At 71.2% G+C, this 115343-nt stretch carries 97 protein-coding genes and 1 tRNA gene (2 of these 98 running past the window's edge); 53 read left to right on the top strand and 45 right to left on the bottom strand.

Annotation, left to right across the window (positions count from 1 at the left end):
- The 12 genes from V6V47_RS01655 to V6V47_RS01600 all read right to left on the bottom strand — a co-directional run.
- Positions 1 to 502 carry the 5' portion of a DUF488 domain-containing protein gene (locus tag V6V47_RS01655; protein WP_334626119.1) on the bottom strand. The gene continues 47 nt to the left of window position 1, outside the view, so 502 of the gene's 549 nt are visible here — the first part of the coding sequence; its start codon is at positions 500 to 502; its stop codon lies beyond the left edge, outside the window.
- A gap of 775 nt (positions 503 to 1277) precedes the next feature.
- Positions 1278 to 2357: a S66 peptidase family protein gene (locus tag V6V47_RS01650; RefSeq protein ID WP_334626118.1), complete on the bottom strand. Its 1080-nt coding sequence runs from the start codon at positions 2355 to 2357 to the stop codon at positions 1278 to 1280.
- 218 nt (positions 2358 to 2575) lie between these two features.
- Positions 2576 to 4147 carry an alpha/beta hydrolase gene (locus V6V47_RS01645; protein WP_334626117.1) on the bottom strand — a complete coding sequence of 524 codons (1572 nt, stop codon included), beginning with the start codon at positions 4145 to 4147 and terminating at the stop codon, positions 2576 to 2578.
- 69 nt (positions 4148 to 4216) lie between these two features.
- Entirely contained in the window at positions 4217 to 7021 is a 2805-nt protein-coding gene (locus V6V47_RS01640) for an AfsR/SARP family transcriptional regulator (protein WP_334626116.1), read from the bottom strand.
- Between the two features lie 149 nt (positions 7022 to 7170).
- Positions 7171 to 10236, bottom strand: a complete 3066-nt coding sequence (locus V6V47_RS01635) for a hypothetical protein (RefSeq protein ID WP_334626115.1) — start codon at positions 10234 to 10236, stop codon at positions 7171 to 7173.
- Positions 10237 to 10343: 107 nt separating this feature from the next.
- Positions 10344 to 10817, bottom strand: coding sequence for a nitroreductase/quinone reductase family protein (locus V6V47_RS01630; RefSeq protein WP_334626114.1), 474 nt, complete (start codon positions 10815 to 10817; stop codon positions 10344 to 10346).
- A 132-nt stretch (positions 10818 to 10949) separates the two neighbouring features.
- On the bottom strand, positions 10950 to 12095 hold the full coding sequence (locus V6V47_RS01625) for a glycosyl hydrolase (RefSeq protein ID WP_334626113.1): 1146 nt from the start codon (positions 12093 to 12095) through the stop codon (positions 10950 to 10952).
- 76 nt (positions 12096 to 12171) lie between these two features.
- The gene (locus V6V47_RS01620) at positions 12172 to 13035 is read right to left on the bottom strand and encodes a carbohydrate ABC transporter permease (protein ID WP_334626111.1); all 864 of its coding nucleotides are present in this window, start codon (positions 13033 to 13035) and stop codon (positions 12172 to 12174) included.
- Positions 13032 to 13940, bottom strand: a complete 909-nt coding sequence (locus V6V47_RS01615) for a carbohydrate ABC transporter permease (RefSeq protein ID WP_334626110.1) — start codon at positions 13938 to 13940, stop codon at positions 13032 to 13034. The genes V6V47_RS01620 and V6V47_RS01615 overlap by 4 nt, the downstream gene beginning before the upstream one ends.
- Positions 13940 to 15319, bottom strand: coding sequence for an N-acetylglucosamine/diacetylchitobiose ABC transporter substrate-binding protein (gene ngcE / locus V6V47_RS01610; RefSeq protein WP_334626108.1), 1380 nt, complete (start codon positions 15317 to 15319; stop codon positions 13940 to 13942). The genes V6V47_RS01615 and ngcE overlap by 1 nt, the downstream gene beginning before the upstream one ends.
- A gap of 61 nt (positions 15320 to 15380) precedes the next feature.
- Positions 15381 to 16130, bottom strand: coding sequence for an SIS domain-containing protein (locus tag V6V47_RS01605; RefSeq protein ID WP_334626107.1), 750 nt, complete (start codon positions 16128 to 16130; stop codon positions 15381 to 15383).
- Complete coding sequence (locus V6V47_RS01600; RefSeq protein ID WP_334626106.1) at positions 16127 to 17044, bottom strand: MurR/RpiR family transcriptional regulator; 918 nt, start codon at positions 17042 to 17044, stop codon at positions 16127 to 16129. Before V6V47_RS01600 ends, V6V47_RS01605 begins: the two co-directional genes overlap by 4 nt.
- Before the next feature lie 96 nt (positions 17045 to 17140).
- On the opposite strand from V6V47_RS01600, the gene V6V47_RS01595 reads away from it, so the two are divergent.
- From V6V47_RS01595 to V6V47_RS01575, 5 genes are all read left to right on the top strand, one after another.
- A complete protein-coding gene (locus V6V47_RS01595) occupies positions 17141 to 18091 on the top strand; it encodes an N-acetylglucosamine kinase (RefSeq protein ID WP_334626105.1) in 951 nt (316 codons plus the stop codon).
- Between the two features lie 57 nt (positions 18092 to 18148).
- The gene (locus tag V6V47_RS01590) at positions 18149 to 18673 is read left to right on the top strand and encodes a PadR family transcriptional regulator (protein WP_334626104.1); all 525 of its coding nucleotides are present in this window, start codon (positions 18149 to 18151) and stop codon (positions 18671 to 18673) included.
- On the top strand, positions 18670 to 19350 hold the full coding sequence (locus V6V47_RS01585; protein WP_334626102.1) for an ABC transporter ATP-binding protein: 681 nt from the start codon (positions 18670 to 18672) through the stop codon (positions 19348 to 19350). Before V6V47_RS01590 ends, V6V47_RS01585 begins: the two co-directional genes overlap by 4 nt.
- Entirely contained in the window at positions 19347 to 21500 is a 2154-nt protein-coding gene (locus V6V47_RS01580; protein ID WP_334626100.1) for an FtsX-like permease family protein, read from the top strand. The genes V6V47_RS01585 and V6V47_RS01580 overlap by 4 nt, the downstream gene beginning before the upstream one ends.
- Before the next feature lie 211 nt (positions 21501 to 21711).
- Positions 21712 to 23994 carry an FdhF/YdeP family oxidoreductase gene (locus V6V47_RS01575; RefSeq protein ID WP_334626098.1) on the top strand — a complete coding sequence of 761 codons (2283 nt, stop codon included), beginning with the start codon at positions 21712 to 21714 and terminating at the stop codon, positions 23992 to 23994.
- Positions 23995 to 24103: 109 nt separating this feature from the next.
- On the opposite strand, the gene V6V47_RS01570 is transcribed toward V6V47_RS01575, so the two are convergent.
- Positions 24104 to 25699: a tannase/feruloyl esterase family alpha/beta hydrolase gene (locus V6V47_RS01570; RefSeq protein WP_334626097.1), complete on the bottom strand. Its 1596-nt coding sequence runs from the start codon at positions 25697 to 25699 to the stop codon at positions 24104 to 24106.
- Between the two features lie 231 nt (positions 25700 to 25930).
- On the opposite strand from V6V47_RS01570, the gene V6V47_RS01565 reads away from it, so the two are divergent.
- Positions 25931 to 26548, top strand: coding sequence for a sigma-70 family RNA polymerase sigma factor (locus V6V47_RS01565; protein WP_334626096.1), 618 nt, complete (start codon positions 25931 to 25933; stop codon positions 26546 to 26548).
- 161 nt (positions 26549 to 26709) lie between these two features.
- Here V6V47_RS01565 and V6V47_RS01560 read toward each other — a convergent pair whose 3' ends face one another.
- Both V6V47_RS01560 and V6V47_RS01555 read right to left on the bottom strand, forming a co-directional pair.
- On the bottom strand, positions 26710 to 27162 hold the full coding sequence (locus V6V47_RS01560) for a hypothetical protein (RefSeq protein WP_334626095.1): 453 nt from the start codon (positions 27160 to 27162) through the stop codon (positions 26710 to 26712).
- A 171-nt stretch (positions 27163 to 27333) separates the two neighbouring features.
- A complete protein-coding gene (locus tag V6V47_RS01555; protein WP_334626094.1) occupies positions 27334 to 28281 on the bottom strand; it encodes a methionyl-tRNA formyltransferase in 948 nt (315 codons plus the stop codon).
- A gap of 197 nt (positions 28282 to 28478) precedes the next feature.
- Between V6V47_RS01555 and V6V47_RS01550 the strand changes: the two genes are divergently transcribed.
- Entirely contained in the window at positions 28479 to 29852 is a 1374-nt protein-coding gene (locus V6V47_RS01550; RefSeq protein WP_334626093.1) for a lysine N(6)-hydroxylase/L-ornithine N(5)-oxygenase family protein, read from the top strand.
- A gap of 60 nt (positions 29853 to 29912) precedes the next feature.
- Here V6V47_RS01550 and V6V47_RS01545 read toward each other — a convergent pair whose 3' ends face one another.
- From V6V47_RS01545 to V6V47_RS01535, 3 genes are read right to left on the bottom strand one after another with little or no spacing between them, the layout of a single operon-like run.
- On the bottom strand, positions 29913 to 30740 hold the full coding sequence (locus V6V47_RS01545) for an ABC transporter ATP-binding protein (RefSeq protein ID WP_334626092.1): 828 nt from the start codon (positions 30738 to 30740) through the stop codon (positions 29913 to 29915).
- 2 nt (positions 30741 to 30742) lie between these two features.
- Complete coding sequence (locus V6V47_RS01540; RefSeq protein WP_334626091.1) at positions 30743 to 31807, bottom strand: FecCD family ABC transporter permease; 1065 nt, start codon at positions 31805 to 31807, stop codon at positions 30743 to 30745.
- Positions 31804 to 32883, bottom strand: coding sequence for a FecCD family ABC transporter permease (locus tag V6V47_RS01535; protein ID WP_334626090.1), 1080 nt, complete (start codon positions 32881 to 32883; stop codon positions 31804 to 31806). Before V6V47_RS01535 ends, V6V47_RS01540 begins: the two co-directional genes overlap by 4 nt.
- A 194-nt stretch (positions 32884 to 33077) precedes the next feature.
- On the opposite strand from V6V47_RS01535, the gene V6V47_RS01530 reads away from it, so the two are divergent.
- From V6V47_RS01530 to V6V47_RS01520, 3 genes are all read left to right on the top strand, one after another.
- On the top strand, positions 33078 to 34052 hold the full coding sequence (locus V6V47_RS01530) for an iron-siderophore ABC transporter substrate-binding protein (protein WP_334626234.1): 975 nt from the start codon (positions 33078 to 33080) through the stop codon (positions 34050 to 34052).
- A gap of 95 nt (positions 34053 to 34147) precedes the next feature.
- Positions 34148 to 50833, top strand: a complete 16686-nt coding sequence (locus tag V6V47_RS01525; protein WP_334626089.1) for an amino acid adenylation domain-containing protein — start codon at positions 34148 to 34150, stop codon at positions 50831 to 50833.
- The gene (locus tag V6V47_RS01520) at positions 50830 to 51045 is read left to right on the top strand and encodes an MbtH family protein (protein ID WP_334626233.1); all 216 of its coding nucleotides are present in this window, start codon (positions 50830 to 50832) and stop codon (positions 51043 to 51045) included. Before V6V47_RS01525 ends, V6V47_RS01520 begins: the two co-directional genes overlap by 4 nt.
- A gap of 64 nt (positions 51046 to 51109) precedes the next feature.
- Here V6V47_RS01520 and V6V47_RS01515 read toward each other — a convergent pair whose 3' ends face one another.
- The gene (locus V6V47_RS01515) at positions 51110 to 51565 is read right to left on the bottom strand and encodes an HIT family protein (RefSeq protein WP_334626088.1); all 456 of its coding nucleotides are present in this window, start codon (positions 51563 to 51565) and stop codon (positions 51110 to 51112) included.
- A gap of 125 nt (positions 51566 to 51690) precedes the next feature.
- Between V6V47_RS01515 and V6V47_RS01510 the strand changes: the two genes are divergently transcribed.
- The gene (locus V6V47_RS01510; RefSeq protein WP_334626087.1) at positions 51691 to 52305 is read left to right on the top strand and encodes a dihydrofolate reductase family protein; all 615 of its coding nucleotides are present in this window, start codon (positions 51691 to 51693) and stop codon (positions 52303 to 52305) included.
- A 118-nt stretch (positions 52306 to 52423) separates the two neighbouring features.
- Here the strand turns inward: V6V47_RS01510 and V6V47_RS01505 are convergent, their stop codons facing one another.
- Positions 52424 to 53209, bottom strand: coding sequence for a class I SAM-dependent methyltransferase (locus V6V47_RS01505; protein WP_334626086.1), 786 nt, complete (start codon positions 53207 to 53209; stop codon positions 52424 to 52426).
- 46 nt (positions 53210 to 53255) lie between these two features.
- Between V6V47_RS01505 and V6V47_RS01500 the strand changes: the two genes are divergently transcribed.
- Together V6V47_RS01500 and V6V47_RS01495 are read left to right on the top strand one after the other, a co-directional pair.
- Positions 53256 to 53834 (top strand): helix-turn-helix domain-containing protein, encoded by a 579-nt coding sequence (locus V6V47_RS01500; RefSeq protein ID WP_334626085.1) that lies wholly within the window; start codon positions 53256 to 53258, stop codon positions 53832 to 53834.
- A gap of 176 nt (positions 53835 to 54010) precedes the next feature.
- Complete coding sequence (locus tag V6V47_RS01495) at positions 54011 to 55084, top strand: class I SAM-dependent methyltransferase (protein WP_334626084.1); 1074 nt, start codon at positions 54011 to 54013, stop codon at positions 55082 to 55084.
- Between the two features lie 49 nt (positions 55085 to 55133).
- Here the strand turns inward: V6V47_RS01495 and V6V47_RS01490 are convergent, their stop codons facing one another.
- Positions 55134 to 55817, bottom strand: coding sequence for an HAD family hydrolase (locus tag V6V47_RS01490; protein ID WP_334626083.1), 684 nt, complete (start codon positions 55815 to 55817; stop codon positions 55134 to 55136).
- Between the two features lie 77 nt (positions 55818 to 55894).
- On the opposite strand from V6V47_RS01490, the gene V6V47_RS01485 reads away from it, so the two are divergent.
- Positions 55895 to 56563, top strand: coding sequence for a DUF6891 domain-containing protein (locus V6V47_RS01485; RefSeq protein ID WP_334626082.1), 669 nt, complete (start codon positions 55895 to 55897; stop codon positions 56561 to 56563).
- 18 nt (positions 56564 to 56581) lie between these two features.
- On the opposite strand, the gene V6V47_RS01480 is transcribed toward V6V47_RS01485, so the two are convergent.
- On the bottom strand, positions 56582 to 57634 hold the full coding sequence (locus tag V6V47_RS01480) for a zinc-binding dehydrogenase (protein ID WP_334626081.1): 1053 nt from the start codon (positions 57632 to 57634) through the stop codon (positions 56582 to 56584).
- A 190-nt stretch (positions 57635 to 57824) separates the two neighbouring features.
- Here V6V47_RS01480 and V6V47_RS01475 point away from each other — a divergent pair, with 190 nt between their 5' ends.
- On the top strand, positions 57825 to 58421 hold the full coding sequence (locus V6V47_RS01475; protein WP_334626080.1) for a TetR/AcrR family transcriptional regulator: 597 nt from the start codon (positions 57825 to 57827) through the stop codon (positions 58419 to 58421).
- A 130-nt stretch (positions 58422 to 58551) separates the two neighbouring features.
- Positions 58552 to 59265 (top strand): SDR family oxidoreductase, encoded by a 714-nt coding sequence (locus V6V47_RS01470; RefSeq protein WP_334626079.1) that lies wholly within the window; start codon positions 58552 to 58554, stop codon positions 59263 to 59265.
- A gap of 103 nt (positions 59266 to 59368) precedes the next feature.
- On the opposite strand, the gene V6V47_RS01465 is transcribed toward V6V47_RS01470, so the two are convergent.
- Both V6V47_RS01465 and galE read right to left on the bottom strand, forming a co-directional pair.
- Positions 59369 to 59785 carry a DUF7919 family protein gene (locus tag V6V47_RS01465; protein WP_334626078.1) on the bottom strand — a complete coding sequence of 139 codons (417 nt, stop codon included), beginning with the start codon at positions 59783 to 59785 and terminating at the stop codon, positions 59369 to 59371.
- 38 nt (positions 59786 to 59823) lie between these two features.
- On the bottom strand, positions 59824 to 60852 hold the full coding sequence (gene galE, locus V6V47_RS01460; protein ID WP_334626077.1) for a UDP-glucose 4-epimerase GalE: 1029 nt from the start codon (positions 60850 to 60852) through the stop codon (positions 59824 to 59826).
- 183 nt (positions 60853 to 61035) lie between these two features.
- Between galE and V6V47_RS01455 the strand changes: the two genes are divergently transcribed.
- From V6V47_RS01455 to V6V47_RS01415, 9 genes are read left to right on the top strand one after another with little or no spacing between them, the layout of a single operon-like run.
- Positions 61036 to 62214, top strand: coding sequence for an inositol-3-phosphate synthase (locus tag V6V47_RS01455; RefSeq protein WP_334626076.1), 1179 nt, complete (start codon positions 61036 to 61038; stop codon positions 62212 to 62214).
- Positions 62211 to 63137, top strand: a complete 927-nt coding sequence (locus tag V6V47_RS01450) for an HD domain-containing protein (protein ID WP_334626075.1) — start codon at positions 62211 to 62213, stop codon at positions 63135 to 63137. The genes V6V47_RS01455 and V6V47_RS01450 overlap by 4 nt, the downstream gene beginning before the upstream one ends.
- Positions 63134 to 64276 carry a class I SAM-dependent methyltransferase gene (locus V6V47_RS01445; protein WP_334626074.1) on the top strand — a complete coding sequence of 381 codons (1143 nt, stop codon included), beginning with the start codon at positions 63134 to 63136 and terminating at the stop codon, positions 64274 to 64276. The genes V6V47_RS01450 and V6V47_RS01445 overlap by 4 nt, the downstream gene beginning before the upstream one ends.
- Positions 64277 to 64281: 5 nt before the next feature.
- Positions 64282 to 65271, top strand: coding sequence for a Gfo/Idh/MocA family protein (locus V6V47_RS01440; RefSeq protein ID WP_334626073.1), 990 nt, complete (start codon positions 64282 to 64284; stop codon positions 65269 to 65271).
- Positions 65272 to 65273: 2 nt separating this feature from the next.
- Positions 65274 to 66101 (top strand): MBL fold metallo-hydrolase, encoded by an 828-nt coding sequence (locus tag V6V47_RS01435; RefSeq protein ID WP_334626072.1) that lies wholly within the window; start codon positions 65274 to 65276, stop codon positions 66099 to 66101.
- Positions 66098 to 67585, top strand: coding sequence for a YcaO-like family protein (locus tag V6V47_RS01430; protein ID WP_334626071.1), 1488 nt, complete (start codon positions 66098 to 66100; stop codon positions 67583 to 67585). Before V6V47_RS01435 ends, V6V47_RS01430 begins: the two co-directional genes overlap by 4 nt.
- A complete protein-coding gene (locus V6V47_RS01425; RefSeq protein ID WP_334626070.1) occupies positions 67582 to 68451 on the top strand; it encodes a sugar phosphate isomerase/epimerase family protein in 870 nt (289 codons plus the stop codon). The genes V6V47_RS01430 and V6V47_RS01425 overlap by 4 nt, the downstream gene beginning before the upstream one ends.
- A 44-nt stretch (positions 68452 to 68495) precedes the next feature.
- Entirely contained in the window at positions 68496 to 69689 is a 1194-nt protein-coding gene (locus tag V6V47_RS01420; protein WP_334626069.1) for a glycosyltransferase family 4 protein, read from the top strand.
- A 44-nt stretch (positions 69690 to 69733) separates the two neighbouring features.
- A complete protein-coding gene (locus V6V47_RS01415) occupies positions 69734 to 70507 on the top strand; it encodes a PIG-L deacetylase family protein (RefSeq protein ID WP_334626068.1) in 774 nt (257 codons plus the stop codon).
- On the opposite strand, the gene V6V47_RS32660 is transcribed toward V6V47_RS01415, so the two are convergent.
- The 4 genes from V6V47_RS32660 to V6V47_RS01400 form a co-directional block, all read right to left on the bottom strand.
- Positions 70470 to 70589 carry a hypothetical protein gene (locus V6V47_RS32660; protein WP_442934172.1) on the bottom strand — a complete coding sequence of 40 codons (120 nt, stop codon included), beginning with the start codon at positions 70587 to 70589 and terminating at the stop codon, positions 70470 to 70472. The two genes, V6V47_RS01415 and V6V47_RS32660, sit on opposite strands and share 38 nt — an antisense overlap.
- Positions 70590 to 70667: 78 nt before the next feature.
- Positions 70668 to 71561, bottom strand: a complete 894-nt coding sequence (locus tag V6V47_RS01410) for an SGNH/GDSL hydrolase family protein (RefSeq protein ID WP_334626067.1) — start codon at positions 71559 to 71561, stop codon at positions 70668 to 70670.
- A gap of 164 nt (positions 71562 to 71725) precedes the next feature.
- Positions 71726 to 72475, bottom strand: a complete 750-nt coding sequence (locus V6V47_RS01405; RefSeq protein WP_334626066.1) for an SDR family oxidoreductase — start codon at positions 72473 to 72475, stop codon at positions 71726 to 71728.
- 49 nt (positions 72476 to 72524) lie between these two features.
- Positions 72525 to 73448 (bottom strand): TIGR03620 family F420-dependent LLM class oxidoreductase, encoded by a 924-nt coding sequence (locus V6V47_RS01400; RefSeq protein ID WP_334626065.1) that lies wholly within the window; start codon positions 73446 to 73448, stop codon positions 72525 to 72527.
- Between the two features lie 130 nt (positions 73449 to 73578).
- Between V6V47_RS01400 and V6V47_RS01395 the strand changes: the two genes are divergently transcribed.
- Together V6V47_RS01395 and V6V47_RS01390 are read left to right on the top strand one after the other, a co-directional pair.
- The gene (locus V6V47_RS01395; protein WP_334626064.1) at positions 73579 to 74202 is read left to right on the top strand and encodes a TetR/AcrR family transcriptional regulator; all 624 of its coding nucleotides are present in this window, start codon (positions 73579 to 73581) and stop codon (positions 74200 to 74202) included.
- 72 nt (positions 74203 to 74274) lie between these two features.
- The gene (locus V6V47_RS01390) at positions 74275 to 75054 is read left to right on the top strand and encodes a class I SAM-dependent methyltransferase (protein ID WP_334626063.1); all 780 of its coding nucleotides are present in this window, start codon (positions 74275 to 74277) and stop codon (positions 75052 to 75054) included.
- A gap of 13 nt (positions 75055 to 75067) precedes the next feature.
- Here V6V47_RS01390 and V6V47_RS01385 read toward each other — a convergent pair whose 3' ends face one another.
- From V6V47_RS01385 to V6V47_RS01370, 4 genes are all read right to left on the bottom strand, one after another.
- Entirely contained in the window at positions 75068 to 75433 is a 366-nt protein-coding gene (locus V6V47_RS01385) for a hypothetical protein (RefSeq protein WP_334626062.1), read from the bottom strand.
- A 48-nt stretch (positions 75434 to 75481) separates the two neighbouring features.
- Positions 75482 to 76741, bottom strand: a complete 1260-nt coding sequence (locus tag V6V47_RS01380; RefSeq protein WP_334626061.1) for a glycoside hydrolase domain-containing protein — start codon at positions 76739 to 76741, stop codon at positions 75482 to 75484.
- 156 nt (positions 76742 to 76897) lie between these two features.
- Positions 76898 to 77128 carry a hypothetical protein gene (locus V6V47_RS01375; protein ID WP_334626060.1) on the bottom strand — a complete coding sequence of 77 codons (231 nt, stop codon included), beginning with the start codon at positions 77126 to 77128 and terminating at the stop codon, positions 76898 to 76900.
- A gap of 178 nt (positions 77129 to 77306) precedes the next feature.
- Positions 77307 to 78740 carry a PP2C family protein-serine/threonine phosphatase gene (locus V6V47_RS01370; RefSeq protein ID WP_334626059.1) on the bottom strand — a complete coding sequence of 478 codons (1434 nt, stop codon included), beginning with the start codon at positions 78738 to 78740 and terminating at the stop codon, positions 77307 to 77309.
- On the opposite strand from V6V47_RS01370, the gene V6V47_RS01365 reads away from it, so the two are divergent.
- Both V6V47_RS01365 and V6V47_RS01360 read left to right on the top strand, forming a co-directional pair.
- Positions 78717 to 79391 (top strand): nucleotidyltransferase domain-containing protein, encoded by a 675-nt coding sequence (locus V6V47_RS01365; RefSeq protein ID WP_334626058.1) that lies wholly within the window; start codon positions 78717 to 78719, stop codon positions 79389 to 79391. The genes V6V47_RS01370 and V6V47_RS01365 overlap by 24 nt on opposite strands.
- Positions 79388 to 80134 carry a nucleotidyltransferase domain-containing protein gene (locus V6V47_RS01360; protein WP_334626057.1) on the top strand — a complete coding sequence of 249 codons (747 nt, stop codon included), beginning with the start codon at positions 79388 to 79390 and terminating at the stop codon, positions 80132 to 80134. The genes V6V47_RS01365 and V6V47_RS01360 overlap by 4 nt, the downstream gene beginning before the upstream one ends.
- A 10-nt stretch (positions 80135 to 80144) precedes the next feature.
- Here V6V47_RS01360 and V6V47_RS01355 read toward each other — a convergent pair whose 3' ends face one another.
- Positions 80145 to 81098: a hypothetical protein gene (locus V6V47_RS01355; protein ID WP_334626056.1), complete on the bottom strand. Its 954-nt coding sequence runs from the start codon at positions 81096 to 81098 to the stop codon at positions 80145 to 80147.
- Positions 81099 to 81257: 159 nt separating this feature from the next.
- Between V6V47_RS01355 and V6V47_RS01350 the strand changes: the two genes are divergently transcribed.
- Positions 81258 to 81590: a YciI family protein gene (locus V6V47_RS01350; RefSeq protein ID WP_334626055.1), complete on the top strand. Its 333-nt coding sequence runs from the start codon at positions 81258 to 81260 to the stop codon at positions 81588 to 81590.
- Between the two features lie 52 nt (positions 81591 to 81642).
- On the opposite strand, the gene V6V47_RS01345 is transcribed toward V6V47_RS01350, so the two are convergent.
- Together V6V47_RS01345 and V6V47_RS01340 are read right to left on the bottom strand one after the other, a co-directional pair.
- Positions 81643 to 82200 (bottom strand): hypothetical protein, encoded by a 558-nt coding sequence (locus V6V47_RS01345; protein ID WP_334626054.1) that lies wholly within the window; start codon positions 82198 to 82200, stop codon positions 81643 to 81645.
- Positions 82201 to 82300: 100 nt separating this feature from the next.
- Positions 82301 to 83227, bottom strand: a complete 927-nt coding sequence (locus tag V6V47_RS01340) for an AraC family transcriptional regulator (protein WP_334626053.1) — start codon at positions 83225 to 83227, stop codon at positions 82301 to 82303.
- Between the two features lie 114 nt (positions 83228 to 83341).
- Between V6V47_RS01340 and V6V47_RS01335 the strand changes: the two genes are divergently transcribed.
- On the top strand, positions 83342 to 83725 hold the full coding sequence (locus tag V6V47_RS01335) for a nuclear transport factor 2 family protein (RefSeq protein ID WP_334626052.1): 384 nt from the start codon (positions 83342 to 83344) through the stop codon (positions 83723 to 83725).
- A 68-nt stretch (positions 83726 to 83793) separates the two neighbouring features.
- On the opposite strand, the gene V6V47_RS01330 is transcribed toward V6V47_RS01335, so the two are convergent.
- The gene (locus tag V6V47_RS01330) at positions 83794 to 84624 is read right to left on the bottom strand and encodes an ABC transporter ATP-binding protein (protein ID WP_334626051.1); all 831 of its coding nucleotides are present in this window, start codon (positions 84622 to 84624) and stop codon (positions 83794 to 83796) included.
- Positions 84625 to 84883: 259 nt separating this feature from the next.
- On the opposite strand from V6V47_RS01330, the gene V6V47_RS01325 reads away from it, so the two are divergent.
- Together V6V47_RS01325 and V6V47_RS01320 are read left to right on the top strand one after the other, a co-directional pair.
- Positions 84884 to 86164 (top strand): cytochrome c biogenesis protein DipZ, encoded by a 1281-nt coding sequence (locus tag V6V47_RS01325; protein WP_334626050.1) that lies wholly within the window; start codon positions 84884 to 84886, stop codon positions 86162 to 86164.
- A gap of 200 nt (positions 86165 to 86364) precedes the next feature.
- The gene (locus V6V47_RS01320; RefSeq protein WP_334626049.1) at positions 86365 to 87534 is read left to right on the top strand and encodes a phospholipase D-like domain-containing protein; all 1170 of its coding nucleotides are present in this window, start codon (positions 86365 to 86367) and stop codon (positions 87532 to 87534) included.
- Between the two features lie 38 nt (positions 87535 to 87572).
- Here V6V47_RS01320 and V6V47_RS01315 read toward each other — a convergent pair whose 3' ends face one another.
- Positions 87573 to 88487 (bottom strand): NADP-dependent oxidoreductase, encoded by a 915-nt coding sequence (locus tag V6V47_RS01315; RefSeq protein WP_334626048.1) that lies wholly within the window; start codon positions 88485 to 88487, stop codon positions 87573 to 87575.
- Positions 88488 to 88662: 175 nt separating this feature from the next.
- On the opposite strand from V6V47_RS01315, the gene V6V47_RS01310 reads away from it, so the two are divergent.
- Complete coding sequence (locus tag V6V47_RS01310) at positions 88663 to 89259, top strand: TetR/AcrR family transcriptional regulator (protein WP_334626047.1); 597 nt, start codon at positions 88663 to 88665, stop codon at positions 89257 to 89259.
- A 29-nt stretch (positions 89260 to 89288) separates the two neighbouring features.
- Here V6V47_RS01310 and V6V47_RS01305 read toward each other — a convergent pair whose 3' ends face one another.
- The gene (locus V6V47_RS01305) at positions 89289 to 89600 is read right to left on the bottom strand and encodes a hypothetical protein (RefSeq protein ID WP_334626046.1); all 312 of its coding nucleotides are present in this window, start codon (positions 89598 to 89600) and stop codon (positions 89289 to 89291) included.
- Positions 89601 to 89926: 326 nt separating this feature from the next.
- Positions 89927 to 90676, bottom strand: coding sequence for a DinB family protein (locus V6V47_RS01300; protein ID WP_334626045.1), 750 nt, complete (start codon positions 90674 to 90676; stop codon positions 89927 to 89929).
- A gap of 242 nt (positions 90677 to 90918) precedes the next feature.
- Here V6V47_RS01300 and V6V47_RS01295 point away from each other — a divergent pair, with 242 nt between their 5' ends.
- From V6V47_RS01295 to V6V47_RS01285, 3 genes are read left to right on the top strand one after another with little or no spacing between them, the layout of a single operon-like run.
- Positions 90919 to 92106: a sensor histidine kinase gene (locus tag V6V47_RS01295; RefSeq protein WP_334626044.1), complete on the top strand. Its 1188-nt coding sequence runs from the start codon at positions 90919 to 90921 to the stop codon at positions 92104 to 92106.
- Complete coding sequence (locus tag V6V47_RS01290) at positions 92103 to 92231, top strand: hypothetical protein (protein WP_334626043.1); 129 nt, start codon at positions 92103 to 92105, stop codon at positions 92229 to 92231. Before V6V47_RS01295 ends, V6V47_RS01290 begins: the two co-directional genes overlap by 4 nt.
- The gene (locus V6V47_RS01285; protein WP_334626042.1) at positions 92218 to 92538 is read left to right on the top strand and encodes a LuxR C-terminal-related transcriptional regulator; all 321 of its coding nucleotides are present in this window, start codon (positions 92218 to 92220) and stop codon (positions 92536 to 92538) included. The genes V6V47_RS01290 and V6V47_RS01285 overlap by 14 nt, the downstream gene beginning before the upstream one ends.
- A 279-nt stretch (positions 92539 to 92817) precedes the next feature.
- Here V6V47_RS01285 and V6V47_RS01280 read toward each other — a convergent pair.
- Positions 92818 to 92891 (bottom strand) — tRNA-Arg (locus V6V47_RS01280).
- 136 nt (positions 92892 to 93027) lie between these two features.
- Between V6V47_RS01280 and V6V47_RS01275 the strand changes: the two genes are divergently transcribed.
- The 4 genes from V6V47_RS01275 (at position 93028) to V6V47_RS01260 (ending at position 98954) form a co-directional block, all read left to right on the top strand.
- Positions 93028 to 94371, top strand: a complete 1344-nt coding sequence (locus V6V47_RS01275; RefSeq protein WP_334626041.1) for a lanthionine synthetase C family protein — start codon at positions 93028 to 93030, stop codon at positions 94369 to 94371.
- 1 nt (position 94372) lies between these two features.
- Positions 94373 to 97543, top strand: a complete 3171-nt coding sequence (locus tag V6V47_RS01270) for a lantibiotic dehydratase (RefSeq protein ID WP_334626040.1) — start codon at positions 94373 to 94375, stop codon at positions 97541 to 97543.
- Between the two features lie 72 nt (positions 97544 to 97615).
- Positions 97616 to 98704, top strand: coding sequence for a hypothetical protein (locus V6V47_RS01265; protein WP_334626039.1), 1089 nt, complete (start codon positions 97616 to 97618; stop codon positions 98702 to 98704).
- A gap of 19 nt (positions 98705 to 98723) precedes the next feature.
- Positions 98724 to 98954: a hypothetical protein gene (locus V6V47_RS01260; RefSeq protein WP_334626038.1), complete on the top strand. Its 231-nt coding sequence runs from the start codon at positions 98724 to 98726 to the stop codon at positions 98952 to 98954.
- Here V6V47_RS01260 and V6V47_RS01255 read toward each other — a convergent pair.
- Both V6V47_RS01255 and V6V47_RS01250 read right to left on the bottom strand, forming a co-directional pair.
- A complete protein-coding gene (locus V6V47_RS01255) occupies positions 98930 to 99685 on the bottom strand; it encodes a tRNA-uridine aminocarboxypropyltransferase (protein ID WP_334626037.1) in 756 nt (251 codons plus the stop codon). The genes V6V47_RS01260 and V6V47_RS01255 overlap by 25 nt on opposite strands.
- 22 nt (positions 99686 to 99707) lie before the next feature.
- Positions 99708 to 100796 (bottom strand): hypothetical protein, encoded by a 1089-nt coding sequence (locus V6V47_RS01250; RefSeq protein ID WP_334626036.1) that lies wholly within the window; start codon positions 100794 to 100796, stop codon positions 99708 to 99710.
- 126 nt (positions 100797 to 100922) lie between these two features.
- Here V6V47_RS01250 and V6V47_RS01245 point away from each other — a divergent pair, with 126 nt between their 5' ends.
- Positions 100923 to 101606: a hypothetical protein gene (locus tag V6V47_RS01245; RefSeq protein WP_334626035.1), complete on the top strand. Its 684-nt coding sequence runs from the start codon at positions 100923 to 100925 to the stop codon at positions 101604 to 101606.
- 15 nt (positions 101607 to 101621) lie between these two features.
- Here the strand turns inward: V6V47_RS01245 and V6V47_RS01240 are convergent, their stop codons facing one another.
- A complete protein-coding gene (locus V6V47_RS01240; RefSeq protein WP_334626034.1) occupies positions 101622 to 101993 on the bottom strand; it encodes an ArsR/SmtB family transcription factor in 372 nt (123 codons plus the stop codon).
- A gap of 163 nt (positions 101994 to 102156) precedes the next feature.
- Between V6V47_RS01240 and V6V47_RS01235 the strand changes: the two genes are divergently transcribed.
- The 8 genes from V6V47_RS01235 to V6V47_RS01200 all read left to right on the top strand — a co-directional run bounded on the left by V6V47_RS01235 (position 102157) and on the right by V6V47_RS01200 (position 110865).
- Positions 102157 to 103098 carry an ABC transporter ATP-binding protein gene (locus tag V6V47_RS01235; RefSeq protein ID WP_334626033.1) on the top strand — a complete coding sequence of 314 codons (942 nt, stop codon included), beginning with the start codon at positions 102157 to 102159 and terminating at the stop codon, positions 103096 to 103098.
- Positions 103095 to 103865, top strand: a complete 771-nt coding sequence (locus tag V6V47_RS01230) for an ABC transporter permease (RefSeq protein ID WP_334626032.1) — start codon at positions 103095 to 103097, stop codon at positions 103863 to 103865. Before V6V47_RS01235 ends, V6V47_RS01230 begins: the two co-directional genes overlap by 4 nt.
- Positions 103862 to 104623 carry an ABC transporter permease gene (locus V6V47_RS01225; RefSeq protein WP_334626031.1) on the top strand — a complete coding sequence of 254 codons (762 nt, stop codon included), beginning with the start codon at positions 103862 to 103864 and terminating at the stop codon, positions 104621 to 104623. Before V6V47_RS01230 ends, V6V47_RS01225 begins: the two co-directional genes overlap by 4 nt.
- A gap of 255 nt (positions 104624 to 104878) precedes the next feature.
- Positions 104879 to 107788 (top strand): AfsR/SARP family transcriptional regulator, encoded by a 2910-nt coding sequence (locus V6V47_RS01220; protein WP_334626030.1) that lies wholly within the window; start codon positions 104879 to 104881, stop codon positions 107786 to 107788.
- 70 nt (positions 107789 to 107858) lie between these two features.
- The gene (locus tag V6V47_RS01215) at positions 107859 to 108656 is read left to right on the top strand and encodes a GNAT family N-acetyltransferase (RefSeq protein WP_334626029.1); all 798 of its coding nucleotides are present in this window, start codon (positions 107859 to 107861) and stop codon (positions 108654 to 108656) included.
- Positions 108657 to 108747: 91 nt separating this feature from the next.
- Positions 108748 to 109356, top strand: a complete 609-nt coding sequence (locus V6V47_RS01210; protein ID WP_334626028.1) for a type 1 glutamine amidotransferase domain-containing protein — start codon at positions 108748 to 108750, stop codon at positions 109354 to 109356.
- A 5-nt stretch (positions 109357 to 109361) separates the two neighbouring features.
- The gene (locus V6V47_RS01205) at positions 109362 to 110099 is read left to right on the top strand and encodes a tetratricopeptide repeat protein (protein WP_334626027.1); all 738 of its coding nucleotides are present in this window, start codon (positions 109362 to 109364) and stop codon (positions 110097 to 110099) included.
- Positions 110100 to 110157: 58 nt separating this feature from the next.
- Entirely contained in the window at positions 110158 to 110865 is a 708-nt protein-coding gene (locus V6V47_RS01200; protein WP_334626026.1) for a TMEM175 family protein, read from the top strand.
- Between the two features lie 35 nt (positions 110866 to 110900).
- Here the strand turns inward: V6V47_RS01200 and V6V47_RS01195 are convergent, their stop codons facing one another.
- A complete protein-coding gene (locus V6V47_RS01195) occupies positions 110901 to 112205 on the bottom strand; it encodes an MFS transporter (protein ID WP_334626025.1) in 1305 nt (434 codons plus the stop codon).
- A gap of 131 nt (positions 112206 to 112336) precedes the next feature.
- Here V6V47_RS01195 and V6V47_RS01190 point away from each other — a divergent pair, with 131 nt between their 5' ends.
- The gene (locus V6V47_RS01190) at positions 112337 to 113269 is read left to right on the top strand and encodes a LysR family transcriptional regulator (protein ID WP_334626024.1); all 933 of its coding nucleotides are present in this window, start codon (positions 112337 to 112339) and stop codon (positions 113267 to 113269) included.
- Between the two features lie 113 nt (positions 113270 to 113382).
- A complete protein-coding gene (locus V6V47_RS01185) occupies positions 113383 to 114099 on the top strand; it encodes a VOC family protein (RefSeq protein WP_334626023.1) in 717 nt (238 codons plus the stop codon).
- A gap of 21 nt (positions 114100 to 114120) precedes the next feature.
- Here V6V47_RS01185 and V6V47_RS01180 read toward each other — a convergent pair whose 3' ends face one another.
- Positions 114121 to 115095, bottom strand: a complete 975-nt coding sequence (locus tag V6V47_RS01180; RefSeq protein ID WP_334626022.1) for a helix-turn-helix domain-containing protein — start codon at positions 115093 to 115095, stop codon at positions 114121 to 114123.
- Positions 115096 to 115328: 233 nt separating this feature from the next.
- Here V6V47_RS01180 and V6V47_RS01175 point away from each other — a divergent pair, with 233 nt between their 5' ends.
- On the top strand, positions 115329 to 115343 hold the start of the coding sequence (locus V6V47_RS01175) for a S8 family serine peptidase (RefSeq protein WP_334626021.1). It continues 3210 nt past the right edge of the window; the window shows 15 of its 3225 coding nt (coding positions 1-15); the start codon lies at positions 115329 to 115331; its stop codon lies beyond the right edge, outside the window.

Raw genomic sequence — 115343 nt, 5'->3', positions numbered from 1 at the left:
CCGCCGCCACGGGATGCGGTGCCAACCGTCCGTCCGGCATGAGATGACGTACGAGCATTTCGCGGCGCAGGGTCGCGACATCGGCGATCAGCCGGCGATGACAGCGCCACCAGACGCTCTCGCTGCACATCACCGCGGTCGTGACCAGGGCGGCCTGCTCGAGCACGTCGGCCAACCCGGCCAGGAACGGCGGCGTGCGGGTATAGGAGGCGTACGCGCGGAACGCCGTTACGGTCCACCACTCGTCGTGCACCGGCAGGTCGGCCGGCTGGTGTCGCCGCCCACCGAGGCGCTCCTCCCAGCGGTATGCGATCCCTACCTCCGGCAGCCATCGCGCCAGGGTGTCCCGCTGGACGTCCGGGTTGGTGCGGCTGCCGGGAAATCGGCGGACGTCGACGACCAACTCCACGCCGGCGTCGGCCAACAGGTGACCGAGCGCGGCACGGCGCATCGGTCCGTGGCCGACGGTCAGTAAGGCGGGCGTCTGTTCTGCCGGCTCCACGAGCAGATCATTCCGTGCCGCCCTGAGCGGCGCTGGCGATCCGGGCGATTGTGCGGCTGGCGGGCTGCCTTCGGCGCTCGTCAGGGCAGTTGGCCCGGCCCGTCGAGCCGAGGTAGACGTGGGAGCTCCGGTCGAAGATGAAGGCGACCGCTCTTGCCACAGATCGCCGGTGTCTTACCGTGTGTGGAGTGGGATACGCCAAGAGTGCCGTCGAGTGGGGCACCGTCCCGGACTGGATCGCCGGGATCGGTTCCGTCCTGGCGTTCGCCGGGTTGGCGTACGGGCTGTGGTGGGAAATTCGGCAGCGTCGCCTCGACCGAGACGACACGGTGGCCCACCAGGCCAGACTTATCACGGCGGTCGCCGGGGTCGGTGTCGCACACCAACTGGAAGCCGTGGTCATGAACAACAGTTCGATGCCGGTATATGGCGTCGAATGCCACATCTTCGCAGCTCCGCCGGTCCCCGCGATCGGCGATGACCTGCCGATCAGCCGGCTCGTCGGCCAGACGAAATTCGTGCTCGTACCCGCGGGTGAGTTGCAGAAGAACGTGGTGGACTGGAACTTTGACCACCGACAAGGCCCCGAAGAGCAGCGACACCTATTCGATCACGCTGCTGTTCGTCGACGCTGCCGGCCGGGTATGGACGCGGAGCGTATCGGGAACGCTGAAGCGGATCGTCTAGGAGACCCGCGACCCGGCCAGCCCAGCCGGATGGGTCCCGGGGCGCGGTGCCACCCCGGGAACCATCGTTCCGACCAACCCGGAACCGACTACCGGACGCCGGCCTCCACGGTCAGCGTCCCGGCCGTGGCATCGATCGTGGCCCGCGCCCCGAGCGGGATCGTGAGCTGGCCGTTGCCGTGCCCGAGGCGGAGCCCGCCCAGCACCGGTACGCCGAGGTCGTACAGGCGGTCCTTGAGAACGGCCACCGCGTCCCACTCACCCGGCTCGCCGACGCTGTCGGTGATCTGGCCGACCACCACGCCGGCGACCCGGCGCAGCACACCGACCCGACGCAGCTCGGTCAGCATGCCGTCGATGCTGGACGGCGACTCGTCCACGTCCTCGAAGAACAGGATCGCGCCGTCGAAGTCCGGGGAGTCCGCAGCGCCCAGGGACGTCGAGATCAACGTCAGGCAGCCACCCAGCAGGCGGCCCGTCGCCCGGCCCGGCACCAACACCGGGGCGGCGGTCTCGGCCGGATCCCGGGTGATGGTGATCGGTGCGGTGGTCATGACCGCCCGGCGCAACGCCTCGGCGGACTCCGGCCCGGTCCGGCTGTCCGTCCAGTTGACCATCGGGCCGTAGAAGCCGATCAAGCCGGTGTCGCGCCACAGCTTGCCGTGGATGCTGGTGATATCGCTGAACCCCACGACCACCTTCGGATCGCGGCGCAGGCCGGACACGTCGATCCGGTCCACGATCCGCTGGGTGCCGTAGCCACCGCGCGCGGCGAAGACGGCTCGGACGCCGGGATCGTTCAGCGCCGCGTTCAGGTCGGCCAGCCGCTGCTCGTCGGTGCCGGCCAGGTAGCCGTACTTGCTGTAGACATGCTGGCCGAGCTCGACCTCCAACCCCCAGCCGCGCAGGATCTCGATGCCACGGGCCATCAGCGCGGGGTCCGGCGTGCTCCCGGGCGACACCACCCGTACGCGGTCACCCGGAGCGAGAGCACGTGCCCGGACCGGCTTCTGCGGCCGCCGCGGCGCCGCCTGCGCCGCCGCCGCGTCACCGGCACCCACCAGCAACGCTCCACCGGCCGCTGCCACCCCGGCGCCCAGGATGTGCCGCCGGGACAGGGCAGCTCCACCGGGATTCGGGACCGTCGCGGCCTCCTCGAGATCGCGCATCAGCTCTCCTCTTCGTCGTGCCCGACGGCCTGCTGCGGCCGACAGTCGTTGGATCGACAATGTTATTTGTCCGTAGCGGGCTGAGTTGCCCCGAACGAAGCTCGAACCCTCGCCGTGCGACGCCCCGGCCGTCGAGTAGGAGGCCCGACCGACCCTCGTCGGATCGGTGGGGCCACCTACCGTGTGAGCCGGGGCGTCACCGCGGCGACTCCGTTACATCAGGCCGGGGCGGCCGGACAGCTCGCGCCTGCCGGCGGTGTGACTCGGTCGATCAGGTACCGCTCGACGCCACTCCGGGTGCACTCCGTCCGTGGGTAGCTGGCGTGGCCCGACCCCTCATAGGTGAGGAGGTGGCCCCGGCTGCCGAGCTGGCGCATCACCCGCAGCGCCCAGTCGTACGGGGTGGCCGGGTCGTACCGACCGTTGAGCACCAGCAGCGGAGCCTTCGTCGTCACCCGCAGCCGATGTTGCGGGTTGACGGCCGTCCAGCCCAGGCAGATCGCGGTGAAGCGGACGGCCAGCGGGGAGGCCCGCAGGTGTGGAGCCGCAGCGCGGGACACGTGGAGAAAGCGGTTCCACTCGGCGAATCCGTCGACCGGCAGCGACCAGTCCTGGCAGAACGCCAGTAGCCCGTACTCGGTCAGGTCCTCCTCGCTGTCGACTGCCTTTGCTGACGCGAGGGGAGAATCAGCGGCTTCGCCCCGCTCCAGCGCGAGAAGCAGGTTCGCGAGGTCGCTCCAGGTCGCATCGAAGAAGTTGGTGACTGTCGCGAACCCGAGATCGAACCAGGTCAGCTTCGCGCCGGTGGCCGGGTCGACCAGCGTGCCGGCGTCGGCACGGCGCATCAGTCCGTCGAACAGTGCCGGCACGTCGCGGCCGTGCAGTGCGCAGCTGGAGGTCTTTCCGCACCAGGCCACGAACTCGTGGAACAGGGCCTCGTTACTGGCCGCCCCGCTGCGGAAATACTCCCTGACCCCCTGGGTGTGGTCCATCACGCTGTCCATGACCAGGGCGCGGACGCGGTCGGGAAACAGTTCGGCGTAGGACTGCCCGATCAGCGTGCCGTAGGACCACTGGTAGAAGCTGAGCTGCCGCTCGCCGAGTGCCGCCCGGATGGCCTCCGTGTCACGCGCGACGCTGGCACTGTCGATATGGTCGAACAAGGGGCCACTGTGGGCGCGGCAGTCGTCGCGCAGCTGGCGGTTGTAGGTGCGGAGGCGCTCGAACTCTGCCGCACTGGCGGGCGTCAGGGAAGGCTGCTGGGCCAGCAGCGCCGAGGAGCAGCGCACCGGTGCGCTACGGACCATGCCCCGAGGATCGAAGCTGACGACGTCGAAGCGGCGCAGCACGTCCGGCCCGAGCTGGCTGTCGGCCGTCAGCACCACGTCCACCCCGGACAGGCCGGGACCGCCGGGGTTGAAGACCAGGACACCGATGCGGGCGGCCGGGTCGGTGGCGGTGCGCCGAGCCAGGGCCAGTTGGAAGGTCTCCCCTCCCGGCCGCGACCAGTCGACCGGAAGGCGCATGGTGCCGCAACGCGTACCCGGGTCGTCGGGCCGCTCCGGACACGCCTGCCAGTCGATCCGGCCGTTCCAACCGCCGGTGGCGTTTCCGGCGACCGGTCCGCTGCCGACGGCCGCCGCCGGCGTGGTGCCCGCGAGCGACGGTGGGGCGTTGAGCGACAGGGCGACGAGGACCGCGACGACGGCCGAGAGACCGCGAAGGAGCGGCCGGCGTCGACGGTCAACCCCGCTGGGATGCCAGAAGGTGGTTCTCTTCGTGGTCAACATCCGTCCAGCCTGCCGACCCTCGGTCCACGTCCGATCCATGCCGGTCCGCGTACGGTCGGCGGGCGGCGTTCAGCGGGACGCGGCCAGCCGCTCGGACAGCTCTCCGGCCTGCGGATGACCGACCCGGTCGAGGAGCACCAGCGCCTGTCGCCACAGGTCGACAGAGGTGTCGTGGTCGCCCACCGCTTCATGGGTTTCACCGAGACGGACGAGCGTCTCGGCCTTGCCACACTGATCCTCGGCATCGGAATAGAGCGCCAGCGCGCGCCGGTAGCAGGCGGCAGCGGTCGGGTGCACCCCGAGGCCGTGATAGGCGAACCCGAGGCTGTCCCAGGTGTGGGCCGTGCCGAGCCGGTCCTCGATCTCCTCCTGCAGTGCCAGCGCCTGTTCGCAGTAGGCGATGGCGCGCGCGTGCTCGTCCAGCCGAGCGTGGCCCCAGCCGAGCGCGTTGAGCGCGGCCGCCGCGCCGCGCCGGTCGTCGCTGCTGCTGGACAGCGCCAGCGCCTCCTCGGCGTGCGGCAGCGCCCTGCGGGGGTTGCCCTCGATGTCGTACATCCAGGCGAGGTGCAGGTGCGTGCTCGCCTGCCCCGGGCGGTCACCGATCTGGTCGTACCGTGTCATCGCGCACCGGAGGTGACGGCGCGCGGCACCGTAGCGGCGGAGCTGGATGTGTGCCAGCGCAAGGTCCCGGTGCGCCAGCCCCTCGGCGCGCGGATCGCCGCGGCGACGCGCGACCGTGACCGCGGCGGCCTGTACGGCGGCCAGGTCGTGCCACAGCGACAGGCGGCTGAGAAACGGGGTGAGGGCCTGCGCGAGCTGCCCGGCGTGGGCGTCGAAACCGTGGGCGACCGCTTCGTCGACGGTGGCCAGCAGCACCCGCTGGTCGGTGGCGAACCAGGCCAGCGCCGCGTGGTGGTCGGCAAACGCCGGGGCCGACGCGTCGGCGGGCATGGGCAGTGGATCGACCGTCGACGAGCCGGCGTCGACGAGCCTCGCCGCGTCCCGGGCCGCACGCAGGTAGTGATCGAGCATGCGCCTTCGGGCGGCTCTGCGCTCGGCCGCGGAGTCGTGTGCGTCGGTCAGTTCCTCGCCGTAGGCGCGGAGCAGGTCGTGACAGCGGAAGCGGTTGGGGGATTGCTCCGCCAACAGGTTCGCCCGGGTCAGCTCGTCGAGCGCCGGCCGGATCAGATCCGGCGGGGCCCCCGCGAGACTGGCTGCCGCCGCTGCGCTGATGTCCGCTCCGGGGTGCAGGCTGATCTGCCGGAACAGTCGGGCCGCAGCCGGGCTGAGCAGGCGGTACGACCAGGAGAGCACCGTACGCAGGTCGGTGGCCGCGTCGTCGGTGGCCAGGGCGGCGAGCCCGCCCCGGCTCGCGGCCAGTTCGTCCGCGATGGCCTGGAGCGGGAACGTGGGCCGGGTGACGGCCCGCGCGGCCACGATCGACAGGGCGAGAGGCAATCGCGCGGTACGGCTGACCAACTCGTCCACCGCCGCCGGCTGGGTGGATGCCCGCTGCGCACCCAGTCGGCGTACGAGTAGTTGGCGCGCTTCGGCGGCGCTGGGCAGGTCCAGTGCGACGGGATGGGCGCCCTCGGCCGCGACCAGGCCGGGCAGTGTGTGGCGACTCGTCACGATCACGCGACATCCGCTCGACCCGGGAAGCAGCGGACGCACCTGTTCGGCGTCGCGGGCGTTGTCGAGCAGTACGAGCAGCCGCCGGTCCGCGGTCAGGCTGCGGTACAGGGCGAACTGGGCCGCCGGTTCGGCGGGAATCTCCAGGGGTTTGACGCCCAGGGCGGGCAGGAGCGAGCGTACGACGACGGCTGACGGCGACGCCTCGTGTGTCGTGGTGCCGAAGCCGTCCAGGTCGACGTGGAGTTGCCCGTCGGGGAAGTGGTGCAGGCTGTCGTGCGCCCAGCGCAACGCCAGCCAGGTCTTCCCGACGCCCCCGGTGCCGGTGACGACGACGGCGCCGGCCGGGCCGGTGTCGCTGAGCAGCAGCGTCGTGAGCCGAGCCAGCTCGCGGGTCCGGCCGGTGAACATCGTCGGCGGGGCCGGCAACTGCCGGGGGACCACTCGCGCGCTGAGCTTCTCCGGTGACCGCGCGCCGGAGGTCAACAGCTCCCGGTCAGCCCGCAGGATGCGGGTGTGCAGGTGTTGGAGGTCCGGGCCGGGCTCGACGCCCACCTCGTCGGAGAGTGTTCGGCGGAGCTGTCGGTACGTCGCCAGCGCGTCGGCCCGTCGGCCGGCCCGGGCCAGGGCCACCATCAGTTGCCCCCAGGGGCGCTCGCGCAGCGGATCACCGTCGACCTGCGTCCGCAGCGGCTCGATCAGCTCGTTGTGCCGCCCGGCGCGCAGCTGCAGGTCCGCGATCTCCTCCAGCAGACTCGACCGCTGCTCCTGCAGCCGCGTCCGGACGGAGAGCAACACCCCCCAACCGGGGAGGCCCGCGAACGGCTCTCCACGCCACAGCGCCAGCGCCGCCTCGAACGCCGACAGGGCATCCGACCAGCGGCCCTGCCGCAGTGCGTGATAGCCGCGCTGGGTCAGGTCGTCGAAGGCCACGCTGTCCATCGCCTGCGCGTCGTCGAGGACGAGACGGTAGCCGGTGGCGCCAGCGAGGATGGCGGGGTCGGGGGAGCCCGGGGACCGCAGCGCCCGACGGAGCGCCCAGACATAGGTCTTCACGTTGCCGGCCGCCGTCTTCGGCGGGCGCCCCTGCCACAGCTCGTCGACGAGTTGGTCGATGGTCCATCCGGTGCCCGGCTGGGCCATGAGGATGGCCAGCAGGCGCACCTGCATCGGTGTGCCGAGGGCCAGCCGGTCCCCGGATTGAGACACCACCTCGACCGGCCCGAGCAGTTGGTACCGCATCGCCGGCTTTTTCCCCCTCCCCGCAGGGTTCCGTCGTCCCATCGTATGGGTCGGACCGATCCTGCTTCATCGGCTGAACGCCCGGTGGCCTCTACCCGCCCCGGTGACTGGCGCACTGCCGGCGCCCGAAGGCGCCGGCAGTGCTCGTGTCAGTTGGCGTGGGTGAGGCGCGTGGTGATGCGCAGTCCGGTGATCGTGTCGTTCATCCAGGGCACCCGCTCGCGGTGCAGCCCGGCGGTCATCTGGTCGGCCCAGACCTCGTACCGCTGCGTCAGCGTGGCGGCGCGGGACCGCGCGCTGGTGACCAGGCAGTCGCCGAGCGGGTCACCGGGCAGGTTCGACGAGTCGACCGCGGGCTCGCAGGGCAGCTTGAGGCTGACCTGGTCGCGCAGCGGACGGCTGGGGTCGAGCGAGCACGGCGAGCTCCCGCAGATCGCGTAGTTGCCGCTCGCCTTGGCGTAGGCGCCGCCCACCTTGGCGTCCGTGGGCATGTTCACCGGGATCTGGTACTGCCCGAACAGGTTCGCGGACAACACGTCGTCCGAGTCCAACGCGTTGGGCAGGCCCAGCCGGGTGTACGCCTGAAGCAGCCGCGCCGCCGTGTTCATCTTCTTCAGCGCGGCAGGAACCAACCCGCTGACCTGGGTCGTGGTCTCCTGAACCCGGTCGTACAGGTGCTTCTGCCGGCCCTGCAGGAAACCCCGCAGGGTCGTCGTCAGCGAGGCGTCCAGCGCCGTGTTGTTCGTGCTCACCGCGGCGGCCGCGAAGGTGAAACGCCCGGACGGCCACTTCTGGGTCAGGCCCTGCTGGGGCGTGGTCTCGCTGTCGCAGCTGAACTGCTCGCAGTCGACCCGGTAGACCTGCTCGTCGGGCCAGGTGTAGTCGGCGGTCCGCGAGTTCTGCCAGGCCTGGGTCGCGTTCAGTCGGAACCTGCTGTGGATCTGCAGCCGCAGCTTGCCGTAGTAGCGGACCACTCCGGTGCCGAAGCCGGTCGTGCGCGTGTGGACCCAGCTCGGCGTGTAGCAGTAGCCGACCTCGGGCAACTCCCGTACGCCCGCCGGCGGCTCGTTGAGCCGCGGCGTGTACGCGTACTGGAGCGTCTTCACCACGTTCGACATCAGGTCGTAGCGGACGTTGCTGGGGCGGTCGATCTGCGCGCTACCACCGCAGGACGGCACCGTCGCTTCGTCGGCCTTCGCCGGCGCGGCGGCCAACGGCTTGTCCGTGTCCCAGAACAGGTCGTAGTTCTTGGGTGTCTTCCACTGCACCCCGTTGGCGTCCGGCTCCCAGCGGACCTGGATCTCGTTGGTCCGGAAGGCGGACAGTGCGGTCGACAACTCGTCGACGGCCGCGACGTACTCGTTGATCAGCCCCGTGATCAGGGTGTTGGCGTCGCCGTTGACCGGGCGGCCGAAGCTGGCCGCGAGGTCGGCGATGCGCGTGCCCTCCGCCTCGATCTGCGCCGCCCTGCTGGCGCTGACCTGGGCGGCGTAGGTCGGGTTCTGCAGCATCAACATGGAGTACGCCTGCGCGCCGAGGTTCCACACGGTCGGGTTGCCGACCGGCGTCCCCGGTTCGACCATCGCCGGGTCACGCCCGCTGGCTATCCGAGCCAGGTAGTTGATCGAGCGCGCCTCCCCGAAGCTGTTGAGCACGTTGGTCGGGTCGAGGGCCGGGTTGTCGGCGTCGGTCCGGGGCACCACGAAGGCCGCGCCGCTGGCCAACTGCGTGGAGGTCAGGTGGAACTCGTTCTCCGGACCCACGAACTCGCCGAACGTCGGGATCGGCTGGCCGAAGTTCTCCAGGTAGCCGACGTACTGGTTGATGTCGGCGCGCGCGTCGTGCAGGGTGGCGTCGCCGATCGCCGCCAGCACGGTCGCGGCGATGTCCTCCAGGCGCAGGCCGAGCTGGGCGACCTGCTGCTGTACGAGGGTGATCTGCGCGGTGTTGCCGGCGATGGCCGCGTTCAGCTTGTCGAACTGGGCCATCATGTTCGCGTACACCGTGTTGATCTGGGCCTCGACCCGCGCGAAGCTGGCGCGCATCTCGTCGCCGAGGGCCCGCACCTCGTCGCGCAGGGCTTTGACCTGCGCAAGGATCTGCTGGTCCAGCGAAGGGCCGCTGCTGCCGAAGAGCCCGACGACCGACATCACGGCACCGAAGATGTTGCCGGTCATCGCCAACGTCGCGGTGCTGAAGATCGAACCCGCCAGGCCGCGGCCCGTGATCGCCGCCGCGAACTTGGAGATCGCGCTGACCGTGGTGAGGACCGCCTCGCCGATCACCTTGGCCTTCTTGCCGGCGTCGGCGTCGGCGAACCCGATGATGGTGGAGACCATGCCCACCCCGGCTTTGAGGTCGGAGATCGTCTGCTGCCGCTCCTTGTCCCGGTCCTCGGCCGCCTTCTTGGCTGCCGCGGTGCACGCGGCGCTCGGTGGCCCCTCCGGCGGGCACTTGCTGTTGTTGTCGCCGATCTCGAGACGGATCTCCAGGCTCAGGCCGAGCAGCTGCGCGTGCAGGGAGCCGAGCTGCTGCTTGGCCGCCGCGACGTACGCGGCCGGGTCGCCCTGGAGCGCCAGGATCGCGTCGAGGTCGACATGCGACAGCCCGGGGTCTTCCGTGAGTTCCTCGTACGTGCTGGTCACGTCCACGCCGAACGGCTCGCCGAGCACAGCGTTCCAGGCGGTGGCGATCGGCACACTGGCTGCCCCGGCCTGTCGGACCGCGGACCACACCGCGGTGAGCGCGTCGTCGCGACCGCGCAGCCACTGGGTGGTGCGCAGCGCGCCGGACGCGAGCTCTTCGCGGGTGTCCCACGGCTCGACCGACTTGCCGATCACCGCCCCGATCAGGCCGGTGATCTCCGGCGAGGTCCGGGCGTCACCTCCGGGCGCGTCGACCAGGACGTCGACGGACTTGAGCACCAGGTCCTGCTCGGGCGCCAGCAGGTCGAACGCGGTCAGCGAGCTGTCGAGCAGCTGCTTGCGCGCCGTGAGCTGGGTCTGTGCCTGTCCGGCCGTGGCGTTCGGGTGCAGCCGGTGCCACTGGACGAGCTCGGCCGACAGTACGGCGGTCTTGATCCGGTCGGCGCCCTGGATGTGGATCTCGGTAACCTGGCCGAAGGCCCGGTCGGTCAGCGTCGCCTGGGGGATGGGGACCGGACTGGCCGCCGCGGGTGCGGCGTGCAGCACGCTTGCCGCCGTGACGGCGATCATCGCCACGACAGCAGACCCGCGCCTCAGGCGTGAGGAACGTTGAGATGTCATTACTCGAACGTATTGAGCAAGCTGAAGCGGTGCTGAAACGGCGCTGATTCGCCAGCTCAGGCCTGGTGTCGGGGCTCCAGGACCACCACGGCGGTCTCGGACGACCGCAGTGCCGCGAAGGCGTCGAGGTTGGTGTCGATCTCGCGCCAGCGCGCCCACAGCCGGGAGCGTTCGTCGCCGGTCGCGGCGCGTCCACGGACCAGCCGCTGCCCGTCGACCAGGTTGACGGTCGCATCCGGATGCGTCTGCAGGTTGAGCCACCAGGCGGGCTCCGCCGCACCCCATCCGTTCATCGCCAGCGTGAACAGATTCGACCCATCCTCCAGGTACGCGACGATGACGCCGCGCAGCTGGCCGCTGCGGCGCCCGGTGGTGGTGAGCCGCAGAGTGCCCCAACGGTCGACGCGGGGCCGCCAGAGCCCGACCCGGCCACCGAAGCCCCGGTACAGGCCTCGGTGCACCGACCAGGCCAGCCGGATGAACCAGCGCGGCGGAAGCTTTGGTTTCTTGGCCCGATCCTCGATCGACACGATGACCTCCCACACCTACCAGGCGATGGTATGAACAGGATGCCAGCCGACGCCTCGACGGACCAGCGGCCGAGCAGCCACTCGCCGGTGACCCGCGAGCGGCTGCCCGTCCCGTTCCTCGTGCGTCCTCGGTCAGCTACCGCAGCGGCCGAGATCCTCCCACTGCTGGGTCCAGCCCGGCTCGGAGCCCTGCGTCCAGTACCGCGCCCGCCACAGGTGCTTGCCGTCACCCGACACCGGGCCGTTCGGATCGCCGTACCTGCTCTTCTCGTGCTTCACCGTCTGACCGCCGGTATAGGCGGTGGCGAACGCCCACTCCGCCGCCGTCGAACAGTTGCCGGCCGGCGGTGGCGTGGTGGGCGGGGTCGTCGGCGGAGTCGTCGGCGGGTTCGGCGGGTTCGTGCAGCCACCGGTCGTGGCCACCGTGTCCGCGAACGTGCTGCCCGCCGATCGGTACGCCGCCGTCTTCGACGTCACCTGCGCCGGGGTCAGCGCCTGGTTCTTCGCGAACAACATCCAGTCGACCTGCTGGATGTAGGTGCTCAACCCGCCCGAGTGGGCGGCCGTGTCGATGAACCAGAGGTTCCAGTTGATCGTCATCGTCTGCCGGGGATAGAACTTGCCCGAGTGGTCGCCCACCTGCACACCGTCGATGTAGTAGACGACCTGGCCGTTCGCCACCGTGGCCACCAGGTCGTGCCAGCCGTTGAGGCTGCTGCGCTGCTCCGAGTGCACGTTGTCCGCGTACCAGGGGTCGTTGCGGTACGTGTACCAGGTGGTCTGGTAGTTGATCGGGCCGGTCTCGCCCCACCCGCCGTTGGGCAGGTACTCGGAGATGTCCAGCTCGCTGTACGTCGGGTCGAGGTCACCGTTCAACGGGCTGATCGTGAAGAACGTCTGGTTGATGTGGTCGCCGTCGTTCCCGCTGGTCGGTGTGTCGGTGAAGCGCACCCGGCTGGCGTACGTGCCCTCGAGGTAGCGCTTCTGGGTGCTGTAGAGCTCCGCCTGGTTGGTGCCGGCGCCGGTGCCGTCGGTCGAAGCGGTGAGCTGCATGACCTTCTGGCCGCTGACCGTGGGGAAGGTGATGCTGTTCGGGGACCAGGTCGCTCCGGGCACACCCGGGCCACCGGCGTAGCTGCGCGGGGTCCAGCCGTGTGTGGTCAGCGAGCTGTCGCTCGACGAGGAGTAGGAGAAGTCGTCGAACAGGTAGCCGCATTCGGCGGCGGAGGCGCTCGGTGCGCTGCTGAAGACTGCCAGCGTGCCGAGCAGGGTCGCCACTCCCGCGAACCCTATAGATCTACGTTTGTCGATTGACATGAGGCGGGTCCTCCCATGGGTGGGGGATGGGTAGGGACTACTTGACCGCGCCGGCGGTCATACCGGCGCGGATGTGCCGTTGGAACGCGACGTAGGCGATCAGTACCGGCAGCATCGCGATGGTCAAGCCGGCGAACAGACCGCTCCAGTCGCTGCGATACCCCTGGCTGACCGACAGGGCGGCCAAACCCTGCGCCAGGACGTACCGGTCCGGGTCGGGATTGAGGACCAGTGGCAGGAGGTACTGGTTCCAGAGCCCGAGGAAGTTGAAGATTCCGACGGCGACCAGGCCCGGTCGGGCCATCGGCAGCATCACGCGGAAGAAGACCGCGCTGTGCGAACATCCGTCGATGAATGCCGCCTCCGCCACCTCAACGGGCAGCGTGCGGAAGAACGCGTGCAGGAAGAAGACCGTGAAGGGCACGGCGTACGCCGTGTACACCAGGATCAGACCGGGGTACGTGCCCAGCAGGCCCAACTGCGCAACGACGAAGAAGAGCGGCACCAGCGCCAGGAAAACCGGGAAGAACATCGCCGCGACGAAGGTGTAGTAGATGAGCCGGTTGCCGCGGAATTCGTAACGTGCCAGGGCATAGGCGACCAGCGAGCCCAGCAGCATCGTCAGCAGCAGCGCGCAACCCACGACGATGACGCTGTTGAGGAAGTAGCGGCCGATGCTGGCCTGGGTCCACGCACGCGACCAGTTGTCGAGCTGCGGCGAGGCCGGCAGCGCCCACGGCTCGTTGAGGATCTCGTTGTCGGTCTTGAAGGAACTGATCACCGCCCAGAGCAGCGGCAACGTGGTGACGACGGCCCAGGTCAGCATGGCGAGGTGCGCGGGAAAGGCCCGGTAGGACGCGGCCTGGCGCCCATGGCCGCGCTGCGCCTTGCGGTCGGTCATGCCAGCTCCAGCTTTTCCCTGCGGCCCGACCGGAGCGCGAGCACGGCCAGGGTCAGCGTGGCGAAGAACAGCGCGACACCCATCGCCGACGCGTAGCCGAACTTCCCGTACTGGAAGGCGTTGCGGTAGAGCGACAACCCGATCACCTCGGTCGCACCGTCCGGGCCACCGGGGCCGACGGTCATCACCTGCACGACGGCGAAGGCATCGAGTGCCGCTATGCCGAGGTACACGAATGCGACCTGCACGCTCTCCCGCACCAACGGCAACGTCACCGTGCGGAAGGTCGCCCAGCCGCCGGCCCCGTCGAGCAACGCCGCCTCGAACAGCTCACCCGGAATGCTGTCGATCGCCGCGCTGAACAACACCACGTAGAAGCCGACCGACGACCAGACCAGGACGGCCATCACCGCGATGAGCGCCAGAGACGGTGAGGCGAGCCAACTCCGGGTCAACCCGTCCAGGCCGACCGACCGCAGCGCTCCGTTGAGCAGGCCGGTGTTCGGGTTGTAGACGAAGCCCCACAGCACCGCGATGACCACGAGGGACAGCAACTGCGGAAAGAAATAGACGATCTGGTACGCCCCTGACCCGGCGATCCCCCGCCTGCCACTGCGGCCGCCGAGATGCATCATGCTCGCCAGGAACAGCCCGATGCCGATCGTCACCAACGGCACCACGACCAGCATCACCGCGTTGTTGCGGACCGCGTCCAGGAACAGGTGGTCGCCGCCGAGGCGGGCGTAGTTGCCCGCGCCGACGAAGCGCGCCTCGCCGGCGACGCCGGTCCAGTCGGTCAGCGACAGGTAGAAGGCCTGCGCGTACGGCGACAGCACGAAGACCGCGTGCAGCAGCAGCGCGGGTGCCAGCGCGCCAGCCAGGAATCGCCACCGACCGTGTTTCATCAGCGGGTGTACTTCTTCACCGAGGAGTCCAACGCCTGCGAGTCGGCGGCCTTCTGGATCCGGTCCGACCACTGCGTCGCGGTGATGCGCTTGTTCACCAACTCGCCCGTGGCGTCGTCGACGGCCTTGGCCAGCGGCGCGTACCAGGTGCGGAAGCGGTAGGTGAACGTCTCCGTCCCGGCGGCCTGGACCGCGTCGCGGACCGAGCCGAGGCCGCTGCTCAGCGTCAGACCATCGGTGGCGCCGGCCACGGCGGGCAGGGTGCCGGCGGTCTCGGCGAACGCTTTCGCCGACTGCTTGGAGAACAGGATCCGTAGGTACTCCATGCCACCGGCGGGGTTCTTCGCCTTCGACGGCACCAGGAACGACTCACTGCTGGCCGCCTGGACCGCGGTCTGCTTCAGCGCGTCCGTCGTCGTCCGCGACGGCACGGGCCCCATGACCATGTCGAAGTTCGGCGCGGTCACGCCCTTCTGCTCGCTCTCCAGCCACGAGCCGCACGGGATGAACGCCGCTCTGCCCTGCGACCAGGCCGCCTGCGCCTCGGTGTGGGACAGCGCCTCGGACCCGGACATGATGTAGCCCTTGCCGGCCAGCTCCCGGAAGGCCTCGGCGGCGGAGACCAGGCCCGGCGACTTCCAGGCGTTCGGCTCCAGATTGTCGACGGCTTTGACCAGCGTCGGTCCACCGGTCTTGGCGGCCATGCTGAGCAGCGGGTCGTTGATGTACTCCGGGTACTTTCCCTGGTACGTCCAGGGCGCGATGCCGGCCGCCTTGATGGTCGCGCAGAGAGTGAGCATCTCCTCCCAGGTCTTCGGGAAGGTCCAGCCCTTCGCGGCGAAGAGCGGCTTGGAATACCAGAGGCCCCAGGCCGTGTACGTGAAGTTCAGCGTCAACGGCACCTTGTCGAACGTGCCGTCGTCGACCACGCCGGGCAGCAGCGTGTCGCGTACGGTCTTGCCCGGATCGTCGTAGGCGGGTGCGTCGAGCAACTGGCTCAGGTCGCTGACCTGCTTGGCGGAGACCAGCGTGGCGATGTCGAGGCGGCTGGCGCCGGTGTTGTCCACGACGTCCGGCGGGGTGTTCGCGACGAACCGGGGCTGCAACGCCTCCCCGATCTTCTGGATGCCCTGGTGGTCGATCTTCGCGCCCGCGTACTTCTGGGTGTAGAGCGTCTCGGCCCGCTTGGCGTAGTCGTCGCCGTACCCGCCTTTGAAGATCACGACTTCGAGTGGCGCGTCCGCCTTGACGCCCAGCGGGTTGTCGGCGCTCTTGGCGCCGGTGTTGCCGGCGGCCGGGTCATCGTCGTCGCCGCCACTGGTCACGCAAGCGCTCAGCAGAGGGAGGGCGGCGCCGGCGGTCAGCGCCGTGCGCAGCACGGTGCGTCTCGTAGGGTACGGTCCGGAAAGGGGTGCAGGGTTCATCAACTGGGCCTTTTCCCTAGGCGGTACGCCGGATGCGCCCGGCGTACCGCGCTTCGATGTGTGTGTTGTGCTCCCGCCCGCCCGGCACGTTGTCGGACAGGTAGACCGGCGGGGCGACATTGAGCGCCAGCAGCCGTGCCACCACCTCGGTGACGATCTGCTGGGCCAGCAGTGCCGCGGTGATCGAGGAGACGGCTCCGACCGCGCCGTCGCCGTAGTCGAGGGACGCGTCGCCGTACGGTGCGCCGTTGTCGAGGACGACGTCGGCGAGGTCGGCGAGCTTGAGCCCACTGGGGTGCCGCGATTCGACCCGGGCGGAGTGCTCGACCGAGGTGATCGCGATCAGCGCGTGCCCGCGGTGTTTGACCAGGTGCGCCATCTCCACCACCGCGCCGTTGACGCCGGAGTTGGAGGCGATGACGAACGCGTCGTCGGGCTTGATCGGGGCGAGTTCGTAGAGGCGGTGTGCGACGTCGGGTGTGCGCTCGAGCTGCGGGTCGCTGAGCACGCTCGTCGGCTCGCCGCCGTACAGGACGATGTCGCGCAGGGCGATCTTGTTGGTCGGGACGAGGCCGCCGGCCCGGCCGGCGATCTCCATGGCGAGCGCCTCGGAGTGTCCGCAACCGAACGCCTGGATCACCCCGCCGGCCTGGAGCGTCGCGGTCAGCAGGTCGGCGGCTTGTGCCACCTGGTCCCCCTGGGTGGTGCCGACGCGTTCGATGGCCTTGGTGATGACTTCGACGTAGTCGGCGCTCTTGATCGTCACAGCGGCTTTTCCCTCCGTGCTCGCTTGCGGTTGGCGTTGGTGTCCGGCATCCGGTGCGCGTCGACGGCCCGCACGGTGAGTTCGAGCGCCTCGGCGGTCCGTTCGTAGGTGCGCTGCGCGACGGCGACGTAGATGAGGTCGAGGATCAGGAGCTGCGAGTGCAGCGCGGAGAGGGCCGCAAGCCGGAACGTGGTCTCGTGCACCGAGGTGGTGAAGACGACGTCGGCGACCTCGGCCAACGGCGAGCGGGCGAACGACGTGACCGCAACGGTCAGGGCGCCGTGATCGGCGGCCTCGGCGAGCACTTCGATCGCCTCACGGGTCCGACCGGAGTGCGACAGGCTGATCGCGACGTCGCCGGGCCCGAGCAGCGCGGCGTTGGTGAGGGCGGTGTGCGTGTCGGCGCGGTACCGCACCGGGACGCGGATGCGTTCCAGCCGGAACGCCATCTCACTGCCCGCGGTGCCGCTGCTGCCCAGCCCGAAGATCTCCACCCGGCCGGCGGCGGCGATCGCGGTCGCCACCCGTTCGACCGTGGAGGTGTCCAGCCCGGACGCGGTCGCCTGGATGGCCCGGGTGTCCGCGGCGGTGATCACGTCGAGGACGCTGCCGAGCGGGTCGTCCGGTGCGATGTCCCCGGAGATGTCGGTCTCCCAGCGTGCCTGCTCGGCCCGGCCGGTCTCGGTGGCGACGGCGACCCGCAGGTTCGCGTACCCCTTGAAGCCGAGTGCCCGGCTGAAGCGGGTGACCGTCGCGGTGGAGGTCCCGGACCGCTCGGCCAGATCGACGATGCTGGCGTGCGCCGCCGTCTCCGGATCGCCGAGGATGGCTTCGGCGATCTTCGCCAGGGCCTCCGGCATGGTCGGCCCTTCCATGCGCAGCCGCACCAGCAGCCCGCCGCTCTCACCCGTCACCAGTGATCGTCCTTTTCATCGAGTAGCTATGGCAATGAAAATTACGACCACTTGAGCGTCTAGTCAATAAGAAGTTTCCATGCTTCGATCTGCTCCATGGTGCTGGTATTGGGAATCGACGCTGGCGGTACGGCATCCCGGGCGGTCGTGGCCACCCGCGACGGCGCCGTGCTGGGTCGCGGTTCGGCCGGCCCCGGCAACCCGACGGCGGGCCCGGCGGCCGCTCACGCCATCGGTGCCGCGGTGCGCGAGGCGCTGGGCAGCCACGATCCGGCGGTCGTGCTCAGCGCCGTCGCGGGCCTCGCCGGGGTGGCCAACATGGCGGATCCACGGATCGCGGAGGCCTTTGCGCAGGAATGGGTCCGATGTGGCCTGAGCTGCCGGGTCACCGTTGTCGGCGACGCGGTCGCGGCCTTCGCGGCGGGCACGCCGGCCCCCTCGGGGGCGGTGCTCATCGCCGGCACCGGCGCCGTCGCCGCCCGCATCGACGACTGGAGCATCGGCCACACCGTCGACGGTCTCGGCTGGCTGCTCGGCGACGAGGGTTCAGGTGTGTGGCTGGGGCTGCAGGCGATCCGCTCGGTCGTCCGGGCCTGGCCGACGTCGACCGTCGCGCCCAGGCTGGCCACCGCGATCGCGGCCCAGGCGCAGGTGACCACGCGCGACGGGCTCGTGCACTGGGCTGGCCACCAGCAGCCGAGGGCGTTCGCCGCGCTGGCACCTCTGGTGTGCGAGTGCGCTCTGGCCGGCGACGCCCTCGCCGAGCGACTGATCGCCGAGGCCGCCGCTCGACTGGTCGCCTCCCTCGGCGAGCTGGGCCCGCCGGGCGGCCCGGTCGTGCTCGCCGGCAGCCTGCTGACCAGGGCCACGCCGGTCCGGGCGGCGGTCCTGGCCGCCCTTGCCAGCCCGATCGCGACCGCCGGGGAGCCCGCGGTCGGAGCCGCCTGGCTCGCGCTGCGTCAGGTCATCGGCCAGAAGGAGGCGACAGGGCTGCACGACCGCATGCTGCGGCTGGAACCGCGCTCGATGCCGCGCGGACGCGCATAGCGGGGTAAAGACCGGGGGTATATACGCGGTGTATACCCTCGGTGTAGTGTGCTCGGCATGAGCGTTCCCCTTACTCTTCTCGGCCTGCTCGAGCGAGAGCCGAGCCACGGCTACGACCTGAAGCGCGAGTACGACGCGTACTTCGGCCGTGGCAAGCCGCTGCCGTTCGGCCAGGTCTACTCAACCCTGAGCCGGCTTGCCCGCGACGGCAAGGTGGTGATCAGCGAGGTCGGCCCCGGTGACGGGCCCGACCGGAAGCGCTACATCATCACCGACCTGGGCGCGACCGAGGTCGAGCAGTGGCTGACCCAGCCGGTCGAGCCGGAACCGCACCTGCAGACCGTCCTGTTCGCCAAGGTCATGCTGGCGCTGATGCTCGACCGGCCCGCCAGCGAATACCTCGACACCCAGCGCAGCGCACACCTGCAGCGGATGCGGGAGCTCACCGAGATCAAGCGCACGGGCAACCTCGTCGACACGCTGCTCGCCGACCACGGCCTCTACCACCTGGAGGCGGACCTCAGGTGGATCGAGATGACCAGCGCTCGGCTGGACGCCCTGAAGAAAGGGGTACGGCCATGAGCGTCGCGATCGAAGCGCGGAACGTCGTCTTCTCGTTCGGTCCGACCCCGGCGCTGCGCGGCGCCAGCATCGCCGCGGATGCGGGGGAGATCGTCGCGATCATGGGGGCCAGCGGCTCGGGCAAGTCGACCCTGCTGCACTGCCTGGCCGGCATCCTGGTGCCGGCCTCCGGCGAGGTCCTGTTCGACGGGGCCCGGGTCGACACCATGGCCGAAGCGCAGCGCAGCAGCCTGCGCCGCGACCGCTTCGGGTTCGTGTTCCAGTTCGGTCAGCTCGTCCCCGAGTTGACCGTCGCGGAGAACGTGGCGCTGCCGCTGCTGCTGGGCGGCGTCCGCCGGGCCGAGGCGCTGCGCAAGGCGCACGGCTGGTTCGAACGGCTCGGGTTGGAGGGCCTGGAGCAGCGCCGGTCGGGCGAGCTTTCCGGAGGGCAGGCGCAGCGGGTCGCCCTCGCGCGTGGTCTGGTCGCCGGGCCGAAGGTCCTCTTCGCCGACGAGCCGACCGGTGCGCTCGACTCGCTCACCGGCGAGCAGGTCATGGACCTGCTGGTCACCGTGGCCCGCGAGCAGGGCACCACGGTCATCCTGGTCACCCACGAGCCGCGGGTCGCCGCGTACGCCGACCGCGAGGTCATCGTGCGCGACGGCCGCGTGAACGCGCCAGACCGGATCGCTTCATGATCCGCCTCGGGCTCCGCCTAGCCGTAGCGGGTGGGCGCGAGGCGATCACCCGCCTCGTCATCATCGCCGCCGCCGTCGCGGTCGGCGCCGGGTTGCTGCTGGTCACCCTCGCCGGGGTCAACGCCACCAACGCGCAGCTCACCCGGTACGCGTCGCTGTACCCCCAAGCCTCGGCAGAGGGCGGCACGGATCCGTTGTGGTGGTCCACGCGCGAGGACTTCTCCCGTGGCGAGGAGATCGTGCGGGTCGACGTCGCCGCCACCGGGCCGGGCTCGCCGACCCCGGTCGGCATTCCGCGAACGCCAGGGCCGGGGGAGTTCTACGCCTCGCCGGCGCTCACCACGCTGCTGGCTTCGACCCCCGCGACCCACCTGGCAGACCGCTACCCGGGGCGCAACCTCGGCGTGATCGGTCCGGCGGCGCTGGCATCGCCGGACGCCCTGGTCGTCATCGTCGGCCGCACCGCCGAGGAGGCAGCCGCGCTGCCGAACGCCATCCAGCTCACGAGCGTCGGCGGCGAAGCCCCCGCACTGCCGCAGGCGGCCGTGAACCTCATCATCGGCGTCATAGCCGGTGGGCTGCTGTTCCCAGTGTTGATCTTCATTGGTACGGCCACCCGGCTCAGCGCCGCGCGCCGGGAACAACGGTACGCGGCGATGCGCCTGGTCGGTGCGGCACCACGGCAGATCTCGGTGATCGCGGCCACCGAGGCCGCCACGGCAGCGGTAGTCGGCACCGCCCTGGGCTTCGCGCTGTTCTTCGCGTTCCGCGGCCAACTCGCCGCGATCCCGTTCACCGGCATGCGGTTCTTCCCCGCCGACATGGCCCTGCGACCGGTGGACGCCCTGGTGGTCGCGCTCGGTGTGCCGGCCGGCGCGGCGCTGGCGGCGTGGGTCTCGCTGCGCCGGGTCCGGATCTCCCCACTCGGCGTCACGCGGCAGGCCACCCCGCGCCCGCCCCGCGCGTACCGGCTGATCCCGCTCGTGCTGGGCGTCGCCGAGCTGACCTACTTCCTGGGCCGGAGGCCACAGACGTCCTCCGGCCAGACGGCGGCGTTCCTGCCCGGGCTCCTGCTCATCATGGCCGGCCTGGTCTTCGCCGGACCCTGGCTCACGATGACCTGCGCCCGCCTCATGGCCAGGCGTGCCAGCCGCCCCGCAACGCTCATCGCGGCGCGCCGCCTCGCCGACAACCCGAAGGCCGGCTTCCGGGCGATCAGCGGCATCATGCTCGCCCTCTTCGTCACGAGCGTGGCAATCGGTGTGATCACCACGATCGTCGCCAACCGCGGCCCGGCCCCGAGAGGCTCGACGGACGCCGGCACGGTGTCCACCGCCTTCTTCCACGAACCGCCGCACGTCCCCGGCACACTGCTGGCCGAGCTGCGTGCGGTCCCGGGCGTGCGGAGCGCGACCGTGATCCACCGCAACCCGGATCAGCAGGGCGAGCCGGGTGTGATCGCCTGCACCGACATTCCCCAGGTGTACGGCCGGTGCGTCGACGGCGCCACCGTGGCCGCGGTGCAGGACAACTTCGTCCCCTTCCGTGAGTCGGTGTCCGCCACGCGGGAGTGGCCCGCGGCGTCGCTCACCCTCGACGACCTCCAGCGACTGCCGGTGCTCTCGATCGTCGTGGGCACGGACGGTTCGACGGACGCCATCGAGCGGTCCCGCACAGTCCTCTCCCTCGCCCTCCCGAACTTTTGGATAGCACCGAACTCGCCCGGCGATTTCGAGTCGACCTTCACCGACCAGCTGCGGGGCTGGCAGCAGTTGGCCAACGTCGTCATCATCGCCAGCCTCGGTCTCGCCGGCTGCAGCCTCGCCGTCAGCGTCGTGGGCGGCCTCACCGAACGCAGACGGCCTTTCAGCCTGCTCCGCCTCAGCGGCGCACCGGTACGGACCCTGCGCCGCGTGGTCGTCCTGGAGAGCGCCGTGCCGATGCTCGCCGTCGCCGTGCTCGCGATCGGCGTGGGCCTGCTCGCCGCCCAACTGTTCCTCAAGGCGCAGATGGAGTACACGCTCATTGCCCCGGGCGTCGAGTTCTACGCGATCGTGATCGTCGGCCTGGTCGCCTGCCTCGCCATCATCGCGTCCACCCTGCCCTTGCTGGAGCGGATCACCGGCCCGGAGACCGCCCGCAGCGAGTGAGTGCGAGAGACGGCGGGCAGCCATGGCTCCCGCCGTCTCTCACCGCCGCACCGGCCGCCGATGCGCGGCCTGGCGGTCGTGCCACGCCTCGTCGGCGGTCAAGCCGAAGGGTTTTCTTTGACTTCGAGCCCGTTTGCGGGCAACGTCGAAGTGCCGGGGCGTCGGCGCACCTGTCGCCGCGGATCGCACCGGAGGAGAGGCAGGAAGCAGCATGGGCACGATCGAGGATCCCGGCGACGACCTGTCCGTCACCCCGCCGAAGACGTGGGCGGCGGGTGTTCCCGGGGTGGCGCACGCGATCGGATACTCGCTCTCCGCGAACAGTGTCGGCCGAGCGGCGTTGACCCTGCTCAACGTCAACCAGGCCAAGGGGTTCGACTGCCCGGGGTGCGCCTGGCCCGAGTCCAAGCGCCGGCACGTGAACGAGTACTGCGAGAACGGCGCCAAGCACGTCAACGACGAGGCCACCACCCGGCGCGTCACCGCCGACTTCTTCAGCCGTCACTCGATCGCCGAGCTCGACGGCAGCTCTGACCGTTGGCTCAATCAGCAGGGTCGGTTGACCGAGCCGATGGTCAAGCGGCCGGGCGGCACCCACTACGAGCCCATCGGGTGGGACGACGCGTTCGACCTGATCGCCCGGGAACTGCGGGAGCTCGACTCCCCGGACGAGTCGTTGTTCTACACCTCCGGCCGGCTCAACAACGAGGCCGCCTTCCTGCTCCAGTTGTTCGTGCGCGCGTACGGCACCAACAACCTGCCGGACTGCTCCAACCTGTGTCACGAGTCGAGCGGATCCGCGTTGCGGGAGACGCTCGGCACGGGTAAGGGCAGTGTCTCGCTGGAGGACATCCACCACTCCGACCTGATCCTCGTGGTGGGCCAGAACCCCGGCACCAACCATCCGCGGATGCTCACCGCGCTTGAGCAGACCAAGCGCAACGGTGGCACGGTCGTGGCCATCAACCCGCTGCCCGAGGCCGGGCTGATGCGCTTCAAGAACCCGCAGGAGGTCAGCGGGGTGATCGGCCGGGGCACGCCGATCGCCGACCAGTTCCTGCAGATCCGTCCCGGTGGCGACCTCGCCCTGTTCCAGATGCTCAACCTCCTGCTGCTGGAGGCCGAGGCCGCCGCGCCGGGCACGGTGCTCGACCACGAGTTCATCCAGCGCGACACGACCGGGTTCGACGCCTTCGCCGAGTACGCCCGGAAAATCACCTGGGACGACGTACTGACCGCCACCGGGCTCACCCGGGCCGAGATCGAGGAACTGCACGGGCGGGTGCTGGGCAGTAAGAAGGTCATCGTCTGTTGGGCGATGGGGCTCACCCAGCACAAGCACGGCGTTCCGACGATCCGCGAGATCGTCAACTTCCTGCTGCTGCGGGGCAACATCGGCCGGCCCGGCGCGGGCGTGTGCCCGGTGCGCGGCCATAGCAACGTGCAGGGCGACCGCACCATGGGCATCTGGGAGAAGCCGCCGGACTGGTTCCTGGACGCCCTGAGCCGGGAGTTCGCGTTCACGCCACCGGTCGAGCACGGGCTCGACTCGGTCGCCGGCGTCCGCGCGATGCGCGACGGTCAGGCCAAGGTCTTCATCGGTGTGGCGGGGAACTTCGTCCGCGCCATGTCGGACAGCGCGGTGACCGAGGAGGCGCTGCGGCGCTGCCGGCTCACGGTCCAGATCTCCACCAAGCTCAACCGCTCCCACACCGTCTGCGGCGAGACCGCACTGATCCTGCCGACGCTGGGGCGCAGCGACCGGGACGTCCAGGCCGCGGGGGAGCAGTTCGTCACCGTCGAGGACTCGATGAGTGAGGTACACGCCTCCCGGGGCCGGCTGGACCCCGCGTCGGCTGCCCTGCTGAGCGAGGTCGCGATCATCTCCCGCCTCGCCCGACGGACGCTCGGGGACGAGCCCTCGATCCCCTGGGAGGAGTTCGAGCGCGACTACAGCACCGTCCGGGACCGCATCGCCCGCGTGGTGCCCGGCTTCGAGAACTTCAACGAGCGGGTGGCAGCGCCCGGTGGCTTCCGCCTACCCAACCCGGTCAACGCGGGCATCTACCCGACAGCGAGCGGCAAGGCGGTGTTCACCTGCAACGAGTTCACGATGCTCGGCGTCCCCAAGGGTCACCTCCTGCTCCAGTCGCTGCGGTCGCACGACCAGTGGAACACCATTCCCTACGCCATGAACGACCGTTACCGGGGCATCCACAACGCCCGTCGGGTGGTGATGGTCAACCCTGCCGACCTGGCCGAGCTCGGGCTGTCCGACCGTCAGCTGGTGGACATCATCAGCGTGTGGCACGACGGGATCGAGCGTCGCGCCCCCGAGTTCCGGGTCGTCGCCTACCCGGCGGCCCGGGGCTCGGCGGCGGCCTACTTCCCCGAGACCAACGTCCTGGTCCCGCTCGACAGCGTGGCCGAGATCAGCAACACCCCGACATCCAAGGGCATCGTGGTGCGCCTGCAACCCGTCGACGCGAGCTGACGGACCGGCGCGCGCGACCAGGGCTCGCCGGCCCCCCCGGGCCGCCCACGCGCCCAGAGACGGCGGCCCGGGCGCTGAGAGAGCGGGGCCCCCCGTCATCTCAGGGGAGTCAGGCGCGGACGCAGCGGTAGTTCGCGGCCGAGTCGGTGGCGCCGTGGCCGGTGTAGCGCGCGACCATCGGGTAGCGGCAGACGGGGTGGCTCACGGTCGTGCCCTCGGCGTTGGTGCCGGAGGCGGGCAAGGTGGTCGGGGCCTTGCCCTGCTCGACCCACCTGGTCAGGGCGGCGAGGGCGTCGTCGTCGCTCACCGTCGGCCCGGTGGCGCCGCAGTGGTCGACGCCGGGCAGCAGGAACAGGCGGTAGAAGTCGTCGACGTTCTTGTTACCGCCGAAGTTCCGGTTGACCCGCTCGCGGTATTCGACCGTCGCCTGGGTCGGGATCAGCTGGTCGGCCTGGCCGTGCCAGCTCAGCAGCTTGCCACCGGCCCGGGCGAACGCCGACAGGTTCGCGTCGTCCGTACCGATGATGGAATTGAACTGCTTCTGCGACGACGCGAAGAGCTGGTGGAAGGTCCTGTAGTTGATCTTCGATAGGTCGTACGCCGGGTTCCGCGTGACGAAGTACTTGACCCAGATGTTCGAGACGAAGAACGGGTTGCCCGGCGCGGCGAGGTACGCGAAGCTGGCGCCCTTGTTCGGCCCCGGGTAGCCCTGCGGGCCGGCCCAGATCTTGTTCACCGCGTCGGCGACAGCCTTGGAGATGGTGATTGTCTCGCCGTCGCAGGAAACCTTGTCGCCAACCAGCTTGCGGGCGTCCCAGTGGCAGTTCTGCGGGACGTCGATGATGCCGTCCTGGACGCCGTCCAGGGTGTCGCAGGCCTTGATCGCCGCGGTGTTGAAAGCCTCCAGCTCGCAGGGGCTGGGCGCGACCTTCTGCTCGTTGAAGACGGCCTGCGACCAGGCGGTGCCGACCGCGAACCGGTCCCAGTTGACGGCGGGGGCCTTGGCGAGGATGCCGTTGAAGTCCCGCGGGTAGGCCTGAGCCTCCGAGTAACCCTGGCGGCCTCCGGTCGAGCAGCCGTTCCAGTAGGAGTAGCTCGCCGCGTGCTGGTAGAAGTTCTTCGTCACCTCCTTGCCGACGACGGCCAGGTCGTGCAGCGAGCGGGAGGCGAAGTTCTCCAGCAGCGGAGTGTTGACCTCGCCGGCCGGGGTGAGTGCCCAGCCGCTGACGTCCAGCGGGCTGGCGCCGACACCCGCGTCGGTGGCGGCCGTGGCGTACCCGCTCTTGACTCCGACGACCAGCGGGTGCAGGAACTCGCCGGCGAGGTACGCGCTGCCACCGGTCGCCTGGAAGCGGCCGTTCCAGTCCTTCCCGTTCTGCGGGAGCGAGACCTTGATGTTGACGTGGTCGTTCGCTCCCGGGTGGCTCACCGTGACGGTGATGTCGCACCAGGCCGGCACGCCGGCGATCGGCGGGTAGTCGGGCAGCGGCGGCGCCGACGGGAACGTGACGGTGCCGCCGGCGTTGGCGACAGCCGTCACCTTCTCCACGGTGGCACCCTGCGGAGCGGAGACCGGAACGGCGGCGCAGGTCGCGGCGACCCGCGAGCCGCTGTCGGCGGCGACGGCGTTGGCGGCCATCGGCACCAGCGATGCGGCGGCCGGTAGGACGGCCGCCGCCATCAGGACGATAAAGCGTCGTTTCATGCCCGTCACCCTCACCCGAAGTGCGGGTGCGTCGCCCCCGTGACTCCCACTGGGGCGACCACGTGTGGCTCCCGAAGATCCGGCCGGTGGCAGTTGGTGGGCGGGCCCGCCCGCTCGCCGCGGCGTCGGCTCCCGCAGGTCCAGGGTGTCGACCCGTGGTGCATACCGGCTCGGCGGCCTTGGCCAGCGGGGAGGGTGGGAAGCGTACGGAGAGCGACCCACGAGGGGGCGATGACTGCTGTGACTCGGACCGATGCCGGCGCCGCCCGGGCTGACGCGGAGGCACGACTGAGCGAGTTGTACGCCGAGTACGCGCCTGCGCTCTCGCGGTTCCTGTCCGGGTTCACCAACGGCAGCCCGTACGGCGCGGACGATCTGCTGCAGGAGACCATGATGCGGGTCTGGCGCCGGCTCGGTGATGTGCCCGCCGAACCCGACAGCACCCGCCGCTGGCTGTTCACCGTCGCCCGCAACGTGGGCATCGACGCCGTGCGCCGTGCTCGGTCGCGGCCCGTGTGTGTCGAGCTGTCCGATGGCGTGTCGGCGGCGTCCGTGGACAACACCCTGGAAACCGTCGTTGCCCGGGACTCGCTGCGCACAGCGTTCGGCGCGCTCAGCGACACCCACCGCGACGTCCTCGTCGAGCTGCACCTCGAGGGCAAGTCCGCCGCCGAGGTGGCCCACCGGTTACGGGTGCCGGAGGGGACGGTCAAGTCGCGCGCCTTCTACGCATTGCAGTCGCTGCGGCTGGCAATCGGTCAGACGGCGCAACCGTCTCGTCGGCCGTCGCCACGGGTCCGTCATGCCACCCGTCCGGTTGCCGGGTCGCCGTCGCTGGAGGCGGCGTAACCACCGCGCACCCGCAGCGCATTCGTGATCGCCTGTCCGCGTACGTCACGTTCGTCTTCTTGTCGCCGCGAGGGCCGGTGCGACCAGCGCCGGGTGCTGGCGTCGTGCTGGCGTCGTGGACGCCAGCGCGAGCCACCACCGTCGACCTCGCGACCGCTACATCAGAGTCGGGACGCGTTCCGCGCCTCGATGGCCTTGACGGTGTTGCTCAACGCCTTGTCGAGTTGACCCTTGGCAACCGTCCCGAGCAGGAACCCGACGATCTTGCCCTTGAGGTTCTTGCCTTCGCGGATCACCACGGCGTCCAGGACGGTCAGTCCGTCGGAGCGCCGGGTCAGGGTGTACGTGTGCCCCGAGGCACCGCCCCACAGGTTGGAGTCGACGGTCTTCATGATGATCCGGTTCGGCGCCGACCAGTCGTACTCGAGCCGCTCCCAGACGCCGCCGGAGCCCTCGGTGACGTCGGCCCAGGTCGCGTCCTGGTGGTGCACCTTGAGCTGATCGTCGGCGCTGGCGCTGAAGAGCTTCGAACGGCCCGGCCCGAAATCGGTGATCCCGGCGACGAGTTGTTCCGGTGTCGCGGTGGTCGTCTTGGTCATGCGAATGGTGGACATGCCGGCTCCCTGCTGAAAGGTCGTGACTGCCCCTCCAGCCTCGCGGAATCCGGGCCCCGTCGAGCCGGTCGGAGACCCTGGTCTCGCACACTGGTGCGGGGGGACGGCTCAGCGCCGCCCTGAGCGGTGGCCGGCGGGTGCGTACCCGCCGGCCACCGACTCCAGCAGGCATCACGGGTGGTTGGTGAGGTACCCGCCCATGATCGAGAAGTAGTCCTGTGCGGCGTACTCGGTGCCGTCCTCGGTGCGGACCCTGGTGATGAGCAGGCCCGGGTTGCGGCCGTGGCGCGCATCGGCGCCGGCGACGATCGCCACGCCGTCGCCCTCGCGGTAGAAGATCCGCCCCGGCGTGCCACCGTACCGAGCCTCGGAGACCTCGGCGGCCAGGACGGCCAGCCGCTTGCCGCGGTGGTACGTGTACGCGCTCGGGTAGGGGTAGGACTGCGCGCGGACCAGCCGGTCCAGGTCTTCCGCGGGCCAGGTCCAGTCGATCCGGCAGTCCTCGTCGGCACGCTTGTGGAAGAAGCTCGCCCGTGACCGGTCTTGCCGGACCCAGTCGGTGCGGCCCGAGGTGAGGAGCGCGAGACCGTCGACGGTGATCGGGCCGAAGAGCTCGAGCGTGCGGTGGAACAGGTCCGTCGTCGTGTCCCGCGGGCCGACCGGCACCGCCCGCTGCAGCACGATGTCCCCGGCGTCGAGGGTCTCGTCCATGACGTGCGCGGTGACGCCGACCTCCTTCTCGCCGTTGATCAGCGCCCAGATCAGCGGGGAGAAGCCCGCGTACGCGGGCAGCAGCGAGTCGTGCACGTTCAGCGTGCCGAACCGGGGAAGGTTGAAGATCTGCGGCGGGATCCAGGTGCGCCAGTTGGTGGCCACGATGACGTCGGGCTCGGCGGCCTTCAGCTGCGCCAGGAGCTCGTCGTCGTCCGGGCGGTTGCGGAGCAGGACCGGCACACCATGCTTCTCGGCGAGATCGGCGACTGAATCGTCCCAGATCTTCTCGTAGGCATGGTCGCTCTTGGGGTGGGTGACGACCAGCACTACCTCGTGTTCGGAGTCGAGCAGCGCCTGCAGGGTGCGGTGCCCCCAGGTCTGATATCCGAACATGATGACCCGCATGGGCGATGTCCTCCTTCGCGTCAAAGTCCGCAGTGGACTCGAACTTCGCACCGACGTGGCTTGATGTCGCCGTGGCGCCGATCGTACTATAGGTTAGCCTTGCCTAAGTGGCACAGGGTGTTCGTTGGCGTACGTCCTGCGCGGGCGTCGATCGTTTCCATACCCGGGCGTGGCCCGGCCCACTTGATGGGACGCGTATGTCAGAGGAACTTTCCGGTGGCGAGCGGTCAGTCCATGACCTTGTCGGTGTCGGGTTCGGGCCGTCCAATCTGGCCCTGGCGATTGCGGTCGCCGAGCACAACGCTGACCTGCAAGGGAGGCCCGGCGGGCGGGCCGTGACCGCCACGTTCGTGGAGCGTCAACCGCAGTTCGGTTGGCACCGGGGGATGCTCCTCACGGACGCGACCATGCAGGTCTCCTTCCTCAAGGACTTGGTCACGCTGCGTAACCCTCGGAGCGACTTCAGCTTCCTCAGCTATCTGCAGAGCCGGGACCGGTTGATCGATTTCATCAACCACAAGAACTTCTTCCCGTCCCGGGTCGAGTTCCACGACTATCTACAGTGGGCAGCGGACCGCGTCGACGGCAACGTCGCCTACGGCCACGAGGTGGTCGCGGTGCACCCGGTGACCCACGCTGGTGAGGTCACCTCCTTCGACGTGGTCGCCCGCGACGTGGCCGGCGCCAGCGAGCCGCTCATCCATCGGACCCGCAACCTGGTGCTCGGCACCGGCCTGGTCCCGCGACTGCCGGACGGCGTGACCGCGGACGCCCGCATCTGGCACACCCGCGACCTGCTGCCCAACGCGGAACGTCTGAAGGGCATGTCGCCGTCACCGTCGCGGATCATCGTCGTCGGCGCCGGGCAGAGCGCCGCCGAAGCGGTGGACTACCTGCACCGGGAGTTCCCGGCCGCCGAGGTGTGCGCGGTGATCACCCGTTACGGCTACAGCCCGGCCGACGACAGCGCGTTCGCCAACCGGGTCTTCGATCCGGCTGCGGTGGACGACTACTACATGGCGTCGCCGCAGGTCAAGCAGATGATTCTGGATTACCACGGCAACACCAACTACTCGGTCGTCGACCACGATCTCATCGAGGACCTGTATCGCCGCGTCTACCAGGAGAAGGTCCGCGGTGAAGAGCGGCTGCGCCTGCTCAACGTGTCGCGGGTGGTCCAGGCGGTGCGCTCGGGGGACCGGGTCCAGACCGTCGTCGAGTCGATGATCACTGGCTCCCGTACGGCGCTGGACGCCGACGCGGTCGTGTTCGCCACCGGCTACCGGACTCCTGACCCGGCCTGGCTGCTGGGCGATTTCGCCGAGGAGTTCCAGCGCGACGACGCGGGCCAGGTCCGGGTCTCCCGGGACTACCGCATCGAGACCACGCCACGGGTACGGGCCGGCATCTACCTGCAGGGCGGCACCGAACACACCCACGGCATCTCGTCCTCGTTGCTGTCCAACACGTCGATCCGCTCGGCGGAGATCCTCGATTCGATCGTTGAGTACTCGGAGTTCGCAGATCCCCTGGCGTTCGACTCGCCGCCAGCCGCCTCGTACGCGGGCTGAGACGGGGTTCCCGGCACCGCGCCGGCCACCACCGCGGCCGGCGCGGTTCGCGCGGGTCATTCAGCCGGCCGGCGGGGCACCCAGGGGCGCGAGGTGGTGCCGCCCGGCCGGGATGATCAGGGGAGTGCCGCTGATCGGGTCGACGGTGATCTGACAGTCGATGTCGAACACCTCGGCCACCATCTCGGTGGTGATCACGGCCGTCGGATCTCCCTGCGCGACGATCCGGCCGCCCTTCATGGCGACCAGGTGGTCGGCGTACCGGCAGGCCTGGTTGAGGTCGTGCAGCACCATCACGATGGTTCGGCCGTCGCGCCGGTTGAGGTCGACCACGAGGTCGAGGACGTCGATCTGGTGCGACAGGTCGAGAAACGTGGTCGGCTCGTCCAGCAGCAGGACCGGCGTCTCCTGCGCCACCGCCATGGCGATCCAGGCGCGTTGCCGCTGCCCGCCGGAGAGCTCGTCGACCGGCCGGTGCGCCAGGTCGGTCATGTCGGTGGCGGCGAGCGCGGCGGTCACCGCGGCCTCGTCCGACGTCGACCACTGCCGCCACCAGGTCTGGTGCGGTGAGCGGCCCCGGCTGACCAGGTCCGCCACCGTCAGGCCGGCAGGCGTCACGGGGGACTGGGGCAGGATGCCCACCTGGCGGGCCACCTGACGCGTCGGAAGGCCGTGGATGGCCTCGCCGTCGAGGCGTACGCACCCGGCGGCCGGGGGCATCAGCCGGGCCAGCGCCCGCAGCAGCGTCGACTTGCCGCAGGCGTTGGGGCCGACGATCACGGTGATCCGGCCGGTCGGTAGGTCGAGGTCGAGGTCGTCCACGACGATCCGGCCGGGGTACGCCAGCCGTAGCCCCTCGGCTCGCAGGTCGGGTTGGTGCCCGGTCATCGTCAGCCTCCAGTGCCGGCTCGGTTGGCGCGCGCGAGAAGCCACAGCAGGAACGCCGCGCCCAACGCGCCGGTGACGACGCCGACCGGTAGATCGGCGTCCGGGATGAGGTACCGCGCGAGCAGGTCGCTGGCGAGGACCATGAACGCCCCGGTCAGTGCGGAGGTGACCGGCGGCGGGGTGGCCTGGCCGGCGAGCCGTTGTGCCACCTGCGGCGCCGCGAGGGCGACGAACAGCACGGGGCCGGCCGCCGCGGTGGCGAAGGCCACCAGCCCGACGCCGGCGATGAGAAGGCCGAACCGGGCACGTTGGACCGGCGTGCCGAGGCCGCGGGCCACGTCGTCGCCGAGCGACAGGGTGCGGCTCCACAGGGTGAGCAGCAACGTCGCGGGCAGCAGCACACCGACCGCCACGGCCAGCGGCAGCACCGTCTCCCAGCCGCGGCCGTTGATGCTGCCGACCAGCCAGCCGAACGCCTCCTGGGCCTCGTGCAGCTTGGCGCGGGTCAGCAGGTAGTCCGTGGCGCTCGTGCACATCCAGGCGATGCCGATGCCGATGAGGATGATGCGATATCCACTGGCCCCGCGCCGCCAGGCGAGCAGGTAGATCAGCAGTGCCGTGGCGAGCGCGCCGAGCACTCCCAGCGTCGAGCTGCTCAGCCCCGCGCCGGTGCCGAGCACGATCCCGCCGACGACCGCGGTGGTCGCCCCGGCGTTGATCCCGATCATGTCCGGGCTGGCCAGCGGGTTCCGGGTGATCGTCTGGAAGATGGCGCCGGAGACCGCGAACGCCGCGCCGACGAGCAGGCCGGTCAGCGCGCGGGGCAGCCGCAGCTCGCGTACGACGAACGCGGGACCAGGCTCGTCGGAGCCGGCCAGGGCGCGCAGGACGTCCGGCAGACTGACGGGATAGTCGCCGAGCGTGAGGCTGACGCAGAACACGGCGAACGTCGCGGCGGCCAGCGCGACGCAGACGGCCAGGGTTCGTGGCCGCAGGACGCCGGAGATCGGCGGTGTGGTCAGCCGGAACGCGCCGGGCCGGATCGGGGTGGTTCGGGTGCTCGTCACAGCTCGGCCACCCGTTGACGCCGGACCAGCGCGATGAAGAACGGGCCACCGAGGAAGGCGACGACGATGCCGGCCTGCACCTCCTCGGGTCGCGTGACCACCCGGCCGACGATGTCCGCGAACAGCAGCAGGCACGGTGCGAGCAGGGCCGTGACCGGCAGCAACCATCGGTGGTCCGGTCCGGTGATCATCCGGGTGACGTGCGGTACGACGAGTCCGATGAAGACGATCGGGCCGGCGATGGCGACCGCGGTGCCGGCCAGCAGGGTGATCGCCAACACCGCCTGGATCCGGATCGTGCCGAGTCTGCGACCCAGGGCGATCGCGGTGTCGTCGCCCAGCGCGAGGCTGTTCAGTGCGGGCCCGGCCGCGATAGCGAGCAGCACACCTGCGGCCAGGAACGGAGACATCCGCCACAGCAGCCCCGGATCGGCGCCGGTGAGCGAGCCGGCCGACCAGAACCGGAATCGGTCCAGCGCCTGGGGATGCCGGAGCACGATCGCGCTCGTGCACGATCCCAGCAGGAAGGTGAGCGCGATGCCGGCCAGGGCGATCTTCACGGGCGTGGCGCCGCCGTGGCCGAGGCTGCCCAGCAGGTGGACGGCCACCGCGGCGGCGAACGCTCCGGCGAAAGCGAACCAGACGTACCCGGTGGCCGAGCTCACGCCGAGGCCGGCCACCGCGACGACGATGGCGAACGACGCGCCGGCGCTGACGCCGAGTAGCCCCGGGTCGGCCAGCGGGTTGCGGGTGAGGCCCTGCATCAGCGCGCCGGCCAGGCCGAGCGCCGACCCGACCAGGACGGCGCAGATGGTCCGGGGTAGTCGCACCCCCCAGACGATCGCGTCGACCTGCGGATTCGCCACCCGGGCGGCGGCCCGGTCGAACACGGCCCGGTACACGTCGTCCAGCGGGACCGCCTTGCTGCCGGCGGCGAGAGAGAGCACGCAGAGGCCCAGGAGGATCGCGGCCACGGTGATCACGAGCGCGGTCCGGGCCGGTGCCGTCAGGGCACGCCGTTGTGGGCTTCCGCTCGACCCGGTCACGGTTTCCGCGTCCGCAGTAGCCGTCCTCATCCTGCCTCCATGGTGGAGATGCTAAGGGTTGGCTACCTTTCGTTGAGCGGACCACGGTCCCTTGTTACTTAGGATAGCCTCACCTATGATGTGGCCGATTGTGTCGCCTCGTCGGAGGGAATCCGTTGCTCACGTCGCCGAGATCCACCGCGCACCCGCGCGTCCACCGCAGGAGCCGCTCGGCCGTGACGCGGATGACCGCCGCGCTGGCAGCCGCCGTCCTGGCCCTCACCGCCTGTGGTGACTCGAAGCCCGCCTCCGACCCGCAGTCGAGCGCCTCCGCGGCCACCGGTTTTCCGGTCAGCGTGCAGCACAAGTACGGCACCACCGAGATCGCCGCCGCGCCCACCCGCGTGGTCACCCTCGGGCTGAGCGACCAGGACCCGGTGCTGGCACTCGGCGTCGTCCCGGTCGGCGCGATCGACTGGTTCCTGGAGCGTCCGTACGGTAAGTGGCCCTGGGCGCAGCCGCTCTGGGCCGGCAAGACCCCGGAGATCGTCGGCGAGCGCGACGAGTACAACCTGGAGAAGGTCGCGGCCCTCAAGCCGGACCTCATCATCGGGCTGTACTCGGGCATGAGCAAGGACCAGTACGACAAGCTCTCGAAGATCGCGCCGACCGTCGCCCAGCCCGTCGGGTTCGACGACTACGCCGCGCCGTGGCAGGACATGACCCGGCTGGCCGGCAAGGCCCTCGGCAAGGAGGCCAAGGCCAACGAGCTGATCGCGGCCATCGACGCCCGGCTGGCCAAGCTCGCGGCCGAACACCCGGACTTCGCCGGCAAGTCGGTCGCCGTGGTGGAGCCGTACGAGCCCGGCAAGTACGCGATCTTCGCGCCCAACGACCCGAAGGTCGTCCTGCTGACCAAGCTCGGCTTCACCGTGCCGAAGGCCATCGTGGACGCCGCCGGTAAGGAGTACGCCGCCGAGATCGGCTCCGAGCAGCTCTCCCTCGTCGAGGTGGACAAGCTGGTCTTCCTCACCGCGGACGCCTCGACCGAGTCCACCGTCAAGGCGGACAAGGTGTACAGCACGCTCAAGGTCGCCAAGGAGAACCGCGCGGTGTTCCTGCCGTACGAGGAGCCGCCGCTCGGTGCCGCGCTGTCGTTCAGCACGGTGCTGAGCATCCCGTACGCCCTGGATCAGCTCGTACCCCTGCTGTCCAAGTAGGACACTCAGCACCGACCGTCCACCGAACCGACTTCACCACCGAGGGGCGGTACTTCACTGTGCCCGAAAGTTTTCCGACCGGCGCCGATGAACTGGTGCACAGTGACGCTCGCGAAACGCCGTTGGCGACCTGGACCGAGCTCTTCTCGGTTCAGGTCCGCCAGCGGCCGCAGGTGGTGGCCGTGGTCTACGAGGACATCGCCCTCACGTACGCGGAGCTCGACGAGCGGGCCAACCGTCTCGCGCACGCGCTGATCGCCCGGGGCGCCGGGCTGGAACGCGTGGTCGGCCTCTGCCTGCCCCGCTCGGTCGACCTGATCGTCGCCGTCGTGGCGGTGCTCAAGACCGGCGGTGCGTACCTGCCGATCGACCCCGAGTACCCCGCCGAGCGGATCGCCTACCTGCTCGCCGACGCGGCGCCGATCTGCGTGCTCACCACGGCGGAGCTGCAGTCCGTCCTGGAGTCGGACGCCGTACCGCCGCTGGTGCTCCTCGACGCCCCCGCCTTCGCCGGAGAGTTGGCTGGCCGCTCCACGGCCGAGCCGACCGACGCAGAGCGGGGCGGAGCGCTCACCCCGGCCGGCGCGGCTTACGTGATCTACACGTCCGGATCGACCGGGCGCCCGAAGGGCGTCGTCGTGTCGCACTCCGGCGTCACGAAACTGCTCGCCACCGCCACCGAACGACTCGCTGTCGGCCCGCACAGCCGGGTCCTGCAGTTCGCCTCGCCGAGCTTCGACGTGGCGTTCTTCGACCTGTGCCTCGGACTGCTCACCGGTGGGCGGCTGGTCGTCGTACCGGCGGACCGTCGGGTGCCGGGCCCGCCCCTGACCGAGTACGCCCACGCGCACGGCGTGACCTTCATGATCCTGCCGCCCGCGCTGCTCGCCGCGATGCCGGCCGGTTGCGACCTGCCGGCCGGGGCGACCCTGCTGGCCGGAACCGAGCGGGTGTCCGCCGAACTCGTCGCGCGGTGGGCGCCCGGTCGGCCGATGTTCAACGCCTACGGTCCGACCGAGGTGACCGTCAACTCCACCCTTGGCCGGTGCGACCCGGCGACCCCGCCCGGCGCCACCGTGCCGATCGGCGTGGCGGACCCGGACACCCGGTGCCACGTCCTCGACGCCACGCTGCGCCCGACCCCGGTCGGCGCGGTCGGCGAGTTGTACCTGGGTGGACCGGGCCTGGCCCGTGGCTACCTGGGTCGGCCGGCGCTCACCGCGGAGCGCTTCGTCGCCGATCCCTTCGGCCCGGCGGGCGGGCGGATCTACCGCACCGGCGACCTCGTGCGCCAGCGCGAGGACGGGCAGCTCGAGTTCGTCGGTCGCGCCGACAACCAGGTCAAGGTCCGCGGCTACCGGATCGAACCGGGTGAGATCGAGACGGTGATCGGCCAGCACCCGGCGGTCGCCCAGGTGGCCGTCGTGGCGCGCGAGGACCGGCCCGGCGACGTGCGGCTCGCCGCGTACGTGGTGCCGCGCCTGGACGGCCCGTCCGCCGACGTCGCCGGCGAGGTTGCCGCCGATCAGGTCGGGCAGTGGAAGCAGCTGCACGAGTTGTTGTACACCGCGGGCCGTACCGAGTCGTTCGTGGAGAACTTCACCGGCTGGAACAGCAGTTACGACGGGCTGCCGATCCCGGTCGAGCAGATGCGTGAGTGGCGAGCCGCGACCATCGACGCCATCCTCGCGCTGCGCCCGCGCCGGGTGCTGGAGATCGGCGTCGGCAGCGGCCTGCTGCTCTCCCGGATCGCGCCGCAGGTCGAGGCGTACTGGGGCACCGACCTGTCCGAGGAGGCCATCCGCACGCTGCGCGACCAGGTCGCCGGTGTGCCCGAGCTGACCGGCACGGTCGAGCTGTCGGCGCGGCCCGCCGACGACGTGGACGGGCTGCCGGCCGGGTTCTTCGACACCGTCGTGATCAACTCGGTGGCGCAGTACTTCCCCGGCGTCGACTACCTGCTCGACGTCCTCAACAAGGCGGTCGGCCTGCTGGCGCCGGGTGGTGCCGTCTTCCTCGGCGACGTCCGGCACCTGCGGCTCCTCCCGGCGCTGCGGGCCGGTATCGAGGCGCTGCGCCACCCCGACACTGCCGACCCGGCCACCGTCCGGCCCGCGGTACGGCGCGCCGTGCAGTGGGAAGGCGAGCTGCTGGTCGACCCGGACCTGTTCACCGCCGCCCGAGCGGCGCTGCCCGGCGTCGCCTCCGTGCAGGTGCGGGTCAAGCGGGGACGGTTCCACAACGAGCTGACCCGCTACCGCTACGACGTGGTGCTGCGGACCACCGCCGCCGACGAGGCCGCGCCGGCCGACGAGCTGACGTGGCACACGCTCCCCGGCGGACTGGCCGGGCTGGCCACGCGCCTGACCGCGGACGCCTCCCGCCCGGTGCGGGTCACCGGCTTGCCGAACGCCCGACTCACCGCCGACGTCGCGGTGCTGCGTACCCTCGATCCCGGCGCGGACGCCGCAGCCGACGGACCGGCCGTCGACCCGGAGGACCTCTACCGGCTCGCCGACGAGCACGGCTGGCAGGCAGCGGTCACCTGGACCGCGGACGCCCGCGACGGCCGGCTGGACGCCGTCCTCACCCCGCCGGGGGCGCGGCAGCCGCAGGTCTACCGGCCCGGACGTACCGAACCGGACCCGCACCGGTACGCGAACCGCCCGGCACCGTTCCGTGACGTCAACGCGCTGATGACCGCGGTGCGCGCGCACGCGCGGAGCTGGCTGCCCGACTACATGGTGCCGTCCGCGTTGGTGCCGCTGGACCGGTTGCCGATGACGACCGCCGGCAAGCTGGACCGGGCCGCGCTGCCGGTGCCCGACTTCGCCGCGCTGACCACCGGCGGCGCCGCCCGCGACGCCCGCGAGGAGGTGCTCTGCGCGCTGTACGCCGAGGTGCTCGGCCTGCCCGAGGTGGGCGTGGACGACGACTTCTTCGCCCTCGGCGGCGACAGCATCGTCTCCATCCAACTGGTGATCCGGGCCCGGCAGGCCGGCCTGATCGTGACCCCGCGGCAGGTGTTCCAGCACCGTACCGTCGCGGCGCTGGCCCCCTTCGTCACCACGACCACGACCGACGTGGTGGACGACCCGAACGCCGGCGTCGGTGACCTGCCGCTGCTGCCGATCATGGCCTGGCTGGACGAGTGCGGCGGTGAGTTCGACGCGTTCAACCAATGGCTGCTGCTCCGTCTCCCGGCCGGGACCACCGAGGCGAGCCTGGCCCGCACCCTGCGGGCGGTCGTCGACCGGCACGACGTGCTGCGCTCCCGCCTCGTCCGGGCCACCGCCACGACCCCCGGCCGGCTCGTGATCGCGCCGCCCGGCTCGGTCGAGACGGACGGCTGGCTGCACCGGATCGACGCGACCGGCCTGTCGGAGAGCCGCCTACGCGCGCTGGCCGACGACGCCGCGCGGCAGGCGGGCAGCCGACTGGCACCCGAGGCCGGCGTGATGGTCCAGGCAGTCTGGCTGGACACCGGCGCCGGCCGCCCGGGATACCTGGTGCTGGCGGTGCATCACCTGGTCGTCGACGGCGTCTCGTGGCGGATCCTGCTGCCGGACCTCGCCGAGGCGGGCGCCGCCGTCGCGGACGACCGGCCCGTCGCGCTCGCACCGATCGGCACGCCCCTGCGGCGTTGGGCAGAGATCACCACCGCCGACGCGCAGCGCCCGGACCGGATCGCGGAGCTACCACACTGGACCGGTCAACTCGTCGGCCCCGACCCAGGTTTCGGGAAGCGGTCGCTCGACCCGGTCGGCGATCTCGCCACCGTGCGACGGCTCACCCTGCGGCTGCCCGCCGGCCACACGGCGGCGCTGCTGACCAGCGTGCCGGCGGCGTTCCACGCCGGGGTGAACGACGTGCTGCTCACCGCGCTGGCGCTGGCGGTCACCGACTGGCGCCGACGCCGCCAGATCGACACGCCGCCGGTGCTGGTCGCCCTCGAAGGGCACGGCCGCGAGGAGCAGATCCATCCCGAGGTCAGCCTCTCCCGCACGCTCGGCTGGTTCACCAGCATCTTCCCGGTGCGCCTCGACCTCGGCCAGGTCGACGTCGCCCGGGCGCTGGCCGGTGGTCAGGACGCCGGTACCGCCCTGAAGCGGATCAAGGAACAACTGAACGCGGTGCCCGACCACGGCCTCGGGTTCGGCCTGCTGCGCTACCTGAACCCGGAGACCGCCGCCGCCCTCGCCGCGCTGCCCGCCCCGCAGATCAGCTTCAACTACCTGGGCCGGTTCGCGGTCGCCACCAACCAGGACGCCCCGTGGACCCCGGTGCCCGGCGCCGGTGTGCTGGCCGGCGGCTACGACGCCGAGATGCCGGTGGCGCCGTACACGCTGGAGGTCAACGCCTTCACCGAGGACTACCCGGACGGACCCCGGCTCGGGGTGACCTGGGCGTATCCCGACGCGCTGCTCGACGACGCGAGCGTCACCGAGCTGGCCGAGGGCTGGTTCGCCGCGCTCGCCGCGCTGGCCGAGCACGCGACCGCCCCGGGCGCCGGTGGGTACACCCCGTCGGACTTCCCGCTCGTGCCGCTGGAGCAGGACGACATCGACGCGCTGGCGGCCTCGGTGTCGGGCCTCGCCGACGTTCTCCCGCTGACCCCACTCCAGGACGGCTTCTACTTCCACGCCAACGCCGGCGACGCCGACCGGTACGAGGTGCAGCAGCTCGTCACGCTGGACGGGCCGGTGGACGCCGACGCCCTGCGCCGTGCCGTCCAGGCGGTGCTGGACCGGCACGCCCCGCTGCGCGCCGGCTTCTCCGAGCTCGCCGACGGCCGGATCGTCCAGGTCATCGTGGACGGTGTCGAGGTGCCGTGGCGCGTCGTCGACCTGCCGGCGGACGACGCGGACGCGATCGAGCGGGAGCTCGCCGAGCAACGGGCCGCAGGTTTCGACCTCGGCGCACCGCCGCTGCTGCGCTGTCTGCTCGTGCGGCACGCCGAGGACCGGCACACGCTGGTCCTCACCCACCACCACATCGTCACCGACGGTTGGTCGGTGGCGGTGTTCCTGCGCGACCTGTTGGCTGGTTACGCCCCGCACGGCGAACCGCCGCGGCTCGCCGCGGTCACCCCGTACCGTCGGTATCTGGAATGGCTGGGAGGTCGTGACCGGCGCGCGGCCACCGACGCCTGGCGGGCGGCGCTGGCCGGCCTCGACGGCCCGACCCTGCTCGCGGGGCAGGCGCAGGGGAGCGCGCCCGTCCGGCAGGTCGCCGTCGCGCTGCCGGACGCCGTCGCGATCGGCCTGCCGCAGCGGGTCCGGGAGCACGGCCTCACCCTCGGCTCCGCCCTGCACGGCGTCTGGGGGCTGCTGCTCGGTCGGGTGACCGGCCGGCGCGACGTGGCCTTCGGCAGCACCGTCTCCGGCCGGCAGGCCGAGGTAGCCGGGATCGAGTCGATGATCGGTCTGTTCATCAACACCGTGCCGGTCCGGGTGCGGTGGCACCCCGCCGAACCGCTCGTCGACCTGCTGACCCGGCTCGCGGCCGAGCAGGCCGAGCTGCTCGACCACCAGCATCTCGGGCTCGCCGCGATCCAGCGGCTGGCCGGGACCGGGGAGCTGTTCGATTCGCTCGTGGTCCTGGAGAACTACCCCGACCACGCCGGCCTGCGGGACCCGGACGGTTCGCTGAGCGTCACCGACGTCGCCTTCCGTGAGGCCACGCACTACGCGGTCAGCCTGCTGGTGACGCCCGGCCCCCGGCTGGGGCTCACCCTCGAGTACGACGCGGCCCGGGTCGCGCCGACCCTGGTGGAGCAACTGCGCACCGGGCTCGCCCGGCTGCTCGCCGCGTTCGTCGACGCACCGGCCGAGGCGGTGGGCAGGATCGCCCTGCGCGAGGCGACCGTGCCCGCGCTCGCCGGACCACGGCTGGACGACCCGGCAACCACCCTGCCCGCGGCGCTCGCGGCGCAGGCCGTACGGACCCCCGAGGCGCTCGCCGTGCTGGCCGGCGAGCGCACCCTGACCTACCGCGAGTTGGACGACCGGGCCGCTGAACTGGCCGCCCGGCTGGTGGCGCAGGGCGCCGGACCCGAGCGGATCGTCGCCGTGGCGGTGCCGCGTCGGGCGGAACTCGTCGTCGCGCTGGCCGGCGTGCTGACGTCCGGTGCCGCCTACCTGCCGCTCGACCCGGCGCATCCCGCCGAGCGACTCGCGGCGGTACTCGCCGATTCCGGGGCGCGCATCGTGGTCACCACCGCCGAACTGGTCGCCCGACTGCCCCGCCTCGACGGCCTGTCCTACGTGCTGGTCGGGGACCGGCCGGTCGGCCCCGCGCCGACGCCCGCGCCGGTCACCGTGGCGCCGGAGCAGGCCGCGTACCTGATCTACACCTCGGGCTCGACCGGCCGGCCGAAGGGCGTGCTGGTCAGCCATCGGGCGATCGTCAACCAGCTGGAGTGGTCGCAGCGGCAGTTCCAGCTGGGCACCGACGACCGGATGCTGCAGCTCGCCCCGGTGGGCTTCGACACCTCGGTCTGGGAGATCTTCTGGCCGCTGTACGCCGGGGCCGCCGTGGTCCTCCCGCCGCCGGACGCCGCCCAGGACCCCGCCGACCTGGCCGCGCTGGTCCGGCGTCACCGGGTCACCGGCATCACGCTGGTGCCGTCCCTGGTGTCCGCGTTCCTGCTCTCCGACCAGGTGCGTGCCGACGTGGGCTGGGCGGCCACCCTGCGCTGGGTGTCCTGCGGCGGAGAGGCGCTCTCCGGTGACCTGGCGCAGCGGTGGTACGCGGCGACCGGGACCCGGCTGGACAACTTCTACGGGCCGACCGAGACCGCCGTGCAGGTCACCTGGTGGCCCAACGACGGCGCCCACGGCACCGCCGTGCCGATCGGCGGGCCGGTCGGCAACACCCGCCTGTACGTCCTGGACGACTGCCTGCACCCGGTGCCGGTGGACGTGCCCGGCGAGTTGTACGTGGCCGGTGCGCAGCTGGCCCGCGGCTACCACGGCCTGTCCGCCCAGACGGCGCAGCGGTTCGTGGCCGACCCGTTCGGGGCGCCGGGGGAGCGGATGTACCGCACCGGCGACCTGGTGCGCCGCGGCTCCGACGGCACGCTGACCTACGTCGGCCGCGCCGACGACGAGATCAAGGTACGCGGCGCCCGGATCGACCCCGCCGAGATCGAATCCTGGCTGGCCACGCAGCCCGGCGTCGCCGAGGCGGCCGTCGCGGCCCAGGTCACCGATGCTGGCACCACCCGCCTGATCGGCTGTGTCGTCCCGATGCCCGGCGCGCCGCGAGCCGACGGCTCGGCTCTGGTCGCCGCGGCCGGTGCGGCCCTGCCGGCTGCCCTGGTGCCGTCGGCCGTGCTCGTCCTCGACGCGCTGCCACTCACACCGAACGGCAAGATCGACCGCGCGGCGCTCGCCGCCCTGCCGACCGGCACCGACGGTCGCGTCGCTGTCGAAGCCGCTGCGGCTGACGAATCAGCGGTCCTCGACGGTCCTGCTAAGGCGATCACCGACATCTTCGCCGCCGTCCTCGGCCTGTCCGGTGTGGACCCCGATGGCGACTTCTTCGGCCTCGGCGGGGACAGCATCCTCTCTATCGCCGTCTCCAGCCGGGCTCGCCGCCTCGGCCTGCCCATCGGCCCACGCGAGGTGCTCACCCTGCGTACGCCGAGGGCTCTTGCGGCGCACGCAGGGATGGCCGCCCCCGTGGCGGCGGTGCCGGACGAGCCAGCCCCGTCGGACGGTGTGGGCGACGTGCCGCTGCTGCCGATCGTGCACTGGCTGCGGGACACCGCAGCGCCCATCGACCGGTTCACCCTGCCCGTACTCCTGACGCTGCCCGCGTCGGCCGACCTGCCGGGCCTGACCAGGATCCTGCAGACGGTCCTGGACCGGCACGACGGGCTGCGGCTGCGGCTGCGTCGCATCGCCTCGGTGCTGTGGTCCCTCGAGACCACGCCGGTGGGCACCGTCGACGCGGCGGCCCTGATCCGCCGCGTCGACGTGTCGTCGTTGGCCCAGGAGCAGCTCAGCGAGGTGATCGCTGCGGAGGCGGCCGCCGCCACCGATCGGCTCGACCCCGACGAGGGCCTGATGCTGCAGGTCGTCTGGTTCGACGCCGGCGACCTCCCGGGCCGGCTGCTGCTCGTGGCCCACCACCTGGCGGTGGACGGTGTGTCCTGGCGGACCCTCCTGGAGGACCTCGCCTCGGCCGCCGCCGGGACGCCACTGCCCGCCGTCGGCACGTCACTACGCCGGTACGCCCAGGCCGTGCAGGCCCAGGCCCAGACACCGCAACGGCTCGCCGAACTCGAGCACTGGATCCAGGTCCTCGCCCCGGGTGCGGAGCTGCTGCCCGGATCGGTGCCCGGCTCCGCCACCGGGGCCCGGCGGTACACCAGTCGCCTGACCACCACCGAGACCCGTACCCTGCTCACCGCCGTACCCACCGCGCTGCGCGCCGAGATCACCGACGTGCTGCTCGCGGCGCTGCACCGCGGCGTCGCCGGGTGGCGCGGCGCGACCGGGCGCGATGCCGGCGCGGACCTGCTGGTCGAGGTCGAACGGCACGGCCGCGAGGAGTTCGAGCCCGGCCTGGACCTCGCCCGTACGGTCGGCTGGTTCACCGCCGTGCAGCCGGTCCGGCTCGACGGCGACGGCGGCGACCTGGCCGCTCTCGTCGCGCGGACCGGCGAGCGGCTGCGAGCCGCACCGGACGGTGGCCTCGGGTATGGCATGCTGCGCCACCTGAACGCCCAGACCGCGCCGATCCTGGCCCGGTTGGCCGCACCCCAGGTGCTGTTCAACTACTTCGGTCGGTTCCCCGCCGGGACCGGTGAGCCGTGGACCCCGGCGGCGGAGGAGCTGATCACCGAGGTCAACGGTGGACTGGCGCTGGCACACCTGCTCCAGGTCGACGTCGTGTGCGCCGAGACCGACCGCGGTCCGGAGCTCGTCGCGACCTGGACCTGGGCGGACGGGCAGCTCACCGAGGACGACGTCACCACCTTCGCGGACGGCTGGACCGCCGCCCTGCGCGAACTGGCCGACACCACCGGCTCGCAGACCAGCTCCACTCTGCTCGCCCTCACGCCGGACGAGATCGCCCACGTGCGGGACCTCAGCGCCGCGCCGGTCGGCGACATCTGGCCGCTGTCACCGCTGCAGGAGGGCCTGTACTTCCACGCGAGCTACGACGCCGACGCGCTCGACGTCTACACCGGGCAGGACGCCTTCGACCTGGCGTACCGGATCGACGTCGAGCGGCTGCGCCGTGCCGGCGCCGCGTTGCTGGCCCGCAACGACGGAATGCGGGCCGGGTTCACCAGCGATGGACTGAGCCGACCGGTGCAGTTCGTCCCGGACGGCCTCGCGCTGCCGGTCGACGAGATCGACCTCAGTGACCTCGGCGAGGCGGAGTGCGCCGCAGCGGTGGCCGAGGTGCTGGCCGCCGACCGGGGCCGACAGTTCGACCTGGCGAACCCGCCGCTGTGCCGGCTCACCCTGATCCGGCTGCCCGGCAACAAGGACCGGCTGGTGGTCAGCCACCATTTGATCCTCTGGGACGGCTGGTCCGAGGAGCTCTTCGTCGAGCAGTTGTTCACGCTGTACGAACGCGACGGCGACGGCACCGGCCTGCCGCCCGCCGGCTCCTACCGTGACCACCTGGCGTGGCTCGACGGGCAGGACACCGCATCGGCGATCGAGCACTGGCGGGAGGCGCTGAGCGGGCTCACCGAGCCGACGATGGTCGGGCCGGTCGATCGAAGCCTCGCGCCCGCGCTGCCCGAGCGTCACGCGGTCGAGTTGCCGGCGGCGCTCAGCGACCGGCTGCGCGACGCCGCCCGACGGCACGGTCTCACGCTCAACACGGTGTTCAGCGCGGCCTGGGGTCTGGTGCTCGGCGGCTTCGCCGGGCGCGGCGACGTCGTCTTCGGGATGACCGTCGCGGGCCGGCACGGCGACGTGCCCCTGGTCGACAGCATCATCGGGCTGTTCCTCAACACCGTGCCGATCCGGGTGGCACCGGACCCGCGCGAGTCCGTGCTCGACCTGCTGCTCCGCGTACAGGATCAGCGGATCACGTTGATGGAGTTCGACCACCTCGGACTCTCCACCATCCAGCAGGCGGCCGGGCACACCCAGCTCTTCGACACCCTGTACGTGATGCAGAACTTCGTCGACGAGACCGAGTCGGCGGACCTGCAACGCCGGCACGGCATCGAGGCCGTGGACGGCGTCGACGCGACCCACTACCCGCTGACCCTCGTCGTCACCCCCGGCAACCGGTTCCGGGTGGCACTCGACCACCGGCCGGAGGTCGTCGACGGTCCGGCCGCGCGGTCGCTGCTGGACCGCCTCGCCGACGTACTCGACCGGATGGCGACGAGCCCGGACCGGCCGGTCGGCACGCTCAATTCGCTCACCGCGGACGAGTGGGACGCGCTGCGCGAGGACTGGGACCACACCCGGCGCCCGGTCGGCGCCGACACCGTCGCCGATCTGCTCGCCGACCAGGCCGCCCGGACCCCGGCAGCGGTGGCGCTGGTGGCGGGGGCACAGCAGTTGACGTACGCGCAGCTCGACGATCGGGTCAACCGCCTCGCCCGGCTGCTGCTGGCCCGGGGCGCCGGGCCGGAGACCGTCGTGGCGCTGGCGTTGCCCCGGACCCTGGACATGGTGGCCGCGCTGTTCGCGGTGCTGCGCACCGGCGCGGCGTACCTGCCGTTGGAGTTGGACCTGCCGGCCGAACGGCTCGGGCTGCTGCTCGCCGACACCGAGCCGTTGTGCGTGCTGACCGTCGCCTCGGTCACCCCGCTGCTGCCGCCGACGGCCGCTCCGGCGGTGGTGCTGGACGCGCCGGAGGTGCGCACGGAACTCGACGCGCTCGCCGGCGGGCCGCTCGCGGACAGCGAGACGCCCACGTTCCGGCGAGGCGACGCGCGTCGCCTCGAACACCCGGCGTACATCATCTACACGTCGGGGTCGACCGGCCGGCCCAAGGGTGTGGTCACCCCGTACCGAGGGCTGACCAACATGCAGCTCAACCACCGGGAGGCGATCTTCGGCCCGGTGGTGGCCGCGGCCGGACGGCGGCTGCGCATCGCCCACACCGTCTCGTTCGCCTTCGACATGTCCTGGGAGGAGCTGCTCTGGCTCGTCGAGGGCCACGAGGTGCACGTCTGCGACGAGCAACTGCGACGCGACGCCTCGGCGCTGGTCGCGTACTGCGACGCCCACCTGATCGACGTGGTCAACGTGACCCCGACGTACGCCCACCACCTGATCGAGCAGGGGTTGCTCGAGTCGGGACCAGGCCGGCACCGCCCACCGCTGGTGCTGCTCGGCGGTGAGGCCGTACCCGAGCAGGTCTGGAGCAGGCTGCGCGACACCGACGGCGTGACCGGCTACAACCTGTACGGCCCGACCGAGTACACGATCAACACCCTCGGTGGCGGGACCGAGGACAGCGCCACCCCGACGGTCGGCACGGCCATCTGGAACACCCGCGCGTACGTCCTCGACGAGTTCCTGCGCCCCGCGGTCCCGGGCGCGCCCGGTGAGCTGTACATCGCCGGGATCGGGCTGGCTCGCGGCTACCACCGGCAGACCGGGCTGACCGCCGAGCGGTTCGTCGCCGACCCGTACGGCGAGCCGGGGGAGCGGATGTACCGGACCGGTGACCTCGTCCGGCAACGTCCGGACGGCAATCTGGACTTCCTCGGCCGCACCGACGACCAGGTGAAGATCCGCGGTTACCGGGTGGAGTTGGGCGAGGTGGAGGCCGCCATCAGCGGACATCCGCTGGTCGCCCACGCCGCCGTGGTGACCGACGACGCGGCCGTCGACGGGGTGAAGCGCCTCGCCGGCTACCTGGTTCGCGGCCCGCAGTGGTCCGCGCCGGACGACGAGGGCGTGCTGCGTCAGGTGCGTACGTACCTGAAGGAGCGCCTGCCGGACTACATGGTGCCGGCGGCCCTGGTCGCGGTGGACCGGCTGCCACTCACCGTCAACGGCAAGCTCGACGTCCGGGCACTGCCCGCCGTGACCGTGCAGACCTCGGCGGCCAGCCGGCCACCCGAGACGCCGGCCCAGTCGGCGCTCTGCGAGATCTACGCCGACTTGCTCGGCCTGCCGGGCGTCGGTGTCGACGACAGCTTCTTCGACCTCGGCGGGCACTCGCTGCTGGCGATCCGCCTGGTCAGCCGTGCCCGTACGGCGCTCGGCGCGGAGTTGTCCATCCGCGACCTCTTCGAGGCACCGACCGTGGCCGAACTCGCCGCCCGGATCAACCGCACAGCGGGCGGTGCCGCGCCGCGGCCGCCACTGCGACCCACCGAGCGGCCGGAGCGGCTGCCCCTGTCGTTCGCGCAGCGCCGCCTCTGGGTCCTCGACCGGATGCAGGGGCCGTCGGCCGCGTACAACTTCCCCCTGACGCTGCGGCTGCGCGGCCCGCTGGACATCGGTGTCCTGCACGACGCGCTGCACGCGGTGGTCGGGCGGCACGAGACGCTGCGTACCGTCATCGAGTCGGCCGACGGCGAGCCCTACCAGCGGATCCTGGCGGCCGATCAGGCTCGCCCGCCGCTGGACGTGGTGGACGGCACCGACGTGCCCGGCGCCGTGGCGACGGCGGCGGCCCGCCCGTTCGACCTGACCGCCGACCTGCCGCTGCGGGCCACCGTCGTCCGGGTGGGAGCGGACGAGCACGTCCTCGTCCTGCTCCTGCACCACATCGTCACCGACGAGTGGTCGGACGGCCCGTTCCTCGCCGACCTCTCCACCGCGTACGCGGCGCTGCTGGCCGGCCGGGAGCCGCAGTGGACGCCGCTGCCCGTGCAGTACGCCGACTATGCCCTGTGGCAGCGGGCTCTTCTCGGTGAGCCGGACCGACCGACCGACCTCGCCGCCGAGCAGTACGCCTACTGGCGGACCACCCTGGACGGAGCACCGGAGGAACTGCCCCTGCCGCTCGACCGGCCCCGGCCCGCCGAGGCGGGCGCGGACGGCGACGAGGTCACCGTCGAGCTGCCCCCCGCCGTGGTCCGTGGGCTGCGCCGGCTCGCGGCCGACGCCGGTGCCAGCCCGTTCATGGTCGCGCACGCCCTGACCGCCGCACTGCTGCACCGGGTCGGGGCGGGCGACGACATCCCCCTCGGCGCGCCGATCGCCGGGCGTACCGAGGAGGCCCTGCACGACCTCGTCGGCTTCTTCGTGAACACGCTGGTGCTGCGCACCGACCTGACCGGCGAGCCGAGCTTCACCGACCTGCTCGCCCGGGTCCGGGACAACGACCTCGCCGCGTTCTCCCACCAGGACGTGCCGTTCGAGGCGGTCGTGGAGGTCGTCAACCCACCCCGGTCGCTGTCCCGGCACCCGCTGTTCCAGGTGATGGTCGTGCACCGCAACCACGTGCCCGACGCGTTCACGCTGGACGGGCTCGAGGTCGAGGACGAGCCGCTGGCCGCCGGTACGGCCCGCTTCGACCTCGTGGTCGAGCTGGCCGAGCAGGGCGGCGACGCCGTGACCTGCCGGCTCACGTACCGGACCGAGCTGTTCGACGCCTCGACCGTGCGGTTGCTGGCCCGGCGCCTCGTTGCGCTCGCCACCGCCGCGGTCGCCGACCCGACCGCACCGGTGGGCGGGCTCGACGTGCTGGTCGACGACGAACGGGAACGGGTACTGCGGGAGTTCAACGCCACGTCCCGTCCAGTCGCCGAGCTGACGCTGCCCGCGGCGTTCGCCGCACGGGTCGCCGAGAACCCGGACGCGATCGCCGTGGTCGACGGCGACCGCGCGTTGAGCTACGCCGAACTCGCCGACCGGGCCCGGCGGCTGGCCCGCACGCTGGCCGCCCAAGGGGTACGCCCCGAGAGCGTCGTCGCCGTGGCGACGCCCCGGTCGCTGGAGACCATCGTGGCCGTGCTCGGCGTGCTCGAACTCGGTGCCGCGTTCCTGCCGCTCGACCTGGAGCATCCGTCCGACCGGCTGGCGTTCATGCTGACCGATTCGCGGACACGGCACGTGCTCACCACGAGCGTGGTCGCCGACCGGCTGCCCGAAGCCGACGGCGTCACCCGACTGCTGGTCGACGTCGACGACCCCGCGCCCGACGGGTGGACCGGGCCGCTCCCGGCGCCGCCGGACAGGCTCGACCATGCCGCGTACATCATCTACACCTCCGGCTCCACCGGCCGGCCCAAGGGCGTCACCGTCACGCACGAGGGAATCGGCAGTCTGGTCGCCACCGCCGTCGACCCGATGGGGGTGACGGCGCAGAGCGGAATCCTGCAGTTCGCCTCGATCGGCTTCGACGTGTTCGCGTTCGAGCTGTCGATGGCGTTGTGCACCGGGGCGCGGCTGGTGATCGCACCCGACGAGGCACGGACGCCCGGCCCAGGGCTGACGCGGCTGCTGAGCGCGTACGCGGTCAGCCACGCGATCCTGCCGCCGTCGCTGGTGGCCGCGCTCCCGCCGGGCTGTGAACTGCCGGCCGGGCTCACCGTGCTGGTCGGCACCGAGCAGGTGCCGCCCGAGGTGATCGCGCGGTGGGCGGCGACGTTGCGGTTGTTCGTCGCGTACGGCCTCACCGAGGCGACGGTGAACTCGACGCTCTGGCGGGCCGAGGCGGACTGGTCCGGTGCGGTGCCGATCGGCCGGCCGGACCCGAACACCGTCGCGTACGTCCTCGACCGCCGCCTGCGTCCGGTACCGCCCGGCGCGGTCGGCGAGCTGTACATCGCCGGGCGAGGGCTGGCCCGCGGCTACCTGGGCCGTCCGGCGCTGACCGCCCAACGGTTCGTCGCCGACCCGTACGGCCCTCCGGGCGCTCGCATGTACCGGACCGGCGACCGGGCGCGGTGGCGCGCCGACGGCCTGATCGACTTCCTCGGCCGGGTCGACGACCAGGTGAAGATCCGCGGTCACCGGATCGAACCCGCCGAGGTCGAGGTGGCGCTGACCGCCCACCCCGACGTGGCGCAGGCGGTCGTCGTCGTTGACGGGGCCGGTGACGCCACGCGGCTCGTCGGGTACGTCGTCGCCGCGACCGGCACGGTCGATCCCACCGCCGTGCGCGACGACCTGGCCGCCCGGCTGCCCAGCTACCTGGTGCCGGCGTTGATCGTCGCGGTGGACGGTGCGTTGCCGCGCACCCCGAACGGCAAGGTGGACCGGAGGGCGCTGCCCGCACCGGACTGGACGGCGCTGGTCGGCGACGCGACACCGATCACCGACGTGCAGGCCCGCCTGGCGGACCTGTTCGCCGACATCCTCGGGCTGCCCCGGGTCGGCGTGGACGACAACTTCTTCGCTCTCGGCGGGCACTCGATGTCGTGCATGCGCCTCATCGGCCGGGTGCGGTCCGTGTTCGGTGCCGAGCTGGCCGTACGGGACGTGTTCGACACGCCGACCGTGGCCGGACTTGCCCGGCTGGTCGACCGCACGGACGACGGCATCGCGACGCCGACGCTGGTCGCCCGCCGGCCGGAGGAAGATCCCGACGGCCGGGCCGCACCGGTGCAGCGGCACCTGTGGCAGGCGCACGAGGCAGCGGCGCCGCACGGTGGCTGGGACCTCGCCTTCGCGTTCTCCGGCACCGACCTGGACGCGGCCGCGTTCGCGGCGGCTCTGGACGACGTGGTCGACCGGCACGCGCCGCTGCGGACCGGCTACCGGTGGATCGACGGCGAGGTGTGGCGCACCGACGTCGGTCGCCCGGCGCTGGAGCGCCTCGACGCGACCGGCGAGCCGCTCGACGCCCAGCTCGCCGCGCTCAGCCGGGAACCGGTCGACCTGACCGGCCGCTCTCCGCTGCGGGCACGGCTGCTCACCGACGGCACCGGCGCCGAGGCGGTGCTGCTCACGCTGCACCACCTCGGGGTGGACGAGTGGTCCGTGGTGCCGCTGATCCGCGACCTCGCCGCCGCGTACGAGGCCCGGTGCGTGGGGCGGGCTCCGGAGTGGACGCCGCTGCCGGTCGACTACGCCGACTACACCCGGTGGGCGTACGCGCTGCTCGGCGACCCGGCGGACCCGGTCGGCCGGCACGCGCGTCAGCTCGACCAGTGGCGCGCGTCCCTGGCCGGGATGCCGAGCCGGATCGAGCTGGCCGGTGCCCGGCCGCAGTCCGCAGCCGCCCCCACCAACCGCAGCGGTCTGGTGTCGGTGGTGCTCGACGTGGCCGTGCACCGGGCGGTGGACGAGCTGGCCCGGCGCACCGGCACCAGCATGTTCATGGTCTTCCATGCCGCGCTGGCGGCGTTGCTGACCCGCCGGGGCGCCGGCACCGACCTGCCGCTCGGTGCGCTGGTCGCCGGCCGGACCGAACCGGTCCTCGCCGACCTGGTGGGTTGCTTCCTCAACACCGTGGTGTTGCGGACCGACACCGCGGGCGACCCGACCTTCGCCGAGCTGCTGGCCCGGGTCCGGGAGACCGACCTCGGGGCTCTGGACCGGCAGGACCTGCCGTTCGACGCGCTGCTGGCGGCCGTCGACGGGCTGGTGCCGCCGTCGGTGATGATCGTGCACCACGAGGAGGCCCGGCTCGCCCAGGTCGGCGGTGCGGGCGTACGGATCGAGTCGGTGAGCACCGGCGCGCTCCGCGCCGACCTGACGCTCAGCTTCTACGAGCCGGCCGACGACCGCCCGGTGCACTGCGACGTGGAGTACGCCGCTGACCTGTTCGACCACGCGACCATCGCCGATTTCGGCGAGCGGTTCCGGCGGCTGTTGACGGCCGCCCTGGCCAGCCCCGACCGACGCCTGTCCGACCTGTACGACAATGCCGAGAGGACGATCTGATGACCAACCCCTTCGAGGACCCGGACGGCCGGTACACGGTGCTGGTCAACGACGAGGACCAGCACTCGCTGTGGCCGTCGTTCGTCGACGTGCCGGCCGGCTGGACCGTCGTGTACGGCGAGGACTCGCGGGCCGCGTGCCTGGACTACGTCGAACGCACCTGGACCGACCTGCGGCCGCGCAGCCTCCGGGAGAAGATGGCCGCGGGCTGACCACGGTATGTGGACGCCGGCCTCCAGCAACCGGCCGGCGTCCAGCAGCACGGCAGGCCGGCTTCTATCCCGGCTCGCCCCGGTCGAGCTGCGCTCGCAGTGCCACGGCGAGGTCGTCCCGCTGCTGCTCGTCGACCCGCTGGTCCGGTGGCGCGTCCAGGTACGCGAAGACGCGAGGGCCACGACGGTCCGCGGGTTGATCAGCCATTCGTGGTACGACGTGGAAGTGCACGTGGGCGAAGCCCTCCTCCTCGGCGAACTGCGCCACGTAGGTCTTCGCGCACCCGGTCACCGTGCGCAGCGCCCGGGAGAGCCGGACCTGCCACGTGCCGAGGCTGGCAGCCTCGGCGTCGGTGAGGTCGGCGATCGACGCCACGTGCCGACGCGGGACGAGAACCAACCAACCCGGCAACGCCGAGTCGAAGGCGTGGGCGATCCGCCAGTGCTCGTCAACGGCGACGACCTCACGCGGCGGAAGCGTGTCGACCCGTTCGTTGGTGCGGCAGCTGTAGCAGTCCATGGTCGAACGGTAGGGCGCGCGAAACGCCGGGCTCTTTCTCTGCAGGGGCCGGTGCGTGGTCGATGAGTTTGGGATGATGCGCCGGTCTGTTCATCGACACCACCTGACTCGAAGGGATCACCGCGATGGCAAAGGTCATCTCCACGCTGTTCATCTCGGCCGACGGTGTGGCCGAGATCGACCCCGATTGGCACTTCCCGTACTTCGACGACAACATGGGTCGCGCCGTCAGTGAGGACTACGACGCCGCTGACGTGCTGCTCATCGGCCGCGAGACCTACGACAGCTTCGCTGGCGCCTGGCCCGAGCGTGAGGCCGCAGGTGGGGACGACGCACCGTTCGCCAAGCAACTCGGTGACATGCGCAAGGTCGTCGCCTCGCGCCAGCCGCTGCAGTTCTCCTGGCGCAACTCCGAGCTGATCGAGGGTGATCTCGTCGCTGCGGTCACCGCGCTCAAGGCCGATGCCGGCGTCAGGGGCGTCCTCATTCCCGGGTCGATCTCCGTGGTGCAGCAACTCCTGGCCGCCGGGCTGGTCGACGAGCTGCGCCTGTTGGTGCACCCGGTGGCGGCGCGTAAGGGCCGCAAGCTGTTCGACGACGGCGACACCGTCTACCACCTGAAGGTGACGGCGACCGAGGTCTTCCCGACGGGCGTGATCCGTGTGATCTACGCGCCGACCGCGGCACCCGCCAAGGTTGGCTACGACGAGGTCAAGGACCAGGTGCCCGCGGGGAACTAGTCGTCCTCTCGACCGGCCGGCCTGGACGGGCGTGATCGACTCGAGATCGCCGATCTCGGCGTACCGGGGACGGTCGGATACCGCGACATCACCGACACCGAGTCGATCACGACCGAGGCTAGCGGCGGGCCAGCCAGACCGTCCGCTCGGTGCGGACGCTGAGGTCGGTGCGGCCGACCAGGCCGGCGGCGGCCTTCTCGAGCGCGGCGAGATCAGCGGACGGCAGCCGCCCGTCCAGCCCGTGGCACATGCGGAGCAGCGAGACTTCCGCGTACCGCGCTGCGGCTGGGGGCAGCGGCGGTCGCAGGTCGACGTCGAAGTGCCGCTCGGTCACCGCCGTGAATCCGGCGCGGGTGATCCGTTCGCCCCAGTTCTCGTGCATGTGCAGGCCGGCCTCCTGCCGACGTTTCGCCATCGCCGCGTGACCGCGCTCCTCGGCGCCCTCGTCCGCGGTGCCGGTGAGGAAGCGCGGGAACGACTCCAGTTCGGCGATCACGAGCAGCCCGCCCGGCCGCAGCGCACCGAACGCCGAGACGAGCGCCTGCCCGGGGTCGGCCATGTGGTGCATCGCGGAGGCCGCCCAGAGCACGTCGATCGGGCCGAGGTCGGGCCAGGGTTGGTCGAGGTCGGCCTCGAGGGTGCGGATCCGTTGGCCGAGCCCGGCGGCGTCGGCCCGGCTGCGCAGGTGGGCCAGCATCTCCGGGGACACGTCGACCGCAGTGATCTCGGCTCCGGGCAGGTCCCGGGCGAGGGCGAGTGATCCGGTGCCGCTGCCGGCCCCGAGGTCGGCGATGCGAGGGGTGTCGGCGGCCTCGCGGCCGACCCAGCCGATCAGGTCGTGGTGGTATGCGTGCAGGACCTCGGCGTCCAGGTCGAGCAGCTCGATCAGGTGGTCGTGTGCCATGCGTCGACGATAGCGATCCTTGCTATTAGCGCATAGCATCTTGCGTATGAAGCAAGACAAGGATCTGGAGGGCCTGGTCCGGCAGCGGATTCGCAGCCTGCGGTCGGCCCGGGGCTGGTCGCTGGACGAGCTGGCCAGCCGCTGCCTGCTCAGCCCGTCCACGCTCAGCCGGATCGAGACCGGCCACCGGCGGATCGCCCTGGATCAGATGGCGGCGATCGCCCGGGCGCTGGGCACCACACTTGACCAGTTGGTGGAGTCGGACGCCGACGACGACGTGGTGATCCGCCCGCACTGCAACGAGGAGCGCGGCATCACCACCTGGCTCCTGTCCCGGGACAGCAGGCAGACCGTCGCCAAGATGCGCGTCACTCGCGAGGTGCCACAGGAGTTGCGGGTGCATCCGGGGCGCGACTGGCTCACCGTGCTCTCCGGCACGATCATGCTGCGTCTCGGTGAGCGCACGATCCTGGTCGGGGCGAACGAGGCAGCCGAGTTCTCCACCATGGTCCCGCACGCGTTCGGCGCGCACGGCGGCCCGGCCGAGATCCTCTGCATCCTCGACCACGAGGGCGAACGCAGCCACCTGGGCCCGGAGCATCAGGACGACACCACCGCGTCGTGACGAAGCCTCCGCCCCGGAGGGCCACGCGGGGGCGATGGGCTGAAACGTCCCACCCGGGGTTACTCAGGGTGGTGATCCTTGCCACCTGATCGCAGGCCGGGCACGTTGAACAACCGCTGTCCACGGCCGTCTCCAACAGTGTCGGACACGGTGGAACGCGCCCTCGGGGAGAGACAATGGCACATGGCGGACGTCAGCTCGATCAGGATCGGGTGAACGCATTCCTCGGCCGGGTGGTCACGGACAGTGCTGCGGCTTTCGCTGGCCTGTCGGTGTCACTGGGCACCCGGCTCGGGCTCTATGCGGCGATGGCCGGCAGCGGACCGATCACGGCGGCACAGCTCGCCGCGAAGGCGGGCATCGTCGAGCACTACGCCTCCGAGTGGCTGGACGCGCAGGTCGCAGGCGAGTACGTGTGGTACGACGCCGCCGCCGGCACGTACGAGCTGCCCGACGAGCACGCGGCGGTGCTGGCCGACCCGGTGGCACCGACCAACGTCACCGGTGGCTTCACGATGCTGCAGTCGCTCTACCGGACCGAGGACGCTCTGGTGGAGGCGTTCCGCACCGGTGACGGGCACGGCTGGCAGCAGCACTCCGCCGACCTGTTCTCCGGTGTGGCCGAGTTCTTCCGCCCTGGCTACGACGCCTTCCTCGTGCAGGAGTGGCTGCCGGCTCTGGCCGGCGTGACGGACAAGCTCGCGGCCGGCGCGCTCGTCGCCGACATCGGCTGCGGGTACGGCCACTCGACGCTGCTCATGGCCGAGGCCTTCCCGCAGTCGCGGTTCCGCGGGTTCGATTTCCACGAGCCCTCGATCGAGGCGGCCCGGCGGATGGCGGCCGAGCGAGGGCTGGCCGACCGGGTGACGTTCGAGGTAGCCACCGCCCAGGACTTCCCGGGGCACGGGTACGACCTGGTCACCTACTTCGACTGCCTGCACGACCTGGGTGACCCGGGTGCCGCGCTGCGCCGTACGGAACAGGCGTTGGCCGAGGACGGCACCGTGCTCATCGTCGAGCCCAACACGTCGGGGAACCCGGCGGAGAACATCAACCCGGTCGGCAGGTCCTTCGCGGCGGTCTCGGTCGTCCTGTGCCTGCCCGCCGCGCTCGCTCAGAAGGGGCCGCACGCCCTGGGCAACCACGCGGGCGAGGAGGTCATGCGCACGATCGCGGCGGAGGCCGGGCTGCGGACCTGGCGGACGGCTGTGGAGACGGTCACCAACCGGATCTACGACGTCAAGCGGTGAGCGCGGACGGCCGGTCGGGGCAGCGCACACGTCCCGGACGGCCGCCGACTCACGCTGATCGGGGACGGGCCGCGCGCCGAGTCAGGCTGGCCAGGAGGGCATCCAGGGACAGGTCCGTGGCACTGGGCAGCAGGAGGTCCGCGGCCGCGAAACGGGCGTGGTCCGCGTGGGGATTCGGCACCGCGACGCAGCGGAGCCCAGCGGCCTGTGCCGCAGCCACGCCGTGCGGAGTGTCCTCGAACGCGATCGCCTGATCCGCGGGCAGCCCGAGCCGGTCCAACGCCAGCAGGTAGACGGCGGGATCGGGCTTGTGCGCAGCGACTTCCTCGCCGGTCGCCACCACCTCGAACCGCGCCAGCAGCCCTGCCCGCTCCAGCATCGCGCCCACGTGGGTGATCGGGGAGCTGCTCGCCACGGCGAGCCGAAGCCCCAGCTCGGCGGCCCGGTCCAGCCATCCGACGATGCCGGGCGCCGGCTCCAGTGCCGAGTTCAGGTGTGCTCGGTGCGCCATCCGCAGCGCATGGCTGGACGTGCGGTCGTAGGCCGGCCCGACCGCTGCCGCGAGTGCGCTGTAACGCGGTTCGTTCGCGTCGCCGCCGTGGTCGGCGAAGAAGCCGATCGGGTCGAGCTGCAGGCCGTGCCGCCGCCACTCCCAACGCCAGCTCTCCAACAACGTGGTCTCCGTGTCCATCAGCAGACCATCGAAGTCGAGGATCAGTGCCTTGATCGTCACAGCGCCCAGTATCCCGGACCTTTAGACGTCCACCAGGCCAGCCCAGGCTGTCAGAGGGCCGTGTAAGGATCCTCGCCGTGACTGGATGGATCTACAACGATCGCCCCGAGGGCGTCGCGTTCCTGCCCGAGCGGATCGCCGAGCCGGGCCGCGGGCAGATCGAGGCCGAGATCTGGGACTGGATCGTGCGTGGCGAGGCCGACGCCGGCGAGTTCGTCGACTACCTCGACGAGGAGCGTCACGGCGCCACCGACGAGGAGCTCCGGGCCGCGTACGAGAAGGCGTCTGCCGTGCGGCGGGAGCAGCAGCATGCGTGGGGTGCGGTGCGGAGCAACCTCAACCGCGCATTCGCCGAGCTCAACGAGGTCGGCGTGGTGGCTCGGGAGAATTTCAGCTGCTGCGGCAGCTGCGCGGCTGCCGAGATCCACGACGAGCGGGACGACTCCCGGCACTGGCACGGCTACCTCTGGTATCACCAGCAGGACACGGAGTCGCTGCTCGCGAGCGAGGACGGCGAGGTCTACCTCGGCTACGGCGCCTACCCCGCAGCCGACTTCGACGAGGCCGCCTACGACGCCCTGCCGGAGGCCGAGCAGCAGGCCCGCTACCAGGCCGACGTGGAACGTTTTCTGGACGAAATCGCGTTTCCGGTGCTGCGTAAGCACGGCATGCGGGTCGAGTGGAACCGTAAGCAGTCCCGGCGGGTCCGGGTCACCGGTGCGCAGTGGTACGCGCCGTTGACCTGAGACCCGCCCGCGCTCGAGTCACGAACGGATGAGCACCTTCAGCGCCTCGCGGTCGTTCATCGCGCGGTAGCCGTCGGGCACCTCGCCCAGGTCGATGGTGCGGTCGAACACCCGGCCCGGCTCGACCGTGCCGTCGAGCACGTCGGGCAGCAGTTCCTCGATGTACGCCCGGGCCGGCGCGACGCCTCCGGTGAGCGTGACGTTGCGCATGAAGACGGCGAAGTCCATCGGCACCTCGGGATACTGGGGTGCGCCCACTCGGCTCACCGCACCGCCGTTCCGGACGACGCCCATCGACATCTCGATGGCTTGGCGGGTGCCGACACACTCCAGTACGGCGTGCGTGCCATCGCCGGCGGTGAGTTCGCGTACCTTCTCGACGCCCTCGTCGCCGCGCTCGGCGACGACATCGGTGGCGCCGAAGGACCGTCCGAGGTCGGTGCGGTCCTTGTGCCGGCCCATCAGGAGGATCCGCTCGGCGCCGAGTCGCTTGGCGGCGAGGACCGCGCACAGACCGACGGCACCGTCACCGATCACCGTCACGGTCGTCCGCGGCCCGACGCCTGCCCGCAGGGCGCAGTGGTGGCCGGTGGGAAACACGTCGGACAGGGTGAGCAGCGACGGCAGCAGGGCTGAGTCCTCGCCGACGGGCAGCTTCACCAGGGTGCCCTGCGCCTGCGGCACCCGTACGGCCTCGCCCTGGCCGCCGTCCACGCCGGGAGCACCCCACTGGCCCCCGTGCCGGCAGGAGGTTTGCAGACCCTCGGCGCAGAAGTCGCACGTGTTGTCCGCCCAGACGAACGGGGCCACCACGACATCACCGGCGTGGAGCCCGGACACGTCCGAGCCGACGTCCTCGACGACGCCGAGGAACTCGTGACCGATGCGCTGGCCCCGCTCGGCGACCGGCATCGATTCGGCAACCGGCATCGACTTGTAGGGCCACAGGTCGCTGCCGCAGATGCACGAACAGAGCACCCGCACCACGGCGTCGGTGGGTTCGCGCAGCACCGGGTCAGGTACGTCTTCCACCCGCACGTCACCAGCGCCGTAGATCAGGGTTGCTCGCATGGCATTTCGCCCGCCCTTGTCGTCTGTTCTTTCCGGTCAAGCGGTAGGGCGACGCCTTCCCGGGCCGCTGGTGGTCAAACCGCCGACGAGCCTGTGGCCCCACCCGGCGACGCACGTGCGGCGTGCTGGCCGCCACTATTCGTACCGAACGTTCTCAAGAGGTATCGTCGACGGCCGGAGGGGGGCCGAGGTGGCACGACACAAGGAGTTCGACCCGGATGTGGCGTTGGACCGTGCCATGGGGCTCTTCTGGGAACAGGGCTACGAGAAGACATCCATGCAGGATCTTGTGGAGCGCATGGGTGTGCACAAGCGGAGCATGTACGACACGTTCGGCGACAAGCATTCGCTGTACCTGAAGGCTCTGAACCGGTACGCCGAGACGGTGCAGCGGGGGCTCCGCGAGGACGCCGAGGCGGAGGAGAGTCCGCGGGAGGCGCTGCGGCGTCTGTTCCGATCCTCGATCGCGGGTATCGGCGAGACCCCGAAGGGCTGCCTCGCGGTCAACTGCGCGACCGAGATGGCGTCGCGCGACCCCGAGGTTGCCGGCTGGGTGGAGCGCAACTTCGATGAGTGGTATCGCGTGCTCGTGGACCTCGTCCGACGGGGTCAACGGGCGGGTGAGGTCTCCCCGCAGGCCGATCCGGGGCTGCTGGCCGGCTCGCTGTTCAACGCGTGGGTGGGCCTACGCGTGCAGGTGCGGGCCGGGGCGAGTCGCGAGCGCCTGGAGGAGATGGTCGACGGCATGCTGGTGATGCTCCACGCCCCCGAACGACCAGCCGGATAGGCCGGACGTATTCCCTCGCTGGCTGCGAGGACCCTCACATGCTCCTGGGGTCGGGCCGCGCTAGTCTCGGTTTTGAGAACGATCGGTACGGAATTCCTCGCCCTGTCAGCCCCTGAAAGTGAGCCAGCCCATGAAGATCCAAGACTCGGTCGCCCTGGTAACCGGCGCCAACCGTGGCCTGGGCCGCCACCTCGCCGCGCAGCTGCTCGAGCGGGGCGCGAAGAAGGTCTACGCCGCGGTCCGTGACCCCCGGTCCGTCGATTTGCCCGGTGTCGTGCCCCTGCAGCTGGACATCACCGACGCCGCCTCCGTCGCTCGGGCCGCTCAGGTCGCGCAGGACGTCACACTCCTGATCAACAACGCCGGCATCAGCACCCACACCCGGCTCTCCGATGGCGACAGCACGAACATCCGCCTGGAGATGGAGACGCACTTCTTCGGCCCGCTCGAGGTCAGCCGGGCGTTCGCCCCGATCGTGGCCGCCAACGGCGGCGGGGCGATCCTCAACGTCCTCTCGGTCCTGTCGTGGGTGCACTACCCGAACTACGGTGCGTACAGCGCGGGCAAGGCCGCTGCGCTGGCGATGACCAACGTGCTCCGCCAGGAACTCGCGCCGTCGAGGATCGACGTCACGGCCCTGCACGTCGGCTACATGGACACCGAGATGGCCGACTACGCCGACAAGTCAGACAAGGTTGACCCCGCCTGGGTCGCCGGCCTCGCCCTGGACGGCGTCCAGTCTCGTGCGCTGGAGGTGGTCGCCGATGACAAGAGCCGCGCGGTGCGCGCGGCGCTGTCCGGTGGCCTGGAGCAGCTCTACCCGGGACTCCCCGCGGCCAACTGAGCAACCTGCCGCGAAGCCCTGGTCGGACTCGAACCCGACCAGGGCTTCTGGCTGGCCTGCTGAACCGGCCGTGCGGCAGCTCATGGAGGCGTGACGGCTTGGGTCAACTCGTCGACGTCAGGGCCGCCGCACAGAATTCGGGTGGCGGCAGGTACTCGTGGGCGGCCACGTAGTGGGTGACCAGTTGAGGTACGGCGTACACGACGCCGTCGCCCCGCACCCGGAACTCGGCGCTCTCGCGGGCGATCAAGCCCAGCCGTACGGCTTCTTCGGCATCGGAGCCCATGTCGCGGACGCACAGTTGGCAATGGTGGTAACCACGTGTCTGCCAGACCCGTACCTTGGCCAGTTTCGTCAGCGCAGGCATCAACGCCTCGGGAGGTGCGCCGGTCTCGAACGGGTGCGCGGCGTCCAGCCAACCGACATTGAGCAGAGGCAGTCCCGGCCACGGCTCCTCGAATGGCCACTGCCTGTGTGGCTCCCCGTAGGTGTAGGGCGTCAGGTCTGCGAAGAAGGCCACGAGTCATGCCTACCATCCGCCCGTCCCAAGTGGTCGCGTCAGCTAGCCACGTGGTGTGGCTGCGGCGCGAGATCCGGCAGCAGGCGTACCCGCCGGTCGTGCCACGCCAAGGCATCGGCGATACCGGTGGCCAGGCTGTGCTCGGCCCGCCACCCGAGCAGGTCCCGGGCCAGCGCACTGCGGGTGTACGCCCCGACGGTGTCGCCGGGCCGCCGTGGTGCCTCGACCGTGGGGACCGGTCGGGCAACCACCTGGTTGAACTCCGCGACCAGTTCCCGCACGGTGGTGCCGGTTCCGGTGCCCAGGTTGATCGCCCGGTGCGGAGACGCGCCGGTGGGGAAGAGGCCGTCGAACCGTTCCAGCGCCCGCAGGTGGGCCGTGGCCAGGTCCCAGACGTGCACGTAGTCGCGCAGCCCGGTGCCGTCCCGGGTGGGCCAGTCCGAGCCGGTGACCGGGAAGGGCACCCCGGTCCGGTGTGCCTCGATGAGCTGACCCAGCGCGTGCGTGGGCATCGGGGCCTGCAGGCCGGTCCGCAGCATCGGATCCGCTCCGACCGGATTGAAGTAGCGCAGTGACAGCACCCGCAGCGGGCTGCTCGCGGCGACATCGGCCAGCATCCGTTCCGCCACGACCTTGGTGTGCGCGTACGGGCTGGTGGCCACGAGCGGCGCGGTCTCGTCCACAGCGAGATCGGGGCCTGGCTCGTAGATCGACGCCGAGGAACTGAAGATCATCCGATGGATGCCGCGGGCGAGGAGGCGGTCGACGAACTCGAGCGTCGCCGAGACGTTCGCCCGGTAGTAGTCCACCGGGCGGGTCACCGAGTCCGGCACCACGATGAGGGCCGCGCAGTGCACTACCGCCTCGATGTCCGGATGCCGGTCGAGAACGTGGTCGACGACGGTGGAGTCGGCGATGTCCCCTTCGTGGAAGATCCGCCCGTAGGCGAACTCGCGCCGTCCGGTCGTCAGGTTGTCGACGACGACCGGGGTGTGGCCGGCGTCGATCAGCAAGGACGCGATGGTGCTCCCGATGAATCCGGCTCCGCCGGCGACGAGGACCTTCACGAGCTACCTCCCCGGGTGGCGGCCCGGTCGACCATGCCGCCCACCTGCATCTTGACCAGGCACGATGCTCCGCAGGTGCGGATTACGCGAACCTGTCGAGTCGACGAACGTGCATGACTTGACCCCCGTCGAACGGGTACCCGCCGGCCCAGGTCGGACGGACCGGCGCGAAACGGGGGAAGCATGACGGATCGACGGGTAGGGGTCGCGGTGGTCGGCCTGGGCGGTGCGGTCGCCACCACCGCCGTCGCCGGCGTGGAGTTGCTGCGGCTCGGTACGGGGGACACGTCCGGGCTGCCGCTGGCGGGGCGCACCGACCTGGTGCCGTACGAGGCGCTCGTCTTCGGCGGCTGGGATCTCGCGCCCGACGACCTCGCCAAGGCGGCGCACGTGCACCGGGTGGTGGAACCGGCGCACCTCGACGCGGTCGCCGCGCCGTTGCAGGAGATCCGGCCGTGGCCGGCGGTCGCTGATCCGGCGTACTGCCGCAACGCCAGTGGCGCGAACGTGGTGCCGGTGGGGCCGTTGCGTGGGCGGGTCGAGCACCTGCGCGGGGATCTGCGCCGCTTCCGGGAAACCCAGCGACTGGACCGGGTGGTGGTGGTGAACGTCGCCTCCACCGAGGCCCGTCCGGATCCGGCCGCGCCGGTGCTCGCGGGTCTGGAGGCTTTCGAGGTCGGTCTCGACGGTGACGACCCGGCGATCACCCCCGGCCTGCTCTACGCCTACGCCGCGATCCAGGAGGGATGCCCGTTCGCCAACTTCACGCCCAGCCTCGGCGCCGAGGTGCCGGCCCTGCTCGAGCTGGCGCTGCAACGTGGCGTGCCGGTCGCCGGCAAGGACGGCAAGACCGGTCAGACCCTGGTCAAGACGGTGCTGGCACCGGCGTTCCGGTCCCGGGCGCTGACCGTCGAGGGGTGGTACTCGACGAACATCCTCGGCAACCGTGACGGCCAGATCCTCGACGACCCGACATCGCTGGCGAGCAAGCTCGACACCAAGGGCTCGGTGCTCAACCAGATCCTCGGCTACCAGGTGGAGGACCACGTCGTCCGCATCGACTACTACCGGCCGCGCGGTGACGCCAAGGAGGCGTGGGACAACATCGACCTGGTCGGCTTCCTCGGCCAGCGGATGCAGATGAAGATCAACTTTCTGTGTCGGGACTCGATCCTCGCCGCACCGCTCGTCCTGGAGCTGGTCCGACTGCTCGACGAGGCGGCCCGCCGCGGCGAGGCCGGGGCCCAGGAACAGCTCGGCTACTTCTTCAAGGCTCCCGCCACCCGCGACGGCCGGGTGCCGGAGCACGCGCTGCACGCCCAGGAGCGGATGCTGCTGAACTGGCTGGACCGGGCGGCATGACCGCAGCACTGGTCGCGGTGCCGGCGGATCGGCTGGCCGCGGTACCGACCCTGTTCCGGGAGGTCGGCGACCTCAAACGGGTCCGGGTGGCGCACGCGACCGGCTCCGCCGCCCAGCGCGCCTTCGTCCGGTCCTGGGCGATGCTCGTGGCCGGGGCCGACCCGAACGCCGTCGCTGCGCGCGAGTGCGCCGCCGCGGTCGCCGGCGCCCGCCTCGGCGGTCTGGACGCCGAACGCCTCACCGCCTGCGGACTCACCACCGGGCAGAGCGCGGCGGTGCTGGACCGGGCGATCGGCGAGTTGGCCGCCGCGCTGCACCCGGGCACCACCCGTCGACTGCGGGACGCGCTGCCCGACCTGACCGCCGGCGATGCGCCGCAGGCCCCGGTGCCGTCGTTCGTGACCACGTTGTGCGCGCAACCCCGGGCCGGCGCCACCGCACCCGGCCGGTCCCGCCTCGTTGTCGAGCCCGCGGAGAACCACGCCGAACACTGCTGGGCGGTCGCCGTCTACGCCGCCCTGCTGGCGCACGACACCGGCGCCGATCCGGGGGAGGCGTTCCTCCTCGGCCTCGCCCACCACCTGCACAACGCCCGGTTGCCCGACGCGGGCTTCGCCGGGGAGCAGCTGCTCGGCGCCCACCTGGACGAGGTCGTCGACCGGCTGACCCAGGTCGAACTGGTCGCCCTGCCCGAGCGGCTCGCCGAACGCACCAGCGCCGTGCTGGCCCACCGTGCGTCCGCGGACACCCCGCTCGGTCAGGCGTTCCACGCCGCCGACGTACTGGACCGGGTGCTCCAGGTGCACCACCACGCCCGCGCCGCGGCCTTCACCGCCGACCAGGCGCTGGTCGACCTCGCGCTGGTGCACGACGGGCCGGTGACGGACTACCACCGGGCGGTGCTGCGGGCGGCTGGGCTGTGACCGCCGTCGGTGCTCCCGCCGTGGTGCCGTGGCGCGGCCCGGACGGCGCCGAACTGCGCCCCGACACCCCGTACACCCTGACCGACGGCGACCGGCGGTGGCCGGTAGTGGCCGGCATCCCGTGGCTGCGACCCGATCGCGAGGCGCTGCGGGAACGCGCCGTCGCCGCGCTCGACGACGCCGACCCGGACACGGCCGCCGTGGTCCTCCTCGCCGACGCCGACGACTGGTGGGACGCGGCACCGCCGCCGCCGGCGCGGCTGCGCGCGGCGCTGCGGGCGCGGACCCTCACCGACGCGGTCGACCTGCTCGCCCTGGGCCGCGTCGGCACCTACTTCCGGCACCGCTGGAGCGACCCGAGCTGGTTGGCGGCGCTCGCCCTCACCGCCGCCCACCCTCCGGGGGCGCGGCCGGTGGTGGACCTCGCCTGCGGCACGGGGCACCTCCTGCGCCACCTGGTCCTGCACGGGCACACCGACGCCACCGGCGTCGACGTGGTGTACGCCAAGCTGTGGCTGGCCCGCCGCTTCGTCCTGCCGCCCACCGTGCCCGTCGCCCTGGTCTGCGCCGACTTGACCGCCGGCTGGCCGCTGCCGCCCGGCGGCGGTGCCCGGCACGTCGCCTGCCACGACGCTCTCTACTTCCTGCCGGACAAGGCCGCCTTCGTCGCCGCCGCGCTGGCCGCCGCCGGTCCCGGGGGCGCGCTGCTGCTCGGTCACCTGCACAACGCCGAGCACCCGGCCGGGCAGGCCGGAATCTCGTTGGACCCGGCCGGCTGGACCGCGCTGCTGCCGGACAGCGTCGCGTACGCCGAGGAGGAGCTGACCGCCGCCACCGTCGCCGGCCGGGCACCGGCCCCGGCGAGCGCGGCGGAGCTGGCCGCGACCGAGGCCCTCGGCCTGGCCCGCGACGCGGCCGTTGCCCGCTTCGAGCCGGCGCTACTGCTGCCGCCGCCGGGAAACCCACTGCGACGCAACCCGCTGTACGGCGACGACGGGCGACGCCGCTGGCCGGACGAGCGGTGGGCGGGCGAGTACGGCGCCCGCGCCGACGCCTACCTGCCCCCGCGCTGGCCCGAGGTGCCGGGACCCGACGCGGTGCGCCGCCGGCTCCTGCTCGACCTGCCCGAGCGGTGGTGAACGCCGTGACCGGACCGGTGCGCTGGGGGGTGGTCGGCTGTGGCTGGGTGGCCCGCGACCACGTCGCCCCGGCGGTACGGGCGGCCGGCGGCCGACTGGTGGCCGCCTGCGACCGCGACCCGGACGCGGCGCGAGCACTCAACCCCGAGGCGCTGGCGACCACCGACCTGGACATGCTGCTCGACCACCCCGAGGTCGAGGCGGTGTACGTGGCGACGCCCAACCACACGCACGCCGACGTGGTCGCGGCGGTCGCCAAGGCCGGCTTCCCGGTGCTCTGCGAGAAGCCGCTGGCGGCCGAGCTGCCCGAGGCCCGCAGGCTCGTAGCCGCCGCCGGCGGGCTGCTCGCCGGGGCCGCCTTCGACCAACGGTTCCACCCCGCGCACCGACGGATCGCCGAACTGGTCGAGGCCGGTGACCTCGGCACGATCACCGCCGTACGGATCGTATACGGGTGCTGGCTACCACCGTCCTGGAGCCCGGACGGCCGCCCGCACGACAACTGGCGCGTCGATGAGGCCCGCTCCGGCGGCGGAGCGCTGATCGACCTCGCCCCGCACGGCATCGACCTGGTCGGCGCGCTGCTCGACGACGACCTGACCGAACTGGCCGTACGCACCCAGCGGCGGGTGCACGCCTACGACGTGGACGACGGTGCGGTGCTCGCCGGACTGACCGGCGGAGGCGTCCTGGTGCAGGCGCACGTGTCGTTCAACACCGCCGACCCGCTGCCCCGCCGCCGGCTGGAGATCGTCGGCACCCGCGCCCAACTCGTCGCGGTGGACACCCTGGGCCAGACCGCCGGGGGCATCCTGACCCGTCTGGACGCCGCCACCGGCACCGCCGTCGACGTGCCGTTCGACACCGCCACCGGCCCGTTCACCGCCCAGCTGCGCGCCTTCTCCGCCGCCGTCCGAGGCGCGCCCTGGCCCTGGCCGCTGGAGCGGGACCTCCGCCTGTACGAGCTGCTGCACAGCGCCGCCGAAAGGAGCTGACCATGCCGTTGCGGCCGTACGCCTGCGGCAACTGCGGGTTCTGGCAACGGTGGTTCGCCGCACCGCCGTCCTGTCCGGTCTGCACCGACGTCCGCAACGCTCTGCCCGAGGACGGCTGGGACTTCGCCTCGGCCGACGACGTCGCCGTCGGTAGGGAGGCCCGCTGGACCGAGGTGACCCCCGGGGTGACCGGTTACTGGAGTGAGCCGCAGTTGGGGCTCGGCAGCACCGGCTGGGTGATCGAGACGGCCGCGGGCCTGGTCGGCTGGGAGGCCGCCGGCTGGTACCCGCCGGAGGCGCTGGCTCGGCTGCGCGCCGGTGGCGGCCTGGTCGCGCTCGGCGCCAGCCACGTGCACGGCTACGGGGCGCTCTGGCAGCTTCAGGACGAACTGGCCCCGCCGGTGCTCGCCATCGGGGTGGACGACCTGATCTGGACCAAGGCGTTCCAGGTCACCTGGCCGACCGACGAGCGGCTCGAGCTGGCACCGGGACTGGTCATTTACCGCAGCGGCGGCCACTTCCCCGGGCACAACGTCCTGCACGACTCGCAGCGCGGCATCCTCTTCGTCGGCGACCTGATCAAAGTGGACCTGGACGGGACGACCCCGGTCGGAATCTCCTGTCACAAGGCGTACCACGCGCAGGTGCCGTTGTCGCACGCCGAGGTGCGGCAGGCCCGGGACCTGGTCGAGCAGGTCGACTTCGAGGCGGTCGCCACCCCCTTCGAGTACGCCGCGCCGGTCTCCCGCAAGCAGGTGCTCGCCCTGTTCGACCGGCAGCTCGCCGGGCAGCCGGTGGCCGGACCGATCCCGATCGAGGAGTTGTCATGACCGGAGCTTCGCGTCCCCGTACGGCCACGGTCGCCGCGCCGTCGGTCGCCGACCGGCTCGCCGATGCCCTGCCATCGGGGGAGGTGGGCGACTTCGACGTCAGCGCGGTGGACCGGCTCGGACTGCCGGTCGTCGCCGCCGACCACGTCGGCGACGGCTGGCCCCGGGCCGTCGCCTTCGGCTACGGAGCGACCGCCGAGCAGGCCCGCATCGGGGCGTACGGCGAGCTGGTCGAGGATCTGCTGCTGAACCGGCACCTGCGCGCGCTGATCCCGCGCCACGCCTCGTACGCCGAGCTGCGGCGCGAGGTGGGCCCGACCGGGGTGGTCGACCCACGCTCGCTGGTGCTGCCGGCCGGGACGGTGGTCGACGACGACCAGCCGCGTTCCTGGTTGCCCACCGTGCGCTGGCGCACCGGCGAGACCGTCCTGGTGCCGGCGGAGTTCTGTGCCACGTCCGATGCAGACCTGCCGGGGCAGGACCCGGCCGAGCGGCTGATCACCGTGATCACCAACGGCGCCGGTGCCGGTGACACCGTCGAACGGGCGGTCGCGCACGGCCTGCTGGAGCTGCTGCAACGCGACGGGAACACCACCGCGTTCCGGGCGATGGACCGAGGTGTGGTCGTCGACCTCGACGCGGTCCACGACCCGGTCACCCTGGCCACGCTGGACCGGCTGCGAACGGCGGGGATCGGGGTGCTGGCGAAGCTCGCCAGCACGGCGTTCGGGATGGCTGACGTGCACGTCGTCGGCATCGACATGGATCCCGCGACGCCGCCGCTCGCGGTGACCGCGTGCGGGGAGGCGGTGCACCCGGACCGGGAGACCGCGCTGCGCAAGGCGCTACTGGAGTACGTCTCCTCGCGATCCCGGAAGGTCTTCGCCCACGACGCGATCGACCGGCTGCGTCCGATCGCGCCGGCGGCGTACTGGCGCCGGGAGTTCGCTCGGCCACCCACGCCGCAGGAACCCCGCGCGCTCGACGCGATGCGGCGGTGGACACGACTCGACGGCGAGCGGTTGATCGCCCTGCTGGAGCCCGTCGTCCTGGCCCGGCGCGAGAGCGTGCCGTTCTCGGCGTTGCCCACCGTCGCGCAGGGCAGCCTCGACGAGCCCGCGGTGTTGCTGGACGAGCTGCTGCGTCGGCTCGCCGACTTCGACGTGCTGGTCGTCGCCACCCCGACCGACGAACCGGCCGTCGCGGTCAAGGTGATCGTGCCCGGCATCGAGGCGGAGACCATGTCGTACGGACGGATCGGTGCCCGGGGCGTCGTCCGGCTCGTCGAGCGGGACTCACCGCTGGTGGGGTACGGGCCACCACCGCGAGCGGGCACCGCTGCCGTGGTCCTCGACGAGGTCGGCCGGGATCGACTGAACGGCGACGCCTGGTTCGACTTCGCCGGCGCCGGGCGGACCATCGGCCCGCTCTACCCGCTCTACCGGGAGCCGGCCCGGCACGCTGTGGCCCGGAGCGGACAATGACGCTGCGCTACGCGTACAACACCAACGGGTTGACCTCGCACCGCCTCGTCGACGCGCTCGATCTGCTGGCGGACGCCGGCTACGCCGGTGTCGCCCTTACCGTCGACGTCGCCCACCACGACCCGTACGCCCCGGATCTGGTCGGCCGCACCGATCGGCTGGCTCGCCGGCTGTCCCGTCTCGGTCTGGCCAGTGTGGTGGAGACGGGCGCCCGGTTCCTGCTCGACCCGCGCCGTAAGCACCATCCGACCCTGATCGCGCCGGACGAGGGCGACCGCGAGCGCCGTCGCGACTTTCTGCGTACCTGTGTGGACATCGCTGCGGGTCTGGGCAGCGAGGCGGTGTCGTTCTGGGCCGGGGTGCCGGATCCGGGACTCGATCGGGATCGGAGCTGGCGGTGGCTGGTCGACGGTGTCACGAACGTCATGGACCATGCGGCCCTGCGGGGTGTGGTGTGTGCGTTCGAGCCCGAGCCCGGGATGCTGGTGGACGACTGCGACGACTGGGCCCGACTCGCCGCCGAGGTGCCCGGCCTGACGCTCGCGCTGGACACCGGGCACTGCCTAGTCTCCGGCCGCTACACGCCGGCCGGGGCGGTGCACGCGTTCGGCGACCGGCTGGGCGCCTGCGCGGTCGAGGACATGCCGTACGGCCGGCACGAGCACCGGGCGCCGGGTGAGGGCGACATGGACTTCCCGGCGGTGCTCGGCGCGCTGACCGACGTCCGCTACTCCGGGCTGGTCAGCGTCGAGCTGTCCCGTGACGCGCACCGGGCCGACACCATGGTGCCGACCGCGCTGGCCGCGCTCCGCGCCGCCGAGCGGCAGGCCGCGCACGGCACTCGCGTACGGGCGGGCGCGTCGTGAGGATCTGCTTCGTCTCCCGCCGGTACTGGCCCGCCGTGTCCGGCATGAGCGCGTACGCGGAGAACCTGCTGCGGCACCTGGTGCGGTCCGGTCACGAGGTGACCATGGTGTCGCAGTACCGAGGTGACCCGGCTGGACGGGCGATCTACGGTGGTGGACCGCCACCACCGGACCGGGTGCCCGACGGGGTGGCGGTACACGCTCTGGAGGCGCGCGGTGAGCAGGCCGTCGGCCGGGGCGAGGCGGCGGACTTCGAGGCGGACGTGGCCGAGATGACCGCGACCGTGCTGCGGCTGCATGCCGAGCGCCCGTTCGACGTCCTGCACGCGCAGTACGCGTACCCCAATGGGCTGGCGGTGCTGCGCGCGGCCCGCGCGGCGGGCCTGCCGGCGGTGGTGTCGGTGCAGGGCGGTGACGGGCACTGGGTCGGCACCTGCTGCGCCACGCACCAGGACCTGGTGCGTGCCGTGTTCCGGCACGCCCCCGCGCTGCTCATCGGCTCGCCGTCGTTCGCGGCCGAGGTCTGCGCCCGGCACGAGGTCGACCCGTCCCGGTTCACCGTCGTGCCGGGTGCCACCGATGCTGAGCGTTTCGTGCCGGTACGCCCGCTGGGCCGGCTCAGCGACCCGGTCGTGCTGCTGTACCACGGCCGGGTGGACGCCCGCAAAGGCGTGCTGGACCTGCTCGACGCGATGGCGGACCTGCGCGCGGACGGGGTGCCTGTCCGGCTGCGGATCTCCGGCATCGGGCCCGACCGGGACGCCACCGCCGATCGGGTCGGCGAGCTTGGTCTCGGCGCGGACGTGGACCTGCTCGGCGCGGTCGACTATCACCGCGCCCACGAGGTGTACGCCCGAGGCGACATCTTCGTCAGCCCCACCTACGCCGAGGGCTTCTCGAACACGATCCTGGAGGCGATGGCGACTGGCCTGCCGGTGGTCTCGACCGACGTCGTCGGGGTCCGCGACTGCGTACGCCCGGAGGAGAACGGGTTGCTGGTGCCGGCCGGCGACGCCAGGGCGCTCGGCCGTGCGGTGCGCCGGCTGATCGACGACGCGGCGCTGGGCCGCCGCCTCGCCACGCAGGCCCGCCGAGATGTCGAGGAGCGGTGGAGCTGGCCGGTGGTCGCCGACCAGATCACCGCCGTCTACCAGGGACTGACCGCCGACATACCGGAGATCGCGGATCCGCCGGTCGACCCCGCGTGCCGCTTCCGCGCCGCGCCCCATCTGCTGTGAGCGGCGGCTCCGACGCGGCGGGTGGGCCTGGCCGCGTCGTGGCGGTGAGCCCGCACCTCGACGATGCGGTCTTCTCCGTCGGCGGCGCGCTCGCCGCGCTGTCCGACGCCGGATGGCGTGTGCAGGTGGTGACCTGCTTCACGGCGACGGTCGCCGACCCGTCTCCGTTCGCCCTCAGCACCCAGCTCGACAAGGGACTACCGGCCGACGCCGACTACATGGCACTGCGCCGCGCGGAGGACCACGCCGCCTGCGCCGTCCTCGGCGCCGAACCGATCCACCTGCCCTTCCCGGAGGCGCCCCACCGCGGTTACCGCAGCGCCCCGGAGCTGTTCGCCGGAGTACGAACGGACGACGGGATCGGTGCGGCGCTACGCGCGGCGCTGCGGCAGTCCGTCGCCGCCGCCGACGTGGTGCTCGCCCCGCAGGCCCTCGGCGGGCACACCGATCACCGGATCGTCGCCGAGACGGTCGCCGATCTCACCGATGCGGCGCTGTGGTGGCGCGACGTGCCGTACGTGCGGCGTGCCCCCCACGAGGAGCCGTGGCGGATCGTGCCGCGCGGCCGGGACCTGGCGTTTCCGATCGGCGCCCAGCTCGCTCGCAAGATCGAAGCGGTGCGGTGCTACACGACGCAGCTCGGCTTCCAGTTCGGTGGCAGCGCCGAGGTGGCACGGGTGCTGCGCGAGCTGGCGGGGGCCGAGGCGTTGCGCAGCGGGGTCGTGGGGCAGGTCGAGCCGCTCCGCTGCCCGCGCGACGACGTCGCGTCGAGACTCCCCGTCACGGTCTCGGTGTCATCCCCGCGAGGAGGGTTCTGAGGACGCGCTCGACGTACTCGTGCGTCAGCGGCTCCTGCGTGATGAGGAGCCTGAAGTACAGCGGGCCGGACAGGATGTCCATCGCCTCAGAGGGCGCTCGGCCGGCGGGTCCGGCTCCGCCATGGCGTGGCGGAGCCGGCTCAGCCGGTGCGGCGTCCGGTCAGCTGTTCAGCGTGGCCAGCAGGGCGTTGGCCATGCCCTGCTCGCCCCGGGCGTTCGGGTGGAACGGGGCGGCCGAGTTCTGCGGCACCAGTCCCTCGACCCACCGGGTGCCGCTGCTCTTGCACGCGTCGCGGCCGATGGAGGGGGTGTAGACGTCGGCGTAGGTGGCGCCGTTCGCCGTGGCGGTGCGGGCCAGCGTCGCGTTGAGCGACTTCTCGACACCGCGCAGGTACGGCACGTCCTGGTAGGCGATCGGGACCACCGGCCAGCAGCCGTACCCGGTGTCCGGCACGATCGCCGGGTATCCGAGGACCACGACCCGCGCCCCCGGCGCGGCCTGGCGGACCGCCTGCAGCACGGCGGTCACCTTCGGCGCGGCGGCGGCGATCCTGGCCTGCAACTGGTCGACGCCTCCGGCGGTGTACCGATCCTTGCAGGGCGATCCGAGCGGACTCTTGAGGCTGGCCTCCGCACAGGCGCTGATGATGCCGGAGAAGCCGATGTCGTTGCCGCCGATCTGCACCGTCACCAGTGCGGTGTTCGACGTGACCGCGCTGAGCTGCGGTGGCACCGCGATGCCCAACGTCCCACTGCCGGGGTAGAGGATGTCGTCGGTGGTGGCCCCGGAGCAGCTCACGTCGACGAACGGCGACGAGCCGGCGGACGCGGCGACCAGGGCCGGGTAGTTCCGGTTGGAACGCAGGCAGTTCAGGTCGACCTGGGTGGGGATCAGCGGACCCGACGTGTAGGAGTCGCCCAGTGCGACGTAGCGGCCGGTCGGCACGGCGGCGCTTGCGGGTGTGGTGACGGCGAGCAGCACGCCGGCGGTCGCCGCGACGAGAGCAGCCAGTCGGGTGGCTGCCCGCAGGAGCGGCATACGGGGACGGGTCATGGCGCCTCCCAGAGGAGATCATGGTGGTGGTGCCGAGATTCTGTCGGCACCGACGCCAGACGTCAATATAGACAGTCCTCATTCTTCTGTGGTCAGAGCTGTGGGCCGGTGCCGGCCGACGTCCCGGGGCGTGGGCCGCCGGCCGGCACCGGATTTCGGTCCGGTCAGACCTGGTTCGCGCCGCCGTCGACGAAGAGCTCGCTGCCGGTCATGAAGCTGCTCTGGTCGGAGGCCAGGAACAGCGCCGCGTTGGCGATCTCCTCCGGCTGGCCCATCCGGTTCATCGGCACGGTGGAGGCGAGCATCTGCAGCAGCCCGGGGGCCTCCTGCGGGCTGGGCGCCAGCCCGGCGATACCCGGAGTCTCGGTCGGGCCCGGGACGAGGGTGTTGACCCGGATCCTGCGGCCCGTCAGCTCGGCGGCCCAGGTGCGACCGAACGAGCGGATGGCGGCCTTGGAGGCGGCGTAGACACCGAACGCCGGGGTTCCGTTCGTCGCGGCGGTCGAGCCGGACAGGATGACCGAAGCGCCGTCGTTCAGCACCGACAGAGCCTTCTGAACGGTGAACACGGTGCCTCGTACGTTGCGGTCGAAGGTGTCCGTGTAGTGCTCGACGGTGATGGTGCCGAGGGCAGCGAACTCGCCTCCGCCGGCGTTGGTGAACAGCACGTCGAGACCGGCGCCTCGGGCGGCGATCGCATCGACGACGCGGTCGAGGTCGTCGAGGTTGCTCACGTCGCTGCGGATCCCCGTGACATTCGCGCCGATGGCCTCGACGGCCTCGTCCAGCTGCTGCTGGCGGCGTCCGGTGATGAAGACGTGTGCGCCCTCGGCCGCGAAGCGGCGGGCCGCCGCCAGGCCGATGCCGGTGGTGCCACCGGTGACCAGGGCGGTCTTGCCGTTGAGCTGTGCCATGTGTCGTACTCCTTGGGATGGTGATTCGGGATGGGTTGCCCCGCGCGGGCTAGTCGGAGTTGGTGTGTGACGCGCGGGGGGTGACGTAGGGCAGCAGCGTGGCGAGCTCCCGCCACTGGTGCCGCGGCAGGTCCGCGCCGCCGCCGGCATCGGACCGCAGGACGTGCAGGGTGACGTGGTCGGCGCCCGCGTCCAGATGGGCCTGGATGCGGCCGGCGATGTCCTCGAGGTCTCCCCGGGCGACCAGGGCGTCGATGAGCCGGTCACTGCCGCCCGGGATCAGGTCCTCCTCGCCGAAGCCGAGGCGAGCCAGGTTGGAGCGGTAGGCGGGGAAGCCGATGAACATCCCGACGCCGTCCCGGGCCGCCGCTCTTGCTCGGGCGGGGTCGCGGTCCAGGACCACCGCCAGGTGCGGCGCGATCAGTGGGGCCTCACCGACCCGAGTCCGCTGCGCCGCCGAGTATTCGGGAGTCACCAGGAACGGGTGCCAACCGGAGGTCCGCGCGGTGGCTAGATCGACCATCTTCGGACCCAGCGCACCCAGGAGGCGCCGGTCGGCGGCAGCGGGGTGGGGTGCGGCGTCGAGTGCGTCGAGGAAGCGGAGCATCGAGACGGTCGGCTTGCCGTACTCCTGCCCGGCGTTCGCGGCGGAATGGGCGTTGCTGACCCCGAGGCCCAGGACGGCGCTGGGGCCGTACGTCGCATCCAGCGCGGCCCACCGGTCGCCGAGTGCGGCCGGATCCTGGCCCCACATTGACAGCACGCCGAGCGCGATCGTCGCGCGCGGTGCGGCGGCTAGCAGGTGTTCCACGTCGTCCAACGCCCCCTGGCCGTCCAGGCCCGGGATCCAGAGGGCGGGGAAGCCGAGCTGGTCCAGCTCGGCGACGGCCTCGCGGACCTGGGGTCGGCCGGCTCCCCGTAGTTCCATGCTCCAGATCCCGACCGCGCCGATTGTCCGTTTCACGCTGTCCATCGCGACCTCCTCCGTATTTCCGTACCGCTCGGTACAAAAGAACCTAGCAGGGGTACCCGCCAATCCACAAACTTTTGTACCGATCGGTTGGGTGGCGGTACTGTTGAGTGCCACGAGGAGGTGGACGACGATGACTCAGACCGGACGACCCCGTGAGTTCGACACCGACCAGGCCCTGGATCGGGCGATGGAGGTGTTCTGGCGGCACGGCTACGAGGGCGCCTCGCTGACCGAGCTCACCGGTGCCATGGGCATCAACAAGCCCAGCCTCTACGCCGCCTTCGGCAACAAGGAGGGCCTGTTCCGCAAGGTGGTCGCCCGCTACGCGGACGTCGAGATGGCCTACGCGCGCGACGCGCTGGACCAGCCCACCGCCCAGCAGGTGGCAGCGATGCTGCTGGGGGAGAACGTGGTGGCGCTGACCCAACCGGACCGTCCCGCCGGATGCCTCTCCGTGCAGGGCGGCACCGCCTGCGGCACCGAGAACACGGCCATCTCCAACTTCCTGGCGGCCAGCCGGTTGACCGGCGAACAGGCCCTGGCCACCCGGTTCGCCCGCGCCGTCGACGAGGGCGACCTCCCACCGGACGTCGACCCCACCGCCCTGGCCCGCTTCCTCAGCGTGGTCACGGAAGGCCACGCCGTCCACGCGGCAGCCGGCGTGCCGCGCAGCCAACTGGAACAGTCGGCCGAGATCGCCCTGCGCGCCTTCACCGCCGCGGCGTACGGCACCTCGTCGGCGGCCGCCCGGTAGGCGTACGACGACGAACGCCCACCGTCAGAGCTCGGGTCGGCGATGTCGTCCGCTCTCGGGTTGGATGACCGCATGAAGCAGACTGCGCGCCTACTCCACGCCTCGTCGTTCGGCGCAGCGGCGGGCGCATACGCCGAGCACCGCCCGGACTACGCGCCAGCCGCGGTGCGCTGGGCGCTCGAGCCCGCACCCGGCCCGCGAGTGCTGGACCTGGGTGCCGGCACCGGCAAGCTGACCGGGACGCTGGTCGCGCTGGGCGCCGACGTCATCGCGGTCGAGCGCGACCCGGCGATGCTGACCGAGCTACGCCGTACGCTGCCGGCCGTCCGCGCCCTGTCGGGCAGTGCCGAGGCGATACCGCTGCCGGACGCGTCCGTCGACGCCGTGCTGGCCGGAAACGCCCTGCACTGGTTCGACATGGCCGTCGCGGGGCCGGAGATCGCCCGGGTCCTCGCACCCGGCGGCATCCTGGCCGGCCTGTGGAACGTCCTGGACGACCGGGTCGACTGGGTGGCCGGCCTCGAACGGGTCAGCGGCAGCGCGGGCATCGGCCCCCGTGACACGTTCAGCAACTGGCGGGCCGCGACCGTGGGCCTGCACCTGCCCGATGCTGGCCTGGTCGCCGAGTTCGGCTCGCCGGAGCAGGTCGAGTTCCCGCACGGGCAGCGCCGCACCGCCGACTCCCTCGTCGCGACGATCGCGACCCGCGCGGGCGTGCTGGTCATGCCGGAACAGGAACGCGAGGCGACGCTTTCCCGGATCCGGGCCTTCCTCGCGAGCAGACCGGAGACCGCCAGCGGCGAGTTCACCCTGCCGATGCTGACCGGTGTACTGCGCGTCCGGCAGCGGTAAGACGGCGTGCCGGTCAGTCGATCGGTCGTCCGGGCAGGGGCACCAGCCGTTCCTGGTCCCGAGGGATCATGAAGCGCAGCGGCCCGCCGCCGTTGACCTGCCAGCCGTCGGCGAGCGCCGTTCGGATCAGCCTCGCGACCAGCTCCGGCGTGACCGGGGCCAGGGCGAACACCTCGGCCGCCCGGTCCGGAGGTGCGGTGATGATGGGCCCGAAGTTGAGCCACGGGTCGTCGAAGTCCACCAGGGCCTCCAACCCGATGCCTCGCCCGGGGTCGGGGTGCCACACCCTGACCACGACGTGACCCGGGTCAACCTGGCTGACCGTCCATCGGTAGTCGACGTCGTCGACGTGGATCGTCCGCCTGCGGGTCCTGGCCATGGTGCGAGGGTAGGCAGCCGCGTCCGCGGGGCGGTAGTGGGTTTCCCGCTAGACCCGGGTGATCCGCACCGCGTCGGCGACCACCAGTCCGGTGCCACCGGTCCAGCGGCTCACGCCGACCGTGTTGCCGGTGCCCGCAGCCAGGGTGAACACGCCGATCGAGACCCAGCGACCGCCGTTGCCCCGTTGGTCGACGGCCACGGTCCTGTTCCCCGTGGTGGTTGCCACGAGGTACGGCGTCTGGTTGTTGTAGCCGGCGTCGGCCGGGTACCAGACCGAGACCTCGTAGCTGCCGGTCGCCGGTATCGTCGCCCGGAACCAGGCGACGTCGCTGGACGACACCGGAGTGGCGAACCGGTAGTCGGTGCCGAATCGTTGGCCGGAGTAGGCCGACGTCCCCCAGGCGGTGCTCGCCGTGAACCCGCCCGAGGTGCTGTTGTCGATGGTCGTGGTCCATTGTTGCGGCGGGGTCTGCGTGACCCGTACGTCGAGGTAGTTGCGGTCGATGTTCATCGTCACGCCGCCCCACGTCTCGGTGACGTTGCCGGCGTACTGGTGCAGGCGCTGGTGGTTCGCGTAGTAGGCGTCGGGGCAGTAGCTTCCGGCCTTCGTGTCGGCCGCCCCGTTCCACCAGGCGATCCAGATCTGGTCAAGCCGCGTGTAGCTCGGATTGTCGTACGCGTCGCAGACGTCCTTGATACCGGACGATCCGCTGGAGTACATGCCGGCGAGGAAGCCGCGTACGTGTAGTTGCTCGACCCAGCCGGACAGGAACGACAACACGGCCGCCCGGCACGACGCGCTCGACGGGTACTGCTCGATGTCGTTGTAGATCGTGCTCGCAGCGCCGATCCCCAGTGCCTGGGCGGCATTCGCGGCGCTGTTCGCCGCGGAGACGCCCTGCGACCGGGCGGTGGTGGGATCGGCGGACATCTTCGGCGTACGGGTGCCGCACGGTGCCTGGTAACCCAGCTCGATGGGGATCAGCCGCCATCCGTTGCTGGTCTGGTTGGCCACCCAGCTGGCGGTGAGGTTGGGCTGGGCGCAGGAGCGGCTGCCCCCGCTGATGTAGATGCCGATCGCGCCGTAGGGCGAGCTGGCCCGCCACGCGTTCATCGCAGCCTGCGAAGGGGCGGTGCAGGTGTCGAATCCCCGCCCGGTGAAGGTGCCGGGTTGCGGGCCGGTAGCCAGGGGTGTCACCGAACTCGGCGCTGGTGGGGGTGGCGCGGCCACCGTGGCCGAGGCGGCCGGTGCCACGAGTCCCGCGGCAACGGTGAGACCGGCGAGCCATCCGGCAATGATCCTCATCGTCGCCTCCTTGTAGAAATCTTTCCCAGCGAGCGGGCGCTACGAAGGATTTCTAGCACGAATCGATGAGTAGCAATAGGGGTCGCGAGCTGCCCCGGGCACGCATGATCTACTCGATGAGGCCGAGCACCGCGGGGGATGCCAGGCGCCGTGGGGTCAGTTGTGCTGCGCCGCAGGTTCGCGCACAGGTGCGGGAGACGAGCCACCGAGACGTCCGCCGAGCGGCGGGACGGGGGCCGCGTCCAGATGTCCGGCGACCTCACCCGGAAGGTCAACCTCCGATTGGCGGCGTCGCAGCGTCAAGGTGCCCGCCGCTCCGAACATCGCCCCAGCGGCGAAGGCGAGGGCGAGCGCCTGCCGAGCGGTGGAGTTCCTCTTGCGTTTCATGGCTGCCTCCTGAATCCGACGTCCCTGCATAGTGCTGATTGTCGGACCTGCTCCAGGACCACAGGCTCAGACTCGACCAATTCGCCTGGGTCTGAGCACCACTAATACCCGATCGGCGTGGTGAGCCGCCGTTCCCCCGTGGGGCAGAGGCCGCAGCGGGTAGGACCGGTGCCTCTGGTTACGGGCGCGCCTTTCGACCTCTGCGGAACGACTGCGGTTCAAGCGGTTGGTGCGTCGGCGAGGTGACCGTCTCCAGGTCCGAGTCCGCCGGTGCGGGGCTGCGCCATTCGGCGAGCAGCACGGTGGCGTCGTCCTGTAGGCGATCGTCCTGGTGTTCGAGGATGGCGTGTACGAGTCGGCGGGCGGTCTCGGGCAGGGGCAGGTGATCCGCGAGCGCTCTACTGGCGAACTCGATGAGCCGTTCCACGCCGAACGTCTCGCCTTCGGGTGTACGGGCTTCGATGATGCCGTCGGTGTACAGCAACACCTGGTCCCCGGGTTCCAGGGCTTCCTCGACGACCACCGGCGGACGTCGGTCACCCAGGGTGACGGGGAGCGCGGTCGGGGTCGGCAGAATCTTGGCGACCTTGCCGTCGCGCAGGACCATTCCGCTCGGGTGGCCGGCGGAGATGACCTGCAGGACCCCGGTACGTTGATCGAGTTCGGCGAGCACCGCGGTGATCATCCCGTACCGGTCGTGGTCGCGGACCGCGACGTCGATGTGGTGGTACGTGCCGATCAGATCCAGGCCCGACCGGCGGGCGTTGCGGTACGCCGCCAGCGCGATGGAGGCGAGCACCACCGCACGCATCCCACCACTGGAGCCATGTCCCGCCGCGTCGAACAGCGCCAGGTGCGCGGTGTCGCCGTTGACCGCGTAGTCGAACGCGTCACCGCCCACGTCGTAGCAGGGCTCGAGGATGCCGCTGATCATCAGATGCCCGGTCGAGAAGGTCAGCGGCGGTAGCTGCGCGCGGAGCATCTCCGCCGCCAGTTGCATGGGTTTCCGACGCCGGATCCGCTCGATGGTGTCACTGTAGGAACTGCGCGTGACGACCAGTTCGGCGAGCAGCGACGCCACCGCGGCGCAGTCATCCATGCTGTCAGCACTGAGCGGGTCGTCGGCGGTGATCTCCAGCACGCCCATCCGTTCGCTTCCGTCGAGCACCGGCACCCAGACGCGGACCCCGTCCTCGTCGCCGGTACCGACACACGTGGTCGCCGTGCTGAACGCCCGCCCGGCCAGTGTGCCGTCGATGTCCATCGGCTCGCGAGCAGGCGCACTGCCTCCGAGCAGCGGCAACAGTAGGCGCTGCTGATGGTCGACCAGGTAGATCACCAAAGCGCGCGCGTCCAGCAGAGGCGCCGCCCGCATCGCCATCTCCGGCAGGTCGTCCGGACGCGCATGATGCGACTGCTGCAGCAGCTGCCGCAGCGACTCCAAACTACTCACGCTCATCCTCTCCTGCCCCGACCCGAACGATTGTTCCTCAGCGACGGGCAGCCCGCGCTGCGGAGGCCATGTCCACGACGGCTCGCCGAGAAATTCTGACGCGCGCCGGGCGGCACCTCGATAGCGTTGCCCGGCGTGATGGATCTTGTCGAGCGGCACACCGTTCTCGCCGTCGTGGTCGGGTCGCGGGCGTACGGGCTGGACGTTCCGGGCTCCGACCACGACCGGCGCGGTGTGTACGTGCCGCCGACCCGCGCATTCTGGCATCTGGACAAGCCGCCCACCCACCTGGACGGGCCCGCCGTGGAGCAGTTCTCCTGGGAGTTCGAGCGCTTCTGCACGCTGGCCCTGCAGGGCAACCCGACGGTGCTGGAGGTGCTCTGGTCCCCGCTGGTCGAGACGGTCACGGCGGACGGGGAACGGTTGCTCGCGGCACGGCAGGCGTTCCTGTCCAAGCGGCTGGCCCAGACGTATGGCGGCTACGCCCGGGACCAGCTCGACCGGGTGACGGCCCGACGCGAGCGCACCGGCGAGACGAACCACAAGCAGGCCATGCACATGATCCGGCTACTCGTCGCCGGGGCCCACGCGCTGCGCACCGGGGAGATCCTCGTCGACGTACGACACCTGCGCGAGAAGCTGCTCACGGTGCGACGCGGTGAGCTGCCCTGGGCGGAGATCACCGCCTGGGCCGCGGACCTGCTCACCGACCTGGCCGACGCGTCGACCGCCAGCACCCTGCCGGAACAACCTGACCGGGCCGCCGTGGACCGGCTGCTCACCGCCGTACGCGAAAGGAACCTGCGGTGACCCTCGACGTGCCGTCCTGGGCGGCCGAGGTTGCCCGCGCGCTACCCCGCCCGTTGCTGTTCGCCACCGTCAGTGGGGCGCACCTGTACGGGTTCGCGTCCGTCGACTCCGACCTGGATCTGCGTGCCGCGCACCTGTTGGCACCGGAGGAGGTGGTCGGGTTGCGCACCGGGCCGCAGACGTTGCAGCACGCCGGCCTGCGTGCCGGTGTGGAGCTGGACGTGGTCAGCCACGACCTGCTCAAGTTCGCCACTATGTTGAACAGCCGCAACGGGTACGTCCTGGAACAGTTGCTGTCCCCGCTGGTGGTCGTGACCACTCCGGTGCACGCCGAACTCTCGGCCCTGGCCCCGCGCCTGATCACCCGCCACCACGCGCACCACTACCTCGGGTTCGCCGCCGCGCAGGAGAAGCTGTACGCCAGGACCGGGAAGCTCAAGCCCGCGCTGTACACACTGCGGGTCCTGCTCACCGGGATCCACCTCATGCGGACCGGCCGGCTGGAGACCGACCTCGGCGTGCTCGGGACACGGTTGGCGTACGTGCCGGACCTCATCGCCACCAAACGGGAGGCCGAGCACGGGCCGATCCCGGCCGGTGCCGCCCAGCGGCTCGCCGCCGACGTACCGCGACTCCGCGCCGAGCTGGAAGCGGCCCGGGACACCTCGACGCTGCCCGAGCACGCCGAACCGGCAGCCGTGGCAGCGCTGCACGATCTGGTGGTGCGTACCCGTCTGGGCTGACCACCGCCGTTCAGCTCTGCTGGTAGTTCACCGCGGCGAAGCCGCACGGTTGGTGCAGGTGCAGGTAGTAGGCACCCTCGCCGACGTCGTACAGGTCCGCGCCGCCAACCAGACCGACGTAGTCCATCGGCTGTCCGCAGCCGGGGCAGTCGGCGTGCTCGGCGTCCTGGATCCAGTCAGGATGGCCGCCCAACGTCGAGCCGCCCCGGTCCCAGGCGCTGGCCCCGTACGGGGTCGGCCGGGCCGGACCCACGACCGGCAGCAGCGCCGGCGGGTCCTCCGGCCCGTCAGCATCCGGCACATAGCTCGGCCGGGTGTTGCCGGTCCACCAGGTGGTGGCACCGTCCGGCGTGACTCGGCTGAACAACGTCGCGTAGCACGCGCAGAAGTGACACACCTCGATCACCAGTCGGCCGGACCAGCCGGTGTGTGCCAGCGCGGCGTTAACGGCGGGCTCGGCGGTGTCGACGTCGGCGGCAATCCAGAGGGGCGACGCGCACCACGGGCAGGTACGGCCCTCCGCGCCCCGCGTCGTCTCGCGCAGCAACCACCGGTACGCGGTGTCCCCGCACAGGTCCCGGCGGTTGCCGTCCGGGCCCACCGTCCAGCCGCCCTCGGTCGAGTAGTCCAGTGGCCCGACGTGCAGCGTGTCGGCGCCCGCCGGCGGGTGCGTCGCCCACCGCCGCAGGGCGTGCTCGGCGAGCGGGTGGCCACTGTGCGCCAGGACGAGGAGCAGGTGATTGAGCTGATCTGGCGTTTGTCCGTCGTCGACCAGGCCGATGACCCGGCGGATCACGTCATCGTCCGCGGCGCGGTACAACTTCGGCGGCCACAGCACGTCGAGGTCGAGCAAAAGGCCCTGGTGCGGAATCAGCCGCCGCGGATCGGTGTCCGCGATGGTGGACAGTTCTTCGACCGCGTCGTCGTCCTCGGCGGCGGCTCTCCGGACCAACTCCTCGATCATGTGGGGATGTTAGTTCACGTCGATCGGCCGGCTCGATCTTGGCGCGTCGTAGCCCAGCTGCCGCGCGAGTTCAGCGGGCGTGAGCCGGCGAAGTTGCGCATGCCAATCCAGGCGGCGATCCTGCATAGCAGTCGACAATTCCTGCGAAGGGAGTTTGCCGTGGCGAAGTTCATGACCATCGGGTACGGCGACCAAGCGGGCTATGACCGCACTGACGCAGCCGTACGGGACGCGGCGCACGCGCACGACGCCCGCCTGCGCCAGGACGGGGTCGACATGGGCCTCGCCGGTACACCCGTGCAAGTGCGAAACCATGACGCGGCCGAGGTGACCACGGAGAGCGGGCCCTTCATGTCCGCCGCGCTGCCCGTGGCCGGGTTCGCCATCATCGAGGCAGCGACGCTGGCCGAGGCCGTTGACATCGCCTCGCGTACGCCCTGCGCCGTCGCGCACGGTGTGGTCGAGGTCTGGCCATTGCGGGAGTCACCGTAGGTGCGACTGAGTCCTCCTCCCGCTGCTGCGCGGCGCGGCGACGAGACAGGCATCAGTCGCGGGTCAGTCCTGGCGGGAGGGCGTCCTCGTCGGGGCCGACGGGGCGGGCGTTGACCAGCGGGTTGCGGTGCAGGGCGGCGATCAGGTCGCCCGAGCCGCCGACGTCGGTCCAGGTGTCATCCCAGAGGGCGGAGACGAGCCAGGAGTGGTCCGTGGGAAAGAACAGGTCGGGCAGCGACCCGGCGCCGTGACGCATGTGGCCGGTCCGCCAGGTGAGGGCCTGTTCGGGGCCGGCTTCGACCAGGACGTACGCCCATCCCCAGTCGAGCGACACGGTCGGCGCGCGGGGAAAGACGATGTCGTGGGCGCCGGTGTCGAGGTAGCCCAGCCACCAGGGCTGGTCGGGGCCGTGTGCGGTCAGCTCGTGGATTACGGCGCGTTCGTGCGCCTCGATACTGACGCCGTCGGGCGGGTGGCAGGTGGCGTAGCCGTCGAACACCTGCGGGATCGCCGCCGTGATCGAGAGGCCGTTCGTGGTGTGGCCGGCCAGCCAGGCGACGTCGCTGACCGTGCCGATTCGCCAGCGACGACCGTCCTTGGTCACGTCCATGGACCCATTCTCTCGTGTCGGGCCGCGACGAGACGCCGCCGTGCGGCAACCGCGCCCGGTCATCGGTCGTGAGGCGTCACGTCGTCGACCAGCACGAGGATCAGCGGCGGGCGAGGTTGGTGTCGACGGAGCCCGCTGCCCGGTAGTCCCGGGGGGACGCGCCCATCACCCGCTTGAACGCGGTGCTGAACGCGGCCTCGGAGGCATAGCCCAGCTCGGCGGCGACCGAGGAGACCGTCCGGTCGGACTTGAGCAGGATCTGCTTGGCCGAGTGCATGCGCAGGCTCAGCAGGTATCGCGCGGGGCTCTCCCCGACGAGCGCCTTGAATCGTTCCGCGAAGCCCGACCGTGACATCCGCGCCGCTCTCGCGAGCTCGTCGACCGACCAGTTGCGGGCGACGTCGTCGTGCATCATCGTCAGGGCCGCGTCCACTCCCGGATCGAGCAGCGCCGGCAGGTGGGCACTGGCACCCGCCGATCCGGCGTGCGCCCGCAGGCCCTGCAGCAGGATGATGCGCGCCAGATGGTCGAGCATGAGCGTCTGCCCCGGCCGTGGTGCGGCGCTCTCGTACGTCATGAGCTGAATCGTCGCGCGGAGCACACCGCTGGAGTCCGTGTCGGCGCGGAGATGCACGACCGGCGGGAGTGCGTTGAGCAGCAGCTCGGCGTTGGCCCGGTCGAAGTGGAGGCGCCCGCCCACCAGGGTGGCGTCGTGGCCGACGCCGCAGTAGCCGACGTGCTCGTCCGCCGACCAGATCTCCTCCGAACGCACGGCGGGCATCCTCCCCGGATCGCTGGCGAGCCGGTAGTCCCGACCGCCCACCACCAGGTAGCAGTCGCCCTGCCGCAGCCGTAGGGGCGCCTCGACGCCCTCCACGGAGAGCCAACACGAGCCGGACAGCACCACCCCGAACTTCACGTGCATCTGACCGCGGAAGGCGATCGTCCAGTCACCGCCGGCTCGCAACTCGGCACAGACGGCGCCTTCGATGTTCGACAGGGCCAGCACATGGGACAGGGGATCCACTTGAACTCCGGACGATCGCGAAAGAATTCTGGCGTTTCTCGCATTCATTATATGTGAGTTGAAAAGCTAATCTTGGTCGACCGTAACCACGAATCGACGCAGAAGGCATAAACGATGAATGACGATGTTCGAGTAGTCGCCGAAGAGGCGTACGACGCTCTGATCCAGGGCTTTCAGACCGGCACGTGGAAGGGCCTCTTCGACCTGCTCGGCGCGGAGGTGGACGTGATCCTTCCCGCCCCGCAGGCCGGCCACTTCACCGGGTCCGAAGGACGGGAGAAGCTGATCGGATTCTTCAGCCTGTTCACTCCCGGCACCAGCCGCTTCGACCAGCTCGAAGTCATTCACAAGAGCGTCGCCGAGGATCGCGTCGTCTTCGAGGACTGGGCTCGGGGCACCGTCTTCAACGAGCCCTACGCGGCCCGGCACTGCATCCACATCATGGTCCGCGACGCTAAGGTCGTCGGCTTCCACGAATACAACCGGCCGCTCGACTAGGCGTGCTCCGGTAGGCGGTCGACGCTGGCCGGCCTCGACCGCCTACCAAGCCGCATCGGGTGTGCCGATCACGCGGCGGCGACCGCCGGCCTGCGGGTGGACCGTGCGCGGGCCGCCCAGCGCCCGTCCTGATACCGCACCTCGATGGGGTGGTCGAAGGCCGCGGACACGTTCCCGGTCGTGACGGTCCTATCGGCGGGACCTGCGGCGACGACGCTGCCGGCCTTGAGCAGCAGCGCGTGGGTGGTCGTCGTCGGGAGTTCCTCGAGATGGTGGGTGACCATGATCGAGGCGAGCTGGGGGTCAGTCTCGCCGAGGAGATCGATGGTCTCGAGCAACTGTTCCCGCGCCGCGACGTCGAGACCGGTTGAGGGCTCGTCCAGCAGCAACAGTCGCGGTCGACTGACCAGCGCCCGGGCGATCAGAGTACGACCGCGTTCGCCCTGGGAGAGGGTGGGCCAGCGCTCCTCGGCCTTGTCGGCCAGGCCCAAGGTGCCGAGCAGGAGTTCGGCTCGGTCGAGGTCGACACGGGTCGGCTGCCAGCGTGGCGGAACGTCGATCGATCCGACGAGACCGGTCAGGACGACCTGACGGATGGTCAAGGGTGACCGCAGCGGGTGGCGCGGATTCACGTGACCGATCGCCCTGCGCAGCTGCTGCAGGTCGACGCGGCCAAGTTGCCGACCGAGGACGTGCACGCTGCCGGAGCTCGGGTGCGTCACCGCGCCGCAGAAGCCCAGGAGCGTGCTCTTGCCCGCGCCGTTGGGTCCGAGGAGAGCCCAGTGCTCGCCCTCGCGCACGGTGAGGCCGACGCCGTGCAGGATCTGCTTGCCATCCCGCCGGAACGTGACGTCACGCAGTTCGACGACCACGGGAGCCGGGTGTGTATCTGCCGTCATGGGAACGCTGAACCTTCTCTGTGCGAGCCGGCGAGGGCGGGAATAGCCGCCGCGGGACGACCTGCACGGTGCCACAGAGGCTGGCACAGGTCCCGTCGACCGGCTGTGATCAGGCCGACACGACGAGGGCGCACCGGTCGGCTGTGCGACCGGTCACAACGGTGAGTTCCAGCTGCGTGGCACCGTCGTACGGGTTGCGCGGAGTTCGGCTGCGGGAGGGCCGGCCGCTCGGCCAGGAAGGTAGGTGGGTGCGTTGGGCGTGAGTCTCGCTCTGATCGGGTTCGTCGGTGGAGTGATCACCGGGCTGTCGCCGTGCATCCTGCCGGTGCTCCCGGTGATCTTCCTGTCCGGCGGTGCGCAGAGTGCCCGTACGGACGGGACGCAGACCGGTGGCCGCCGTCCGTACCTCGTGGTGGCCGGGCTGGTGACCAGCTTCAGCGTCCTGACCCTGGTGGGCGCGGCGGTCCTGGCGGCACTGCCGATCCCGCAGTCCGCGATCCGCTGGGCGGGCCTGATCGCGCTCGTCCTGCTCGGCATCGGGCTGATCGTGCCGCGCGTCGAGGCGATCCTGCAGGCGCCGTTCGCCCGGATCCCGCAGCGGTCGGTCGGCCCGGAGCGCGGCGGCTTCCTGCTCGGCCTGGTTCTCGGGACGGTCTACGTGCCGTGTGCCGGGCCGGTGCTGGCCGCCATCACCGTCGCCGGGGCGACCGGCACGGTCGGTGGCGACACGATCGTGCTGACCGCCGGGTTCGCCCTCGGCACCGCACTCACGCTGCTGATCTTCGCGCTCGCTGGCCGGGCGGTGGCCGAACGCGTCCTGGCGATCCGCCGCCGGCAGCGGCTCATCCGGGTGGTCGCCGGTGCCGCCGTGGTCGGCCTGGCCCTCGCCCTGACCTTCAACGTGGCTGGAACCGTGCAGCGGGTCATTCCCGACTACACCGCGGCGCTCAGCCAGAGCATCGAGAAGCTGATCCCGGCGGCGCCGACCGTCGACTCCACGGCGAGCCCGCAACTGACCACCTGCGTGGAGCACGCGCTGTACGGCGCCGCGCCGCCGAGCGACGGTTGCGGCCCGGCTCCTGAACTCGCTGGGATCACCCGCTGGCTGAACACCGCGGGGGACGCCCCGCTGGATCTCGCCGACCTGCGCGGCAAGGTCGTGCTCGTCGACTTCTGGACCTTCGACTGCATCAACTGCCGCCACGTGCTCCCGTACGTCATCGACTGGTACCAGAAGTACCACGGCGAGGGCCTCGAGGTGATCGGCGTGCACACGCCGGAGTACAGCTTCGAGCACGACGTCAACGGGGTCGTCGACGCTGCCCAGCGGTACGGCATCACGTACCCGATCGCCGTCGACAACGACTACGCCACCTGGTCGAACTACGGCGTCCAGGCGTGGCCGTCGATGTTCCTGGTCGACGCCACCGGCGCGGTTCGGCACATCGCGGTCGGCGAGGGCGGGTACGACGTGACCGAGAACCTGATCCGCACCCTGCTCGACGACGCGCGGCACAGCGCCCCCGAGGCGAAAAAGTGACCGGGATCGGCGCTCAGTCGCGCGTGCCTTGGTGAACGGCGTCTGAAGATCGCGAGAGTCTTCGTCAAATACCGCCGTCGAAGCATTGACACGTGAAGACTTCTTGTCAAACATGCCTGTCTATGACTATGGGTCGGGCGGGCGCGGCGATTCGCCGTACGGTGGCGTGCTCTTTGATCGCCGTGGGTTTGAGTCAACCGGTGTCTCCGGCAGGAGCGGCACCCGCCGCCGCGCCGTCGAGCGTCTCCGCCGCGTCGGCCACGCTGGCGGGCTACCCGGTGTGGGCGCACTTCACCGATCCGACGGCCGGGCGCGACTACACCATCATCACCGAGCTGCAGCGGCTGATCGACGCGGCGCCCGCCGGCTCCACCATCCGGGGAGCGATCCACTCCCTGAGTGTGGACTCGGTCGCCGACGCGTTGCTGCGCGCCCAGGGGCGCGGCGTCACCGTGCTGGTGCTCCTGGACGGCAAGAACGCGACCTCGACCGACCCCGCGGTCACGACGATCAAGCGGCTCAGCAACTACCGGTTCTGCACGAACAGTAATGGCGGTACCGGTTGCATCAGCACCAGTGCCGACGGTGACATGCACACCAAGCTGTTCACCTTCACCAGCACCACCGACCCGAACGGCGTGGCCCGCAGCAACGTGGCCTGGTTCGGGTCCAGCAACCTCACCTACACCACCGGGCCGGACGCGTTCAACAACACCATCACCGTCTACGGCGACGCGACGCTCACCGCCGGGCTGAACGCCAACTTCGGCGACATGTGGAACCGTCGGCACTACAGCGGCAACGACTACTACGACTCCGCCTCCGGCCGGGGCTACTACCAGGCGACCGCGGCCGACGCGTACGCGTCGCCGGAGGGGGCGGGGCAGACCGACACCATCGAGACCCGGCTCAACGACCTGACCCCCGACGCCAACTGCCGGCTGCGGGTGGGCATGGCGTCGGTGACGACGGGGCGGCCGCAGATCGTGGACCAGGTCACCGGGCTGCGCGCCGCCGGGTGCAAGGTCTGGATGGTCGTCGGCACGAACGCGGACGGCGGAATCGCGATGAGCCAGTCGGTCTACAACGAGCTGCTCGACGCCGGCGTGTCCATTCGTCGTAAGGACAAGGTGCACGACAAGTTCTTCGCGGCCTACGGCAAGTACGGCAGCGCCTACCAGTACCGCGTCTACACCGGCTCGCAGAACTGGACCCAGGACGCCCTCAACGAGAACGACGAGCTGTTCGTCAAGATGGCCCCGGAGAGCGGGACCACGCACCCGCTCTACGACGCGTACTACGCACACTTCAACGACGCGTACAACTACGGGGTGAGCTGCTCGAAGAGCAGCTACCCCTGCCGGTCCTGAACCCGATCACCGCCCCCGCGCCAGCTCGAGGTGGGTGCTCAGTTCGTGAGCACCCACCGGCCACGATGTCCGCCCGCTCGCAGGGCGCGGTACGCCGACGCGGCCTCGGCCAGGGGGAACGCGCCGGCCCGACGCGGTTCCAGGACGCCCCGCGCGGTCAGCCCCAGCAACTCCCGCAGCAGGTCGCCGTCGGGACGTACGACCGCCGAGGTGACGCTGATGCCGCGTTCCGAAGCGGGTTCGAGGCCCGGGAAAACGCCGACATAGGACCCGTGGTCGCGGACGCTCCGCAGGGCTGCCCCGTTCAGAAGGGCGGTGTCCAACACCGCGTCGAAGTCGTGCGCTCGGTCGAGGGCCGTGATGACGTCCGTGCCCCCGGCTCTGGTCAGGAACTCTCGGTCGCTCGGACGGGCAAGTCCCGTGACGCTCCAGCCCGCGTGTGCGGCGAGGGCCACCGAGTAGCCGCCGACGGCGCCAGCAGCACCGGTGACGAGGAGCCGCCGCCCCTCGGCCGGGCCGAGCAGGGCGAGGAGTTGGGCGGCGGTCAGCGAGTTGAGCGGCACCGTGGCCGCGTCGAGCAGCTCGATCCCGTCCGGGACCGGCGCCGCGTCGGAGGCCGGGACGATCACGTACTCCGCTGCCGTGCCCGCAGCCGCGTGCGGGGCGTGCGGGAAGTGCAGTGCCGCGACCGGGGTGCCGACGGTGAGATCGGTGACCCCGGCACCCACCATGTCGACGACGCCCGCCACATCCAGACCCAGGCCGCGAGGGTGCGAGGGGCGTGCGGCATCGGCACCATGACGTGAACCGTCGATGATGTGGAGGTCGGCCGCATTGACTGCGGCGCCGACCATCCTGATGCGGATCTGTCCGGTCGTGGGCCGGGGATCCGGGAGATCCACCAGTTCCACCTCGTGGTCCGCGCCGCTGGTAGCGGCGACGATCGCTCGCATAATGGCACCCGTTTCGTGTCGTTTAAGGTGAATTGCGCGGTACGCCCGAGTCCAATGGAGGACTTGTCTGCACGTGCTGCTTGGGTACGCTGTCGGAGCAGCCCCGGAGCACTGCTCCGCCGCCTTCGTCGAAGATACGGAGCACCGCTCCGGTCGTCAACCGTGAGGGGACCACGTGCCCGAGACCACAGCCCGCGCCGACGTGCGACGCAACCGAGAGCGGCTCCTCGCCGCAGCCCGGGAGGCGATCGCCGCCGATGGCACCGAGGCGTCCCTGCGCGACATCGCCCGGCGCGCGGAAGTCGGCATCGGCACGCTCTACCGGCACTTTCCTACTCGGGAAGCTCTCCTCGAAGCGATTCTGGACACCAACTTCGACATGTTGCGCGAGCGCGCCGACCAGCTCCTCGACTCGCCGCCGGGCGCGCCGCTCGAGGCGTTCCTGACGTGGCTCGCCGACGTGGCCGCCGGTGCACGCACCTATCAGGGTCTACCGCACTCGATCATGGCGGCCCTGGCGGATGAGACCTCCGAACTACACGGGTCCTGCGCCGCCATGCGCGCCTCCGGAGGCCAGCTGCTGCGCCGCGCGCAGGAGGCCGGGCAGGTGCGCGCCGACGTCAACGTGTACGAGGTGATCACGATCGTCATCGGTCTGGCGTGGGCGGTGCAGCAGGACGGCGGGTCACCCGAGCTGATGGCCCGCCTGCTCGACGTCGCGGCGTACGGATTGGCAGTGCAGCCGGTGGTCGCCGCCCCCCAGGTCACCTAGATCGTTGACCGGTAATTCTGGGCAGGCCATCAGTGGTCGTAGGCGATCAAGGAGCGTTTGACGGGTGCGTCGATGGTCCAGTTGTGCCAGATCGCGGCGTTGAGGGCGAGCAGGCGTTGCAGGACACGGGTCCATAGGCCGGCCGGTACCCGCCCGCCGTGTTGTTCCAGGCCGAGTTGGTTCTTCAACGTCCAGATGATCGCTTCGATGCGTTGGCGTAGCCAGTTCGGGAAGGGTCTGGGAGTTTTCTCGTCCTTGCGGGCCGGGCGGATCAGTAGCAGGCCCAGGTCGGTGAACAGTTGCTCGCTGCCCTGGCCGGACAAGCCCTTGTCGGTGACCACGGTGGTGCCCGTTGCGGGCTGGTTAGCGGGCTGGCGGGTCAGGATCTGGCGGGTCGCTTCGCGTTCGCCGAACAGTTTGGGGTTGGCCAGGCCGAACCCGGTGACGGTGCCGTCGGCGGTGGTGACCCCCAGTACCAGCGGCTGTGCGCCGACTCGTAGCCGTAGCCGGCCCAGCCGAACAGATCCGAGCGTTGGCTGGTGGTGCGTGACTGCCCGCAGGGGATCGGGGTGGCGTCCATCAGGCGCAGCGGTTCAGCGGATGCATCGGTGTGTTCGGCCAGCCACCGCAGCGCGGCCTCCATCATAGGAGTGGACCTCCCAGAGCATCACGCATACTCCTGTTCCAGGATGGCCAGGTCGCGGTCGGCGAACTGCACGTGCGCCCACTGGTCGCTGAAGATGACTTGCAGGCACTTGACCGCCGTACGTTCGGCGGGCGGCGGGCAGCCGATCGCGGTGTTCGGCCCCCGCACGCGGTCCAGCTCCTCCTGCGTGACCTGCGCCAGATATGCGCGCAGATCGGCGATCCGCTCGGCGCGCACGGCGAGGATCTCGCCGAGGGTGGGCGCGGCCGACTCGTCGATGCCGAACTCGGTGCCGTTGGTGGTGAACGATGCGGGTACGCCGATGGGATGGAACGGGTTCGGGCGAAGGGCCGCCGCGTGGCCATACCAGGCGTCCACGACGAAGATCGTGTGGCGCAGGGTTTGGGCGAGCGACCATTCGTCGTTCACTGATCTGTGGACGGCTTCCTCTGGCAGCACGCTTGCGCGTCGCAGCGTCGCTTGCCACAGCTCCTCGATGACATCCACCGCATCGCGCATCGTCTCGGGTGTGGTTGGCTGCAGTCGAAGCCGTTCGGGGTGCAGGCGATCCAGCTCGGCCTCGATCAATGGCATGACCTCCACGCCGTTGACGCGCAGGCCGTCGATCGCCCCGTCGATGTCGGCGTCCAACAGCAGCACGCCACGCATCCGGGCGCCGCGGAGATCCACCTCGCGGAAGGTCGTGCTGGCCATTGACAGGTCGATGAACTCCGCACCCTCGTAGTCGGGCTGCTGCACGAATCGCGTCATCGGCACACCGTAGGGGCCCGGTACGACAAGATCACCAAATCACGATCCCAGCATTGGGCTGCCCGGAGGTTTCCGGACAGGGGTTCCATTCGGGACCATCGACCGGGAGCGGAGGAGATAGTAGTGGCACGAGTGAAGAGGAGAAATACCGGTCAACGATCTAGGCTCGCCAGGTGTCATCGGCGCTAGTCGACGTTTCTGCGTACTACCCCGAGCCCCCGTCCACACGCGAGGTTTGTCAGGTGCAAGCACCGGCGACAACCGTCAGGGGGGCCCGCGCCCGCGCGGAACTGCTGCTCCTCCAGGCGTCCGGCGCGCTCCGAGCCCTCCAGCTCTCCGTGGGCCTGCCGGTGCTCCTGGTCGGCGGCCTCAACGACTTCCGGTCCACCACGGCGATCGTCGGCAGCCATCTGGCGGCGGTCGCCTGGTCGGCGGCGCTGTTCACGGTGATGCTGCGCCGCCGGCGGGTCTCGCTGACATGGGTGCTGGCCGATCTGGCGCTCGCGATGATGTGGCTCGTCACCGTGCCGCAGCTGTGTGTCAAGTCCTGCGCGAGCGGCTGGCAGTTGTGGGTGGTCCCGTCGGCGATGGGCTCCATCATCCTGGCCATGATCTTCGTCCAGCTCAGCGTCGCGGCCGCCGGCACGCTGGTGGTGGTCGGTGCGTACGTGTTCGGCATCTGGGAGCACATGGCCCGGATCCGGGTGCCGGCACCGGACGCGATCGGCTCGGTGGCGGTGAACGTGTTCTTCATGCTGGGCTTCGGGGTGTTGAGCTGGGTGTGCGCCCGACTGCTCCGCGCCTCGGCCCGGCAGGTCGATCTGGCCACCGCCGACGCGATCGAGGCGCGGGCCCGTGAGGCCACCGCCCGCGCCCGTTACGACGAGCGGACCCGGCAGTACGACGTGCTGCACCACACGGTGCTCAGCACGTTGAGCAAGATCGCCCGGGGTGGGCTGGACCACCGCGCCGACGAGGTCCGCGCCCTGTGCACCCGCGACGCCGACTTCCTGCGCGGCCTCATGAGCGGCGCCGCCGACGTCGGCCCGGGTGACTTCGTCAGTGCCCTGGCCGGGGTGGTCCGCGACAAGCAGGCGCTCGGGCTGCGGGTGTACTCGCAGTTCCACGCCCTGCCGGTCACGCTGCCGCCGGCTGCCGCGTCGATGCTGCTCGGCGCCGCCCGGGAGGCGCTGAACAACGTGGCCAAGCACGCCAACGTCGACGAGGCCTGGCTGACCGCTGTCGGTGAGGGCGACGGGGTGCGGATCGTGGTGGTGGACCGCGGGGTCGGCTTCGATTCGGAGGCGGTGCCCGCCGGGCGCGGCCTGATGCGCGAGTTGCGGCACAGCGTGATCGAGACCGGAGGCACGGTGGACGTCACGTCCAGCCCAGGCCACGGCACGGTGGTGGAGGTTTCGTGGACCCCTTGATCGAGATCGCCGCGATCGACAACGACCAGATGCTGCTGGAGGGCATGGCGACGTGGCTCGCCTCGGTGCCCGACATCCGTCTGACCGCGACGGCGCGGTCGGTCGCGGGCGGTGGCGCGCGGTGACTCGCCACTGACCACCGAGCACGCCTTCTGGCTGGGGCGCGACGACCGACCGGACCGACCGGAGCTGACGCCGCGCGAGCACGAGGTGCTGGTGGCGTACGGCCGAGGGATGACCGTGGACGCGGTGGGCCGGCAGTTGGGCATCGCCGCCACGGTCCGCACCCACCTGGAGCGGGCCAAGCAGAAGTACGCCCACGCTGGCCGGCCGATCCGGCACCGGGGCCAGTACAGCGAGCGGATCCGCGAGGACGCGCTCGGCCGGGAACGGCTCCGCGGACCGGGCCACACACCGCCGGCCGACAAGTAGCGCGCGGGCTACCAGAGCAGTGCGGTGCCCAGCGCGACCGCGGCGCCGATCAGCAGTGCGAGCCCCGTTCCCACGCCGGTGACCGCGCTGATGCTGCTGCCCGACCACGGGAGCGGGTGCGGCACTGGGCGTGGCACCAGCTCGGCCGCGCGGTCTTCGAGCCCCTGTTCGCGGGAACGGGCGGCACCGCGAACATCGCCCGGTTCATCTTCCTCGAACCCGCGTCGCGGGACTTCTGCCTCGACAGACGGGCGCAGTGGTCCGTGCGGCGGTGGGGGGCACCTTCGGGGAGAATCCAACTCCCGACCTCCGGCTGCGTTCGCCGGTGTTCTACCCCTCTGAACTACGAAGGTGCGATGGGACGCGACCGAGGGGAATCCAACCCCTGACCTCCGGCTGCGTTTGCCGGTGTTCTACCCCTCTGAACTACGGGAACGTCCCGTACGGACGGTAGCATCTCGACCCCGGTGCGTGCGACCATCCGTCTCGATGACGACAGCCCGTACGGTCCCCCCGTGGACGCCACCCGTGACGCAGGGCACGGCCCGGCGCGCTCGCGAGGTCGCGCTGGCGGTCGCCGCAGCGCTTCGCGACCGCGCCGGTCCTGCCCTGCCGGTCCCCACCCCGCCCGAGGGCGGGTCCGGGACCGGAGGGAGCGCCGACGACGCATGGCGTCCGTCCAGTCTGGCCTCCGGGTATCCGGGTCTGGCTCTGCTGGCCGCCTACCTCGACGAGTGTCGACCGGGCGACGGCTGGGCCCGCACCGGGCACCTCGCGCTCACCGCCAGCGTCCGGGACGAGGCGGAGCTGACCCGGCTCGGCCCGTCGCTCTACACCGGGTGGGGCGGACTCGCGGTCGCCGCGACGGCACTGGCCCGCAGCCGACCTCGCTACGGCGCGTTCCTGGCGAGCGCCGACAGTGCTCTCTCCGCCAGCGCAGCGGCACTGGTACACGAGGTGAGTACCAACGACCCACCGTTTCGGCCACCGTTGATCGACCTCATCACCGGCCTCGCCGGAGTGACCGTGGCGCTGCTCGCCCGGCGCGGCACCCCAGCGGTCGACGCGGTGCTGCCCGAGGCGCTCGCGGCGCTCGCCACACTCGCCGAGCCCGACGCGAGCAACGGGGGCCATCCGCGCCTGGTCGCACCGCCGCAGTGGGGGGCGCTGCGGTTGGACGGCGGCCACCCTCTGCTCAACCTCGGTCTCGCGCACGGCCTGCCCGGTGTGCTGGCCACGCTGTCGCTCGCGCTGAGCGACGGTGCTGGTGGCGATGCCGAGGCAGCCGCGGTGGCGACACTGGCGCAGTGGCTGCGCCGATATCGACGCATCGACCGATGGGGGCCCGTCTGGCCCAACGGCGTGTCCGTCGACCCGACCGCTTCGATGCCACCGCCCGGTCGGATGGCCTGGTGCTACGGCACCGCCGGCTGTACGCGGGCGCTGTGGCTGGCCGGCCGCGCGCTGGACCGGGAGCAGTGGCGGGACGAGGCGGTGGACGCGATCCGTGGGGCGCTGCGCCGGCCGCCGTCCGAGCGAGGGCTCAGCTCGCCGACGTTCTGCCACGGCCAGGCCGGGCTCCTGCACATCGCGCTGCGTTTCGCCGGGGACACCGGCGACGACGAGATCTGCGCGGCGATCGACGCCGAGGTCGTCCGCCTGATCGACGCGTACGAGCCGACCAGCGCCTACGGCTACCAGCGGGTGGAGAGCGGAGCCGTACCGTCGGATTCCGCGGGACTGCTCGACGGCGCGGCCGGTGTGGCCCTGGTGCTGCTGGCCGCCTCCGGCGACCAGCCACCGACCTGGGACCGCATCTTCCTGGTTGCCTGACATGACACGACGGGGGGCGACCTGGGCTGCGGCGCAGACCTTCATGGTGCGGGCACCAGCGCTGCCGGTGGACCGTCTCGTCGAGTTGTCCAGGCCTGCGTCCCTCATGGACCTCGACCGTGCGCTGGCGGTGCCCGGCCGTACGCCCGTGGTGGCCCTGGCCCTCGCCATCGCCTCGCCGTCGATGGCGGCGGCGGTCGCGGTGTGCACCGACTCCGGTGCCGACCTGGCACCGATCCGTAACGCACTGGCCTCCTACCTGGTTCGGATGGCCACCCGGCCCACTCCCTTCGGCCTGTTCGCCGGTGTGGCCCTGGGGGAGTGGGGCGACACTGCCCAGCTCACGCTGGGCCCGCTGACCCGCCGGACCCGCCCGGACCTGGCCTGGCTGCTCGACCTGGTGCAGCAGTGGGAGCACCACCCTGCGATCCGGCGAGGGCTACGACTCACCACCCATCCGGCTGCCCACGTGCGCGCCGGCCGAGCCGTGCTGCCGGACGCCGCCGTGGGCAACGGAGGGTCGTCCGTTCGCGCCACCGCCGTGGTGCGGGAGGCGTTGACGGCCTGCCGAGCCGGCACCGACTACGCCGCACTGGTCGGAGCGCTCGCCTCCACCGGCCGGGACCCCGACCGGACTCGGGCCGCCGTCGACACGCTCATCGAGCGGGGGTTCCTGGTCACCGGCCTGCGTCCGGCGCTGACCGGAGCGCCCGCGCGAGAGGTTGCGCAGGTGCTCGCCACGGTCGACCCGTCGGTCGCCGTCGCGCTGCACGGCCTGCTGGACGCCCTCGCCGAGTGGGACGGCCTGCCGGCCGGCGCGGCGCTGCATCTACTGCCGCACCTGCTCGCTCGCGCCGAGTCCCTGCGCGGCAGGGCCGCGGCGGCCCAGGACCGGCCACTGGACGGCGCCCGCAACAACGGGACGTCGACGCGTACGGCCGCGCCGCAGCGGGCGACTCCGGACTCCGCTGCCGTGTTCGGAGTGGACGCGACCTTCGCCGGATCGGCCCTTCGGCTGCCCGCCGAGGTTGCCCGGGAGGCGAGCCGCGCGGTCGACGTCCTGTCCCGCCTGTCGCCGTGGTCCACCCGGTTTCCCGGCCTGGCCGCGTGGCGACCGGGGTTCGTCGAGGCGTACGGGCCGGACCGGCTGGTGCCCGTGCTGGACCTGATCGGGGCCGGTCTGCCCGACCTGCACGCCACCCCGCCACCTCGACCCCGCTACGACCGGCTGCTGGTCCGACTCGCCGGTGAGACACTCAGCGCCGGCGATCGGGTGCTGTGGTTGGACGAGCCCCGGATCGCCGAGCTCGAAGGCGCCGCGGAGCGTACGGGGTCCATACCGGATTCGGTCGACCTCTTCTGCGCGCTGGCAGCCCGCGACGAGCGGGCCGTGGACGACGGCGACTTCCTGCTCGTGCTGTCCGGTGTGGGCGTGACCGCGCCAGCTGGCCGGTCGTTCGGCCGCTTCGCGCACCTGTTCGACGAGGGCGCGCTGGCGTTCCTGCGCGACCTGGCGGCACGCGACCCGGCGAGGCAGGCGGATACCCCGACGGTCGTGGCCGAACTGACCTTCGCGCCGGTACGGCCGCGAGCGGCCAACGTCATGGTCCGGCCGATCCTGCCGGAGCACGTCATCGCGGTGAACGGTGGCCCACCACCGCGCGGGCGGCACGTCATCCCGCTGGCCGAACTGGCGGTGACGCTGCGCGAGGGACGGCTACGGTTGGTCTGGACCCGCACCGGCGCGGACGTGCTGGCGTACGGTCTGCACCTGCTCAGCCCCGGCCTGTCGCCTCCGCTGGCGCAGTTCCTGCACGCGGTGAGCTTCGACGGCGAGTCGGGGATGCTGGACCGGTTCTCGTGGGGCCCGGCCGAGCACCTGCCGTTCCGACCGCGGGTGCAGGTGGGCCGTGTGGTGCTGCGCCCCGCCGGCTGGAGCCTGGACCCCGGGTTCCTGCGCGCCTACGCAGGGGACCGGACGGCCGCCCGGCGGCAGGTCGGGCTGCCCCGGTACGTCCTGCTCGGCCCTCGGGACGAGCAGCTCCTGATCGACCTGGACAGCGAGCTCGGGGCCACGCTGCTGCTCGCCGCGGGTAATCGGCTGCCGGAGGGGGCACGGCTGGACGTGCAGGAGGCACTCCCCGATCCGGAATCGGCCGCCGCGTGGTCACCGGACGGGCGGCGGCTCGTCGAGTTGGTCGTACCGATGATTCGGACCGGCCGCCGCGACGAGGACGCGCGGGCCGGCACCGGCGCACGGGCCGGCGACGGCGACGCGGATCCGGGCGGTGGCCCACCGCAACGTCGGGTGATCGCCCGGGTGGTGCGGCTGCGTCCGCCGGGCTCGGATTGGCTGTACGCCAAGCTGTACCTGCCACCGGACGCGGCCGACGACCTGCTCGGCGGCCCGATCCGTGAGCTGGCCGGTGAGTTGTGTGCGACCGGCGCGGCACGCTCGTGGTTCTTCCTCCGGTACGCCGACCCCCGGTTCCACCTGCGGTTGCGGTTCACCGGCGACCCGGAGCGGCTGCGGGAGGAGGTGCTGGGGAGGTTGTGCCACTGGGCCGCGGGCCTGGTCGACCAGGGCGTGCTCGATCGGTTCGCCCTGGACACGTACGAGCGGGAGGTCGAGCGGTACGGCGGGCCCGCCGGACTGGACCTGGCCGAGCGGCTGTTCGCCGCGGACAGCGAGGCGGTCTGCCGGCTGCTCGCCGACCGGACTGTGCGCGCCGCGCCCGACCGCCGGCACCTGGCCGTGCGGACCGTGGACGACCTGCTGGACGCCCTCGGGTACCCGCCGGCGCGCCGGCTCCGGTGGTACCGCGCGCACCGCAGTCCCCGGCACCCGGTGGAGTCGGCCGAGTTCCGGGCGGACAAGCACGGGGTACGCGTGCTGGTCGCCGGTACGCCCGTCGGCGATCCGATGGCGCCGATCCTGGACGCGCGACGGGCCGTCGTCACCGAGGTGGCAGCGGGCCTGGACGCCGAGCACCTCGCCGGCCGACTGGAGACGCCGCACCCCCAGGTGGTACGCAGCCTCGTCCACATGCACCTGAACCGGCTCGTCGGCGGCCGCCCGGACCTCGAGCAGCGGGTCTTCGCGCTGGCGGGGCTGGCGTTGGGCAGCGTGCTCGCGTGGCCGCTGTCCATTGCCCGACAGCACCCGGTCTGAGGGTGTAGTCGATCAGTCGCCCGAGCGTAGTGTGCTCGACACAGGACGCTCCGCGATCCTCGGGGAGATCAGATGCCCAGCCACATCGTCGATGTCGCAGCCCGGTCCAGGATCCTGCGTGCGCAGCCGCTGCTCGGTCACGCGTGGGTGATGTCTCCGCCGGAGGCCCTCACCTACCTGCGGGAGCCCCGCTCGATGCTGCGCACCCTCGGCATCCGGCTGCCCGCCGAGTGCCCGATCGAGACCGTGCTGCAGAACCATGACTGGCTCACCGGTCACACCGACGGCCTCGCCGCGCCCGGCGAGATCGTCGTCTACGCCCGCGGCGAGGGCGACGGCCAGCGGTTCTACCGGGTCCTGCTCTACGCGAGCAAGGCCAGCCGACCGGTGCCCGAGCGGCAGTTGCTGCACGACCCGACCGAGGAGGAGCGGCCGACCAGCCGCGTCTCGGATCGGGTCCGAGGCCGGGTGGACGCGATCCGCCGGTCGATGACCGCCGCACCGATCCACAACGACGTGCACACCTGGCTCGCGCCGCTCACCATCGACGTCCCGGTGACGAAGTCGAACGCCGAGGCGCACCGCGTGCTCACCGCCCTGATCGACGCCGTCGGGCAGATCCTGCCGACGAACCCCGCGTTCGAGCCGGTCGTCGAGGAGCTGTCGACCGTCCTGCAGCGGCAGTTCAATCCGGGCTACTCCAGCGTCTACCGCGCGTACCGGGCGCCCGACGCCACGTTCCACCGGGCGTTCACCGGGCTGCTCTACGCCAAGGCGGTGCATGTCCTGGCCACCAGTGGCTTCCAGCGGGACCAGCAGGTCGACGACGTGGCTCGGCTCCTCGCCGATCCCGCCCCGGCGTTGCGCGTGTTGACCGACGCGGCCCGGGCGCACAATCCCGACTTCTTCGCACACGCCACCGTCGAGGCCGCGGCGCGCCGCCGGGACGAGGGGCGACTCGATCGCCGACTGGCCGAGGCGGAGGAGCAGTTCGCCTCCTTCGACCCCGACCGGCGATCGCGGGTCTCCCGGTTCGACGCCCCGTCTCGCCGGCTCGAGCTGCTCAGCTCGGAGAACCGCACGGAATGGTGGTTCCTCCCGGCTCTCGTCGCGTACGCCATCAATGTCTGGCCGCTGCGCGGCGACCAGGTGCCGCAGTAGTAGGAGAAGGGTGAGCCACATGCGCAACTCCGACGCGCGGCTGACGGGTACGGCGCTCGTCGAGGACGACGACGAGTTCGACCTCGACCTGAGGGTCTCGCCGGGCTGGTTCGCGACACCGACGGAGATCGGGGCGAGCGGCACCTGCGGCGGCTGCCCGGAATGGACCGAGGAGGGCAGCAGTTGCCAGTTCAGCTGCCAGGATTCGTGTGGCGGAGGCTGCAGCTACAACCCGGTCTGCGGGGAGTGACCGGGCAGGGGCGGCAGGTAGCCCGCGCGCTCCAGTGCCGCCGGGTCGTCCAGCACGTCGCCGCCCGCCGCGTCCGCGCACGCCAGATGCATGCCGACCAGCGCCGCGAGCGGGCGTAGCAGCGCCATCCGTACGACCGGATCGTCACCGAGCAGGATGAGCGCCTCGGCGACGGCCTCCACGGTCGACAGACCGTGCGGGAAGGGCTGAGCGCGGATCGCGTACCGGCTCGACGTTGCCGGTGCGAGCGACAGTCGGGGTAGCGCGCCCAACTCCGGGTCGGCGCCGAGCATGCTCCGGGCCTGCCCCCAGGTGCCGTCGATCACCACGAGCGTGCGGGGAGCCGCTGCGGCGCCGTGCTCCCCGCCCGCGCCGGGCCCGTCGACGATTCTGTGCCCGACGGCGCCGTCGGCACTGCCGGGAACGGGTGACAGGGGCGCCGCGGCGGGTGGCCCGGCCGCCGTGGTCGGAGCGGGATACAGCAGGAGCGGGGGCCGGTCAGGCTCGCCGAAGATGGCGCGGGTGGCCGCCGGTGGCCGGCGGACACCGACGTACACCTCGGTCTCCGGGATCGTCCGCACCAGGACCGGCACCGTGCCGAACGCGTGGCGTGCCTCGCGGGGGTGGCGCAGCACGACGAGCCGGTGGCGCGTCCGCACCCGCGACACGTATCGGCACCAACAGCCGGCAACCGGCCGGCCGCAGTCCGGGCACCGGGGCCGGCGGCCCACGGTCGCCGCTGGACGCGGTCGGTCAGCAGTAGGCTCGGCGGCCACCGTCGCCCCCCTCCGTAGCGATCCGGGCGTCCAAGTCCGGCGGAGCGTCCAGCACCAGGCGGCCCCCGTACGCCCGCGCGTCCAGCACGCTGAGCACCTCGGCCCATGGGCCGCCGGCGCACAGGGCGTCGAGGATCCACGGCAGTGTGCGCCACTCGCCGAGCGACACCGTGTCGGGCGGGCCGATCAGCCACACCGGGGCTGGTGCGAGGCCGCGGCGCAGCGCGGGGAAGAGCGCCGTCGCGCGGCAGGTCAGCAGCACCCAGAGCCGGTGCCGGTCGAGGGCCAGGCCGGGGGAGGCTTCGGCGGCGGGCTCGGCGAATACCGGCGCCGGCAGTCCACCGGGCGCCCGCCGCGCCACCCAGTGGGTGAGCCGGGCGGTCGCGCTGCTGGGGACGAGATTCCGGTACGAGAGGACCACCCGGCTCGCGCCGGCCCGCTCGATGTGGATCAGCCCGTCGGCCAGCCAGCGGTCGAGGGTCTCCTCCAGCCGCTCACCGCGCTGCCGTCCGTCCCGTGCGGCCCGCCGGACCAGGCGCGCGGGCGCGGCGGGCAGCCCACTGTCAGCGGCGACCGTGACCGGTAGCGCGGGTTCGAAGTCGGCGCCGAGGCCGAAGCGCAGGTGTCCCAGGTACATGCAGACCGTGGCGGAGTGCAGCCCGTCGAGCAGTGCCGAGGCGGCGGCCACGCCCTGTCGGCCGTCGATGTTCGCGACGAGCCGGACCACCACCGGACGGCCAGGCTCGGATGGCGCCGGCCGGAAGGCGTCCGGGTGGGTGAGGTAGGTGCTGCAACCGTCCGCCACCGGGGCGCGACCCAGCGCGTCCAGCACGCGGGCTGCGGCAGTGGGGCCCACGGCGTACCCACGGTCGCGCAGCGCGGCGACGAGGGCGCGGTGCCGCCCGGCCGTGCCCTGCGCGTCCCACGTCGGCGTCCCGCCGGCACCAGCAGGATCCGCGGGCGGGTTCCGGTCGCCCTCGTCGTCGTGGCCGAGGGCGATCACGCACTCCAGCGGCGTGCCGGCGGCCAGGGCCGCGTACGGCGGTGTGCCGTGCGGGTGTCCCATCTGACCATCGTGCACGGCCGGGGCCGACGCGCAGCCGCGGTGCCGCCTTTCCGTCAGTGCCGCCTTCGACGGGAGTGAGTACGACGACTCATCCCCGCAGTACGGCCAGCCGGCATGCTCGTGCCCATGGCTTCTCTCCGGCGGATCAGGCTAGTGGTGGCTGCGGCTCTGGTGCTCGCCCTCGCGGCATGCGAATCTGACGCCCCCAAACCCCGGGAGAGCGCCGAGGAAGCTCGGTCGGCCGCTGTCCGGCAGGCGGGTACGGTGGCCGCCGCGCAGATCGACGGGATGCTCGACTCGACGACCCGGCAAATGCCGGCGCTGAGGCTGGTCGCGACGTCGACGTCCGACTCCTGTCGCGCTGGCGAGACGCAGGGCACCTTTCCGCACGACACGTACCGGCTGCGGTGCGCGCGTACCGAGACCAGGTACTTCGGCGCCGGAGGGGATCTCCGTGAGCTGCTGCGCATGGTGGACAGGGGGACGACGACGGTTGGATTGATCAAGGTCTCCGGCGAAACGTTGGAGAACCTTGAGGCCCGCTATGGGGCCGACTACGAAGAGCTCCTGGTGCTGTTGGGAATGACCTTCGGCAGGCCCGGGTACGACGGGCAGGTCCACATCAGGTACTCGCAGGTGAGCGGACGACGGACCAACTATCCCCCGGTGGAGCTTCGCTGGCCGGTGGTTTACCACGACGATCACCCGGTCGACCTCGATGCGCTCTGGAGCGGGCCGCTGCGCGGGCACAGGTATCTCGTCACCGTCTCGTCGACGACGACGTACCACGAGGTGCCCTGGCCCTCCTGACCCGTGCCCTGTCGTTCAGCGGGCTCTCTTCGTCGCCCGCTTGCGGGGCGGGGTCAACAGTTCGGCGATCGCCGAGATCGCGGACGGCACCAGACGGTAGTACGCCCAGACGCCGCGCTTCTCGCGCTCGAGCAGGCCGGCCTCGGTGAGGATCCGGAGATGGTGACTCACGGTCGGCTGGGAGAGGTTGAGCGGCGCGGTGAGGTCGGTGACGGACGCCTCGCCCTCCGGTGCGGACTGGATCAGACTGAGTAGTCGCAGCCGGGCCGGGTCGGCGAATGCTTTCAGCACCCCCGCGAGTCGCTCGGCGTCAGCGCGCTTGATCGGCTCACCGGCGAGCGGCGAGATGGCAGGCATGGCAGTTTTCGCAGTTCCCACGCCTTGCATCGTTCCACCTGCACGCTCGCCAAATCGGTGGAAACCGGTACCAGCACCCCGATTGCTACGGATGGTGTCGACCAGAACAGCGGCATCACCCCCCGCCGTCAAGTAATTTCTCATAGTCGTCTCATTCTTGCAGACTTTCGTCGCCTACTTGTAGCCTGCGATGGTGATCGATTCAACGGCGCTCGTCACCGCGCGCGGGCTCACCAAGGTCTACGACGGGCCGCCGGCACACACCGCCGTCGCCGGCATCGACTTCGACGTCCTCCGCGGCGAGGCGTTCGGGTTCCTCGGGCCCAACGGCGCCGGCAAGTCCACCACCATGCGGATGATCGGATGCGTGTCACCGCGCAGCGGCGGCGAGCTGACCATCCTGGGTCGGGACGCCGCCCGGGAACGCCGCACGATCAAGGCGCGGATCGGCTCGGTGCCGCAGGACGACACGCTCGACACGGAGCTGACCGTCGAGGAGAACATCCTGATCTACGGTCGGTATTTCGGCCTGCCCCGCGCGGTGATCCGCGAGCGTACCGACCGGCTGCTGGACTTCGCCCGGCTCGTCGACAAACGCAGCGCCCGGGTGCAGGAGCTGTCCGGGGGCATGCGTCGCCGGCTCACCATCGCCCGATCCCTGGTCAACGAACCGGACCTGGTGCTTCTCGACGAGCCCACCACCGGCCTCGACCCGCAGGCCCGGCACCTGCTGTGGGAGCGGCTGTTCCGGCTCAAGCAGGACGGCGTCACGCTGATCCTCACCACCCACTACATGGACGAGGCCGAACAGCTCTGCGACCGACTCGCCGTGATGGACGGCGGCCGGATCGTCGCGCACGGCTCACCGCGCGAGCTGATCGAGCGGTACGCGACTCGTGAGGTGCTGGAACTGCGCTTCCCCCTCGACCAGCACGAGCTCGCCGTCGAGAAGGCGCGCGGCATCGGTGACCGGCTCGAGGTGCTGCCCGACCGGCTGCTCTGCTACGCCGCCGACGGCGAGGCCGCCCTGGAAGAGGTACACCGACGCGGGCTCGATCCGTTGACCGCCCTGGTCCGCCGATCCGGGCTGGAAGACGTCTTCCTCACCCTCACCGGCCGGACCCTGGTCGAGTGAGCGCCGCCGACAGTCTTCTGCGCGTTCCAGCGGCGCGCGAGGCCGCCTACTGGTGGCACCTGTACCGGCGAACCTGGCGCGGCACGATCGTGATCAGCGTCGCGAACCCGCTGCTGTTCGTCGTCGCCATGGGCTTCGGCCTCGGCCAACTGGTCGACGCGCGCGACAGCACCTATCTGCAGGGCTCGTACCTCGGCTTCGTCGCACCCGGTCTGCTCGCGGCGTCGGCGATGCAACTGGGCTTCATCAACTCGGCTGGACCGGTGTTCCAGTCCGCTCGGGTCGGCGGCAACTACCGCGCGGCGGTCACCACGCCGATGGAGCCGACCGACGTCCTCACCGGTCATCTGCTGTTCAACGCCTTCCGACTGCTCACCGCCTCGATCGGGATCCTCGTGGTCCTCGTCGGGTTCGGCGCCACCGAGCTGAAGGACGCGCCGGGGTCACTGCTGGCGGCGGTGCTCACCGGCCTGGCCTTCGCCGCGCCGGTGGCCGCGTTCGCGATCACCGTGGAGCGCCCCGCGAAGCTGAGCGCGCTCTTCCGGTTCGTGATCATGCCGCTGTACATGTTCTCCGGCACGTTCTTCCCGGCCGAGCAGCTCCCCGACTGGCTGGAGCGGCTGGTCTGGGTCAGCCCCCTCTGGCACGGCACCGAGCTGTGTCGCGGATCCGGCTCCACCGCGATCCACCTTCTCGTCCTGCTCACGCTGATCGCTGTCGGCTACCTCGCGGCTCGACGCACCTACACCCGGAGGCTCACCGCGTGAACGCCGCCGTGCTCGTCGAGCGCAACCTGATGATCTACAAGCACACCTGGTACGTGCTGCTCGCGGAGATCTTCGAGCCGGTGCTCTACCTCCTCTCGATCGGGGTCGGCATCGGCGTACTGGTGGGCACGGTCACCGACGTGCCGAACGGCACCCCGATCCGGTACGCCGCGTTCGTGGCACCCGCCCTGCTCGCCACCGCGGCGATGAACGGCGCCATGAACGAGACCACCTTCCTCATGTACGGCAAGCTCAAGGCCGACCGCACGTACGAATCGATGCTCGCCACCCCGTTGACCGAGCGGGACGTGGCCCTCGGCGAGGTCGGCTGGGCGGTGCTGCGCGGCACCATCGTCAGCGCCGCCTTCCTGGTGGTGGTCACCGTCCTCGGCCTGGTCACGTCACCGTGGGCCATCCTGGTCGTGCCGGGTGCGGCGCTGATCGCCTTCGCCTTCGCCACCGCTGGCGTCGTGGTCGTCACCTACCTGCGCGACTGGCAGGACATGCAGTACATCCAGCTCGTCATGCTGCCCATGTTCCTGTTCGCCACGACGTTCTATCCCCTCTCGGTCTACCCCCGGCCGATCCAGATCGTGGTCCAGTGGCTGCCGCTCTACCAGTCCATCGAACTGCTGCGGAATCCGGCACTCGGAGTCCTGTCGGTGAAGTCGCTCGTGGCGGTGGTGTACCTGGCCGTGATGGGCGCGATCTGCCTGCGGCTGGCCGTACGCCGCCTGCGAACCACCCTCGCCCAGTAACAATTGCCGCGGCGCGCTGACAGTTTCCATTCGACGGACTCCGCATGGCGCAGCACAGCCCGGCTGCCGCTCGCGCCGCGCCCGGTCTGCCCCCGGAAATATCCGGGAGAGGGCTTCTGACCTGCCGCCAACGGCCGACGTTGGGGCAGCGTGGGCTGGGTATTATCTGAGGCCGCCAGGGGATGCAGTGGTTGTTCATTGTTCGTCAACAAGGTTCTGGCTGACTATCACCATGAATCCCGGGAGTCTCCGTTCGTGACGTCGCGACTGCGTTTGCAGATCATGGGTCCGCTTCGGCTCTGGCGGGACGACGTCGAACTGGACGCGGGCCCCCGGCAGCAACGGAGTCTCTTGGCGCTGCTGCTGACACGGGTGGGCCGCCCGGTCAGCATGACCGATCTGATCAACCTGATCTGGGGCGATGACCCGCCGCTCAGCGCGGTAAACGTGATCCACAAGTACGTCGGTGCCCTGCGCCGGCTCCTCGAGCCCGACCTGCCGCTGCGGTCCTCCGGGTCGTACCTCCTGCGCCACGGCAACGGGTACCGCTTCGCGGCCGGTCCCGAGACGCTCGACCTGGCCGCGTTCCGCCAGTTCGTCGCCGCCGCGAAGGTCGGCACCGCCGAGGATCGCCCCGAGGAGGCGCTCGGCCGCTACGCCGACGCCCTGCGGCTCTGCCACGGGCCAGCGGGGGACGGGTTGGCCGACACCGCGGCGGCCACGGCGACCTTCGCGGGTGTCGACGGCGAGTTCGTCGACGCGGCCGTCGCCGCGGCGACGATCGCCGTCCGGGCACACCGTCCCACGGAGATCCTCGCGCCGCTGCGGCTGGCGGCGGAGATGGGTCGGCTCCACGAGCCCGTGCACGCGAGCCTGGTGACGACGCTCGCCGCCGCCGGGCACCAGGCCGAGGCGCTGGCCGCGTACCGGACGATCCGGGAACGCCTCGCCGACGAACTGGGCATCGACCCGGGGCGCGAGCTGCGGGAGGCGCAGCAGCGGGTGCTGACGCAGACCGTGGCGCCACCCGCCGACGAGCCGGACGACGTCGAGCCCGCCCTGCCGCAGGCGCGAAGCTCCCGACCATTCCCGCTGGTGCGTCCCGCGCAGTTGCCGCCGGATCACCCGATGTTCGTGGGGCGCACGTTCGAACTGGGCGTCCTGCGCGACCTGGTCGCCGGGATGCGCCGCAGCGGGCGCACCAGTCCGTTGGTGGTCGCGGTGGACGGCATGGGCGGCGTCGGCAAGTCGACGATCGTCACCCACTTCGCGCACATGGTCGCCGACGAGTTCGTCGACGGTCAGCTCTACCTCGACCTGCGGGGCAACGAAGGCGAGGACGGGAGCGTCCCGGCCGGCGAAGCCCTGCGCTCCCTGCTGTACGCGCTGGGCATCCCCGCGTCGGACGTTCCCGACACGTTCGACGCGCTGACGGGCACGTACCGCAGCCTGACGGCGGGAAAGCGGATCCTGGTCCTCCTGGACAACGTGCGCGACCCCGCACAGGTGCGCCCGCTCCTACCGAACTCCGCCGACAGCCTCGTGCTGGTCACCAGCCGGCGCCCGCTGGTCGGCCTGGCGGCCTCCGACGGCGCTCGCCTGTACCGGGCCTACCTTCCGGACCTGCCGGAGGCTCGGGAACTGCTCATGAGCCGGCTCGCCGTGGTGAAGAGCCGGACGTTCGACGACGCCGTGGACGCGGACACGCTCGACGAGATCATCGAGTTGTGCGGCCGGTTGCCGCTGGCGCTGGCGATCCTCGCCGCCAGGCTGAGCGCCCGACCGCAACTCTCGTTGGGGTCGGTGGCCGTCGAGTTGCGCGACGGCGCCCGTCGGCTGGAGGCGTTCCCGGGTGGTCGGGGAATCAGCGATCCACGCACCGCCTTCTCCTGGTCGTACCGGCAGCTGAGTCCCGGGGCGGCCCGGTTGTTCAGGCTGCTGTCGGTGGCGTTGAACCCGGGCATCACGGTGGAGGCATGTGTGAGCCTGTCCGGGCAGGATCCGCGGCGCACCCGTGCCGAGCTCGAGGAGTTGGCCGAGGTCGCGCTGGTGTCCGAGGGCGACAACGGCTACTTCTCGTCGCACGTGCTGGTCAAGGCGTACGCGGATGAACTCTTTCGCGCCACCGAGTCGGCGGCCGAGCAGCAGACCGCGGTCAGCCGCCTGCTCCAGCACTACCTGCACAGCAGCTTCAACGCCGAGGTCATGCTCGACGGCTACCGAACCCCCGTCGCGCCACCACCACCGCTGCCCGGCGTCGCTCCCGAGCGGCCGTCCTCGTACCACGAGGCTCTTGACTGGTTCACCCGCCACCGTGATGTGCTCAAGGAAGCGGTCCGAGTCGCGGCCGAGCTCGGATACGGCATCGTCCCGTGGCAGCTCGCGATCACCACGCAGCTCTACCTGGAATGGTTCGGGTTGTTCCAGGACTGGGAGGACATGACGCGTACCGCCCTGCGCGCCGCGCGACAGCGCGGGGACGTGGTCGGCGAGGCGCACGTCCTGCGCAGCCTGGCCCGCGCTCGGTGGTTCTTCAACGCGAACGAGGAGGCGCTCGACCTGCTGCGGGCGGCCCTGCAGATCTACGCCGAGCACGGCATGCTCGCCGAGCAGGCGACGGTCCATGTCGACTTCCACCTCGTGCACACCACGCTCGGGCGCCACGATCTGGCGCTCGCGAGCAGCGTGGAGGCCACGGCCCTCAATCGCAGCGCGGGCACCAAGCGGGCCGAGATCCGCAGTCTCGCCCGCAACGGCCACTCACTCGCGCGCCTGGGGCAGCACGAGGAGGCCGCTCGGGTGTTGCAGCAGGCTCTCGACCTCAACGCCCAGCTCGAGCACCGGCACGAAGAAGCCTCCATCCGGGCCGCCATCGCACAGAATCTCGCGAAGATGGGCCGCGTCGATGATGCCGTGAAGCAGCTCAAGCTGGCGGCCGAGGCGGCCGACGAGATGGGCCAGGGGCCGTACCGCTTCGAGGCGTTCCGCATCCTGTCGGAACTGCTGATCTCGGTGGGTGACGTGAGCGGGGCACAGGAGGCGTTCGAGAAGGCCTGCGAGGTGCTGCGGTCGTTCCAGGACGGGGGCCCCGACCACATGCGTGCCGGGCTTCGGCGCCTCGCGGAGACTCTGTCGAGGTGCGGCGCCCAGGTGAGTGGAGAGTGACGTCATCGGCGGCCGTCGCGCAACCGTTCGCGGAAGAATTCGTCAACACCACCTGACTACCTTCGCTCCGGTGACAACCCGAGACATGAGCGAGGTAGCGATGATCCCGACCGCGGACCAGCTGGCGGCCGCCTGGTTCGAGGCGACTGCGCGGCTGTGTGACGTCAGCCCGGCCAACCGCTGGATCGCCGAGCACGGCGACGTCCGGGGCTTCGTGAACGACACCGCGGTCGCGTCGCTCAACGCCGCCCTGAGCATGAGCCTCGACCCGGATCTGACGTCTCTGGACGAGATGGCGACTCGCGTCGGCGAAGCCGGCGTCCCCTGGTCGATCATCGTGCGTGGGACGGCGAGCGAGGCGGTCGTCGCCCTCGCGGCCCGGCACGGTCTCCGCCACGCGGGTGAGATGCCACTGCTGGCCTGTGCCGCCGAGGACGCCCTGCTCTGGACCGGCGGCCGGCAGCGCAGCGAGATCCACCCGGTCGGTTCGGCCGGCGGCGATCTCTACACCGATGTCCTGACCGCGGGTTTCGGAGCCCCCGAGGGCGCGTTCGGTGCGCTGATGGGTGGTGACGTGCTCGACGCGCCGGGTGTCACCGGTTATCTGGCCGAGGAGGCCGGCCAGCAGGTCGCCACCGGCCTCGGGATGAGCGCCGACGGTCTGATCGGCGTGTTCAACATCGCGGTGGCACCGTGGGCTCGCAGCCGGGGTCTGGGCCGGGCAATCACCGCTCGGGTGTTGGTGGACGGCTTCGCCGCCGGCGCCAGGACGGCCTATCTGCACACCTCGGCGGCGGCCCGACCGCTGTACGAGTCGATGGGTTTCCGCCTCGTCGAGACGTGGACCATCTTCACCGAGCAGGAGTGACGGTTCGTCGATCCACTAATTCTCCACATCTCGCGGTGATGATCTGTCCCACGACGGTGTGCCGGGTGATTGCTGAGACGAGAGGAAGCCGATGGCCGGTGGTGTGCTGAGCGGATACAAGGTCGCCTTCCTGGCGACCGACATGGTGGACCGGTCGGAACTCGTCGAGCCGTGGACCGCGCTCGCGGATGCCGACGCGGACGTGGAACTCGTCTCGATCAGGAGCGGGCGGATTTTGCTGTCGCCTGACGACGACGAGGCCGAGACGTTCCCGGTGGACAGGTCGGTGACCGAGGTGTCCCCCGCCGACTACGACGCGCTCGTCCTGCCAGGTGGCGTCCGTAACCTGGACACCCTGCGCACCGACGAGGACGCGGTCGAGTTCGTCCGTCACTTCTTCGAGGCGGGCAAACCGGTCGGGGCGATCTGCCACGCGCTGTGGCTGCTGATCGAGGCGGATGTCGCGCGCGGCCGCACGCTGACCTCGTGGCCCTCGCTGCGGACCGACCTGCTCAACGCCGGCGCGGTCTGGTGCGACGAGCAGGTCATCGTCGATGGAAACCTGGTGACCAGCCGGAAGCCAGACGATGTCCCGGCCTTCACCGCCGAGGTCGTCGAGCTCTTCGCCTCCCGCGCATCAGCCGTGGCGCCCGGGCGCGGCGCGTGGAGACAGCCGACCCTGTGCACAGAAGCAAGGTGAGATCAATGGGATACAGCGAGCGTGCCCGTGCCGCGTTCCGGCGCGGCGAGACGGCAACCGTGGCGCAGATGAGTCGCGACGAGGTCGCGTGGGCCCGTGCTGCCGGAGACGCCCCAGCGGAGGTCGAAGCGCTCTACATGCTGGCTCGACTCGCCGTGCGCGCCGACGATCTGGCCGAGGCCGACCGCCTGGCCGCCGAGGCGTTGGCGGTGGCGATCCGGGCCGGTGAGCGGCATCTGGAGGAGCGCCCGCGACACGTCCTGGCGGCGGTCGCGCGGATGACCGGTGACCTGGCGCGGGCCCGTGATCTGTATCTGGACAGCATCGCGCTGAACGTGGCGTTGGCCCAACCGAAGACCGTCAACTCGGAATACCACAACCTCGGGTTCACGGAGTTGCGGCTGGGTAACGTCGAGCGCGCCCGGGAGATCTTCGCTGGTGTGCGCGACGGGGTGTTCGCAGCTGGGTACGACGACTTCGTCCCCTATGCGCTCGTCGCGTCGGCGGTCATGGCGGCGGTCGACGGCGATTGGAATCGCGCCGCGCGCCTGCTCGCGGTGGTGGACAAGGCATTCGGCGCGCTGGGGCAGGTGCCCGACCCCGACGACGCCGCCGAGCTGCGCTGGGCCCGCGACCTGACGACGAGAATGATCGGCGAGACCGTCTTCGAGGAGCAGTACGGCCGTGGGGGTGTCCTTGACCCGCGGGCGGCCCTCGCCACCGATGCGAGGGCCGCCGAGTAGGCGGTTTCAGCCCTGCCGAGGCGGGAACACCGCCTCGTTCGACGGTGGGGGAGGGGCGATGCGCCGGGACCGCGCGAAGAGTCGCACTTCCACAGCGGGCGCGCCACGATCCAGCAGACCGATCGGTGCGGAACGAGATCCCAAGCGGGTTGTCAGCTTCAGCGATGCGGTCATCGCCATCGCCGTCACGCTGCTCGTCCTGGAGATCCGCCCGCCGGAGGACACCGAGCACCTGCTCCGCGGCCTGATCGAGCTGTGGCCCTCGTACCTGGCCTACGTCCTCACCTTCCTGCTGATCGGGCAGATGTGGGTGAACCACCACGTCATGTTCGATCACATCCGCTCTGCCGACCGCCTGCTGCTCCTGCTCAACAGTCTGCTGCTGATGGAGATCGCGTTTCTGCCGTTCGCCTCGTCGGTCCTGGCCCACTCGTTCGAATCCGGTCACGGGCAGCGAACGGCACTGATCTTCTACGGAGTCGCCTACCTGGTGGCAGCCGTGCTGTTCAACGTGATCTGGGAGTACGCGAGGCACGGCCGCCGCCTGCTGACCTCCGCCACCGACGAAACCACCGCGAGGGCGATCAGCAGGCGTTTCCACCCCGCGCCCATCTGGATCGCGGTTGGCATCGTCCTGGGCGCCGTGCAGCCGCTCGTGGGCCTCGCGGTGGTTACCGCGTTCATCCCCTTCTACTGGCTGCCGATCAAGGGCGAGGTCGCCAGTATCCAGCGCACGCGCGAGCTGGAGCGTGGCGACACCACGTGAGTCAGGTATGCCGCTGTCCGGCTGCTTGTCGCCGCCTAGCCCGACCGCGGAGTAACCGCCCCGGTCGTCGATCCAGAAGTCGCGGTCGAACCGGTCGCGCAGATCCGCCGCCCCGACGACTCCCGTGACCGGAGTCCGTTCTCGTCCAGTCGGCGGGGCAGCAGCAGCGGGCTGGCGAGGATCAGCAGTCCCGCGATCGTGATGGCCGTGCGTGGGCTGGTGGCCTGGGCGAGCAGTCCGCCGAGCGCGCTGAGGAGCGCGATGCAGGCGCTGCTGCCGATCGACCAGGCCGACAGGGTGCGAGCGGTACGGTCCCTGGGCGTGTTCGTCAACCGGTAGGTGGCGAGCACCGGGTTGTACAGGCTCATGCTGATGATGATCGCGAATTCGACCGCCATCACGGTCGCGAGGCCGACGAGACCGGGCTGGACGAACGCGAGGCCGATCAGCCAGACCGCCCGCAGCGTGCCGACCGTACGCAGGATCCGGTGTTGCCCGTACCGCGCGACAACCCGGCTGGCGAGGCGTGATCCGATCAGGCCACCGACGCAGGGTACGGCGAAGGCGAGGCCGTACTGCCAGGGTGGGAAGCCGAGTTGGCCGAGCAGGAGCACCGCCAACAGCGGCTCGGTGGCCATGATCAGTCCGCCGACGAGCAGCTGGTTGAGATAGAGCGCCCGTAGGCCGGGGTGGGTCAGGATGTGTCGCCACCCGTCGAGCACTTCGCTGGCCCGGCCCCGGCGCTTGTCGGTGCGCCGCGGGTGGTCTTCCCGGCCGCGGATGGCGGTGACCCCCAGCGCGGAGAACAGGTAGCTGAGCGCGTCGGCCACCACGGTGGTGACCGGCCCGAACAGACCGATCGCCGCCCCGCCCAGTGGTGGCCCGACGGCGATGGAACTCCAGGTCGTCGACTCGAACCTCGCGTTGGCCACGAGCAGGTCGTCCGGCCGGACGAGGGCCCTGAGGTAGGCGCCGCTGGCCGCGCCGAAGGCGATCTTGGCGGCGGCGACCACGACCGAGACGACCAGCAACTGGACGAAGCTGAGCCGGCCGAGAGCGTAGGCGACCGGGATCGTCAGCATGACCGCGAACCGGGTCAGGTCCATCGCGATCAGCACCGGTCGTTTGCGGTGGAATTCGACCCAAGGCCCGAGCGGCATCGCGATCAACGCGCCCACCGCGGGCCCCACGGCGGCCAACACGGACACCTGAGCGGGGCTGGCGTGCAACACCAGCACGGCGATCAGCGGGAACGCGCCGAACCCCAGCGCCGAGCCGTAGGCGCTGACCGCGTACGCCGCCCACAGCCACCCGAACTGCCGACCCAGGGATCGTCGCACGGCCACGTTCCTAACCTCCCGCTCGAACAACCCATCGTTGATCGTTGCGATCGAAGCAAGGTCCAGGATCGCGATCAAACAACCGAACCGACGGCGAGCCACAACCGGGGGTTGTTGCGTAGGGTTGGCTCGTGGATCTCGAGGCCGTGCGTACCTTCGTCGCCGTCGCGGATGCCGGCCGGTTCCAGGACGCTGCGGGCGCACTGTCGATCACCCAGCAGGCCGTGTCCAAGCGCATCGCCGCGTTGGAGAAGGACCTGGAGGTACGGCTGTTCACCCGCACGGCTCGCGGGGCCCACCTCACGATCGACGGTCAGGCCTTCCTGCCTCACGCCCGCGAACTCCTCCGGGTGGAAGCGCGCGCCGACGCCTCCGTGCGCCCCGGCCGGCGCGCACTCCGTGTCGATGTCCACAGTCGTCGGACGGCGCCGGGGGTGCTCCTGCAGGACTTCCACCGTACGCATCCGCGGATCGATCTGGACGTCGTCACCCTCGACGCCGACGTCCACGCCGCGACCACCGCCGTCGAGGCGGGGACGATCGACGCCACCTTCCACGCGGTCACCGTCCCCGCGCGCCAGCTGCCCGACGCGATCAGGACCGCCCGGGTGATCGACGAGCACCACGAACTCCTCGTCGGGCCACGCCATGCGCTCGCCAACGCCCGCGCCGTCACGCCAGCACAGCTCGCCGAACACCGCATCTGGATGCCCGGCATGGCCGCCGGCACCGAATGGGCCAGCTACTACGACGAACTCGCGGCCGCGTTCGGCCTCACCATCGACCGGGTCGGGCCGGTCTTCGGAAACGAGGCGCTGCTGGCCGAGATCGCCGACTCCTCGGAACTGGCGACGTTGGCCGGCGAGCGCACGCGATATCTGTGGCCGGACAGCTACGACCTGCGCCGCGTACCGGTGCGCGACCCGGCACCGGTCTACCCGATGTCACTGATCTGGCGCGACGACAACCGGCATCCGGGGCTGCGAAAGCTCCGCGACTACCTTGACTCCCGACGCTCGGAGGCCCCCGCCATCGAAATCTGGCTGCCGAACTGGGGCCACTGAAGAGCCCCGTTATTTGGGTGCGGGTGACGCTGCCCGTCCCTAGGCTCCGGTGGCGGGACCGACCTGGCGGCCCCCCGACGGTGATCAGCCAGCGGATCAGAAATGAGCACGGGATGACCAGTCAATTGTTCGCGGTCTGCTTCAGTGCGAATCAGCCGCTGCATCTCGCGCAGTTCTGGTCCGGAGTTCTGGACCGGACGTTGATCGACGATCCGCACGACGGCGTCGCGCTCCTGCCCGCTGGCGAAGCCGGGTTCCGTATCCGCTTCGTCCCGACCCGGGAGCCCAAGGTCGGCCAGAACCGGGCGCACTTCGATCTGACGAGCGGATCCCTGGACGAGCAGCAGCAGACGGTGGCCAGGTCGCTGGCGCTCGGCGCGCGGCACGTCGACGTCGGCCAGCGCCCCGAGGAGGGTCATGTGGTGCTCGCCGACCCCGAGGGAAACGAGTTCTGCGTCATCGGGCCGGGCAACAACTTCCTCGCCGACTGCGGGTTCGTCGGCGCGCTCGCCGGGGACGGTTCGCAGGCGGTCGGGTACTTCTGGAGCGAGGCGCTGGGGTGGCCGCTGGTCTGGGATCAGGACGAGGAGACCGCCATCCAATCGCCGCACGGCGGCACGAAGTTCACTTGGGGCGGTCCACCCCTGATGCCGAGGTTGGGCAAGGACCGGCTGCACCTCGACCTCGCGTTGGCCGTCCACAGCGAGCTCGAAGAGGAGGTCGATCGCCTGCTCTCTCTCGGGGCAACTCGAATCGGCTCCAGCCAGGGCGGTCGGGTCGTGCTGGCCGATCCCGACGGCAACGAGTTCTGTGTGCTGACGCCCCGGTAGTCGGCTGGCCGCGATCGGGGCTCAGGCGTCGGGCAGCCAGCCCCGCTCACGGGCACGCCAGCCCAACTGCAGGCGGGACTGTGCCCCCGCCGTCCGCATCAGGTGCTGCATCCGGCGTACGACGGTGCGCCGGCTCAAGCCCAGTCGAGCCCCCGCTGTCTCGTCGGTCATCCCGGCGACCAGCAGCGACAGCAGTGCCCGGTCCTCGGCCGAGATCGTGCTCCGCGCGGTGAGCTCGCCCGCCCCGGAGAACGCGAGCGGGCTCGCCATCGTCCACACCCCCTCGAAGAGCGCCACGAGCGCGTCGAGCAGCGCGCACGGATGCACGAGCACCGCCGCGTCCCGCGCCGCGTCGGTCCACACCAGTGGCAGCAGGGCCAGAGCGTTGTCGGCGATGGCCAGCTTCGTCGGCACGTCGGGCGCGATACGGGCCAGTTCACCCGCGCGGACATGCTCCGTGGTCGCTGCCAGGACGGCCGGATCGGCCAGGGCGTCGGCGGTGTAGACGACGCGGTAGGTGACCTCCGAGCCGCGGTCGAGCTGCGCGCCGTTGATCTGCTTGGGCGCGGCGTACGGGGGCGCGACCAGCAGCCGTACCTCGTTCTTGGCGATCCGCTGCACCCGGTCGAAGGCCCGTTGCACGTTGGTGCGGCCCTGCACGATCTCGATCAGCTCGCCGGTACGTCGACCGGCGGTCCGGTCCCGGGTCAGCGCGGCCAACACGTGCGCCGCTTCGCGGACCCGGTCCAGCTCAGCGTGCTGGCGCTGGATCAACTGGTCGATGGCCTCGTCCGGCGGCACGGGCACGACCAGGTCGTGCGGTGGCGGCGTGCGGTGCACCATGCCCTTGCGGTGCAGGCCGGTCACGGCCCGGTTGAGCGGCCCGGTGGGCCGCCCGGTGTGTCTGGCGAGCTGCTCGATGGTCACGCTGCCGTGCCGCAGCAGTGCCAGGTACGCCGACTCCTCGGCGGTGGTGAGTCCGGCGGATTCGAGCACGGGTGCGGGTCTCCCATCGGGTCGGAGCACGGGCCGGCCGTGCCGTGGACGGCGCACCTGGGCCACGGCGCAGCTGCGTCGCACCATGATCTAGCCCCGGGTGGGGGCAAGTGTGACACTCTGCCGAGTTCACTTCGTCACTCACCGACGAGAAGGTCAACTCTGTGCATTTTCTCCGGATCCATCGGCGTACCGCCCGACGGGCGACCGCCAGCGCCCTCACACTGCTGGGGATGGCGGCACTGACC

Origin of the sequence: Micromonospora sp. CPCC 205539 (assembly GCF_036906815.1) — a bacterium.
In the GTDB taxonomy this organism is placed as follows: Bacteria; Actinomycetota; Actinomycetes; order Mycobacteriales; family Micromonosporaceae; genus Micromonospora.
The sequence above is the reverse complement of the archived record's forward strand: the minus strand, read 5'-3'. Positions and strand labels throughout refer to the sequence as shown.

Excerpts from the sequence above, each read along its gene's own strand:
- V6V47_RS01495 (WP_334626084.1), top strand. The coding sequence starts at position 54,011 with ATGGCACATGGCGGACGTCAGCTCGATCAGGATCGGGTGAACGCATTC.
- V6V47_RS01185 (WP_334626023.1), top strand. The coding sequence starts at position 113,383 with ATGACCAGTCAATTGTTCGCGGTCTGCTTCAGTGCGAATCAGCCGCTG.
- V6V47_RS01300 (WP_334626045.1), bottom strand. The coding sequence starts at position 90,676 with ATGACGCGATTCGTGCAGCAGCCCGACTACGAGGGTGCGGAGTTCATC.
- V6V47_RS01620 (WP_334626111.1), bottom strand. The coding sequence starts at position 13,035 with ATGACCGACCGCAAGGCGCAGCGCGGCCATGGGCGCCAGGCCGCGTCC.
- V6V47_RS01355 (WP_334626056.1), bottom strand. The coding sequence starts at position 81,098 with ATGATCGAGGAGTTGGTCCGGAGAGCCGCCGCCGAGGACGACGACGCG.
- V6V47_RS01330 (WP_334626051.1), bottom strand. The coding sequence starts at position 84,624 with ATGACGGCAGATACACACCCGGCTCCCGTGGTCGTCGAACTGCGTGAC.
- V6V47_RS01380 (WP_334626061.1), bottom strand. The coding sequence starts at position 76,741 with ATGAGGATCATTGCCGGATGGCTCGCCGGTCTCACCGTTGCCGCGGGA.
- V6V47_RS01615 (WP_334626110.1), bottom strand. The coding sequence starts at position 13,940 with ATGAAACACGGTCGGTGGCGATTCCTGGCTGGCGCGCTGGCACCCGCG.
- V6V47_RS01245 (WP_334626035.1), top strand. The coding sequence starts at position 100,923 with ATGGCTTCTCTCCGGCGGATCAGGCTAGTGGTGGCTGCGGCTCTGGTG.
- V6V47_RS01250 (WP_334626036.1), bottom strand. The coding sequence starts at position 100,796 with ATGGGACACCCGCACGGCACACCGCCGTACGCGGCCCTGGCCGCCGGC.
- V6V47_RS01345 (WP_334626054.1), bottom strand. The coding sequence starts at position 82,200 with ATGGACGTGACCAAGGACGGTCGTCGCTGGCGAATCGGCACGGTCAGC.
- V6V47_RS32660 (WP_442934172.1), bottom strand. The coding sequence starts at position 70,589 with ATGGACATCCTGTCCGGCCCGCTGTACTTCAGGCTCCTCATCACGCAG.
- V6V47_RS01590 (WP_334626104.1), top strand. The coding sequence starts at position 18,149 with ATGAGCGTTCCCCTTACTCTTCTCGGCCTGCTCGAGCGAGAGCCGAGC.
- V6V47_RS01275 (WP_334626041.1), top strand. The coding sequence starts at position 93,028 with ATGACGACAGCCCGTACGGTCCCCCCGTGGACGCCACCCGTGACGCAG.
- V6V47_RS01200 (WP_334626026.1), top strand. The coding sequence starts at position 110,158 with ATGCGCCGGGACCGCGCGAAGAGTCGCACTTCCACAGCGGGCGCGCCA.
- V6V47_RS01470 (WP_334626079.1), top strand. The coding sequence starts at position 58,552 with ATGAAGATCCAAGACTCGGTCGCCCTGGTAACCGGCGCCAACCGTGGC.
- V6V47_RS01430 (WP_334626071.1), top strand. The coding sequence starts at position 66,098 with ATGACCGGAGCTTCGCGTCCCCGTACGGCCACGGTCGCCGCGCCGTCG.
- V6V47_RS01455 (WP_334626076.1), top strand. The coding sequence starts at position 61,036 with ATGACGGATCGACGGGTAGGGGTCGCGGTGGTCGGCCTGGGCGGTGCG.
- V6V47_RS01335 (WP_334626052.1), top strand. The coding sequence starts at position 83,342 with ATGAATGACGATGTTCGAGTAGTCGCCGAAGAGGCGTACGACGCTCTG.
- V6V47_RS01400 (WP_334626065.1), bottom strand. The coding sequence starts at position 73,448 with ATGGACAGCGTGAAACGGACAATCGGCGCGGTCGGGATCTGGAGCATG.
- V6V47_RS01545 (WP_334626092.1), bottom strand. The coding sequence starts at position 30,740 with ATGACCGGGCACCAACCCGACCTGCGAGCCGAGGGGCTACGGCTGGCG.
- V6V47_RS01640 (WP_334626116.1), bottom strand. The coding sequence starts at position 7,021 with ATGCGGTACCAACTGCTCGGGCCGGTCGAGGTGGTGTCTCAATCCGGG.
- V6V47_RS01395 (WP_334626064.1), top strand. The coding sequence starts at position 73,579 with ATGACTCAGACCGGACGACCCCGTGAGTTCGACACCGACCAGGCCCTG.
- V6V47_RS01390 (WP_334626063.1), top strand. The coding sequence starts at position 74,275 with ATGAAGCAGACTGCGCGCCTACTCCACGCCTCGTCGTTCGGCGCAGCG.
- V6V47_RS01205 (WP_334626027.1), top strand. The coding sequence starts at position 109,362 with ATGGGATACAGCGAGCGTGCCCGTGCCGCGTTCCGGCGCGGCGAGACG.
- V6V47_RS01565 (WP_334626096.1), top strand. The coding sequence starts at position 25,931 with ATGACTGCTGTGACTCGGACCGATGCCGGCGCCGCCCGGGCTGACGCG.
- V6V47_RS01650 (WP_334626118.1), bottom strand. The coding sequence starts at position 2,357 with ATGCGCGATCTCGAGGAGGCCGCGACGGTCCCGAATCCCGGTGGAGCT.
- V6V47_RS01480 (WP_334626081.1), bottom strand. The coding sequence starts at position 57,634 with ATGCGAGCAACCCTGATCTACGGCGCTGGTGACGTGCGGGTGGAAGAC.
- V6V47_RS01385 (WP_334626062.1), bottom strand. The coding sequence starts at position 75,433 with ATGGCCAGGACCCGCAGGCGGACGATCCACGTCGACGACGTCGACTAC.
- V6V47_RS01315 (WP_334626048.1), bottom strand. The coding sequence starts at position 88,487 with ATGCGAGCGATCGTCGCCGCTACCAGCGGCGCGGACCACGAGGTGGAA.
- V6V47_RS01240 (WP_334626034.1), bottom strand. The coding sequence starts at position 101,993 with ATGCAAGGCGTGGGAACTGCGAAAACTGCCATGCCTGCCATCTCGCCG.
- V6V47_RS01515 (WP_334626088.1), bottom strand. The coding sequence starts at position 51,565 with ATGGACTGCTACAGCTGCCGCACCAACGAACGGGTCGACACGCTTCCG.
- V6V47_RS01585 (WP_334626102.1), top strand. The coding sequence starts at position 18,670 with ATGAGCGTCGCGATCGAAGCGCGGAACGTCGTCTTCTCGTTCGGTCCG.
- V6V47_RS01635 (WP_334626115.1), bottom strand. The coding sequence starts at position 10,236 with ATGATCGCCGTCACGGCGGCAAGCGTGCTGCACGCCGCACCCGCGGCG.
- V6V47_RS01505 (WP_334626086.1), bottom strand. The coding sequence starts at position 53,209 with ATGGCACACGACCACCTGATCGAGCTGCTCGACCTGGACGCCGAGGTC.
- V6V47_RS01530 (WP_334626234.1), top strand. The coding sequence starts at position 33,078 with ATGACCGCCGCGCTGGCAGCCGCCGTCCTGGCCCTCACCGCCTGTGGT.
- V6V47_RS01270 (WP_334626040.1), top strand. The coding sequence starts at position 94,373 with ATGACACGACGGGGGGCGACCTGGGCTGCGGCGCAGACCTTCATGGTG.
- V6V47_RS01560 (WP_334626095.1), bottom strand. The coding sequence starts at position 27,162 with ATGTCCACCATTCGCATGACCAAGACGACCACCGCGACACCGGAACAA.
- V6V47_RS01570 (WP_334626097.1), bottom strand. The coding sequence starts at position 25,699 with ATGAAACGACGCTTTATCGTCCTGATGGCGGCGGCCGTCCTACCGGCC.
- V6V47_RS01420 (WP_334626069.1), top strand. The coding sequence starts at position 68,496 with ATGAGCGCGTACGCGGAGAACCTGCTGCGGCACCTGGTGCGGTCCGGT.
- V6V47_RS01575 (WP_334626098.1), top strand. The coding sequence starts at position 21,712 with ATGGGCACGATCGAGGATCCCGGCGACGACCTGTCCGTCACCCCGCCG.
- V6V47_RS01510 (WP_334626087.1), top strand. The coding sequence starts at position 51,691 with ATGGCAAAGGTCATCTCCACGCTGTTCATCTCGGCCGACGGTGTGGCC.
- V6V47_RS01500 (WP_334626085.1), top strand. The coding sequence starts at position 53,256 with ATGAAGCAAGACAAGGATCTGGAGGGCCTGGTCCGGCAGCGGATTCGC.
- V6V47_RS01550 (WP_334626093.1), top strand. The coding sequence starts at position 28,479 with ATGTCAGAGGAACTTTCCGGTGGCGAGCGGTCAGTCCATGACCTTGTC.
- V6V47_RS01405 (WP_334626066.1), bottom strand. The coding sequence starts at position 72,475 with ATGGCACAGCTCAACGGCAAGACCGCCCTGGTCACCGGTGGCACCACC.
- V6V47_RS01425 (WP_334626070.1), top strand. The coding sequence starts at position 67,582 with ATGACGCTGCGCTACGCGTACAACACCAACGGGTTGACCTCGCACCGC.
- V6V47_RS01535 (WP_334626090.1), bottom strand. The coding sequence starts at position 32,883 with ATGAGGACGGCTACTGCGGACGCGGAAACCGTGACCGGGTCGAGCGGA.
- V6V47_RS01210 (WP_334626028.1), top strand. The coding sequence starts at position 108,748 with ATGGCCGGTGGTGTGCTGAGCGGATACAAGGTCGCCTTCCTGGCGACC.
- V6V47_RS01260 (WP_334626038.1), top strand. The coding sequence starts at position 98,724 with ATGCGCAACTCCGACGCGCGGCTGACGGGTACGGCGCTCGTCGAGGAC.
- V6V47_RS01645 (WP_334626117.1), bottom strand. The coding sequence starts at position 4,147 with ATGTTGACCACGAAGAGAACCACCTTCTGGCATCCCAGCGGGGTTGAC.
- V6V47_RS01265 (WP_334626039.1), top strand. The coding sequence starts at position 97,616 with ATGCCCAGCCACATCGTCGATGTCGCAGCCCGGTCCAGGATCCTGCGT.
- V6V47_RS01555 (WP_334626094.1), bottom strand. The coding sequence starts at position 28,281 with ATGCGGGTCATCATGTTCGGATATCAGACCTGGGGGCACCGCACCCTG.
- V6V47_RS01375 (WP_334626060.1), bottom strand. The coding sequence starts at position 77,128 with ATGAAACGCAAGAGGAACTCCACCGCTCGGCAGGCGCTCGCCCTCGCC.
- V6V47_RS01595 (WP_334626105.1), top strand. The coding sequence starts at position 17,141 with ATGGTGCTGGTATTGGGAATCGACGCTGGCGGTACGGCATCCCGGGCG.
- V6V47_RS01580 (WP_334626100.1), top strand. The coding sequence starts at position 19,347 with ATGATCCGCCTCGGGCTCCGCCTAGCCGTAGCGGGTGGGCGCGAGGCG.
- V6V47_RS01450 (WP_334626075.1), top strand. The coding sequence starts at position 62,211 with ATGACCGCAGCACTGGTCGCGGTGCCGGCGGATCGGCTGGCCGCGGTA.
- V6V47_RS01435 (WP_334626072.1), top strand. The coding sequence starts at position 65,274 with ATGCCGTTGCGGCCGTACGCCTGCGGCAACTGCGGGTTCTGGCAACGG.
- V6V47_RS01410 (WP_334626067.1), bottom strand. The coding sequence starts at position 71,561 with ATGACCCGTCCCCGTATGCCGCTCCTGCGGGCAGCCACCCGACTGGCT.